The sequence below is a fragment of the Micromonospora sp. NPDC049679 genome, from assembly GCF_040659735.1.
Taxonomy (GTDB): Bacteria; Actinomycetota; Actinomycetes; order Mycobacteriales; family Micromonosporaceae; genus Micromonospora_I.
In genome coordinates this window covers 57,672-143,568 of sequence record NZ_JBFANZ010000011.1, presented here as the reverse complement: position 1 = coordinate 143,568, position 85,897 = coordinate 57,672, and the positions used below count along the sequence as shown (strand labels likewise).

Annotated in this window: 84 protein-coding genes, 1 pseudogene and 1 riboswitch (1 of these 86 running past the window's edge); of the genes and pseudogenes, 38 read left to right on the top strand and 47 right to left on the bottom strand. The window is 70.5% G+C overall.

The window, feature by feature from the left end; all coding sequences use genetic code 11:
- Positions 1–74: 74 nt before the first annotated feature.
- Positions 75–236: a hypothetical protein gene (locus AB0J06_RS10240; protein WP_357426782.1), complete on the bottom strand. Its 162-nt coding sequence runs from the start codon at positions 234–236 to the stop codon at positions 75–77.
- Between the two features lie 70 nt (positions 237–306).
- Here AB0J06_RS10240 and AB0J06_RS10235 point away from each other — a divergent pair, with 70 nt between their 5' ends.
- The 16 genes from AB0J06_RS10235 to AB0J06_RS10160 all read left to right on the top strand — a co-directional run bounded on the left by AB0J06_RS10235 (position 307) and on the right by AB0J06_RS10160 (position 20,586).
- Positions 307–1,086 carry a TerC family protein gene (locus tag AB0J06_RS10235; protein WP_357426780.1) on the top strand — a complete coding sequence of 260 codons (780 nt, stop codon included), beginning with the start codon at positions 307–309 and terminating at the stop codon, positions 1,084–1,086.
- A 175-nt stretch (positions 1,087–1,261) separates the two neighbouring features.
- The gene (locus tag AB0J06_RS10230) at positions 1,262–1,999 is read left to right on the top strand and encodes a GntR family transcriptional regulator (protein WP_357426778.1); all 738 of its coding nucleotides are present in this window, start codon (positions 1,262–1,264) and stop codon (positions 1,997–1,999) included.
- 146 nt (positions 2,000–2,145) lie between these two features.
- Complete coding sequence (locus AB0J06_RS10225; protein ID WP_357426776.1) at positions 2,146–3,543, top strand: extracellular solute-binding protein; 1,398 nt, start codon at positions 2,146–2,148, stop codon at positions 3,541–3,543.
- On the top strand, positions 3,518–4,462 hold the full coding sequence (locus AB0J06_RS10220; RefSeq protein WP_357426774.1) for a sugar ABC transporter permease: 945 nt from the start codon (positions 3,518–3,520) through the stop codon (positions 4,460–4,462). The genes AB0J06_RS10225 and AB0J06_RS10220 overlap by 26 nt, the downstream gene beginning before the upstream one ends.
- Positions 4,459–5,313, top strand: a complete 855-nt coding sequence (locus tag AB0J06_RS10215; RefSeq protein ID WP_357426772.1) for a carbohydrate ABC transporter permease — start codon at positions 4,459–4,461, stop codon at positions 5,311–5,313. Before AB0J06_RS10220 ends, AB0J06_RS10215 begins: the two co-directional genes overlap by 4 nt.
- On the top strand, positions 5,313–6,473 hold the full coding sequence (locus AB0J06_RS10210; protein WP_357426770.1) for an ABC transporter ATP-binding protein: 1,161 nt from the start codon (positions 5,313–5,315) through the stop codon (positions 6,471–6,473). The genes AB0J06_RS10215 and AB0J06_RS10210 overlap by 1 nt, the downstream gene beginning before the upstream one ends.
- Positions 6,474–6,476: 3 nt before the next feature.
- On the top strand, positions 6,477–7,724 hold the full coding sequence (locus tag AB0J06_RS10205) for a CehA/McbA family metallohydrolase (protein WP_357426768.1): 1,248 nt from the start codon (positions 6,477–6,479) through the stop codon (positions 7,722–7,724).
- Positions 7,715–8,626 carry a sugar phosphate isomerase/epimerase gene (locus tag AB0J06_RS10200; protein WP_357426765.1) on the top strand — a complete coding sequence of 304 codons (912 nt, stop codon included), beginning with the start codon at positions 7,715–7,717 and terminating at the stop codon, positions 8,624–8,626. Before AB0J06_RS10205 ends, AB0J06_RS10200 begins: the two co-directional genes overlap by 10 nt.
- The gene (locus tag AB0J06_RS10195; protein WP_357426763.1) at positions 8,623–9,768 is read left to right on the top strand and encodes a Gfo/Idh/MocA family oxidoreductase; all 1,146 of its coding nucleotides are present in this window, start codon (positions 8,623–8,625) and stop codon (positions 9,766–9,768) included. Before AB0J06_RS10200 ends, AB0J06_RS10195 begins: the two co-directional genes overlap by 4 nt.
- Positions 9,768–12,548: a glycoside hydrolase family 38 C-terminal domain-containing protein gene (locus tag AB0J06_RS10190; protein WP_357426792.1), complete on the top strand. Its 2,781-nt coding sequence runs from the start codon at positions 9,768–9,770 to the stop codon at positions 12,546–12,548. Before AB0J06_RS10195 ends, AB0J06_RS10190 begins: the two co-directional genes overlap by 1 nt.
- A gap of 180 nt (positions 12,549–12,728) precedes the next feature.
- Positions 12,729–14,333: a PucR family transcriptional regulator ligand-binding domain-containing protein gene (locus tag AB0J06_RS10185; protein WP_357426761.1), complete on the top strand. Its 1,605-nt coding sequence runs from the start codon at positions 12,729–12,731 to the stop codon at positions 14,331–14,333.
- Between the two features lie 239 nt (positions 14,334–14,572).
- Complete coding sequence (locus AB0J06_RS10180) at positions 14,573–16,132, top strand: NCS1 family nucleobase:cation symporter-1 (RefSeq protein WP_357426759.1); 1,560 nt, start codon at positions 14,573–14,575, stop codon at positions 16,130–16,132.
- The gene (locus AB0J06_RS10175; RefSeq protein ID WP_357426757.1) at positions 16,129–16,971 is read left to right on the top strand and encodes a nitrilase-related carbon-nitrogen hydrolase; all 843 of its coding nucleotides are present in this window, start codon (positions 16,129–16,131) and stop codon (positions 16,969–16,971) included. Before AB0J06_RS10180 ends, AB0J06_RS10175 begins: the two co-directional genes overlap by 4 nt.
- Positions 16,968–18,371, top strand: a complete 1,404-nt coding sequence (hydA, locus tag AB0J06_RS10170; RefSeq protein WP_357426755.1) for a dihydropyrimidinase — start codon at positions 16,968–16,970, stop codon at positions 18,369–18,371. Before AB0J06_RS10175 ends, hydA begins: the two co-directional genes overlap by 4 nt.
- A 12-nt stretch (positions 18,372–18,383) precedes the next feature.
- A complete protein-coding gene (locus tag AB0J06_RS10165) occupies positions 18,384–19,376 on the top strand; it encodes a TIGR03842 family LLM class F420-dependent oxidoreductase (RefSeq protein WP_357426753.1) in 993 nt (330 codons plus the stop codon).
- 124 nt (positions 19,377–19,500) lie between these two features.
- Entirely contained in the window at positions 19,501–20,586 is a 1,086-nt protein-coding gene (locus tag AB0J06_RS10160) for a winged helix DNA-binding domain-containing protein (protein ID WP_357426790.1), read from the top strand.
- A gap of 80 nt (positions 20,587–20,666) precedes the next feature.
- Here the strand turns inward: AB0J06_RS10160 and AB0J06_RS10155 are convergent, their stop codons facing one another.
- Positions 20,667–20,903: a hypothetical protein gene (locus tag AB0J06_RS10155; RefSeq protein ID WP_357426751.1), complete on the bottom strand. Its 237-nt coding sequence runs from the start codon at positions 20,901–20,903 to the stop codon at positions 20,667–20,669.
- Positions 20,904–21,028: 125 nt separating this feature from the next.
- Positions 21,029–21,718, bottom strand: coding sequence for a S8 family serine peptidase (locus tag AB0J06_RS10150; RefSeq protein ID WP_357426749.1), 690 nt, complete (start codon positions 21,716–21,718; stop codon positions 21,029–21,031).
- A 181-nt stretch (positions 21,719–21,899) separates the two neighbouring features.
- Here AB0J06_RS10150 and AB0J06_RS10145 point away from each other — a divergent pair, with 181 nt between their 5' ends.
- On the top strand, positions 21,900–23,615 hold the full coding sequence (locus AB0J06_RS10145; protein WP_357426747.1) for an amidohydrolase: 1,716 nt from the start codon (positions 21,900–21,902) through the stop codon (positions 23,613–23,615).
- A 452-nt stretch (positions 23,616–24,067) separates the two neighbouring features.
- Here AB0J06_RS10145 and AB0J06_RS10140 read toward each other — a convergent pair.
- Positions 24,068–24,724, bottom strand: a pseudogene (locus AB0J06_RS10140) (hypothetical protein); the annotation flags it as partial.
- A 208-nt stretch (positions 24,725–24,932) separates the two neighbouring features.
- Between AB0J06_RS10140 and AB0J06_RS10135 the strand changes: the two are divergent.
- The 6 genes from AB0J06_RS10135 to AB0J06_RS10110 all read left to right on the top strand — a co-directional run bounded on the left by AB0J06_RS10135 (position 24,933) and on the right by AB0J06_RS10110 (position 31,832).
- Positions 24,933–25,337: an SRPBCC family protein gene (locus tag AB0J06_RS10135; RefSeq protein ID WP_357426745.1), complete on the top strand. Its 405-nt coding sequence runs from the start codon at positions 24,933–24,935 to the stop codon at positions 25,335–25,337.
- A 280-nt stretch (positions 25,338–25,617) separates the two neighbouring features.
- Positions 25,618–25,760: riboswitch (cyclic di-AMP (ydaO/yuaA leader) on the top strand.
- A 498-nt stretch (positions 25,761–26,258) separates the two neighbouring features.
- Positions 26,259–27,005: a C39 family peptidase gene (locus tag AB0J06_RS10130; protein ID WP_357426743.1), complete on the top strand. Its 747-nt coding sequence runs from the start codon at positions 26,259–26,261 to the stop codon at positions 27,003–27,005.
- Positions 27,006–27,310: 305 nt separating this feature from the next.
- Positions 27,311–27,859 carry a hypothetical protein gene (locus tag AB0J06_RS10125; protein ID WP_357426741.1) on the top strand — a complete coding sequence of 183 codons (549 nt, stop codon included), beginning with the start codon at positions 27,311–27,313 and terminating at the stop codon, positions 27,857–27,859.
- A gap of 12 nt (positions 27,860–27,871) precedes the next feature.
- Positions 27,872–28,456 carry a TetR-like C-terminal domain-containing protein gene (locus tag AB0J06_RS10120; RefSeq protein WP_357426739.1) on the top strand — a complete coding sequence of 195 codons (585 nt, stop codon included), beginning with the start codon at positions 27,872–27,874 and terminating at the stop codon, positions 28,454–28,456.
- Positions 28,457–29,192: 736 nt separating this feature from the next.
- Positions 29,193–29,702 (top strand): hypothetical protein, encoded by a 510-nt coding sequence (locus tag AB0J06_RS10115; RefSeq protein ID WP_357426738.1) that lies wholly within the window; start codon positions 29,193–29,195, stop codon positions 29,700–29,702.
- A gap of 3 nt (positions 29,703–29,705) precedes the next feature.
- On the top strand, positions 29,706–31,832 hold the full coding sequence (locus AB0J06_RS10110; RefSeq protein WP_357426736.1) for a bifunctional polysaccharide deacetylase/glycosyltransferase family 2 protein: 2,127 nt from the start codon (positions 29,706–29,708) through the stop codon (positions 31,830–31,832).
- Between the two features lie 54 nt (positions 31,833–31,886).
- Here AB0J06_RS10110 and AB0J06_RS10105 read toward each other — a convergent pair whose 3' ends face one another.
- Positions 31,887–32,381, bottom strand: a complete 495-nt coding sequence (locus AB0J06_RS10105; protein ID WP_357426734.1) for a hypothetical protein — start codon at positions 32,379–32,381, stop codon at positions 31,887–31,889.
- A 257-nt stretch (positions 32,382–32,638) separates the two neighbouring features.
- Positions 32,639–33,250 (bottom strand): RNA polymerase sigma factor, encoded by a 612-nt coding sequence (locus tag AB0J06_RS10100; protein ID WP_357426732.1) that lies wholly within the window; start codon positions 33,248–33,250, stop codon positions 32,639–32,641.
- A gap of 425 nt (positions 33,251–33,675) precedes the next feature.
- Between AB0J06_RS10100 and AB0J06_RS10095 the strand changes: the two genes are divergently transcribed.
- Together AB0J06_RS10095 and AB0J06_RS10090 are read left to right on the top strand one after the other, a co-directional pair.
- Positions 33,676–34,050, top strand: a complete 375-nt coding sequence (locus AB0J06_RS10095; RefSeq protein ID WP_357426730.1) for a hypothetical protein — start codon at positions 33,676–33,678, stop codon at positions 34,048–34,050.
- A gap of 557 nt (positions 34,051–34,607) precedes the next feature.
- Complete coding sequence (locus AB0J06_RS10090) at positions 34,608–36,083, top strand: S8 family serine peptidase (RefSeq protein ID WP_357426728.1); 1,476 nt, start codon at positions 34,608–34,610, stop codon at positions 36,081–36,083.
- Positions 36,084–36,182: 99 nt separating this feature from the next.
- On the opposite strand, the gene AB0J06_RS10085 is transcribed toward AB0J06_RS10090, so the two are convergent.
- The 4 genes from AB0J06_RS10085 to AB0J06_RS10070 all read right to left on the bottom strand — a co-directional run bounded on the left by AB0J06_RS10085 (position 36,183) and on the right by AB0J06_RS10070 (position 41,152).
- Complete coding sequence (locus AB0J06_RS10085) at positions 36,183–37,688, bottom strand: protein kinase (RefSeq protein WP_357426726.1); 1,506 nt, start codon at positions 37,686–37,688, stop codon at positions 36,183–36,185.
- Positions 37,689–38,370: 682 nt separating this feature from the next.
- Complete coding sequence (locus AB0J06_RS10080) at positions 38,371–38,940, bottom strand: hypothetical protein (protein ID WP_357426724.1); 570 nt, start codon at positions 38,938–38,940, stop codon at positions 38,371–38,373.
- Between the two features lie 96 nt (positions 38,941–39,036).
- Positions 39,037–40,650, bottom strand: a complete 1,614-nt coding sequence (locus AB0J06_RS10075) for a methyl-accepting chemotaxis protein (RefSeq protein WP_357426722.1) — start codon at positions 40,648–40,650, stop codon at positions 39,037–39,039.
- Positions 40,651–40,870: 220 nt separating this feature from the next.
- On the bottom strand, positions 40,871–41,152 hold the full coding sequence (locus AB0J06_RS10070; RefSeq protein ID WP_357426794.1) for a hypothetical protein: 282 nt from the start codon (positions 41,150–41,152) through the stop codon (positions 40,871–40,873).
- Between AB0J06_RS10070 and AB0J06_RS10065 the strand changes: the two genes are divergently transcribed.
- Positions 41,037–41,900 carry a M15 family metallopeptidase gene (locus tag AB0J06_RS10065; RefSeq protein WP_357426788.1) on the top strand — a complete coding sequence of 288 codons (864 nt, stop codon included), beginning with the start codon at positions 41,037–41,039 and terminating at the stop codon, positions 41,898–41,900. The two genes, AB0J06_RS10070 and AB0J06_RS10065, sit on opposite strands and share 116 nt — an antisense overlap.
- Positions 41,901–42,062: 162 nt before the next feature.
- Here AB0J06_RS10065 and AB0J06_RS10060 read toward each other — a convergent pair whose 3' ends face one another.
- The 4 genes from AB0J06_RS10060 to AB0J06_RS10045 all read right to left on the bottom strand — a co-directional run bounded on the left by AB0J06_RS10060 (position 42,063) and on the right by AB0J06_RS10045 (position 44,307).
- Entirely contained in the window at positions 42,063–42,524 is a 462-nt protein-coding gene (locus AB0J06_RS10060; RefSeq protein ID WP_357426720.1) for a DUF3618 domain-containing protein, read from the bottom strand.
- Positions 42,521–42,955, bottom strand: coding sequence for a phage holin family protein (locus AB0J06_RS10055; RefSeq protein WP_357426718.1), 435 nt, complete (start codon positions 42,953–42,955; stop codon positions 42,521–42,523). The genes AB0J06_RS10060 and AB0J06_RS10055 overlap by 4 nt, the downstream gene beginning before the upstream one ends.
- 177 nt (positions 42,956–43,132) lie before the next feature.
- Positions 43,133–43,411, bottom strand: coding sequence for a hypothetical protein (locus AB0J06_RS10050; protein ID WP_357426716.1), 279 nt, complete (start codon positions 43,409–43,411; stop codon positions 43,133–43,135).
- Between the two features lie 431 nt (positions 43,412–43,842).
- Positions 43,843–44,307, bottom strand: a complete 465-nt coding sequence (locus AB0J06_RS10045) for a hypothetical protein (protein ID WP_357426714.1) — start codon at positions 44,305–44,307, stop codon at positions 43,843–43,845.
- A gap of 140 nt (positions 44,308–44,447) precedes the next feature.
- Between AB0J06_RS10045 and AB0J06_RS10040 the strand changes: the two genes are divergently transcribed.
- Complete coding sequence (locus tag AB0J06_RS10040) at positions 44,448–44,582, top strand: hypothetical protein (protein ID WP_357426712.1); 135 nt, start codon at positions 44,448–44,450, stop codon at positions 44,580–44,582.
- Between the two features lie 90 nt (positions 44,583–44,672).
- Here the strand turns inward: AB0J06_RS10040 and AB0J06_RS10035 are convergent, their stop codons facing one another.
- From AB0J06_RS10035 to AB0J06_RS10015, 5 genes are read right to left on the bottom strand one after another with little or no spacing between them, the layout of a single operon-like run.
- Positions 44,673–45,467: an amino acid ABC transporter ATP-binding protein gene (locus AB0J06_RS10035; protein WP_357426710.1), complete on the bottom strand. Its 795-nt coding sequence runs from the start codon at positions 45,465–45,467 to the stop codon at positions 44,673–44,675.
- Positions 45,464–46,420 carry an amino acid ABC transporter permease gene (locus AB0J06_RS10030; protein ID WP_357426708.1) on the bottom strand — a complete coding sequence of 319 codons (957 nt, stop codon included), beginning with the start codon at positions 46,418–46,420 and terminating at the stop codon, positions 45,464–45,466. The genes AB0J06_RS10035 and AB0J06_RS10030 overlap by 4 nt, the downstream gene beginning before the upstream one ends.
- A 5-nt stretch (positions 46,421–46,425) precedes the next feature.
- A complete protein-coding gene (locus tag AB0J06_RS10025; RefSeq protein ID WP_357426706.1) occupies positions 46,426–47,346 on the bottom strand; it encodes an ABC transporter substrate-binding protein in 921 nt (306 codons plus the stop codon).
- Between the two features lie 32 nt (positions 47,347–47,378).
- Positions 47,379–48,197 carry a nitrilase-related carbon-nitrogen hydrolase gene (locus AB0J06_RS10020; protein ID WP_357426704.1) on the bottom strand — a complete coding sequence of 273 codons (819 nt, stop codon included), beginning with the start codon at positions 48,195–48,197 and terminating at the stop codon, positions 47,379–47,381.
- Positions 48,198–49,187, bottom strand: a complete 990-nt coding sequence (locus tag AB0J06_RS10015; protein ID WP_357426702.1) for a hypothetical protein — start codon at positions 49,185–49,187, stop codon at positions 48,198–48,200.
- An 88-nt stretch (positions 49,188–49,275) separates the two neighbouring features.
- Between AB0J06_RS10015 and AB0J06_RS10010 the strand changes: the two genes are divergently transcribed.
- The gene (locus AB0J06_RS10010) at positions 49,276–50,667 is read left to right on the top strand and encodes a PLP-dependent aminotransferase family protein (protein ID WP_357426700.1); all 1,392 of its coding nucleotides are present in this window, start codon (positions 49,276–49,278) and stop codon (positions 50,665–50,667) included.
- Between the two features lie 213 nt (positions 50,668–50,880).
- Here AB0J06_RS10010 and AB0J06_RS10005 read toward each other — a convergent pair whose 3' ends face one another.
- From AB0J06_RS10005 to AB0J06_RS09975, 7 genes are all read right to left on the bottom strand, one after another.
- Positions 50,881–51,444, bottom strand: coding sequence for a gluconokinase (locus AB0J06_RS10005; protein WP_357426698.1), 564 nt, complete (start codon positions 51,442–51,444; stop codon positions 50,881–50,883).
- The gene (gene manD / locus AB0J06_RS10000; protein ID WP_357426696.1) at positions 51,434–52,663 is read right to left on the bottom strand and encodes a D-mannonate dehydratase ManD; all 1,230 of its coding nucleotides are present in this window, start codon (positions 52,661–52,663) and stop codon (positions 51,434–51,436) included. The genes AB0J06_RS10005 and manD overlap by 11 nt, the downstream gene beginning before the upstream one ends.
- Positions 52,664–52,697: 34 nt before the next feature.
- Positions 52,698–53,651: a sugar kinase gene (locus AB0J06_RS09995; RefSeq protein ID WP_357426694.1), complete on the bottom strand. Its 954-nt coding sequence runs from the start codon at positions 53,649–53,651 to the stop codon at positions 52,698–52,700.
- Positions 53,652–53,671: 20 nt separating this feature from the next.
- Entirely contained in the window at positions 53,672–54,820 is a 1,149-nt protein-coding gene (gene dgoD, locus AB0J06_RS09990; RefSeq protein ID WP_357426692.1) for a galactonate dehydratase, read from the bottom strand.
- Positions 54,821–54,827: 7 nt separating this feature from the next.
- A complete protein-coding gene (locus tag AB0J06_RS09985; protein ID WP_357426690.1) occupies positions 54,828–55,643 on the bottom strand; it encodes a carbohydrate ABC transporter permease in 816 nt (271 codons plus the stop codon).
- Positions 55,640–56,584 (bottom strand): sugar ABC transporter permease, encoded by a 945-nt coding sequence (locus AB0J06_RS09980; protein ID WP_357426688.1) that lies wholly within the window; start codon positions 56,582–56,584, stop codon positions 55,640–55,642. The genes AB0J06_RS09985 and AB0J06_RS09980 overlap by 4 nt, the downstream gene beginning before the upstream one ends.
- A gap of 75 nt (positions 56,585–56,659) precedes the next feature.
- Positions 56,660–57,949 (bottom strand): sugar ABC transporter substrate-binding protein, encoded by a 1,290-nt coding sequence (locus tag AB0J06_RS09975; protein ID WP_357426685.1) that lies wholly within the window; start codon positions 57,947–57,949, stop codon positions 56,660–56,662.
- Between the two features lie 137 nt (positions 57,950–58,086).
- Between AB0J06_RS09975 and AB0J06_RS09970 the strand changes: the two genes are divergently transcribed.
- Positions 58,087–58,839: an FCD domain-containing protein gene (locus tag AB0J06_RS09970; protein ID WP_357426683.1), complete on the top strand. Its 753-nt coding sequence runs from the start codon at positions 58,087–58,089 to the stop codon at positions 58,837–58,839.
- Positions 58,840–58,964: 125 nt separating this feature from the next.
- Here the strand turns inward: AB0J06_RS09970 and AB0J06_RS09965 are convergent, their stop codons facing one another.
- A complete protein-coding gene (locus AB0J06_RS09965; protein WP_357426681.1) occupies positions 58,965–59,558 on the bottom strand; it encodes a bifunctional 4-hydroxy-2-oxoglutarate aldolase/2-dehydro-3-deoxy-phosphogluconate aldolase in 594 nt (197 codons plus the stop codon).
- 291 nt (positions 59,559–59,849) lie between these two features.
- Between AB0J06_RS09965 and AB0J06_RS09960 the strand changes: the two genes are divergently transcribed.
- Both AB0J06_RS09960 and AB0J06_RS09955 read left to right on the top strand, forming a co-directional pair.
- Positions 59,850–60,128 (top strand): ArsR family transcriptional regulator, encoded by a 279-nt coding sequence (locus AB0J06_RS09960; RefSeq protein ID WP_357426679.1) that lies wholly within the window; start codon positions 59,850–59,852, stop codon positions 60,126–60,128.
- A gap of 288 nt (positions 60,129–60,416) precedes the next feature.
- Positions 60,417–61,229, top strand: coding sequence for an alpha/beta hydrolase (locus AB0J06_RS09955; RefSeq protein ID WP_357426677.1), 813 nt, complete (start codon positions 60,417–60,419; stop codon positions 61,227–61,229).
- A gap of 60 nt (positions 61,230–61,289) precedes the next feature.
- On the opposite strand, the gene AB0J06_RS09950 is transcribed toward AB0J06_RS09955, so the two are convergent.
- The 16 genes from AB0J06_RS09950 to AB0J06_RS09875 form a co-directional block, all read right to left on the bottom strand.
- Positions 61,290–61,862, bottom strand: a complete 573-nt coding sequence (locus tag AB0J06_RS09950) for a TetR/AcrR family transcriptional regulator (protein WP_357426675.1) — start codon at positions 61,860–61,862, stop codon at positions 61,290–61,292.
- A gap of 121 nt (positions 61,863–61,983) precedes the next feature.
- On the bottom strand, positions 61,984–62,811 hold the full coding sequence (locus tag AB0J06_RS09945; RefSeq protein ID WP_357426673.1) for a hypothetical protein: 828 nt from the start codon (positions 62,809–62,811) through the stop codon (positions 61,984–61,986).
- A gap of 50 nt (positions 62,812–62,861) precedes the next feature.
- On the bottom strand, positions 62,862–64,109 hold the full coding sequence (locus AB0J06_RS09940) for a cytochrome P450 (protein ID WP_357426671.1): 1,248 nt from the start codon (positions 64,107–64,109) through the stop codon (positions 62,862–62,864).
- A complete protein-coding gene (locus AB0J06_RS09935) occupies positions 64,106–64,423 on the bottom strand; it encodes a nuclear transport factor 2 family protein (protein ID WP_357426669.1) in 318 nt (105 codons plus the stop codon). Before AB0J06_RS09935 ends, AB0J06_RS09940 begins: the two co-directional genes overlap by 4 nt.
- A 10-nt stretch (positions 64,424–64,433) precedes the next feature.
- Entirely contained in the window at positions 64,434–65,519 is a 1,086-nt protein-coding gene (locus AB0J06_RS09930) for a ketoacyl-ACP synthase III family protein (RefSeq protein ID WP_357426667.1), read from the bottom strand.
- Positions 65,520–65,521: 2 nt separating this feature from the next.
- The gene (locus tag AB0J06_RS09925; RefSeq protein WP_357426665.1) at positions 65,522–68,206 is read right to left on the bottom strand and encodes a PEP/pyruvate-binding domain-containing protein; all 2,685 of its coding nucleotides are present in this window, start codon (positions 68,204–68,206) and stop codon (positions 65,522–65,524) included.
- Positions 68,207–68,209: 3 nt separating this feature from the next.
- A complete protein-coding gene (locus AB0J06_RS09920; RefSeq protein ID WP_357426663.1) occupies positions 68,210–68,851 on the bottom strand; it encodes an isoprenylcysteine carboxylmethyltransferase family protein in 642 nt (213 codons plus the stop codon).
- Positions 68,848–69,732: an AfsA-related hotdog domain-containing protein gene (locus AB0J06_RS09915; protein ID WP_357426661.1), complete on the bottom strand. Its 885-nt coding sequence runs from the start codon at positions 69,730–69,732 to the stop codon at positions 68,848–68,850. The genes AB0J06_RS09920 and AB0J06_RS09915 overlap by 4 nt, the downstream gene beginning before the upstream one ends.
- A 56-nt stretch (positions 69,733–69,788) precedes the next feature.
- Entirely contained in the window at positions 69,789–70,403 is a 615-nt protein-coding gene (locus AB0J06_RS09910; RefSeq protein WP_357426659.1) for a nitroreductase family protein, read from the bottom strand.
- A 253-nt stretch (positions 70,404–70,656) separates the two neighbouring features.
- Positions 70,657–71,349 (bottom strand): dihydrofolate reductase family protein, encoded by a 693-nt coding sequence (locus AB0J06_RS09905; RefSeq protein ID WP_357426657.1) that lies wholly within the window; start codon positions 71,347–71,349, stop codon positions 70,657–70,659.
- Entirely contained in the window at positions 71,342–71,998 is a 657-nt protein-coding gene (ribA, locus tag AB0J06_RS09900; protein WP_357426655.1) for a GTP cyclohydrolase II, read from the bottom strand. Before ribA ends, AB0J06_RS09905 begins: the two co-directional genes overlap by 8 nt.
- 101 nt (positions 71,999–72,099) lie before the next feature.
- Positions 72,100–73,071: a lysylphosphatidylglycerol synthase transmembrane domain-containing protein gene (locus tag AB0J06_RS09895; RefSeq protein WP_357426653.1), complete on the bottom strand. Its 972-nt coding sequence runs from the start codon at positions 73,069–73,071 to the stop codon at positions 72,100–72,102.
- A gap of 58 nt (positions 73,072–73,129) precedes the next feature.
- The gene (locus tag AB0J06_RS09890) at positions 73,130–73,954 is read right to left on the bottom strand and encodes a class I SAM-dependent methyltransferase (protein ID WP_357426651.1); all 825 of its coding nucleotides are present in this window, start codon (positions 73,952–73,954) and stop codon (positions 73,130–73,132) included.
- Positions 73,951–74,988, bottom strand: coding sequence for a glycosyltransferase family 4 protein (locus AB0J06_RS09885; RefSeq protein WP_357426649.1), 1,038 nt, complete (start codon positions 74,986–74,988; stop codon positions 73,951–73,953). The genes AB0J06_RS09890 and AB0J06_RS09885 overlap by 4 nt, the downstream gene beginning before the upstream one ends.
- Positions 74,985–75,383: a 6-carboxytetrahydropterin synthase gene (locus tag AB0J06_RS09880; RefSeq protein ID WP_357426647.1), complete on the bottom strand. Its 399-nt coding sequence runs from the start codon at positions 75,381–75,383 to the stop codon at positions 74,985–74,987. Before AB0J06_RS09880 ends, AB0J06_RS09885 begins: the two co-directional genes overlap by 4 nt.
- A 3-nt stretch (positions 75,384–75,386) precedes the next feature.
- Positions 75,387–76,367, bottom strand: a complete 981-nt coding sequence (locus AB0J06_RS09875) for a zinc-binding alcohol dehydrogenase (RefSeq protein WP_357426645.1) — start codon at positions 76,365–76,367, stop codon at positions 75,387–75,389.
- Between the two features lie 94 nt (positions 76,368–76,461).
- Between AB0J06_RS09875 and AB0J06_RS09870 the strand changes: the two genes are divergently transcribed.
- The 3 genes from AB0J06_RS09870 to AB0J06_RS09860 are packed head-to-tail and all read left to right on the top strand — an operon-like array spanning position 76,462 to position 79,786.
- Complete coding sequence (locus tag AB0J06_RS09870; protein WP_357426643.1) at positions 76,462–77,256, top strand: CDP-alcohol phosphatidyltransferase family protein; 795 nt, start codon at positions 76,462–76,464, stop codon at positions 77,254–77,256.
- Positions 77,257–77,314: 58 nt separating this feature from the next.
- The gene (locus AB0J06_RS09865; protein ID WP_357426641.1) at positions 77,315–77,983 is read left to right on the top strand and encodes an HAD-IA family hydrolase; all 669 of its coding nucleotides are present in this window, start codon (positions 77,315–77,317) and stop codon (positions 77,981–77,983) included.
- A 33-nt stretch (positions 77,984–78,016) separates the two neighbouring features.
- Entirely contained in the window at positions 78,017–79,786 is a 1,770-nt protein-coding gene (locus AB0J06_RS09860) for a sulfatase (protein ID WP_357426639.1), read from the top strand.
- Positions 79,787–79,877: 91 nt separating this feature from the next.
- Here AB0J06_RS09860 and AB0J06_RS09855 read toward each other — a convergent pair whose 3' ends face one another.
- On the bottom strand, positions 79,878–80,204 hold the full coding sequence (locus tag AB0J06_RS09855) for a DUF4326 domain-containing protein (protein ID WP_357426638.1): 327 nt from the start codon (positions 80,202–80,204) through the stop codon (positions 79,878–79,880).
- A gap of 230 nt (positions 80,205–80,434) precedes the next feature.
- Here AB0J06_RS09855 and smpB point away from each other — a divergent pair, with 230 nt between their 5' ends.
- The gene (gene smpB / locus AB0J06_RS09850; RefSeq protein WP_357426786.1) at positions 80,435–80,950 is read left to right on the top strand and encodes an SsrA-binding protein SmpB; all 516 of its coding nucleotides are present in this window, start codon (positions 80,435–80,437) and stop codon (positions 80,948–80,950) included.
- Between the two features lie 73 nt (positions 80,951–81,023).
- On the opposite strand, the gene AB0J06_RS09845 is transcribed toward smpB, so the two are convergent.
- A complete protein-coding gene (locus tag AB0J06_RS09845; protein ID WP_357426636.1) occupies positions 81,024–81,269 on the bottom strand; it encodes a hypothetical protein in 246 nt (81 codons plus the stop codon).
- Positions 81,270–81,320: 51 nt separating this feature from the next.
- Positions 81,321–82,235 (bottom strand): class A beta-lactamase, encoded by a 915-nt coding sequence (gene bla, locus AB0J06_RS09840; RefSeq protein ID WP_357426634.1) that lies wholly within the window; start codon positions 82,233–82,235, stop codon positions 81,321–81,323.
- Positions 82,236–82,380: 145 nt separating this feature from the next.
- Here bla and AB0J06_RS09835 point away from each other — a divergent pair, with 145 nt between their 5' ends.
- From AB0J06_RS09835 to AB0J06_RS09825, 3 genes are all read left to right on the top strand, one after another.
- Positions 82,381–83,268: a LysR family transcriptional regulator gene (locus AB0J06_RS09835; RefSeq protein ID WP_357426632.1), complete on the top strand. Its 888-nt coding sequence runs from the start codon at positions 82,381–82,383 to the stop codon at positions 83,266–83,268.
- Positions 83,265–84,173, top strand: coding sequence for a serine hydrolase (locus AB0J06_RS09830; RefSeq protein WP_357426630.1), 909 nt, complete (start codon positions 83,265–83,267; stop codon positions 84,171–84,173). The genes AB0J06_RS09835 and AB0J06_RS09830 overlap by 4 nt, the downstream gene beginning before the upstream one ends.
- Before the next feature lie 219 nt (positions 84,174–84,392).
- A complete protein-coding gene (locus tag AB0J06_RS09825; protein WP_357426628.1) occupies positions 84,393–85,724 on the top strand; it encodes an SGNH/GDSL hydrolase family protein in 1,332 nt (443 codons plus the stop codon).
- 154 nt (positions 85,725–85,878) lie between these two features.
- On the opposite strand, the gene AB0J06_RS09820 is transcribed toward AB0J06_RS09825, so the two are convergent.
- Positions 85,879–85,897: the 3' end of a class III extradiol dioxygenase subunit beta gene (locus AB0J06_RS09820; RefSeq protein WP_357426626.1), read on the bottom strand. It continues 839 nt past the right edge of the window; the window shows 19 of its 858 coding nt (coding positions 840–858); its start codon lies beyond the right edge, outside the window — the gene reads right to left on this strand; its stop codon occupies positions 85,879–85,881.

Below are 85,897 nucleotides of genomic sequence, written 5' to 3'. Positions count from 1 at the left end.
CTCGGTCACCATGGTCACGGTTGATTAGTCGTTCCGGTCCCGGCCAGGGTTCCGGCCTTTCGGCAGAAATAACCTCAGCTGGCGAGCGCGTTGCCCGGCTGCTCGGCCGCCGTCGACGAGCCTGCCCGCGGCCCGGCCGCGCAGCGCATCGTGCTCGGCACCCGTCTCGGCCTGGTCGAGGCCGCGACCGCGAACGCGCCGACCACCGGCCGGCAGATCGAGGCTCGCCGACTCACACCTTTCGTACAGGCAAGATCGTTAAGTTGGAGCAGCGCGTCGCGACCACGACCAGAAGGAGTGCGTGCCATGGAGTGGCTAACCAGCCCGGAGCTTTACGTGGCCTTTGCCACGCTACTCCTGCTGGAGATCGTGCTGGGCATCGACAACGTCGTGTTCATCTCGATCCTCGCCGGCAAGCTTCCACCGGAGCAGCAGAAGCGGGCACGCACGCTCGGCCTGACGCTGGCTCTGGTGACCCGTCTGATCCTGCTCGCGTCGCTGTCCTGGGTGATCGGGCTGACCGCACCACTCTTCACCGTCTTCGGCATGGAAATCTCCGGGCGGGACCTGATCCTGGTGCTGGGCGGGCTGTTCCTGCTTGGCAAGGCGACGTACGAAATTCATGAGAACCTCGAGGGCTCCGATCACGGCACGCAGCGCGCGACGGCCTCCTTCGCGTCCGTCATCGCGCAGATCCTCCTGCTCGACGTGGTGTTCTCGCTGGACTCCGTGATCACCGCGGTGGGTATGGTCGACCAGTTGGGCATCATGGTCGCCGCGGTCGTTGTCGCCATGATCATCATGCTGGTCTCCGCCGGCACCATCAGCCGGTTCGTCAGCGAACACCCCACCGTGAAGATGCTGGCCCTGTCGTTCCTGCTGCTGATCGGCGGCAGCCTCATCGCCGAAGGACTCGACCAGCACGTGCCCAAGGGATACGTGTACGGGCCGATCGCCTTCTCGATCTTCGTGGAGTTCCTCAACCTCCGGGTGCGCTCGCGCCGCGACCGTGGCGCGAAGCCGGTGCACCTGCACCCGACGTACGTCAAGGAACCCGATCCCACACCGGCGGAGACCTCCCGCTGACCTGCGCCGCCGGTCCACCCTGGCACGTCAGGGTGGACCGGCGCGCGCCCGGCTGTCGGAAGCGATGTCATCGGGTTGTCGTGACATCCACCCTCCTGCTCGCACCAACCGCGTGGGTACAGTGACGCCAACGTCGCGCGCCGCCGGCCCCACCGGCCCGCTCCGAGGAGGACCTGTGACCGGCCCCGAGATCGCGGTCGACCGCAGCAGCCCCGTCCCGCTCTACTTCCAGGTCGCGGAGCAGTTCGCCGCCGCCATCCAGCGCGGCGACCTGGCGCCGGGCGACCGGCTGGACAGTGAGCTTCAGCTGGCCGACCGGCTCGGGCTCTCCCGGCCCACCGTGCGGCAGGCGATCCAGCATCTCGTCGACAAAGGACTGATCGTGCGCCGGCGCGGGGTCGGCACCGAGGTCGTCCGGAGCACGATCCGCCGGTCCGTCGAGCTGACCAGCCTCTACGACGACCTCCTGCGGGCCGGCCAGCAACCGACCACGTCGGTGCTCGAGCTGGCGACCGTGCCGTGCCCGCCCGAGGTGGCGAGCGCGCTCGGCGTGCCGGCCGGCGCCGAGACGCAGCACGTGCGGCGGCTGCGGTTCGCCGCCGGGGAGCCGTTGGCCGTGATGGAAAACTGGCTGCCCGCCGAGCTCGTCACGGTGACGATGGAGGCCCTGCAGGCCAAGGGGCTCTACGCGATCCTGCGCGCCGCGCGGATCAACATCCGCGGCGCGCACCAACGCATCGGCGCGCGGGCGGCGACCACGGTGGAGGGGCAGATGCTCGGCGAACGGCGCGGGGCGCCGCTGCTCACGATGAGCCGCACCGCGTACGACGACCGCGACCGCTGCGTGGAGCACGGCGCGCACATCTACCGGGCGTCGCGCTACGCGCTCGACGTGACCGTCGCCGAGCGCTGACGTCATCGGTTCGTCTTCAATCCACTGACACCTATTTACGTCGTCAGGCTGTCATGACATTGTGCTAGCACCGCCGGTCCGGCCCTGCGGCCGGTGGGCAACACGCGAGTCTCTTCGAAGTTCCTCCTTCCGAAGGGAAGCAGCCCATGACAGCCATGCCGAGGCACGCCGGGGGCGTGTTGGCCGCGCTCACCGCGCTGGTGCTCGTCGCGACCGGATGCGGCGATTCGTCGGAGCCCGCCGGTAAGGACGCCAAGAACATCACGCTCACCATCGCCGCCAACGCCATCGTCGGTGGCAAGAACGCCGCGAGCGCCGAGTGGATCCAGAACTGGGTGATCCCCCGGTTCGTCGCGGCGCAAAAGGCCAAGGGCGTCACCGCGAACGTGTCGTTCGTGCCCAGCGGTGTCGACGACGAGCAGTTCAAGACGAAGCTGGCTCTCGACCTGAGGTCGAAGGGGGGCGCCGACGTCGTGGCGATCGACGGCATCTGGGTCGGCGAGTTCGTCCAGGCCGGCTATCTCAAGCCGCTGTCGGCGGTCGCCGGCGCGCAGGCCGACGCGTGGGACGGCTGGTCGCAGATCCCCGAGGCCGTGCAGGGCCTGGGCACGTTCGAGGGCAAGCGGTACGGCATACCGATCGGCACCGACGGGCGCGTCCTCTACTTCAACAAGAAGCTCTTCGCCCGCGCCGGCCTGCCCAGCGACTGGCAGCCCAGGAGCTGGCAGGACATCCTCGACGCCGGAGCCAAACTGAAGGCGCTGCCCGGCGTCACCCCGATCCAGATCAACGCAGGCACGGCGATGGGTGAGGCGACCACCATGCAGGGCGCGCTGCCGCTGCTCGTCGGCGCCGGCGGCGAGATCTACGCCGATGGCAAGTGGGCCGGCGCGAGCCCGCCGGTCAAGGACATGCTCGACTTCTACGCGAAGGTCTACGGCGGCGGCCTCGGCGACCCGAAACTGCAGCAGGAGGCGAAGGGGCGCGACAAGTCGTTCCAGGAGTTCGCCGCCGGCAAGATCGGCGTCCTCGGCGAGGGCGACTACTTCTGGCGTGCTGTCGTCCACCCCAGGGACGGCATCGCGAAGATGGCCGACCGGGACCAGGCGGTCGGTTACGCGCTGATCCCGGCCAGGCAGCCGGGTGGCGGAATCCGCGGCCAGGACTTCGTCAGCATGTCGGGTGGCAGCGTCCGGGTGCTCAACCCCAACTCCACGTACCCGTCGCAGGCGTTCGAACTGCTCGCGTTCATGCACTCGGCCGACGCGGTCAAGGCCGAACTCGGCGGCACCCCGCGGATCACGGCCCGGACCGACGTCAACGAGGAGGTCCTCGCCAGCGACCCGATGCTGAGCTTCGTGGCGGAAAAGGTCCTCCCGCTCACCGCGTACCGACCGGCGGTCGCGGTCTACCCGCAGGTGTCGGTCGCGCTGCAGGAGGCGACCGCCGCCGCGGCGTCGGGCAAGAGACCGGACGAGGCGGCGGTGGCATACCAGAAGAAGGTCGAAGGGCTCGTCGGTGGTCCAGGTAACGTCTCGTCCTGACGGGGCGGCCGAGGGGGCGCGCCCACCGGGGGCGCCGCCGGCCACCGACGCGGCGGGGTTGGGGCGGGCCCGGGCGACCGGCTTTCTCGTGCCGAGCATGGTCCTCGTCGCCCTCTTCCTCGTGGTGCCGGCGGCCTGGACCATCTACCTGGGCATCACCAACTACCGACTCACCGGCTTGGCCGCGGCCAACCCGCAGATCGTCGGTCTCGACAACTACACCGCGGCCCTGGGCGACGAGCGGTTCCGCGCCTCGCTGATGCTGACCCTGCAGTTCGTCCTCGGCTCGGCGGTCATCGGCCAGGCCGGCCTCGGCTTCGCCATCGCCTTCGCGCTACGCGAGCGACGGGGGCCGGTACGTCGCGCCGTCGAGACATTCGTCCTGCTGGCGTGGATCCTGCCCAGCTCGGTCGTCGCCTTCCTCTGGATCGCGCTGCTCGACCGCGACGCCGGCACCCTCAACGCGCTGCTCGGGATACCCGGCACGGCCTGGCTGCTCGACTACCCGATGCTCTCGATCATCCTCTTCAACACCTGGCGCGGCACCGCATTCTCGATGATGCTCTACGGGGCCGCGCTGGAGAACGTGCCACCGTCGCATCTGGAGACCGCCCGGCTGGCGGGCGCGTCCACCTGGCAACAGCTGCGCGACGTGGTGTTCCCGCGCATCCGCGGCCACGTGCTGACCAACCTGTTGCTCATCAGCCTGTGGACCTTCAACGACTTCACGCCGTTCCTGATCACCGCCGGCGGCCCGGAGCAGCGGTCGGAGATCCTGCCCGTCTACGTCTACAAGCTGGCACTCTCCGGTGGTGAACTCGGCTTCGGCGCGGCGATCTCGCTCGTCATGTTGCTGATCAACCTGGTCATCGCGCTGGTCTACCTGCGCACGTTGGGCCGGCGGAAGGAGCGGGTGTGAGCACGGCAGCGACGCCGGGCGCGGCGTCCCGCACGGTACGCCGGGCTCTCGCCCGGGTCGGGCGCTACACCTTCGTCTCCGTCGTGCTCGGCTTCTTCGCGCTGCCGCTGCTGTGGCTGGCCAGCGCGCCGTTCGACAGCACACCGACGATCACCACGTCGCTGCCGCAGTTCACCCTCGACAACTTCCGGGCCCTGCTCGACAACCCGTACGCGTTGTCCTCGCTGCTCAACTCGGTCTACCTGGCGGGCGGCACGGCGATCCTGGTGGTGACGTTCGCGGCGCTGGCGGCGTACGCGCTGAGCCGGGTGCGCGTGCCCGGCCGCGACGCCCTGCTCTACGGGCTGCTGCTGCTGTCGTCGATCGTGACCGGCACGGCGACCATGGTGCCGCTCTTCGAGCTCGCCTTCCGGCTCAACCTCATCGACTCGCGGCTCGGCGTGATCCTGATCCTCACCGGTGGCCTGCTGCCGGCGGCGATCTTCATCCTCAAGGACTTCATGGACTCGACCCCGACGTCGTACGAGGAATCCGCCCGGGTCTTCGGCGCGACCCCGCTGCAGATCATGCGGCACATCGTCGTGCCGGTCGTGCGACCGGGCCTCGCCACGGTCGCGGTCTGGGCGGTGGCCAACGTGTGGGGCAACTTCCTCGTGCCCTTCCTGCTGTTGCGTGGTCCGGACAAGGCGCCCGCGGCCGTGATCATGTACACCCTCTACACCGAGGGCGGCCAGGCCAATCTCGCCCTGCTCTCGACGTTCTCGCTGCTCTATTCGTTGCCGGTCGTGCTCATGTTCGTCTTCGTCAGCAGCCGGTACGGCTTCCGCTTCCACGGAGGGATCAAACGCTGATGTCCGCGATCACGATGCGCGAACTGACGAAGGTCTATCCCGGCGGGGTACGTGCCCTGGACTCCCTCGACCTCGAGATCGCCGACGGCGAGTTCTTCGCCCTGCTCGGCCCGTCCGGCTGCGGCAAGACCACCCTGCTGCGCACCATCGCCGGGCTGGAGATCGCCTCCGGCGGCGCGGTGCGGATCGGTGACCGCGACGTGACCAACCTGCCGCCGGGCCAGCGGGACGTGGCGATGGTCTTCCAGGACTACGCCCTGTTTCCGCACATGACCGTGCAGGAGAACATCGCCTATCCCCTGCGGATCAAGAAATTGAGCCGGACGGTCCGGCAGGGCAAGGCCGCGCAGACAGCGGCCGCGCTGGGGCTGAGTGAGTTGCTGGGGCGCCGACCGGCCCAGTTGTCCGGCGGCCAGCAGCAGCGGGTCGCGCTGGCCCGGGCGATGGCCTGTCACCCGCAGGTCTTCCTCCTCGACGAACCGTTGTCCAACCTCGACGCGCGGCTGCGGCTGGAGGCCCGGACGTTCCTCAAGCGGCTGCAACGCGAGCTGGGGGTCACCACCGTCTTCGTCACCCACGATCAGGCCGAGGCGCTCGCGCTCGCCGACCGGATGGCCGTGATGGAGGGCGGGCGGATCCGGCAGGTCGGTACGCCGACGGAGGTGTTCCGCCAGCCGGCCAACACGTTCGTCGCCGGCTTCATCGGCTCGACCCCGATGAACCTCGTCGAGGCGCGCGTGCACGACGGCGAGGTGGCCGTGGCGGGTGCGCGGCTGCCGCTGCCCGACGAGGCGCGCGGCCACGTGCCGGACGGGGTGGCGGTCGTCTACGGGGTGCGCCCCGAGTATCTCGACTACTCGGCGGAGCCCGTGCCGCACGCGTTGACCGGCCAGGTCGTCGTGGTCGAGAACCTGGGCAGCTTCTCGCTCGTCTCACTGGACATCGACGCCGGCTCCGAGGGCAACGCGGCCCCCGGCGCGGACGTCGGGGAGGGTGCCGGCGGAGGGCGGGCGAGCCTGCAGGTGGTGGTGCCGGAAGGGCGGGAACCGGCGCCCGGCGACACCGGGTGGGTGGTGCCGCGGCCGGGCCGTTCGTTGCTCTACCGCGACGGAGAGCTGGTGACCGCGTCGGTGGCGCAGCCCGTCACCACCGGGAGGTGACTCATGGTCGTGCACCGGGGCAGGTGGACGCTGGAGGACCGGGCCCGGCACGTCGTGCAAGCCCTCCCGGTGACCGTGGCCGCCGGGACGGCCGCGCTGACCGTCGAGCTGGAGTATCCACGGGAGGCCGGCGTCCTGGACCTCGGCTGCGCCGGACCGGCCGGCTTCCGCGGGTGGTCGGGGGGCGCGCGGCACCACTACACCGTCACCGCCGACTGGGCCACCCCGGGCTACCTCCCGGGTGAACTGGAGCCGGGCGAGTGGCAGGTGCTCCTCGGACTGCACCGCATCCCGCCGGACGGGCTCGACTTCGCGGTGACGGCCACGACCCGCACCGACCTCCCACCGCGTCCGCCGCCGGTGGCGTCACCGCCCCGCCCGGACCGGCCGCCGCGGCGTGCCGTGCCCGACGTCGACGGGCTGCGGTGGCTCGCCGGCGACCTGCACGCGCACACCGTGCACAGCGACGGCGTGAGCACGGTGCCCGAACTCGCCGCGCTCGCCGCGGCCCGCGGGCTCGACTTCCTCGCGGTCACCGACCACAACACGGTCAGCCACCACCCGGAGCTGCCGGCGACCTCCGCGGCGTACGGGATCGCGCTCCTGCCGGGGCAGGAGGTGACCACCGACCGGGGGCACGCCAACGTGATCGGCCCGGTCGGCTGGGTCGACTTCCGGCGACCACCCGACGAATGGCTGGCCACCGCGGACCGGGACGGCGGTCTGATGTCGATCAACCACCCGCTCGCCGCGGACTGCGCGTGGCGTCAGCCGCTGGGAACCCGTACCCGGTTGGTGGAGGTGTGGCACTCCGGATGGTGGGACCGGACCTGGGGGGCACCGCTGGCCTGGACGCGGGCGTGGCGCCCCGATGTGGTCGCGGTGGGCGGCAGCGACTTCCACCGCCCCGGCGACGACGCCCTGCCCGGCGCGCCGACGACGTGGGTGCTGACCGACGGCGACTGGTCGCGGGACGGTCGGTCGCGCGCGGAGCACGCCGGCGACGCCCCGGGCTCGGCCGTGCTGGACGGGCTGCGCGCCGGGCGTACCGCGGTCTCGGCCGGACCGGACGCTCCCCTGCTGCTGCGGCTGGGTGACGAATTGCTCGCTCTCGACGCCGACGGCGCGCTGCTCGGCTATCCCGACGGCACGCACCGGGTGGTCCGCGGCGACCGTTGCCGACTGCCGGCCGGCGATGGCCTGCACGTCCTGGAGTCGCACCGGATGGAGGTGATCGCGCTATGCGGCTGACCGAGCGCACCCGGGTGGCCGGCGCGCCGGTCAACTTCGGCATCTACCAGCCGACCGCCGCGCTCATCGGCCCGGCCGAACTGCTCGCGGCGCTGGCCGACGCGGGCTACGCGGGCGTCGACTCGGGGCCGATCGGCTTCCTCGGCACCGGATCGCGGCTGACGCGGCGGCTGCGCGAGACCGGGATCGGGCTCGCCGGCGGGTGGATCGACCTGCGCTTCGCCGATCCGGACGGGTTCGTCGCCGACCTGGCGCAGCTCGACGCGGCGCTCGACGTCTTCGCCGCGGCGCCGGTCGACGATCCGCGGTTCCCGCCGCGCCCGACCCTGGCCTGCCCGGGCAACCCGGCCCGGGCCGCCCGGCCCGGTACACCGGTCGATCCGGCGCTGGCGCTGCCCGCGGGGGCCTGGCCGGGCTTCGCGGCCCGGGTGCAGCAGGCCGCCGACCGGTGCCGGGCGCGTGGCCTGGAGCCGGTGTTCCACTACCACCTCGGCACGGACGTGGAGACGGCGGACGAGACGGACCGGCTGCTCGAACTCACCGACGTCGCGGTGTGCCTGGACACCGGGCACCTGTTGCTGGCCGGCGGCCACCCGGTCGCGGCGGTGCACCGATGGGGCGCGCGGATCCGGCAGGTGCACCTGAAGGACGCGGACCTGGCCGTGCACGCCCGGGTCCGGGCGGCCGGTGGCGACCTGTCCGACGTGGTCGTCGCTGGCGGCTTCTGCCCGCTGGGCACGGGTGACCTCGACCTTGCCGGGGTGCTCGCCGGCCTCGACGAGATCGGCTACACCGGCTGGCTCGTGATCGAGCAGGACGCGCCCGCGCGCGGGCAGGATCTCGACCGGATCCTCGCCGACCAGCGCGCCAACCGGCGACGGCTGGACGAGCTGATCCGATGACGGCGCACGGTGAGCGGATCAGAATCGCGGTGGCCGGCCTCGGCGTGATCGCCCGTACGGTGCATCTGCCGCTGCTGCAGCGGCGCGCGGACCTCTTCGACCTGGTGGCGCTCTGCGACCTCTCCCCCTCGCGGGTCGCCGAACTCGGCGCGCGGTACGGCGTCGAGCCGACCCAGCGGCACACCGACGCCGCCACGATGCTCGCCCGCGGCGGGTTCGACGCGGTGCTGCTGTCGACCTCCGGCCCGCACGGCGAGCTCGCCGCCCTGGCGCTCACCGCGGGCGTACCGGTGCTGTGCGAGAAACCGCTGGCCTACACGCGTGCCGAAGCGGCGCGGCTCACCGAGTTGACCGCCGGGTCGCCGCGGTTGATGGTCGGCTACATGAAGCAGTACGATCCGGCCGTCGCCGAGGCGGGACGACTGCTGGACGAGATCGGCGGAGCGGCCCAGGTCCACGCGGTCGAGGTGACGGTCCTGCACGCCGGGGGTGCCACGCAGTTGGCGTTCGCGAATCTGCCCCCCGATCCGCGCGACGTGCCGCCGGAGTGGGCGACGCGGCTGCGGGCGGCCGAGGACCGACTGCTGGACGCGGCGGTGGGCGACGACGCCGTGGCGCGCACCCTCTACCGCATCATGGTCAACAGCGTCTGCCACGACCTGTCCCTGCTACGGCTGTTCACCGGCGCGCCGGCGACGGTGGACCACGTCGCCACCTGGCCCGCCGCAGCGGACGCCCGGGTCGAGCCCTCCGTCGAGCTCAGCGGGCGGTTGCCCGGCGGCGCCCGCTACGGCGTCCGGTGGTTCAACCTGCCCGACTATCCCGCCTACCGTGAGACGGTGACGCTGCACCACGCCCGCGGCTCCCTTGAGCTGGTGTTCCCCTCGCCCTATCTGCTCAACGCGCCGACCACGCTGACCGCGGTCGACGGGCACGGCGGCGGCGAGCGGCGGAGCGCGTTCCGGTCGGTGGCGGAGGCGTTCGAGCGGCAACTGCTCGCCTTCCACGCGATGGTCACCGCGGGGACGCCGCCGCTGAGCGGTATCGCGGAAGGCCTCGCGGACGTGGTCACGAGCCAACAGGTGGTACGCCGGTTCGGGGAGCTGACCGGAACGGCGATCGGCGGAGAGGCGGCGTGCTGATGGACACCGAGATCATCGTGGTACCGCACACGCACTGGGACCGGGAGTGGTACGAGCCGTTCCAGCGGTTCCGGCTGCGGCTGGTGGCGCTCCTCGACGAGGTGTTCGAGCGGATGGAGGACGATCCGCGCCAGCGCTTCACCCTCGACGGGCAACTCGCCGCGGTGGAGGACTATCTGGAGGTCCGCCCGGAGCGGCGGGAGCAGATCGCCGCGCTGGTGCGCGCCGGGCGTCTCGCCGTGGGCCCGTGGCAGATCCTGCTCGACGAGTTTCTCTGCTCGGGGGAGAACATCGTCCGCAATCTTGAGCGGGGCCTCGCCGGCAGCACGGCGCTCGGCGGCGCGATGCCGGTCGGCTACCTGCCCGACATGTTCGGTCACGTCGCGCAGATGCCGCAGATCCTGGCCGGTGCGGGGCTGGCGCACGCCTGCGTGTGGCGCGGCGTACCCGATCGGATCCGCTACCACGCGTTCGCCTGGGAGGCCCCGGACGGCACGGCGATCCGCACCGAATACCTGCCCGGCGGGTACGGCAACGCGGCCGGCCTGATGGACGACGCGGCGCTCGTCACCCGGCGCGCGACCGACCTGGTCGCGCGGTTGCGCGCCTGGCGGCCGGATCTCCCGCAGGACCCGATGCTCGCCATGTACGGGGCGGATCACGCCGCACCCGCCCCGGACGCGCCCGACCTTCTCGCCGCCGCGGGCGCCGCCGGCGTCCAGTTACGACTCGGCACGCTGTCCGAGTACTTCGTCACCCAGCCGGCCACCGTGGAGGGGCTGCCGGCCGTGCGCGGGGAACTGCGCTCGCACGCGCGGGCCAACATCCTGCCCGGCGTGATCTCCGTACGCGGCCATCTGAAGCAGGCGATGGGCCGCGCGGAGCGCCGGGTCGAGCGGTACGCCGAACCCCTCGCCGCGCTGTGGCATGACCCGTCCGTGCAGCGTTTTCTCGACATGGCATGGACCCGCCTGATCGACGCCAGCTGCCACGACTCGGTGACCGGGTGCGGCTGCGACGAGACGGCCCAGCATGTGGCCGCGCGCCTCGCCGAGGCCGACGAGCTCGGGCGGGCGGTCTGCGACCTGGTCGGCGCGCGGCTGGCGGCGACGGTGCCCCGCGATGGTTACCTGGTGTTCAACCCCACGCCCGCGCCCCGGACGGCCCTGGTGCGGCTCGACGTTGAACTGCCGCCCGGCGCCGTGGCCGTGGGGCTGACGGATTCCGCCGGCCGGACCACCATGGCGCAGCTGCTCGACCGGGCGCCGACGCTGCTCGCCGACGATCTGGTGCCGGCGGTCGAGCTGCCGGCCGTCCTCGGCCGCGTGCACGGCCGGGAGCTCTACGGGCAGGAGATCACCGCCTGGTCGGTGTCGGCCGCGGACGCCACGCTCACCTTCGGGGTGGCCCGGCACGGCGACCCCGCCTTCGACCTGGAGGACGTGCGGATCGCGCTCGCCGACGCCGCGGGCACGGATCCGTGGCGGGTGCGCATCGGGGCCGCCCCGCGCGTGACCGTCGCCGCCCTCGTCGACGTACCCGCGCTCGGCCACGCCGGCGTGCGACCTGTGCCGCTGCCGTCACCGGACCAGGTGACGCCCGACCACCCCGACGGCTCCGGAGCCGCGGCACGCGCCACCGACGGCCGGACGCTCGACAACGGCCTGCTGCGGGTGGAGGTCGCGGAAGACGGCACGCTGCGACTGTCCACCCCCGACGGTCTGACGGCCACCGGCGTGGGTCGCCTCGTCGACGGGGGCGACGTGGGCGACAGCTACAACTACGCCCCGCCCGCCGCCGACGGGCTCATCGACAGGCCGCACGCGGTGCGTACCGTCGTCGTGCACGACGGGCCCGTGGTCGCCGTCCTCCAGGTGGTCCGGGACTACCGGTGGCCGGCGGCGGCCGACATCGACGCCGGCTCCCGCTCGGTCACGACCGAGGCCGTCACCGTCGCCACGCGGGTCGAGCTGCGGGCCGGAGAACGCTTCGCCCGCCTCCGGATCGAGTTCGACAACCGGTGCGACGACCATCGGCTGCGCCTGCACCTGCCGCTGCCGTGCCCGGCCCGGTCCTCCTACGCGGAGGGGCAGTTCGCGGTCGTCGAGCGCGGCCTGACCGCAGAGGGAGGCGGCGGGGAGACGCCACTGCCGACGTTTCCCGCGTCGGGGTTCGTGGCGGCGGGCGACCGGGACGGGTCGCTCGCGGTGCTGCTGACCCAGCCGACCGAGTACGAGCTGGTCGACGAGGGACGGGAGTTGGCCGTCACGCTGCTGCGGTCGATCGGGATGCTGTCCCGCAACCGGCACGCCCTGCGCGACGAGCCCGCCGGCCCCCAACTGCCGACGCCGCGGGCGCAGTGTCGCGGTGACCGCAGCGTCGACCTCGCCGTGCTGCCGTTCCGGGGCGCGTGGCACGCGGCCGGGGTGATCGAGGCGACCGAGGCGTACCGGCACGAGCTGCTCGGCTTCCCCGGCACGGCCGATGCCTCCGCGGCGCTGCCGCCGCCGGTGACGGGGCTGACGGTCGACGGACGCGGCGTCATTCTGACCAGCCTGCGCGACCGTGGCGGGCGGGCGGAGCTGCGGGTGGTGGCGGAAACTCCGGCCGCGACCGCGGCCGTGATCCGCGCCGGTCGGGGCATACGGGAAGCGTGGCGGGCGGACCTGCTCGGCCGACCCGGCGACCGGCTGACGGTCGACGACGACGGGGCGGTCCGCCTACCGCTGCGCGCCTGGGAGATCGCCACCGTCCAGCTCGACATGGCCGAGCCCGCCTGACGCAAGCTCAGCGCGGGGCCACGGGCCGGTCGTGGTCGCAACGGCGCGGCGCGGCTGGTGGGCGAGGGGTTACCGGCGCCTGAGCCGGGCGTCGCGGGCGGTGTTTGGCCGCGACGGGCGACCTGTACCGGGCGTCACCGATGGCATTACGTTGTTTGCAACCGTCGCAGGGGAGGCGCGATGTACCCCACGGTCGCGGAAGCCGTAGCGCTGCCGGTGATGCGGCGCGGCAGACCACGCGTCGTCGCCGGATCGGCCGGCATGCACGGCCCGGTCCGCTGGGTCCATGTGGCGGAGGTCGCCGACATCGCCCACCTGCTGCGCGGCGGCGAGCTCGTGCTGACCACCGGCATCGCGCTGCCGGACGAGGAAACGGCGCTCACGACGTACGTGGACGACCTGGCCGCGGTCGGCGCGGCGGGACTGGTGGTCGAGCTGGTGCGGCGCTGGAGCGACCACGTGCCGGACGCGCTCGTGGCGGCCGCGGAGCGACACCGGCTGCCACTGATCACGCTGGGCCGGGAGACGCGGTTCGTGTCGGTCACGGAGGCGGTCGTGGCGTTGATCGTCGACGCGCAGCTCGCCGAGTTGCGGGCGGCCGAGCAGGTGCACGAGACCTTCACCGCACTCACCGTGGCCGGGGCGGGGCCGGCCGAGGTGCTGCGCGAGGTGGCCAGGATATCCGGGCTACCGGTCGTCCTGGAGACGCTGGGGCAGGACGTGCTCGCGTACGACGCGGCCGGGCAGGATCCGATCGAGTTGCTGACCGACTGGGGCCAGCGATCCCGGTCCGTGGCGGTCTCCGAACGGACCGCCTACGACGAGGAATCGGGCTGGCTGATCACCGCGGTCGGCGCGCAGGGCGCCGATTGGGGGCGGCTGGTCCTGCTCTCGCCCGGTCCTCCCCCGCACCGGCACGTGGTGGTCGCGGAGCGGGCGGCGTCTGCGCTGGCGGTGCACCGGCTGGTGGCGCGTGATCGGGATAGTCTGGAGCGGCAGACGCACCGCATGTTGCTCGCGCAGCTGCTCGGTCAGGCGTTGCCCCCTCCCGATCTGCCCGCGCGCGCGGCGGCGTTGGGCGTCGCGCTGGAGCGCCGGCAACTGATCGGGGTGGCGATCCGGCCGGGAAGCATGACCCCGCGTGCCCCGGCGCTGGCCACGCAGGAGGTGCTGCGGGATCTCGCGGAGGCCACCGCGTTGGCCGCGCGGCGGGTGACCGTGCCGGCGCTGGTGGGCGTGGTGGACGACACGAGCGTGCGCGCGTTGTTGTCGGTGCCGGCCCAGGCGGCGGTCGACGCGGTCGTGCGTCGGTTGGCCAGGGAGGTGCACCACTCCGCCGCCGGTCCGGTCGTGGTGGCGGTCGGCACGACGGTGTCACACGCGTCGGAGGTGCGGCGCAGTCTGGGCGAGGCCGCGCACGTGGCGGGCGCGGCTCTGCGTTCCCCCGGCACCCAGCTCTACCACCGCCTGGATGACGTGCGACTGCGCGGTCTGCTGCACCTGCTGCGCGAGGACGAGCGGGTACGGGCATTCGCGCACCGTGAGCTGGGACCGCTGCTGACGCGCGACGCCAGCCAGGGCAGCCGGCTCATGGAGCTGCTGCGCTGCTTCTGCGAGCAGGGCGGGAACAAGTCGGCGGCGGCCGCCGCGGCGCACCTGTCGCGCACGGCGTACTACCAGCAGCTGTCGCGGATCGCCCAGGTGCTCGGGGTGTCACTCGAGGACCCGGAGTCGGTCCTCTCGCTCTACGTCGCGCTCCTTGTGCGCGAACTCGACGAGGGCTGACGGCCGCCATCCGGCGATAGGGGCGCGAGTCCGTCCGCCCCCGTCATTGACAGGTCGGCTCGTCAATGCCGCGCACATAGTGCACGCCGGGCAGCTCAAGCGTGGGCACTTTGCCACTGCCGTCAGGACCCGGCGACACCCAGGATTCCGAGATGGACGTCCAGTCGAACCGCCCCCACCCGCAGCGCGCGAGCCGGTTGTTCGACCGCTATTGCGGCAGCGTGACAGGGATGTGACCGATGGCCGTTGAACCCCTGCCCCCCACCGAAGCCACCGCGGTCCCACCGGGCACGCAGATCACCCATCCGGATGGCCGGGTCGAACTACGCGACTTCTCCACGATCGCCGACAGCCCGTACTTCAACGACGAGCTCGCCCCCGTGCCGATCGAGAAGCGCACCTGGACCACGTACAACTTCGCGGCGCTGTGGATCGGCATGGCGCACAACATTCCCAGCTATCTCCTCGCCGCCGGGCTCATCCAGATCGGGATGAACTGGGTACAGGCGTTGCTCACGATCACACTGGGCAATCTGCTCGTCCTCGTCCCGATGTTGTTGAACAGCCACGCGGGCACGAAGTACGGCATCCCCTTCCCCGTCTTCGCCCGCGCGTTCTACGGAGTGCGCGGCGCCAACCTCGCGGCGCTGCTGCGCGCGTTCATCGCCTGCGGATGGTTCGGCATCCAGACCTGGATCGGCGGCGAGGCGATCTACGCCATCACCGGCAAGCTCCTGGGGTCCTGGTGGCTCACCGCGCCGACGGTCATGGACTACCCGTGGACGCTGTGGGCCTCGTTCTTCCTCTTCTGGGTGATCGAGATGGCGATCATCTGGCGCGGCATGGACACGCTGCGGCGGTTCGAGAACTGGGCGGCGCCGTTCGTCATCGTGGTCGCGGTGGCCCTGCTGATCTGGGTGATGGTGAACGCGGGTGGGCTCGGCCCGATCCTGTCGCAGCCGTCCAAGCTGGGCTGGGGGGTCGAGTTCTGGAAGGTGTTCGCGCCGTCGCTGATGGCGATGATCGCATTCTGGGCGACCCTCTCGCTGAACATGCCGGACTTCACCCGCTTCGGCGGCAGCCAGCGACAGCAGGCGTACGGCCAGGTCCTCGGCCTACCCACCACGATGTCCTTCTTCGCCGTCCTCTCCATCCTGATCACCTCCGGTACGGCCGTGATCTACGGCGAGGCGATCTGGGATCCCATCCAGCTGGCGGCCAAGTTCGACAACCCGGTCGTTGTCGCCCTCGGCCTCTTCACGGTCGTGGTGGCAACCCTGTCGGTGAACGTCGCGGCGAACACCGTCAGCCCGTCCTACGACTTCTCCAACGCGCTGCCCCGGCTGGTCAGCTTCCGCACCGGCGGCCTGATCACCGGTGTGCTCGGCATCCTCATCCAGCCGTGGCGACTGGTGCAGGACCCCGACATCTACATCTTCGTCTGGCTCGGGTTCTACGGCGGCCTGCTCGGCGCCGTCGCCGGCGTACTCATCGCGGGCTACTGGGTCCGCGACCGCACCAGCATCCAGTTGCCGGCCCTCTACCGCCCCGACGGCAGGTACTGGTCCTCCGGCGGCTGGAACTGGGCGGCCGTCATCGCCACCGTCGTCGGCGCGGTGCTCGCGGTCGGTGGCGGCTACTCCGCGCCGGGCAGGGGACCGTTCCCCTCCGACGGACTCATCCCGTTCCTCAAGCCGCTCTACGACTACAGCTGGGTGGCCGGTCTGGTCGGCGCGTTCCTCGTCTACCTGGCGCTGTCGCTACCGCGTACCGCCCGACCCGAGGGGGAGAACCGATGAGCACCATCATCCGAGCCGGCCTGGTGCAGCAGAAGTGGACCGGCGACAAGGATTCCATGATCGCCAACGCGGTCGAGGCCATCCGCGGCGCCGCGTCACAGGGAGCCCAGGTGGTGTGCCTGCAGGAGTTGTTCTACGGCCCGTACTTCTGCCAGGTGCAGGACGCGGACTACTACTCGTACACGGAAGGGATTCCGGACGGACCGACGACGGCGCTGATGCGCGAGGTCGCCGAGCAGCACGGCGTGGTCCTGATCGTGCCGATGTACGAGCAGGAGCAACCGGGCGTCTACTTCAACACCGCCGCGGTCATCGACGCCGACGGCAGCTACCTCGGCAAGTACCGCAAGAACCACATCCCGCAGGTGAAGGGGTTCTGGGAGAAGTTCTACTTCAAGCCGGGAAACCTCGGCTACCCGGTCTTCGACACCGCGGTCGGCCGCATCGGCGTCTACATCTGCTACGAGCGGCACTTCCCGGAGGGCTGGCGCGAACTCGGGCTGGCCGGGGCAGGGATCGTGTTCAACCCGTCCGCCACGAGCCGCAGCCTGTCGCATTACCTGTGGCGCCTGGAGCAGCCGGCCGCCGCGGTCGCCAACGAGTACTACGTCGGCGCGATCAACCGGGTCGGCGTGGAACCGTTGGGCGAGAACGACTTCTACGGCCAGTCCTACTTCGTCGACCCGCGCGGGCAGTTGGTCGGCGATGCGGCGTCGGACACCGAGGAGGAGGTCGTCGTCCGCGATCTCGACATGGACGCGCTGGCCGAGGTCCGCAACCTGTGGGCGTTCTACCGCGACCGTCGGCCGGACACCTACGGATCGCTGGTGCAGCCGTGAGCATCGTCATCCGCAACGGAACGGTCGTCAACGCCACCGGGGCGTACCCGGCGGACGTGCTGGTCGAGGGCGAGCGGATCGCCGCGCTCGCCGCACCCGACTCGGGCCTGGCCCAGCAGTGGGTATCGGGCGCGGAGCGCGTGATCGACGCCGCCGGGAAGTACGTGGTGCCGGGTGGCATCGACGGCCACACCCACATGGAGATGCCGTTCGGCGGCACCTTCTCCGCGGACACGTTCTCCACCGGAACGATCGCGGCGGCCTGGGGCGGCACCACCACGATCATCGACTTCGCCGTGCAGGCCAAGGAAAACTCGCTGCTGTCGGCCCTGGACACGTGGCACAGCAAGGCGGACGGCAACTGCGCGATCGACTACGGGTTCCACATGATCGTGTCGGACGTCAACGACACGTCGCTCAAGGAGATGGAGTCCTGCATCGACGCGGGCGTCAACACGTTCAAGATGTTCATGGCGTACCCGGGGGTCTTCTACGCGACCGACGGGGAGATCCTGCGGGCGATGCAGAAGGCGCGGGAGACCGGATCGATGATCATGATGCACGCCGAGAACGGCATCGCCATCGACCAACTCGTCGCGCAGGCGCTCGCCGCCGAGCGCACCGACCCGGTGCAGCACGGGCTCACCAGGCCACCCGAGTTGGAGGGTGAGGCGACCTCGCGGGCGATCACCCTGGCCAAGGTCACCGGCGCGCCGCTCTACATCGTGCACCTCTCCGCCGCGCACGCGCTGGACGCGGTGACGCGGGCCCGGGACACCGGGCAGAACGTGTTCGCCGAGACCTGCCCGCAATACCTCTTCCTGTCGTTGGAGGATCTGGCGAAGCCCGACTTCGAGGGCGCGAAGTACGTCGCCTCTCCCCCGTTGCGGCCCCGGGAGCACCAGGCGGAGCTGTGGCGGGGCCTGCGCACCAACGACCTGTCGCTGGTCTCGACCGACCACTGCCCGTTCTGCTTCAAGGACCAGAAGGAGCTCGGCCGGGGGGACTTCTCGAAGATCCCGAACGGGATGCCGGGCGTGGAGCACCGGATGGACCTGCTGTACCAGGGCGTGGTGCGGGGCGAGATCACCCTCTCGCGCTGGGTCGAGATCAGCTCCACCACGCCCGCGAGGATGTTCGGCCTCTATCCCCGCAAGGGCGTGATCGCTCCCGGCGCGGACGCCGACATCACGGTGTACGACCCGACCGCGCGGCAGACCATCTCGGCCAGCAGCCACCACATGAACGTGGACTATTCCGCGTACGAGGGGATGGAGTTGACCGGCACGGTGGCCACCGTGCTGTCCCGCGGTCGGATCGTGGTCGACGACAACGCCTTCCACGGCGCGGCCGGGCACGGCAGATTCCTGAAACGCGACCTCAGTCAATACCTGGTCTGACAAGGAGGAGCCGTGGACTTCGGTGTCGTACTGCAGACCGACCCGCCCGCCCGTGACGTCGTCGCCGGCCTCACCGCGGCCGAGGAGAGCGGGTTCCGCTACGGATGGACGTTCGACTCCTGTGTGCTGTGGCAGGAGCCGTTCGTCATCTACTCGCAGGTCCTCGCCGCGACCAGGGACCTGATCGTCGGGCCGATGGTGACCAACCCGAGCACCCGCGACTGGTCGGTCACCGCGTCGCTCTTCGCCACCCTCAACGACATGTTCGGCAACCGCACGGTCTGCGGGATCGGCCGCGGCGACTCCGCCCGCCGCGTCATCGGCCAGCCACCGGCGAGCCTGACGACGCTGAAGAAGGCCATGCGCGTGATCAAGGAACTGGCCGAGGGCCACGAGGTCGAGCACCACGGCACGCCGGTGCGCATCCCGTGGGTACGCGACGGCAAGCTGGAGATCTGGATGGCCGCGTACGGGCCGAAGGCGCTGCGGCTCGTCGGCGAGCAGGCCGACGGGTTCATTCTGCAGACCGCCGACCCGGACATCGCGCGCTGGACGATCGGCTCCGTCCGCGACGCGGCCACCTCGGCGGGACGTGATCCGGACTCGATCACCATGTGCGTGGCGGCCCCCGCCTACGTGGGCGCCGACCTCGCACACCAACGCGATCAACTTCGCTGGTTCGGCGGCATGGTCGGCAACCACGTGGCGGATCTGGTCGCCCGTTACGGCGACTCCGGGGTTGTGCCGAAGGCGCTGACCGACTACATCAAGGGCCGGGAGGGCTACGACTACGCGCACCACGGTCGCGCCGGCAACCCGTCCACCGACTTCGTGCCGGACGAGATCGTCGACCGGTTCTGCCTGCTCGGATCCGAGTCGGCGCACCTGGACCGGCTGCAGGAGCTCACCGAGATCGGGGTGACGAACTTCGCGCTCTACCTCATGCACGACGACAAGAAGAAGACCCTGGCCGCGTACGGCGACGCGGTGATTCCGCGCGTGTAGCCCGCCGACCGCCGTCGCGGCGCGCTGAACCGCCCACGGGCACCCGCCGCAGGTACGGTGGCGTGTGCACTCACGAGGGGAACCGGCCGTGGAGCTGACCGCGGCCGACGCGCTGGCGCTGCGGATGACGAGCCTGCTGCTCCGGCCCGGGCACGGTGGAGCGGAGCACCCGACCGACGTGGCGGGGGTCGTGGAGTGGTTCGGCGCCATGCAGGCGCAGGACCTGGCCAGCGCGATGTGGTCGCTCGGCGCTCGCCTCCCCGGCTTCACGGCGGTGGACGTGCACGCCGCGCTGGAGCGCCGCGAGGCCCTACGGACCTGGCCGATGCGCGGCACGGTGCACCTCGTCCCGCCGCGTGACGCGTACTGGATGCTCGAGGTCATGGGTGCCCGCGCCCTGGTCGGGGTCGAGAAACGGCGGACGTCGCTGGGCCTGACCGAGCAGGTCGCGCGTCGCGCCGTCGACGTGCTCGCCGCCGCGCTCGCGGGAGGTGGACGTCTCACCCGGGCGCAGTGCCTCGCGGAGCTGACCGTCGCCGGCATCGACTGCACCGGGCAACGCGGCTACCACCTGCTCTGGTACGCCAGCCAGCTCGGCGTCATCTGCATCGCCCCGCACGTCGACAACGAACAGACCTTCGTCCTGCTCGACGAGTGGGCGCCCGACCCGCGCCGGCCGGAGCGCGACGAGGCGCTCGCGGCGATCGCCGTGCGCTACTTCCGTAGCCACGGCCCCACCACCCGGCAGGACTTCGCCGGCTGGACGGGGCTCACCGCCGCGGACGCCAAGCGGGGCATCGCCGGCGCCGGCGACGACCTCACCCTGGTGAGGGTCGAGGGGAGCGAGATGCTCCTCGCTTCGGCGCTGCTCGACGCCGACCGCGCCGGGCCGCCCGCCGATGGCCCCGAGGAGCTGCGCGCCCTGCCCGGGTTCGACGAGTATCTGCTCGGGTTCAAGGACCGGTCGCTCATGCTCGACGCGGAACACAAGCAGGCGATCATCCCGGGCGGCAACGGGGTGTTCCAATCGACCATCGTGCGCGGCGGCCGGGTGATCGGGACGTGGAAGCGGTCAACGGGCCGAGCGCAGGTCACGGTCGACGTCCGGCCGCTGGTCCCCGTCGGCGACCCGGACCGGGCGCAGATCGAGGACGCGCTCCAGCCGTACGGACGCTTCATCGGGCAGCCCGTCCGGGTCCGGTGGCCCTGACACTCCACCACGCACCTCGGCAGGAGCCGACGGGGCGGGCCGAGGGCGCGGGCGGACAGCCCGGGCCGACCCGGAACGGATCAGCCGCTGCGGCGGGTGCCGTACTGGCGGGGACTCTGGACCGAACCCCGACCACCGATGCGCTGGCCCTGTCCATGGGGCTGAGGCTGCGAGCTGCCCTTGCCCTTCGCGCGTCGGGCCGCCCGGTTCTCGTAGACGGCGGGCTCGTCGGTCTCCGACCCGGCCCCGGACTCCGTCTCGGCGGGTGTGCCGGCGTCGTCAGCGGTGTTGTCCTGAGCGGGCCTCGGCTCCGGCATGTGCATCTCCCTGCATTGTTCGGGTGCCGTGCGGCGATCGCCTGCGCGGCGGACGCTGACCGGTCGATGCCGGCGTCGGCGCACTGACGGTATCGCAAGGCCAGGTCCGGCGGACGGATGACCCGTCAGGCGTGGCGCGCCCGACGGGCCAGCTCGCCGGGGCGGGTCTGGCCGCGCGGCGCGGCGACCGCGGCCTGCGCGTCCACGAGGCCCCATCCGTACACGGGCGTGTAGACCCGCGCGCGAGGCCGAGCGGCGTCCGGGCCGTGGACGTCAGCACGGAACATCGCCCCCGGCTCCCAGGCCGGCGTGGCGCAGAGCGGAGCGGCCTCGTTCCCGGCAGCGGCGATCACCGCCACGCCCTTCGAGCTCGCGTGCGCGATCGCCTGGGTGACATCGGCGACGAGCCCGGTGAGCGTCAACGCCTGCGCACCGGGGAGCGCGCCGAGGCTGAGGTTGACGACCTTGGCGCCCTGGTCGGCGAAGTACCGGATACCCGAGGCGATGTCGGCGAAGCTGCCGCTCCCCTTCTCCAACACCTTGATCGGCATGATCTTCGCGTCGGGGGCCACTCCGGCGATGCCGACACCGTTGCCGGTGGCGGCGGCCGCGATGCCCGCGACGTGGGTGCCGTGCACATCCTCGGGGTCGCCGGTGCCGTCCGGGCCGACGACGGGACGACCAGCCCCTTTCGCGTTAACTTCATTGAAAACATTGACACAACATTGGCGCTCGTGATGGATTCTCCATAGCCGTTCATGGATTGCGGGATAGCGCCCCAACCCCGGGGGCCGCGCCGCGGATAGAACGTCCACGGAATGGCCAGACGCGCCCTGACCTGCAGGTTCTCGGCATCCCGGCCGAATGCTGGCCAGGTCCCTCCACGCTCACTTCCTCTTCGTGACACCCCGGTCGTCCGCCGTTTTCCGCCGGCCGATCACCCCTAGTCGAGGAGAGTCGCCCGTGTGTGAAACCGACCATCTCCAACCTTCAGGCGTGAGCCGCCGCGACATGCTGGGACTTCTCGGCGCCGCCGGCGCCGCGATGGCCGTCGCCCCGATCCTGACGGCGGATCCGGCCATGGCTGCCGCGTCCGATCTCGCGCTCGACCCCAGGACACAACCGGCCGATCCCATCAACTACGAGCCGCCAGCGAAACTCGCCGTCGACTCACAGGCCAAGGACGCCGCCGTCGCGTGGATCGACCGGCACTCGGAGAGCATCGTCGGGTTGAACGACCGGATCTGGGAGTTCGCGGAGCCTTCGCTCGCGGAGTGGAACTCGTCATGGGCCGAAGCGCAGTACCTGCAGGCCAACGGCTTCACGATCGAGTGGGGGGCGGGCGGCATGCCGACCGCCTTCGTCGCCACGTTCAGCAACGGCACCGGGAAACCGGTGATCGGCTTCAGCGGAGAGTACGACGCGCTGCCGGGGCTGTCGCAGGAAAAAGGGAACGCCCAGCACTCCCCCCTGGTCTACAACCATGATCCGTACGCCCCCAGCTACGGGTTCGGCCACGGCTGTGGACACAACGCCCTCGGCGCCGCCGCGGCCGGCGCGGCGGCCGCCACGGCCGCGGCCATGAAGGCCCGCAACCTCGACGGCACCATCAAGTTCTTCGGCTCCACGGCCGAGGAGCAACTGGTGGGTAAGTCGGTGGCCGTCAAGGCCGGCGTCTACAAGGGCCTCGACGCCTTCGTCGACTGGCACCCGGCCAGCGGTAACAGCACCAGCTGGGGTTCGAGCAACGCCATGTACAGCCTCGCCTTCCACTTCCTCGGCACGGATGGTCACGGTGGCTCACCGCTGGCGACCCGGCCAACGCAGGACGCGGTGTCGGCCATGTCCATGCTGACGGAATACCTGCGGGAGAGCGACCAGGCGCCTACGGCCCGGGTCCACTACGCGCTGCGACAGACCGGTCAGGCGCCGAACGTCTTTCCCACGCTCTCGAGCATCTGGTACTTCGCCCGCGAAGGCAGCCCGACCCGGGCCAAGATCCTGATGGACAAGATCATCAAATGCGCCGAGGCGGCCGCCATGGCCACGGGCACCCGCATGGAAAACCGGATGATGGCCGGCGTGTGGAACATGCTCGGCAACAAGCGCGGCGCGGAGCTGATGCACGCCAACATGACGCAGGTGGGGGCCCCGAAGTTCTCGGCGGGTGACCAGGCGTTCGGCAGGGCGCTGCAGCGGTCCAACGGGACGAAGGAGACCGGGTTCGCCGACACGATCAGCGAGTTGCGGCCACCGGCGGCGGTGTTCATGGGCGGGGGCTCCACCGACGTCGCCGACATCAGCTGGCAGGTGCCGACGATCTCCATGGGCACCGCGCACCAGCCCGGCGGCACCAAGAACCACTCGTGGCACCACACGGCCACGGCTGCGGCCAACGCCGGTCACGTGGCCATGGTGATGGCCGCGAAGTACCTCGCCGCCACCACCGTCGACCTGCTGACCCAGCCGAAGATGGTCGCGGAGATGAACGAGGAGTTCGACCGCCGCACCGCGAAAATCAGGTGGAAGAGCATGCTCCCCGACAACTACCAACTGCCGCTGTACGAGCCACCGAGGTGGTTCCTGGAGCGGACGCGGCAAACCTGGCCGCCGCGGGGTGTCAAGTGGCCACCACGGCGGATCGTGTCGACCGAGACCGCCCCCGATCTCGGGCCGGAGCTGCCGCCAGAGAACCTGCCCCCGCTGGAATAGCCGCCACCACCAGCACGGTTTCGTCCCGCACCCTGATGGACGGGGTGCGGGACGAATGACGGGGTCGCCGGTCAGGGCTGGTCGCCCACGCGCGGAGTCTGCGGAGTGTTCGACGGACGCAGGACCTGGGTGGCTTCCGGATCCGCCGTGTCGGGCTCGGTCGGCGGCTGTCCCGGCGCGTCCGCCGGCGATTGCGGATCCGCGTACGCCTGCTGGGCGGGCTGGTCGCCCACCTGCCGCGACTGCGCGACGGTCGAGGGACGCAGCACCTGGGTGGCTTCCGGGTCGGCCACGTCGGGCTGGGCCGAGGGTTGCCCCTGCGGGTACGCCGACGACTGCGGCTCCGTCGGCACGTGCTGACTCGGCACCCACGTCTGCTGGTTGGCCCGCTGCTCGTCGGCGTACGCCTTGGCGTGCTCGGCGACCCGCGACGACTCCGCCGCCGCCCGCTCCAGCCACACCTCCCAGCGGGCCTGCATCGGCCGCACCAGCCCGCCGCCGACCCCCACGATCAGGATGCCACCCACGGTGGCCAGCACGGCGATCAACACCGGAGTGGTCACCGTCGTGGCGATACCGACCTGGTTGAGCGCGGCGATCACGCCGAGACCGAGGATGAACACCGAGGCGACGTTCGCCAGCAGCCGCCCGTAGGACAGACCGCCGAGGGCGGTGGCGATGATGTCCTTGACGGCCCTGGCGATCGCCGAGGCCACCACGACGATCAGGATCGCGACGAACGCTCGTGGTAGCCAGGCCACCACGGCTTCGATCAGGTCGCTGACCGGGTTGGGTCCCCAGATGCCGAACGCCAGTTGCAGAGCGAAGAGCAGGATCGCGTAGTACACGAGCTTCGCGACGATGTCCGAGGCGTCGTACTTGCTCCGGGCGAGCACGGCCTTGATGCCGCCACGCTCCACCGCCCGATCGAAGCCGACGCGCTCCAGCAGCTTGTCCACGACCGCGTACAGGGCTCGGGCAAGAAGCCAGCCGACCAGCAGGATCGCGAGGAACGCGATCGCTTTCGGGAGAAAGAGCAGAACGCTGCGCCACATGTCGGTGACAGCTCCACCGATGTCTACTGTGGGCGACGCGAGAACCTCGACCATCGCTGAACCTCCTGGGGCGCACGGTGAACGTGGCATGGCACGCCACCAGTACCCACATCGACGATGACGGACACCTCTGTGGATCCTCAGCGCTCCCGCCGGCATGCGCGGGACTTCAGACCCGTCGTCAATTTGCGGCCGCGTCCCGCTCCGGGCGACCGTTACGGCCTGCGATACTGCGTCCGTGTCCGTCATGCCATCGCGCACAGTGACCGTCTCGATCGCTCGCGCTCCGCAGAGCACCTACGAGTTCATCCGTGAACCGCGCAATCTGCCCCAGTGGGCGCCGGGGTTCGCGCGGGCGGTGCGGCCGTCAGATGGAAAGTGGGTTGTCGAGACGGTCGATGATCCGGTGGAGATCGACTTCGTGGCGCCGAACCCCTTCGGGGTCGCTGATCATCGAGTCACCGCCGCGCCGGGAATCACGGTCGTCAACGCCGTGCGCGTCGTCCCCAACGGCAGCGGCTCCGAGGTCATCTTCACGTTCTTCCAGACGCCGGATATGGCGGATCACGAGTTCGAAGCGGCCGCAGCACTTGTCGAAAACGATCTGCAAACGCTCAAACGTGTGCTCGAAGCGATAGAGCGCGGCAGCCGGTCGCCGACCCCGTAACAGGACCCACCGCTATTGACGGCTGAAATACGGGTAGCAATCGTCTACGCGAAATCAGCCGGCCGCAGCAATGCGCGATCACCGCAATGCCCACTCCGGTTTCGCACCCACCGTCCGTCACGATCGGGCGCCGGTGTGCGGTTCCGGACGCCCCGGGCGGCCCTGCGTCGAACGCGAGTGTGGTACATCGCAGCAGGTCGGGAAGGGCTGGGCAGCCGAGGAGCGGGACCAGTAGTGTCGGCTCGTCCGACCCGGTCGTTGCTCATCACAAGATGACCCCGGATCGGACCCGCTTAGTCGTGCTTGCACGAGCCGGGGACCCATCGCAACTCTGGGGTGAATCCGCGGGCCTTGGCCTGTGGTAGGGCGTTCTTTCCCGCCCGAATCCGTCAGCTAACCCGGTAGGCGGTATCGGAAGGAGACACATAGAAGTGCAGCGCCGAATGTGCCGTGGCACATCCCCCCAATCCCCCCGCCGCAGCGCGCTTTCCCCCGCGGAACGCCTCGTACGCAGCGGGCTCGTGACGCTCGATCACTAGCCACGCCGACGCCCTGACGCGGGTTCACGAAGCCGGACCTTGTTTCCGGCGCCACTGTTCACGACATGCCGCCGCCGCTTGCGGCGACGCATGAGCGCGTCCTTTTCAGCGCGCACCACAGCAGCAGACGCTGTCGCAGTGGAGTAGCCATTTCGTCGCTCGGGTCACGAACGAGACCACGACGCTCATCCGTAACGCTCCGCACGTCTGGCCCGATGGGGATCCGACGACGGGAGCCTGCGGGTTCGTCCAGCGCGCGCACGCGCACCGCGCCGTGGCTCTTTCCCGCTCGACGTCATCGCGTCAACCGTCGGCCTGGCTGACCGTTCACCGTTATTGATTGGGACGCCGACCACGAGTCGGTACAGCAATGGAGCCTTCAGTGGAAATCCGACGTATCCGCACGCTGTTCCGCCACGCCGCACCCCGCCGCGTTCACCCGGCCGCCATGGTTTCCGCCGCCGTTCTCGCGGTAGCCGCGACCAGCGGCAGCCTGCTGACCCTCACCACGGCACCGTCCACGGCGCACACCGCCGCCAACCCCGCCGTCGTGGACATGGCGTTCACCACCGGTAACCACCGGGGGGACGCCGAGAAGAAGGCGGCCGCGCCGAAGCCGCCGTCGGAGAAGATCGGCAAGTACGACTTCGAGTACCAGCCCAACTTCTACTACTGCGGCCCTGCCGCGACCCGCATCGCCCTGACCTCCAACGGCGTCACGCTGAGCCAGGATGAGCTGGCTCAGCAGCTGGGCACCACGGTCAACGGCACCAACTCCGCCGAGGACATCACCCGGGTGATGAACAAGGTGATCGGCAAGGACGCCTACCGGACGCAGTCGATCCCGGGCCCGGGCGCGACCCCGGCCGAGATGGACCGGCTGCAGGCTGACGTCGTCAACGCGCTCAGCGACGGTCGCGCGGTCGTCGCCAACATCGCCGGCGGCGCGACGGACAACGCCGGATTCTGGCGCAGCTTCCCGGGTGGCCACTACGTCACCATCGTCGGCTACAGCGATGAGGGACGGCAGGTGCAGGTCGCCGATCCGTCCGGCGTCGGTCCGGCCACCTACTGGATGAGCACGATCGACATGGCCAGCTGGATGGCCTCGCGCGGCTACTCCGCTTAAGCCCCGAACCGGTGCCAGCCATGGCACCCGGCACCGGCGGTAATACTCGTCAGATCGACGAAGGGCCAGCTCATCGAGCTGGCCCTTCGTGGTCTCCCCGGCACGTCTTGACCAATCTGGTTACGTAGCCTAGCCTTCTAGTTAATGTCATTAACTAGAAGATGTCGGGGGAAGCCATGACCACACACGCCGGATACGGTCCGTCGGCCGGCTATCGGAGCGCGACCGGGGTGGTCGCCACGGCGGCAGCCGGTTACAGCGTGGCCTGGACAGCCGGTCTGGCGGTGTGGTCATCCGATGTGGGCGTGACGGCTTCCGCCGCCGACGTGACCGCCGCGTACGCGGGGCATCGAGGCATGGCGATGACCCAGTCACTGCTGGTGCACGGCGTGGCCGCACTCGCCCTGGCAGTGGTCGCGCTGGCCCTGGCCGACGTCGCTGCCCGCAATCGCGCCCAACGGTGGGGTCGAGTGGCCGCCGCCGGAGGCCTCGGCGCGGCGGCGCTGTCGCTGGCGCAGTTCGCGCTCGGGCAGGCGCTCGCCGCGTGGGCGGTTCCCACCGGCCGCACCGGAGCGGCCGGCCTGCTGTTCGACCTGGTCAACCGGATCGACGGCGTAAAGATGTTCGCGCTCGCGGTGATGGCGGCCGCCGGTGTCGCCGTGGCCCGTCGCACCCGGGTCCTGCCCGGCTGGCTAGGCTACGTCGGCGCGGTGCTCGCGGTGGCGCTGACCGGCGCCGGCGTCGGCTACCTCCTGGTCAGCACGGCGCTGACGCCCGTGGCGTACGTCGCGCTCCCGCTGCTGCTCGTGTGGGTGACCGGGACAGGACTCTCCCTGGCCCGCGCCCGCCGCTGAAGGAGTCCCCCGATGCCCCGTGCCGGTCTGACTCCCCAACGCGTCGTTGCCGAAGCCGCCGCTGTCGCGGACGAGGTCGGGCTCGACCGGTTGACGCTCGCCGCCGTCGCACAAAGGCTCGGCGTGTCGTTGCCCGGGCTGTACAAGCACGTGCGCGGGCTCGACGGGCTGCAGCGCGACCTGGCGCTGCTGGGAGTGCGGGAACTGGCGGCGGCGATGTCGGCGGCGGGGGTGGGACGCGCCGGCCGCGATGCACTCCATGCCATCGCAGCCGCCTACCGCAGCTACGCCAAACGCTGCCCCGGCCGCTACGCCGCGAGCGTGCGGGCTCCCTCAGCGGACGACGGCGAGCACATCGCCGCCAGTGAGGCCGTTGTCGGCGTCGCCGCGGCAGTTCTCCGCGCGTACGGGATCGCCGGTGCTGATGCCGTCGACGCGATCCGGTCGCTGCGGGCCGCCCTGCACGGCTTCGTCACCCTGGAAACCGCTGGCGGGTTCGGCCTGCCGCAGTCCGTCGACGCCACGTTCACCCGCCTCGTCGACGCCCTCGACACCGCCTTCACGTCATGGGCCACCGCGTCGCCGCGCCTGCGCTAGTGTCGTGCGCCAGAAATTCGCCGTAGATATCGGGCGAGGGATTCGAGGATCTCTTCGGCCGTCTTGGTCCATAGGAACGGGCGCGGGTGTTCGTTCCAGTCGGCGATCCAGGCGCGGATGTCGGCTTCGAGGGCTTGGACGGACTTGTGGGCGCCGCGTCGGGATGTTCGCGCGCTCGTTCTGATCGAAGTTGAAGAAGTCGACGTGGAAGTCGCAGGTCACGTGCGGCTCGTTGTCGATACCGTCGTCGAAGGCGGCTCCATCGATCTTGACTGTGCCGTTCGCTCCCACGGGATCACCGCCCGGCGCGGCGGGTCTGCGCATTGTGGACCTCACGCCAGGCGCCTCGCATGGTCAGCGCGTCCCGGTAACGGATATTGACGGCATCGGAACAGAAGCGTCACGTCCGGGCTGCACATCGACAGCGGCCGTCCTAGAATGCTCGAATCGCCTCGGTGTAGCCGATCCGGCGATTTCGCCCGCACCCAGCGCCACCGCCGCGCATTCCGTTACATCAACCCGCCGCCATAACGGGCTGAGATAAGTCCCATTTTCTGCCGGCCCCGTTGCCTTGAGCGCACCACCACCATCTCCTAGCCTGGTGCAGCGCTCGCGCAGACGGGGCACCTGTCGCCCATTTGCCGGGTCCCCCGTGAGATTTCGCCAGAGTCTGATGCCGACGCCGCGGGACGAATGGACCAGCGGGATCGATAACCGCACGGAGAGAAAAGGCAAGATGGTGCAGACGCGGGATGAAGCGCAGGAGACGGTGACATCGGCGGCGGGCAGGACGACCCCGATCCTCGTCGACCGCACCGGCCGCCGTCGTGGCCTCGGACCGACGGGACGGACGAATCCTGTCTTCGTCGACAAGACCGGCCGCCGCCGTCGTCTCGCCGTGCTCGCCGGCACGGGCATGGCCGCAAGCCTGATGGCATGGCTCGGCCTCCTTCTGGCCGGGCTCGTCACCGACGCGCCGCTACCGATCCCCGGGTGGCCGGAGGCGGGTAACCGCCCCCAACAGGGTCAGGTCGCGGAGCGACGCGTGCCCTCCCCCACCCCGCTCCGCGACCCGGCCACGGTCCGAACGGCCGGGCCCGCCGCCAGGACGGCGCCGACGGTCACCAGGCCTCCGACCGTGCCGGCCAACCGGCCGCCGCGCGCCACTGACAGACCCGGCCTCGGCGACGAGCACCGCAGCACTCCGCGCGCCAAACCCAGCAAATCAACAGGAAAGCGGAGCTAGGCGTTGGGACTTCACGTCGCACGCCGGGATCCCCGGGCCCACTGGCTGCTCCTCCTTCTCGGCCTCGTGGTGTTGTTGGCGGCGCTGTCCTTCAACGGCTACGCCTCCGGCGTGACCGGGGGCTCCGGTCGTTCGGCAACAGACCTTCCGCCGGCGTCGGCGGATGTGACCACGGGCGGGTCAGTACTCCGCTTCGACGGCGCGTCACGGGTCAGCAGGTCGATGCCGGCCGGCGCGATCGCGCTGACGTTCGACGACGGCCCTGACCCGCGATGGACGCCCCGGGTCCTCGACGTGCTGCGTCGGCACGGCGCGCACGCCACCTTCTTCGTCGTGGGGTCGCGCGTGAACGAGCATCCGGAGCTTGTTCGGCGGATGCTCGCCGAGGGCCACGAGATCGGCTCCCACACGTTCACCCACGCAGATGTCGCCGTACTGCCGGGCTGGGCGCGCGACGTGGAACTCGCGTTGACCCGCAACGCGATCGTGGGGGCGACCGGCCGGCAGGAGAGGTTGTTCCGGCCACCGTTCTCGTCCACCCCGGGGGCGCTCACCGCCGCCGACCTGACGGCGCTGCACGACGCGGCCGGCACCGGGCACATCGCCGTGCTCACCGACCTCGACACGGTGGACTGGCGTCGCCCCGGGGTGGAGGCCATCGTGTCCGCCGCCAGCCCGCCGCGCCGGGGCGACGGAGCAACCGTGCTGATGCACGACGGCGGGGGCGATCGATCGCAGACGGTCGCGGCCCTCGACCAACTGCTGCCCGTACTCATGAAGCAGGGCTACCGGTTCACGACGGTGTCGGAGGGGTTGGGCGCGGCGCGCTCAGACATACCGGCGAGCGGGGCGGCGGAGTTGCGCGGCGCCGGACTGCGGTACGCCCAGATCGGTGCCGGCTGGCTGGCCGACGCAATGGCCGCGCTGCTCGCCGTGGCTCTCGTCCTGGGTCTCATCCGTCTCGCCGTGCAACTGGTCTGCGCCCGGATCCATCTGCGGGAGGTCCGCCGCCGGCGGCGACGGCAGCCCGAGATCCTCGAACCGGTCTCGGTGATCGTGCCCGCGTACAACGAGGCCGCGAACATCGCGGCGACCGTGCGCTCGCTGATCACCAGCGACTACCCGCGGCTGGAAGTCATCGTTGTCGACGACGGCTCCGACGACGGCACGGCCGAGATCGTGGAGGGACTGGGCCTACCGGGGGTGCGCGTCATCCGGCAGGCCAACGCGGGGAAACCGGCCGCACTCAACACCGGCATCCGGTACGCCCGCGCGGGCCTGCTCGTTCTGGTCGACGGGGACACGGTCTTCCAGCCGGACACGGTCTACCGCCTGGTCCAGGGGTTCGCCGACCCGGCGGTCGGCGCGATCTCCGGCAACACGAAGGTGGCGAACCGGCAGCGGCTCCTCGGCCGGTGGCAGCACCTCGAGTACGTCATCGGCTTCAACCTCGACCGCCGCATGTACGACGTGCTGGGTTGCATGCCCACGATCCCTGGAGCGATCGGAGCGTTCCGCCGCGAGGTGCTCGTCGACGTCGCCGGGGTTCCGACGGACACCCTCGCCGAGGACACCGATCTGACCATGGCCGTGCTGCGGGCCGGTTGGCAGGTGGTCTACGAGGAGCGGGCCATCGCGTGGACCGAAGCGCCGTCGTCGCTGCGGCAACTGTGGCGTCAGCGCTACCGCTGGTGCTACGGGACGATGCAGGCGATGTGGAAGCACCGGCGTGCGCTCGCCGAGAGCGGGTCGGCCGGAAAGCTGGGCCGGCGCGGTCTGCCGTACCTCGCGGTGTTTCAGGTAGCGCTGCCGCTCACCGCGCCGGCCGTCGATGTCTTCGCGCTCTACGGCCTGTTCTTCCTACCCTGGTCGCAGCTGGCGCTGGCCTGGCTCGGCCTGCTCATGCTCCAGGCACTGACGGCCGCGTACGCTCTTCATCTCGACCGCGAACGGATGGGTCCGCTGTGGAGCCTGCCGTTCCAGCAGGTCCTCTACCGCCAGGTCATGTACCTGGTCGTCGTGCAGTCGGTGGTCACCGCGCTCGTCGGCAACAGACTGCGCTGGCACCGGATGGTGCGTACCGGTGAAGCCGCCGTACCCGTCGATACGCGGATCAGGTCGTCGCGTTGATACGGCCGCCGGCCGTCCTCCCGACGGACCGGGCGCGAATTCCTCGTACCGTCGCTATTTCTTCGGGCCGCCGCCCGGCGTCTTCGACGGGTCGCGACCCGGCGGGGCGGTGTTGGCGTGCTCCGGCCTGTGCCGCTCCTTGCCAGGTTCGGGCTTCGCAGCGACCGCCTGCTCGCAGTAGGCCGTGACGCGGTCGCGCCCACCGGCCGCCTCGATCAGGCCGCGGAAGGCGGGGGTGTCCAGCGACTTCCCGCGTTCGACGCCCTTCTTCGCGAGGTAGGCGCGACAGAGGCCGGTCTGCGCCGGCTCGGGGGTCCGGCGATCCGGAAGCTGCGCGCCGGAAGCGGATGCGGAGGGTACGGCGGGCGCCGGTGACGGCGTCGCGGACGGCTGGGTCGGCGTGGCGGTGGAGGGTTGCGGACGGGGCTGTTCGTCCCGGAGTTGCGTGCCGGCCGCCACCGCCACGCCGGCGGTGGCCGTGGCGGCGATGGCCGCGGCCCAGACGCCCGCGCCGACGGTGAGCCGCCGCCTGCGGCGCTCCCTCGTCACGGACGGCGGTGGCACAACGTCGCGGGCAGCGCGGAAGGCCGCGAGAGCCGCCTCCTCGCCAGCGAGCTCGCCAGGGCGTGATGGCGCGGCCGCGGCCGAGAGCAGCGTCGCCAGCGCGTCATCGCCGCCCGCGACCCTCCCGGTTGTGGGATGAAGCAGGCGTTCGGCTGTGCCACGGTCTGGTCGACCGCGTCGCCTGATTCTCATCCCCATGCCCCTCAGCGTCCTGTCCAACATGCCTCGAACTCCTCCGCTGGTCACCCCTTCGACCGCCGGTCGGTGAGTGGTGGTGGTGCGAGGACGTCCTGTTCACTCCCCGGCGTCAGAGACGGCTCGCGCTGCTCCAACATCCGGGCCAGGCGCCGGAGTCCCCGGTGCGCGGCGGTCCGGACCGCGCCGGGGCGTTTGCCCAGGACCCGCCCGGCGCTCTCCGCGTCGAGGCCGACCACCGCGCGCAACAGCACTGCCTCGGCCTCGGTCCGGGGAAGCGCGGCGATCAGCGCGATCGCGCTGTCGGTGCCGATCCCCTCGTCCGCACGCCCGGCGGTGTCCTCATCACCGGCGAGGTGGGCCAACTCGTCGACAGGCACGGAAAGACTCGGACGACGGCGCCGGTAGCGAAGATGGTCGAGCGCGCGGTTGCGGGCGATCGCCGCCGCCCACGCCCGGAACCCCGTACCGCCGTTGAACGAGGGCAGGTCGCGCGCGATCTGCAGCCACGTCTCCGACGCGACGTCCTCGGCGTCCGCGTCGACCAGTGCGGTGAGGTATCGCAACAACCCCGGTTGCACGGTGCGGTAGAGCAGGCGGAACGCCTCCTCGTCGCCGGCCTGCGCCGCGCGCACGGTTTCGGACAGCTCAGCGCTCATGATCAGCGCCACCCGCCACTCGGGTTGCCTGCTCTCCACGGCAAGGCGGGACCAGGTCGACGGTCGCGGCGACGGTCGTGTACGCGAGGGCTGCTGGAGGAGAGATCTCCAGCTTCACCGCCGTGCGCCGTCGCCCGTTCACCGAGCAGGCGGAACGCCCCTGCTGCCACGTCATCGTCCTCCCGGACCGCCGGATCCACGCGGCGAGGCAATCCCGCCCGCGCTCAGCGAGCCTCCGACCACCAATCCGACAGGTCGGGAACGCGCCGCTGCGCTGCGCAATGCTAGCGACAGCCCGGCCGGCCGTCGGATCACCTCCGCCATGACGGCCGCTACGTGCCTGAACTGCGCGGCGACCGCACCGAGCGCCCCGGCAACCACTTCCGCGTACGGGTGGTCACAGGATGTAGTGCTCGAGTTTTCGGGTGTCCCCCGTCAACCCCGCCCGCGCCATGACCCGGCTACCCGTACCGCAGAAGAGCAGCAATCTGACCCGCCGCCGTCTCGAACCTGAATTCCGTCTCCGCCCGACCACCATCGTTCCCCTCGCGACTGCCCTGACTACCCGCCCCACCCTGAACGGGCATTGCGTGTTCATTGTCGATCGAACGCCGGCTCGGCATATCCGTGGCCAGACCGTTCCGGCGAATCTCGCGCCGGATGCCGACGGCTTCACGTGGGTGCATCTTCACGTGACGGCAGTGCGCCCTCACGAATGGGGATCAGCCCCGCCTCCGACCCGCATCACGCTAAGCGGTGGGCACGACGAGATCAACACAAGCGCCACGTCAGAACAGTGACATATATCGGCACCCCGTCGGCGCGCGTCGGTGTAACGAAAGCGGACGCGCTGACGCCGAAGAGAGACAAGACTCAGGGTGAACAGCCGCACGTGGAAAGACCCATATTCGGGGATCTCATCCTACTCCTCGACCAAGCCCGGTACTTTCGATGATCCCGCGCCCGTGCCGGCCCGCGTCACGCTGCCTGTCGAGAACCGACACCGGCCATCCTTTCCTTTTCGGCCTCGAAACACCACAGATCCAGGGCGCGGCACGATGTATGTCGAGGCCGTTCACCAATGGGTGGACAGGCGACGTGGATCCGCCTGGTGATGAGGGAAAGTCGCGACTATGGCGGCGCCTGTTACGGCGACTCCGACTTCGTCACCCTCGACGGCAACCGCCGGCCGTCGTTCGCGTTCATCGGGCTCACCCGTACGTGACGGCAACGTAACGCCATCGCACCAGGTGGCGCTCTCGGTGTGGGGCCTGTTCCTGTGCGATCCCCGCCAGGGGTGACAGGGGACAGCCTCCCGCCCCGGGCAGAACAGCCCGCCATCCGATGGGAGTTATTCGTGAGATTCAGTCGTCGCAAGACGCTGGCGGCGGCGTCCGCCGTGGCGCTCGCCGCCGGGATCGTGGTGACCGTCGCAGGAAACCCTGCGGCAATGGCCACCGGTTCCGAGACAACGTTCCTCGTTCTCGCGCCGCAGGGAGGCTCCACCGCCAAGGCCGCGACCCGGGTCGCCGCGGCCAATGGGAGGGTTGTCGCGGACTACCCGCAGATCGGTGTCCTCGTGGCGCGTTCGGCCAACCCCGATTTCGCGGCCGCCGCCGCGGGCGCCGGCGTGGAGGCCGTGGCTTCGACCGCGGGCCTCGGCACCGCTGTTGAAACGAGCGACAGCCTGGAGGTGACGTCCGCTACAGGCCAGGCGTCCGGCGACCCGACCGGGGAGCCGCTCTGGAGCCGGCAGTGGGACATGCCGCAGATCGACCTGCCCGAGGCGCACGCCGTGACGGTCGGAAACCCCAAGGTTGTCGTGGGCGTGCTCGACAGCGGAATCTCCAGCACCCATCCCGACCTGGCGACGCAGATCGCGAAGGACAAGAGCGCGTCATGCATCGGCGGCGTGAGCGACACGGCGGAGGCCGCCTGGAACCCGACGACCTCCGACCACGGCACGCACGTCGCGGGCACGATCGCCGCCGCGATCAACGGTGTCGGCGTCGCCGGTGTGGCACCCGGCGTGAAGGTCGCGTCCGTGAAGGTCGTCAACGACGACGGGTTCATCTACCCGGAGGCCGCGGTGTGTGGCTTCCTCTGGGCCGCCGAGCACGGCATGCAGATCACCAACAACAGCTACTTCATCGACCCGTGGGAGTTCAACTGCCGCAACGACGCCCGCCAGCGCCCCGTGTGGCAGGCCGTCCAACGGGCGATCCGGTACTCGCAGAACAAGGGCGTCCTGAACGTCGCGTCCGCCGGTAACTCCAACGTCGATCTGCAGCACAAGTTCGTGGACAGCGAGAGCCCGAACGACGGCAGCTACCCGGTCGAGGACCGCACCATCACCGGGGCGTGCGTCGATCTGCCGGCGGAAGCGCCCGGTGTGGTGACTGTGTCCGCCGTCGGTCCGACGCGGCTGAAGAGCTACTACTCCTCGTACGGGCAGGGCGTCGTGGACGTCGCCGCACCGGGCGGGGACACGCGCTTCCGTACCGGGGGCGCGACGTCGACGCTGTCGGACGGCATCCTGTCGACCACCTTCAACACGGCGACGCGGACCAACAGCTGGGGCTACAAGCAGGGCACCTCGATGGCCGGCCCGCACGCGGCCGGTGTCGCGGCGCTCGCCCTCTCCGCTCACCCGAACCTGCAGCCGGCCGCGCTCGCCTCATATCTGGAGCGCACCGCCGAGGAGCTGCCGTGCCCGTCCGGCGTCTACAACCCGGTGCCGGCGCTCGAGGGTTACGAGGCCACGTGCACCGGTGGAAACCGCAACGGCTTCTACGGTGCTGGCGAGATCAACGCCTACAACGTCGTGAAGTAGGCGTCACCCGCTCCTGACCAACACAGGGTCGCCCGGCGGCACCACCGTCGGGCGACCCTGCCTTTGTCGGCGCCGCACCCGACCCACGCTGAGGAAGCGTCAGCCGGCGTTGTCGACCCGCGCTCCGGACAGCGATCGGAGCAGGGTGGTCAGGCGGTTCGCGGTCTCGTCGTCAACGTCCCCGTCGGCGTGCAGCTCATCCACCTTGTTCTGCAGGTCGGCGATCCTCTTGTCCAGCTCCTCGACCTGCTTGCGCTGCTTGCCCTTGCCCCTGCCCCGATCGCCGGGGTCGCGCAGTGCGTCGATCTTGTCGCCAAGCTCCGACGCCGCGTCGTCGGTCATGTCACCGGACCCGGCGACGCCGGCGATGACGCGTTTCAACTCGGCGAGGATCGCGTCGGGCGACGTCGGGGTGGTCGAAGACGGGACGTTCGTCGGGACAGGTGGCGCGGACGTCGTGGTGGACGGAGCGGCGGACGGAGGCGCGGCTTGAGGTGCACCGGCCGGTTTGTCGGCGGGGAGCGCCGCCGCAACGATGGCCAGGATCAGCCCGGCCGCGGCCACCGCGCCGACCAGTGCCACCACCAGCCGCCGGCGTGGGCGCGCTCCTGCTGGGGCCTCCCGGCCGTCGATCGACGTCGCCCCGCGCGGTTGGATCATGGTGGGCGGAAACGGTGGTCGCGCCGGACCGAGCCCGGCAGTATGGTCGCGACCGGGCGCGGGTGCCAGCATCGGCAACGCGGCGGTGCGATCGTGCAGCGCGGCGGTCGGATCGGGTAAACCGGCCGCGGCCGCGAGGCCGATCGCCATCTCTTCGGCACTCGGTCGGTCACCCGGATCGGCAGCAAGAGCCGCCATCACGAGTCGCGTGACCGCTGGCGGCAGGCCGAGCACCTGCGGGGCTGGCACCGCATGGCCGCCGCGGTGGGCCCGGGCGGCGTCGGCCCAGCTGTTCACGGGGATCGGCCGGCGCGCCGTCAGGGCCTCATACAGCAGCACACCGAGGCCATACACGTCGCTGGCCGGCTGCGGCAGGGCCGAACGCAGCTGTTCAGGGGCCGCGTAGGCCGGCGTACCGACCAGCAACCCGCCATCGTCGGACCGGCTGCCCACCAGAGCGGCGATGCCGAAGTCCAGCACCTTCGCGCCCGCCGGCGTCAGCATCACGTTCCCCGGCTTGACGTCACGGTGCACCACGCCCAGCCGGTGCGCCGCGGCGAGCGCCGCCGCCACCTGCGCACCGAGCCGCACCGCCTCCGCCCACGGCAGTGGCCCCGACCGGAGCCGAGCCGCCAGGCTCTCCCCCTCGACCAATTCCATCACCAGGTACGGCACCGACGCCCCGCCGGGCAGCGCGGCCTCACCGTAGTCGTACACCTGGATGACATGCGGATGGGCCAGCCGTGCCGCGGCCCGGGCCTCCCGCCACGTGGCCTGTTTCAGCGCCGGGTCGTCAGCCAGCGCCGAGTCCAGCACCTTGACCGCGACCGGGCGGCCGAGCACTTCGTCCATGGCTCGCCACACCTGCGACATGCCGCCGACGCCCACGCGTTCCACGAGGGTGAATCGGTTGTGCAGGCGAAGACCCGGACTGAGCTGTGGCATCCGCCCAGTGTGCCGACTTTTCGTACCAGCAGGCCACCGGGGGTTTCGGCGTCGGATCACAGCGCAGCGGCAGCAGAGAGGGCGACGCGCATGACGGACCGTGTCATCGTGCCTGTCTCATGCCCCGGTTCGCCCGTCGACTGCGTCATCGGTGCGATCTGCACAGTTGCAGTGACCCTGGTGCGCTGACTCCCGCTCGGCCAGCGACCACAGCGCGTCGAGCGTCTCCTGAACGTCAAGGCGAGCCCAACGGGCCGAGTGAATACGGTCGATGCGGTTCATAACCGGGCATAACCCGTTCGAGGCGTTGCGATCCACGCCGGTGCGGAACCTCCGCCACATCGGTCCGTTCGGGCGACCAGTCTGGCCCACGCTGCTCCTCTCGACGATCGGGAGCTGCCCCGATGGCATCAGACGGACGCATACGCGCACCGCCCGGTCACGCACCGCTGGCGACTCACCGGCGGACGTGACGCGGCCCCTAACTGATAAAGCGCCGGAAAAGGCGGAAGTGTTACATCACCGCGGGACAGCGGACGTGCACCCGCTACCAGAGCCAGAACTGCCGCCGGAGATCAGCGCGGCACAGGGTTCCGTTTCCTGCCGCGGGGACAGCAAGCCGATGGCACGACAATATCGTGATTGAAGGCCGCTATTCGGACACACCGGGCGTTATGATCTCTCACCCCTGTTCCGGTCCATCACCGCGCGAGTCGCCAGGTCGGTGCGACGAGCCGCCGAACAGATCCCCTTGCCCGTCGGGGCTGACATCGACGACCGTGTGCATCGGGGCCGGCCGGTCGTTCGCCGGCAGCAGCGAATGGAGCCGCCCCCCGCCAAGACCCCGGCGCGAGGTGACCCTGCAGGTCACCATCCTGACCGGCAACGGCGGAGGTTCGAACCTGCCGCTCCCCCAGCGCACCCAGATCGCGATCCGGCCCGCCTCGGCCTCCGCCACCAGCTTGTCGACGGACCGCCGACGATCAGCATGGTCAACCTCGATCACGATCGGCGCTCCCGCCGGCCGCGCACATGCCACGTCCACACACGAACGGCGATGCTCGTACGGTGGCGGCAGCGCCATCACACTGGGCGCCCTGCGGTACACCCGCCAGCCCTGGCCCGTCCCCCACGCCACCGCCGCCTCCACGAGCAGCGCCGTGACCTCATCCGCATCCTGATCGACAAAGGTCAACTCGCCGATCCAGCCAGCGAGCGACGCGACCACCTGCTCGCCGTCAGCAACGTCCACGGGCACACGCTAGCGCCCGGCCTGTTCTCCCGCCGCACCCGGCGCATGCCGCGGTGACCAACACCCGTACGTCATCCGACCGGCATGCCCGGTTGGTCAGATGCGGAATCTCGAGACCAGCCCGCGGAGCGCCACGCTCATGTCGGCGAGTTCGCCGGCGGCCTTCCTGGCCCGGGCCACGCCGGAGGTGGTGACCTCGGCGGCGGTCGCCACCCGGGCGATGTTGTGGGCGATCTCGCCACTGCCACCGGCAGCGGCGTGGACGTTGCGGTTCATCTCGTTCGTCGTGGCCGTCTGTTCCTCGACGGCCGTCGCGATCGTGGTCTGGTAGTCGCGAATGCGACCCATGGTCTGGCCGATCTCCGTGATGGTCGTGGCGGCGTCGGCGGTCTGGGACTGGATCGCCTCGACGCGCCGCACGATGTCATCGGTGGCGCGCGCCGTCTCTTGCGCCAGTTCCTTGACCTCGCCGGCCACCACGGCGAACCCCTTGCCCGCCGCCCCCGCGCGGGCCGACTCGATGGTGGCGTTGAGCGCCAGGAGGTTGGTCTGCTGCGCGATCGCGGTGATCAGCTTTACCACGTCACCGATCTCCGCCGAGGACTGCCGCAGTCCGGTGATCACCTGGGTGGCAGCCTCAACCCGCGATACGGCGTTCTCCACGACCGAGGCCGCCTGGCTGGCGCTGCTGGAGATTTCCCGGATGGACGCGCCCATCTCCTCGCTGCCGGCGGCCGCGGTCGAAACGTTGGACGACACGTCGCGTGCGGCCGCGGTCATGGCGACCGCTTCCGCGCCGGTCTCCTCGGCCGACGCCGCGATCTGCTGCGACACGGTCGCCAACTCCTCCGAAGAGTCGTTCAGCGCCGCCGCGTGCTCGGCGATGGTGGCCAGGGTGGCCTGCAACGACTCGATGCTCTCGTCCACCGCCCGGCCGAGCCGGCCCAACTCGTCCTGGGTGCGGAGGTTCGTGCGCACCGTCATGTCGCCCCCGACCATGCGTGCCAACACATCGACGGCGATCGCCAGCGGGCGGACCACCGACCGGGTGACCCATGTGCCGAGCACCAGCGCGAGCACCAGCGCCGCTGCCAGCGCCCCGAGCAGTACCTGGCGACTCATCGTCACCGCCTGCGCCGCCTCGCTGCGCAACCCGGCATTGCGCGCGTCGATCGACGCCTCCAGTTCGCCGACGATCTCCGTCGCCTGCGTGTACGCGTCGGCGGCCGGACCGCCGTTGATGTTGGTCATCGCTTCGGCACGGGCCTGCTGGGTGTCTTGGCGCAGCAACGCCATGATCTTGTCGTCCCAGGTGAAGAAGGCATCCCAGGCCGGGCGCAACTGATCGAACTTGGCTCGCTCCGCCGGCGTCATGTCCGCCACGTGCGTACGGTCGAGCGCGTCGTAGAGCTTCTGCTTGCTCGCCAGTTCGCCCTTGCGGTTGTACGAGTCGGCTTCGGTGGCCTTCACCCCGCCGAAAGCGCCCGCGTCGGCGACGACCAGCCCCTGCCAGCCCGTGACGTCGGCCACCCCATAGTTCACGGCCTGGATGTCGTCCTTGAGCTGGGTCAGCCGAGCCAGCCGCTCGTCGGCGTCGCGCTGTCCCGCCTGACCCCACAGGCCGGCGCCGGCCGCGGCCACGATCAGCAGTCCCACGATCAGGAAAGACGCCGCCAATCGGCGCCCGACGCTCAGATTCCGAAGGCTCATCACCAGTTGGCTCCGTCCCGTCCACGGTCATGCCGACGCTTCCGCCCGACATCGGTACACCATCGGCCAGCGGAACGAACACGTGAGAACTATGGGTTTCGTCGCTCAGCGGAAATGAGCGCTATCGCCGAGGTTGGCAATTCGGTCGGGCTGAATCGGGGCACGTCAGGTAATGCATTGCGCCGACCTTCAACCCGTCGGACGGTAGACGAGATAGCGCTCACGTGTCGTTCCGGCGCAGGCCGTGATAGACACGCTGCATGTCGGTCTTTCCCGCGGCCTGGAATCGTGCCCGGCGGCACATGCGTCGCGCTGCCGGCGACAGGACGCACGGCCGCTCCGTCCGGACATCCGCAGCGCGCGTCTTCGTCACCGCGTGCGCCGTCCTGACCTGCGCGTCGGTAACTGCCTGCGCCGCACCGACCACGACCTGGTCCGCGCCGGCCGCAAGCCCGGGCGCCACCTCGGCCGCACCGACCACGACCCCGACCGGCGCGGCCACGACGCCGGCCGGTTCAGGGGCCGGGACCGAGGCGGACGGACAAGCGCCGCCGGGGTTCGTCGCGCTGTCCGATATAGACCCCACCATCGTGCACGACATCCGTTACCAAACCGGCCACAATTTCGTCGGTCGGCCAATCGCCGGCTACCGCGAACCGCTGTGCATTCTCACCCGCCAGGCCGCCGAGCGTCTGCACCTGGTGCAGACCGCCGCGCGTGCCCGCGGCTACAGCCTCAAGGTCTACGACTGCTACCGCCCACAGCGCGCGGCCGACGACTTCGTGCAATGGGGACGACATTTCGACGACCAGCGGATGAAGGCGGAGTTCTACCCGAACCTCGACAAGTCCGTACTTTTCACGCAGGGGTACATCGCCCCCGGACCGACCGCGCACAGCCGGGGCAGCACTGTCGACCTCACGCTCATCGCGACGCCGGCGCGCGCGCAACGGCCGTACGTGGCGGGGGAAGAACTGGTGTCCTGCGCGGCACCGGTGGGGCGACGCTTCCCCGACAACACCGTCGACATGGGCACCGGTTTTGACTGCTTCGACTCGCTGGCCCACACCGTCAGCCCCCGGATCACCGGCCAGCCCATGAAGAACCGGCTGCTTCTCAAGCGCCTGATGGCGGACGCCCGCTTCACCAACTACGCGGACGAGTGGTGGCACTACACGCTCGCGGACGAGCCGTACGCGAACACGTACTTCGACTTCGTGGTGGCGCGCGGCGCCCTCGCGCGCCGCTGAACCGCCGGCGATCCAGCCACCGCGGTTCCCGGAACCGTCACCCAACGTCCCGGTCGGGCTGAAACAGGACGACGGCGACCACACCGACGCTCAACACACCCAACCGCGGGGGCGCGCGCTGGTCCCAGCGCCAGACCTTCAGGCCGGTGGCGTGGCTGCTCGTCAGCCGCGGGGGACGCCCCACTGTCGCGCCTCGGCTCCCCATTTGGCCAGCGACGAGCGCAACTGCCGCCCCCCGGCCCCCCGCATCGACCAGCCGGTAGAGAGAGCTGCTGCTGCTCGGCGCCGCCGGAAGAGCACCGCAGCGGCAATCGCAGCAGCCGCGACGGCGACGATCGGCGCGGGTTTGCGGCGGATCTTCGTCACGGCCCGCGATGCCGACGCGCGCACCGTCTTGGCGCCGCGCGCGCCCATCCGCCCCGCAGTCCTGGTGCGCTGGGCGGTCTTCTCGCCAACCTGCGCCGCCCGCTCACGTACGCGGTTCTTCGCCTGCGCGGCTGTCTCCTGCCCGCGGGCCTTCATGTCAGCCTTGGCTGCCAGCGCGTCGACCGTCTCGCCGAGTTCGCCCCGGGTCTTCTGAATGTCCGCACGCCTCTTGTCAGTTTCTCCACCGCCTGTTGTCATGCCCGTCCCCGATTCTTGGCCGCGCCCCGCACCGTCTCGGCGTCCGCGCGCAGGCTGTCCGCAGTCGCCTTCGGAACCGGAGGCATCGCCTGGCTCACCTGCTTCTTCCCGGAGAGGGCGAGCAGCCCGGCGACCGCGATCAACACGATCCCGACGACGAGCGCCGCCACCCACGCCGGCATGAACTCAGCGAGGACCAGCACGACCGCGGTGATGAGGGCGCCGCCGCCGTAGAACGCCAGCGCGCCCCCACCGCCGAAGAGCCCGGCCCCGACACCGACCTTCTTGCCCTTCTCGGTCAGTTCCGCCCGGGCCAGACTCAGCTCTTCGCGTACCAGTCGGGAGATCTGATCGGTTGCACGCTGCACCAACTCGGCGGCGGACACGTCGGCACCGTGTCTGGGTTGGCTGCCGTTCGGAACATCCCCCATGATTCTTTCCTTCCGTGCCGCGCACGCCTTCCATCCGCACGGCCCGCGTCGGCCCGATCGGACGAAGCGACCCGGCCACGAGCGGTACACGCGGCTCGTGCACGAGCGGGACGCACCAACGACGCCAAGCGGCGCCGCGAGCCGCAGTGGCGACGGCCCGCTGCAGGAGTCCCGTCGCTAGACGCCGGTGGACGACGGCATCGCCGCGCTGCCCTCGTCAGCCGCGCGCACCGACACCGCCAGGTCCGGCATCCTCGTAGCCGCGTCGTTCCGCTCCGCGGCACCGTGGGTCGGGTCCCACGGGAACTCGTCATCGCGGTAGTCGCGGTCACCGGTGTCTGCCGGGTCGTCACCTTCCAACTGCGTCCACCGCACCACCGCTGTGGCACCTGCCGCCCCTACGGCGGCGCCGACCGCGAAGACTCCGGCCATCATCGGCCAACGCTTACGCGACATGCGCGATCGCCTCCTCATCATCCGTTCGCCACGATCGACCAGCCACCCGACGGCGGCTGCCGCAGCGGGGCGATGCGACGGGAATGCGGTCGACGTGAGCTCGGCGGCGTGAAGTCATCGCCCCGCGACCAACCGCACCTCGTCATCGCGCGTGACGCCCCGTTTCCTTGTTCCATTCTCCGCCGTGCGCGGCCCGCAGGGGCATGAAATGGGGCATCCGCGCCGGCTGTGCGGGAAGCGCGACCATGTTCGTCGGGTTCGCGGAGCGGGAAACCGATCAATGTCGCTGGACGTTCTGCGTGGCCGCACGTGCCTGTCGCTGCACATCCTGGGCCGCGGAGCGGCTCTCGGAGAGAGGGAACAACGCGCGCCGCAACTGGAATGGACGCAGACCGCCGTCACAGGCTCCCATTGACGAACGGGACCTGTGCTCAGCGGCGCCGGCCGAGCGTGCAGGCCGCGGCGGCCAGGCCGACCGTCAGCACGTCTTCCGCCACCGCACCGGCCATCCCCCAGCCGCGCCGCTGAGCGTACGTTCGCCAGCGCACGCCCGCGAGGCTGGCACCGACGACGGCAGCCACGGCGAACACGACAGGCAACGCCGGCCGCACACCGTCGCGGCGGGCCAGCGCAGCAGCTGACACCACACCCATGATGATGCGCTCGGCCAGCACCGGAGGAGCCAACCGACTCGGCACCCGCGGCGTCTTGTCCGCCAACATCTCCCCGGCGGCGGCCATCGCCGTCACGCGACGTCCCCATGGGCCGCCCAGACGCGCGACCCAGGTCGGACGCGTACCGGGCGGCGTTGTCAGGGCGACGGCCGACAGCCCCGTCATGCTGCGCCCGCCAGTCGCTGCCCCCAGCACGGCGGCCCGAAGCGCGGTAGAGCTCATACCTTCTCCCCTCTGGTGCATCGACGATGGCGGTCGCGAAGGCACGTATGCCAGGTCTGGAACGCTCGACCAGCCCCTGCGCGGGCCAGCTCGGCCAACTACCCGGTACCCGACGCGGGAAACTGCGACATCATCGTCGGATGGATGTTCAGCTGCTGGTCGTGCGTGACTGCCCGCACGAAGTTCCCGCCGTCGCCGTGCTGCGTGACGCGCTCGACGAGGTCGGACTCCTCCAACTGCCGACTGACTACGCCGAGCTTGCCGCGCCCCGATAGCGGTGGCAGCACACGGCGTCGCCCTCTCCCCGGAGTCGCCGCGAGGCCCTCACCTCCGTCGCGGCGGTGAGGACCTCGACCGGCTACCTGTCAGGCGGCCGGCTCTCCGGTCGGGAGGAACCGCGAGAGGAAGGCCCGGGTACGCGGGTTGGCCGGCCGGTCGAGCACCTCGGCGGGTGTTCCGCTTTCGACGACCGTGCCGGCGTCCATGAAGATGACCCGGTCGGCGACCTCGCGGGCGAACGAGATCTCGTGGGTCACCACGATCATCGTCAGCCCGTCCGCGGCGAGGTCCCGCATGGTGGCGAGCACCTCACCGACGAGTTCCGGGTCCAGCGCGCTGGTCGGCTCGTCGAAGAGCATCAGCTTGGGGCGCATGGCCAGCGCCCGGGCGATCGCCACGCGCTGCTGCTGTCCGCCGGAGAGTTGCCGGGGGAACGCGTCCGCCTTGTCCGCGAGGCCGACCTTGTCGAGCAGGGCGCGTGCCCGCTTGACCACCTCTGCCTTGGGCTCGCGCAGCACCCCGGCGGGTGCCTCGACGATGTTGCCCAGCACGGTCAGGTGCGGGAAGAGGTTGAAATGCTGGAACACCATGCCGATCTGGCGTCGGGTGCGGGCGATGCGACGTTCCGACAGGCGGTGAATCCGGCCGCCGCGCCGCTCGTACCCGACAAGCTCGCCATCCACGGTTACGGAGCCGCCGTCAATGCGTTCGAGGTGGTTGACGCAGCGCAGGAAGGTGGATTTGCCGGAGCCGGACGGGCCCAGGATCACCACAACCTCCCCGGGGTGCACGTCGAGGTCCACCCCCTTGAGCACCTCCAGCGGCCCGAAGTGCTTACGCACTCCGCGAGCGGACATCAACGGCTGGTCGGCGGCGGTCATGACGGCACCTCCACGGTCGGCAGAACCGGCTTGCGACGGATCTTGAGGACGTCACGGAACCGCGTCGGAGTGTTGCGGTTGCTCCCCCGGGCGTAGTGCCGCTCGATGAACGACTGCCCGACGTACAGGATCGACGTGATCACCAGGTACCAGATGCAGGCCACGAGCAGCAGCGGGATCGTCTGGAAGGTGCGGTTGTAGATCGCCTGCACGGTGTAGAGCAGGTCGCTCAGCGCGATCACGCTCACCAGGGACGTCGCCTTGAGCATGTTGATCACCTGGCTGCCGGTGGGCGGCACGATGAACCGCATCGCCTGCGGCAGCACCACCCGGAAGAGGGTCCGCGTCCGGCTCATGCCCAGCGCCTGCGCCGCCTCGGTCTGTCCCTGGTCGACCGACATCAGGCCACCCCGGACAATCTCGGCCATGTAAGCGCCCTCGTTCAGGCCGAGGCCGAGGATCGCGGCGAGCAGCGGTGTGATGAGCGCGTTGGTCTCCCACTGCATGAACTCCGGGCCGAACGGGATGCCGATCGACACCCGCGGCATCAGCGCCGACAGGTTGAACCAGAAGATGAGCTGGACCAGCGCCGGCACGCCGCGGAAGAACCAGATGTAGACGGCTGCGAGCAAGCGCACCAGCCAGTTGCTGGACAGCCGGCAGACCGCCAGCAGCACACCGAGCACGATGCCGACGGCCATCGCGATGACGGTGAGCTTCAGCGTGGTCAGCAGGCCCCGGCCGACGGACTCCGTGTTGAAGTACTGGAAGACCACGTCCCATTCGAAGTTGGGGTTGGTCACCAGCATGTGGATCAGCTGCGCGGCGAGGACGGCGACCACGACGGTCGCCACCCACCGCAGCGGGTGCCGCTCGGGCACCGCGTGTGCGACGTCGACCGGCTCGACGGGACGGGCCACGCGGTCATCGACGGCCGGAGCGTTCGGGGCCACGGTGCTCACCCCTTGCCACCGGCAACGTTCACGCCCGGCTTGTCGAGCTTGTTGTCGTCCAGCCCCCACTTCGCCATGATCTTCGCGTAGGTGCCGTTGTCGAAGAGCTCCTGCATCCCCGCGAGCAGCACGTCGCGCAGCGCCGAGTCCTTCGGCACGACCGCGCCCTGGTAGAGGTCGTCGAAGCCGTTCTTCTGTCCGGTCGCGGCCAGCTCCAGCTCACCGTTCGACTGCTTCGCGAAGTAGGTCAGCGGCGCCTGCGAGGAGAAGAAGGCGTCCGCACGACCAGACTTGACCGACAGGATCGACGAGGGCTGGTCCTTGTACGACTGCACCTCGAGCGCCGGCTTGCCCTCGGCGGCGCACTTCTGCGCCTGGGTCTTGATCACCTTTTCCGCCGAGCCGGCGGCCTGCACGGCGATGCGGAGCCCGCAGGTGCTGTCGAGGTCCTTGATCTGCTTGGGGTTGCCCTTCGGCACCGCGAAGACCACGAACTCCTGCACCCAGTCGACGAAGTCGTTGTCGGCCTCACGCTCCGGGAAGTCGCCGATCGGACCGAGGGCGAAGTCGTACCGCCCGGCCTTGATGCCGGTCAGCACGCCGGAGAGACCCTCGACGGTCACGTGCTCGACCTTGACGCCGAGCACCTGGCCGAGCGCCTCGGAGAGGTCGGCGGCGGCCCCGGTGAGATCGCGGTTGCTGCCGACGATCTCGTAGGGCGGGAACGATCCGCTGTTGACCGAGACCAGCTTGCCGGCCTGCTTGATCTTGTCGGGCAGCTTGTCGTGCAGCGCGGCGTTCCGCTGCTGTGTGGCGACGTCGCCCCCGGCACCCTGCGGGGCCTCGGACGGGTCTTTGGCGCACCCGACGAGCGACAGCGACAGCAGCGCGGACGCGGCAGTCACCGCGATGATGGTACGGCGCATGGCAATTCCTTTTGATTCAGGCTTGGTGGTGGTCAGGCGGTCGTGGTGGCGAGGGGTCCGGTCGGGGTGGGATCTACGGCGAAGCGCCGGTTGGCGAGCACGGGGAGCCGCTGACGGGCCTGGGCCAGCCGGTCGGGCGACACCTCGGCCCACAGCAGGTCGGGGTCCTCGGCAAGGCGCCCGATCACGACGCCGAGCGGGTCGACCACCATCGAGTTGCCGATGTTGCGGGGACCGCATTCGCCGCAGGCCGCGACGTAGACGGTGTTCTCCAGCGCCCGCGCCGACACCATCAGCTCCCAGTGCCGCTCCTTGAGCGGCCCGCGCACCCACGCCGCCGGCAGGACGAGAACGTCGGCCCCGCCCTCGGTCACGAGCAGCCGCGCCATCTCGGGAAAGCGCACGTCGTAGCAGGTCATCAGGCCGACGGTGTGCCCGGCGCAGGGGAAGGACACCAGCGGACCGTCGGCCGGGATGACGTTGTCGGACTCCCTGGAGCCGAAGGCGTCATACAGATGCAGCTTGCGGTAGCTGGTGACGATCCGGCCGTCCCGCAGTACGACCAGGGTGTTGTACGCCCTGCCGTCCGGCCCCGGCTCGTGCACCCCGGCCACGACGGTCACCGCGGTACCGGCGGTCGCCTCGGCGAGACCGGTCACGAACGGCCCGTCCAGCGGCTGCGCCGCGCTGCGCAACCGGGTGAAGTCGTCGGTGAACCGCGCCAGCACGCCCTCGGGCAGCACGAGGAGGTCGGCCCCGCCGGCGGCGGCCCGCTCCACCAGGGCCTCGCACTGCTTCAGATTGACCTGCCAGTCCTCGCTCGCGGCGAGCTGACCCAACGCGAGGCGCATCTACTCCACTCCCATCTCAGCGGCGATCTTGGCGTACTCCGGGAACAGCGACTCCGGGTCCACCGGCGACTCGGCGATCCCCTGGGCGTGCAGTTCCGTGCAGAAGGCGGCCGTCATCGAGCGGTTGGCCGACAGCCCGTACGGCATCCAGTCCGCGCCGTACCGCCGCTCGGTGTCGTCGATCTCGGCCAGCGCCCACGGCGTCGTGTCGGCATGCTTGCGGTAGCTCGCCCACCACGCCCGCTGCGATGCGCGCAGCGCCGTCATCAGGTCGGCGAGGACCTCCGGACGCGCCTCGACGCGCTCGCGCTTGACGGCGATGAGGTGGATGCCGGGGATGAACCCCAGCTCCGCGCCGTACCGGGCCTCGGCGTCGCGGTAGTCGCGGTAGAGCGGCCGCAGCGGCGTGTCGTCACGGTGGAATCCGGGCGGCATGAACGGCGTCATGATCGCGTCGAGCGCACCGTCGAGCAGCCCGCCGACGAGCGACTTGCCCGGCTCGGCGAGCCGTACCCACGGCGGCGGCGTGATCCCGCCCATGCGGTCGCCGCCGGCCGCGTCCGAGGTGAGCGGCCCGACCATCCACCGCACGCCGGTGAGGTCCACGCCGGCCCGGCGCAGCACGGCGCGGGTCCAGGTGTTACCGGAGTCCGGCCAGCCGGTCAGTCCGATCCGGGCGCCGGCCAGGTCGGCGGCGTCGACGGCGGCACTGTCCTTGCGGACCAGGATGCAGCGGTGCCGGAAGCCGCGCATGACGAAGGCGGGGATGCCGACGAGCCGGTCATCGCCGGCCGCGCGGGCGAGGGTGTACCGGCTGAACGAGGTCTCGCCGGCATCGAGATCGCTCTCGTCGAGCAACTGCGGGGTCACGGCGAGGCGCGTGACGCGCAGGGCGAGCGGGGGCGCCCCGACCTCGCCCAGGGCGAGCGGCACGAGGTGTGACCAGGGCCGGACGCCGAGGCGGAGCGGGGTGGTGGGTGAGGTAGCCATCGCCGGCAACAATAAAGTTCAGACGTAGGCTAGACAATAGAAGTTTTGTTACTGTTCATTCTTCTCAGTATGTGGTGAACTACGGGGCGTGGACCTCACGCATTCGGACTCCCCCACCACCCACCTCGACCCACAGTGGCTGGCGGCCCAGATCGAGGAACCCAGCGCCCGCGGCATCACAGCTACCGTGGCGGCCCTGATCCGGGCCGGCGCGATCGCGCCGGGCACCCGACTGCCCACCGTGCGCGCGCTGGCGCTCCGGCTGGGCGTCAGCCCCGCCACCGTGTCCGAAGCCTGGTCCCTGCTGCGCCGGCGCCGCTCGATCGCCGGACGCGGCCGCGCCGGCACCGTCGTCATCGGCCCACCCGACGTGCCGCACCCGCGTCGCTTCGAGGAGGTCGGCCGGCACGGCGATCGGCTCGTGCACGACCTCCGCCTTGCCGTACCGGACACTGCGCTGCTACCGCCGCTGGACGCCGGACTCTCGGCCGCGCTGGGCGCCGGGGATCTGCACGAATACACCCGGGTGCCGATCACCGAGCGGCTCGCCGACGCGGTCCGACCGACATGGCCGTTTCCGCCGGCGGATCTGCTGGCCGTCAACGGCGGCTTCGACGGCCTGATGCTGCTCTGCCAGACCCTGATCGCCACCGGCGACAAGGTCGCGGTCGAGGACCCCACCGCGCCACGACTGCTCGACATCCTCGACGCGGTCGGCGCCGAGGTGATCCCCGTCCGCTGCGACGAGCGCGGCCCACGGCCGGACGCCCTGGCCGCCGCGATACGCCGCAAGCCGGTGCTCTTCATCTACCAGCCGCACGCCCACTCCCCCGCCGGCTACAGCGTCGACTCCGCGCGTAGCGCCGAGCTCGCCACCGAGCTACGCGGTTCGGATACCGTGGTGATCGAGGACGACGGTTCCGCCGCCCTCGCCCCCGGGCCGGTGCAGACCCTCGGCGCGGTCTTTCCCGACCGGGTCGTGTTCGTCCGCTCATACTCGAAGTCACACGGCCCCGACCTGCGCCTCGCCGTCCTCGGCGGCGCGGCGGCGTTGATCGAACGCGCCCGCGTCTATCGGACGTTCGGCAGCGGCTGGACCAGCCGGATCCTGCAGAACTGCCTCGCCCATCTGCTCACCGACCCGCACACCCGCGCGCTCGTCGCCGAAGCCGGCGAGACCTACCGGACCAGACGGCGGACGCTCGCCGAGGCGCTGGCGGCCCGCGGCGTACGCACCGGCGGGACCGAAGGGTTGAGCCTGTGGATGCCCGTCGAGGACGAACGGTCCGCCCTCGTCACGCTCGCCGCGCACGGCGTCGCCGTCGTCCCGGGAGGACGGTGTTTCTCCGGCCCACACGAGCCTTTCGTACGGGTCGCGACGGGTCGACTCACCGAGCAGGTCGACGAGGTAGCCGACCTGCTCGCCTTCGCCGCGTTCGAGGAGCACGACCCCGGCCACCCGGCGCCCATCCGGCGCTGACCGGGATCATCCATCCCCGACAGTCATGCTTTTCGTACTATGTGCACGCTACAGTCGCCGCACGGGCTTCGCGACGCCCCGATGGCCCGTCAGTGGCCGCCTGGCCCGCGCCGACGATCGCCTGGCGGCCGACCTGCCGCCTGCTCAACCGTCCCGGCCGAACGCCGTCCGTCCGATATGGATGCGCGGGCCGGAGCGCGTGTTCGATCGGCCCTAGGGTGCGCCGGCCGGGCACAGACCGAGTCCGCGGACGGCCGCTGATACGAGCTCGTCCGGCGACATGGCGACATCGAGCAACAGGCCGATCTCGTCCGGCTGCAGCGGCTCAAGCGTCGCGATCTGCGAGTCCAGGAGACTGGCGGGCATGTAGTGCCCGGCCCGCCGCGACACCCGCTCCCGGATCACCTCGGCCGGCCCGTCGAGGTGCACGAACTCCATGCCCGGTGGCCCCTGCCGCAGCACGTCGCGGTAGGACCGCTTCAGCGCGGAGCAGGCCAGCACCGTGGACACCCCCTCAGCCGAGCGGGTGGCCATCCACGCGGCCAGCGCGAGCAGCCAGGGCCAGCGGTCGGCGTCATCGAGCGGCACGCCGGCCCGCATCATGGCGACGTTGAACTCGGAGTGGAACTCGTCCGCCTCAGCGAACCTCAGGCCCGTGGCGTTGCTGATTCCCTGCGCCACGGTGGTCTTCCCCGACCCGGACACACCCATCACCACAACATGTCGCGGCGCGCCCGGATCCCCCGGTGTCGCGGCGGCGCGGTCGTCACCAGTCATGGACGGTTCCGTCCTTCAGCCGGTTGAACGGGAGGTAGGCCGGCACGTAGGGGAACTCGGCGGCGGCCGTCTCGTCGAGGTCGACGCCGATTCCCGGCTGGTCGCCGGGGTGCAGGTAGCCGTCGGTGAACGTGAACGACTGCCGGAAGACCTCGTTTGTCAGGGGGCCGTGCGGCATGTACTCCTGGATGCCGAAATTGTGGATCGCCAGGTCCAGGTGGAGCGCGGCGGCCATGCCGACCGGCGAGATGTCGGTCGGCCCGTGGATGCCGGACTTGATCTGATACTGCGCGGCGAAGTCGAGGAGCTTGCGCATGGCGGTGATCCCGCCGGTGTGTGTGACGGCGGAACGCACGTAGTCGATCAGCTGCTCGCGAATGAGCGTCTGGTAGTCCCACACGGTGTTGAAGACTTCGCCGATGGCCAGGGGTGTGGTGGTGTGCTGGCGCACCAGTCGCAGCGCCTCCTGGTTCTCCGCCGGAGTGCAGTCCTCAAGCCAGAACAGGTCGTACGGTTCGAGGTCCTTACCGAGCCGGGCCGCCTGGATGGGGGTCATCCGGTGGTGGCCGTCGTGGAGCAGCGGGAACTCAGGACCGAACTCGGCGCGAACCGCCTCGAACACGGCGGGGAGATGGCGCAGGTACGCGCGGGTGTCCCAGTCCTCCTCCGCCGGCAGCGGGATGCGCTGCGCCGGCTCGTAGTCATACCGCTTCCCGTCCACGCTGGGCTGCGCCGCGACCCCGTAGACCGCGTTGATGCCGGGAACAGAGGTCTGCACCCGGATCGACTGGTAGCCGAGCTCGAGGTGTCTGCGGATCGAGTCGAACAGCTCCTGGGTGTCCCGCCCCGAGGCGTGGCCGTACGCCATGATGCCGGTGCGCGACGCGCCGCCGAGGAGTTGGTAGAGGGGCATTCCCGCGGCCTTGGCCTTGATGTCCCACAGGGCCACGTCGACGGCGGCGATCGCGGCCATGGTGACCGGCCCGCGACGCCAGTAGGCCGAGCGGTACAGGAACTGCCAGGTGTCCTCGATGCGGTGCGGGTCGCGGCCGATCAACAGCGGGACGACATGGTCGCGTAGGTATGAAGCGACGGCCAACTCGCGGCCGTTGAGGGTGCCATCGCCCAGGCCGGTGATGCCCTCGTCCGTGGTGATCTTCAAGGTGACGAAGTTGCGATCAGGGCTGGAGACGATGACGTCCGCGGCGACGATCTTCACGGCGTGCCTTTCTGCGGTGCTGGCGTGGGCGGTCTTAGCGGATGGTGCTTCCCGTCTCGTGGCGATCGAGAAGGGACAGTTCTTCGCGCCGCGGCAGTCCTTCCCAATCACCGCGACCGGCGACGGCGAACGCCCCGAGCGTGACCCCGCGGCGCAGGCAGTCGGGCACGTCGAGCCCGTCGAGATGACCGGACAGGTAGCCGGCCGTGAACGCGTCACCCGCGCCGACCGTATCGACAGCGGTCACCGCCAGGGCGTCGGCGTGATGGACGCCGTCCGCGGTGTGGGCTCGGGCACCGGCGGACCCGAGTTTGACCAGGACCTGTCCTGCGCCTCGGTCGAGCAGGCTTGCGACGATCGCGGACTCGTCCGCTCCCCCGTCGCCGACGAGGTCGAGCTCGTCCGCGGAGGCAACGACGATCGAGGCGTGCGACGCCAACGGGTACAAAACCGATCGGGCCTCGTCGCGTGACCAGAGACGGGCCCGGTAGTTGACGTCGAGGCACACGAGGATCCCTGTGGCGGAAGCCGATTCCACCGCCCCCAGCACCGCCGCCCGGGCACTGTCGGACAGGGCCGGCGTGATCCCCGTGAGGTGCAGGATGCGGGCGCCCGCGGCCAACGGGCCCCGGAGGTCGTCGACGCACAGGGCCGAGCCGGCCGAGCCGGCGCGGTGGTAATGGACGCGGGTCAGATCCGCGGTCCGCTGCTCCAGGAACATGAGCCCGGTCGGTCGCTCGGCGTCCCTGGTCACATCGTCGACGCGCACGCCCTCGGCGCGCAGTTGCCGCAGCACATACTCGCCCAGCTCGTCGGCCCCCACCCGGCCGACCCACGCGGACCGGTGACCGAGGCGGGCCAGACCGATGGCGACGTTCGACTCCGCGCCGGCCAGGTGCATCCGCAGGGCTCCCCCGGCCGCCAGCGGGGCGGCCGACCGCAGGGACACCATGGACTCGCCGAACGTGAGGACGTCGGCGGCGCTCATGACGCTGGACGCTTCATGGGTCACCACTCCGCGAACGAGCCGTCGGGGTGCCGCCACACGGGCCCGCGCCAGGCATGGCCGCGCTTGTCCGCCATCCGCACCGCGTGCTCGTCGATCTCGACGCCGAGCCCCGGACCCGTGAGCCGCTCGATGTGCCCGTCCACGAACCGGAACGGCGTCTTGTCCAGGACGTAGTCGAGCACCTCGGCCCCCTGGTTGTAATGGATGCCGATGCTCTGCTCTTGAATCAGATAGTTGGGCGTCGCGAAACCGACCTGCAGGCAGGCGGCGAGGGCGAGCGGCCCGAGCGGGCAGTGGGGGGCGAGCTGCACGTCGTAGACCTCCGCCAGGGCAGCGATCTTGCGCACCTCCGTGATGCCCCCGGCATGCGAGAGATCCGGCTGGGCAACCGCGATGCCGGCCTGGAGGACGGGGAGAAACTCCTGCCGGCTGTACAGCCGCTCGCCGGTCGAGACCGGCGTGGTCGTGGAACGCACGAACTCGCCGATGAGGTGCGAGTTCTCCGGGACCACCGGCTCCTCCAGGAAGAAGGGGCGGTAGGGCTCCAGCAGCGGTGCGACGCGGCGCGCGTTGGCAAGGGTGAACCGGCCGTGGAAGTCGACCGCGACGTCGCGGTCGTCACCGAGGACCTCGCGGGCCGCGGCCACCCGGCGCACGACCCCGTCGAGTTCGGCGACCGACGCGATCGCGCTCATCCGCCCGGAGGCGTTCATCTTGACCGCGGTCAGACCCGCCTCCAGCTGCGCGCTGATGTGGTCCTGCACCTCGTTCGGCTCGTCGCCGCCGACCCAGCCGTAGACCCGGATCCGGTCCCGGACAGGGCCACCGAGCAACTGATGCACCGGGGCGCCGAAGTGCTTGCCCGCGATGTCCCAGAGCGCCTGGTCGAGCCCCGACACGGCGCTCGCCAGGATCGGCCCGCCCCGGTAGAACGATCCCTTCGTCATGACCTGCCAGTGGTCCTCGATGCGCAGCGCGTCCTTGCCGATCAACAGCTCGCTGAGCTGCTCCACGGCGGTGCGGACGGTCTCGGACCGGCCCTCGCACGTCGCCTCGCCCCACCCGACGGTGCCGCACTCCGTCTCGACGCGCACGAAGAGCCACCGGGGTGGGACGAGAAAGGTCTCCACCCTCGCGATCTTTGTCATCGTGACCTCAGCCCTTCGTGGCTCCGGCGGTGAGGCCGGAGACGACGTACTTCTGCACGAACAGGGCGATCAGCATGATCGGGAGCGTGACCACGGTCGCGGCGGCCATGAGACCACCCCAGTCGATGCTCGCGTAGCCGACGAAGTCGAAGATCGCGACGGGCAGGGTCTTGGTCTCCGCCCCGGAGAGCACGAGGGCGAACATGAAGTTGTTCCAGGAAAAGATGAACGACAGGATGCCGGCGGTCGCCATTCCCGGCACCGACAGCGGCAGCGTGATCCGGCGGAACGCGCCGATGTGGGTCAGTCCGTCGACGAGCGCCGCCTCCTCCAACTCGACGGGGAGGCTGTCGAAGTAGCTCATCATGATGTAGACCACCAGCGGCAGCGCCACGAACATATGGCTGAGGATGAGCACGCCGAACCCGCCGACCATCTGCAGGTTGGAGAAGACGTAGTACCAGGGCACCAGCAGGGAGACACCCGGGATCACCCGCGCCATGAGCACCACGAGCGCCGACTTCTTCATGTTGAAACGGCTCATGGAGTAGGCCGCGGGTACGCCCAGGATGAGCGAGAGCACGGTCGACGCGAAGGCCACCCAGAGGCTGTTGCCGATGAACTGGACGTAGTTGGCCTGCTTGAGGACGTTGGCGTAGTTGTCCGCGGTGGGCGAGAACACGAGCGCCTTGTCGGCGTCGTAGATGTCCACGTTGGTCTTGAACGACGCGGCGATCATCCAGAGCAGCGGTGCGAGCAGCGCGATCACCACGACGGCGAGCGCCACGACGCGGAAGATCCGATAGGCGGGGCTGGCCTTCATCGCTGTGCCCCCTTCCTACCGGAGGTAAGGGCCCACATCGAACCGATGATGATCAGGAAGAAGATGATCAGAACGGTCGATGAGATGCCGTACTCGTTGTAGTCGAAGCTCAGGCCGTAGGCGTACACGTTGAGGGTTTCGACTTCGTGGAATGAGCCGCCGCCGCGGCCCTTGGTGGCGTAGAGGATGTCGAACGTCTTCAGTCCGTCGATGCCGCGCAGCAGGATCGCCACGATCACGGTGGGCATCAACAGCGGCAGGGTGACGTGCCGGAACCGCTGCCAGGTGCTCGCGCCGTCGATGCGCGCCGCCTCCTGGGGCTCGTCCGAGAGCGAGGTCAGGCCGGCGAGCAGGATCAGCACCACCATCGGGGTCCACTGCCAGATGTCGATGAAGATCGTCGTGGGCAGCGCCGAGTGCTGGCCGGCGAGCCATGGCTGGGGTCCGATGCCGACCCAGCCGAGGACCTGGTTCGCCAGGCCGATGTTGGGGTCGAAGATGAGGCGCCACATCATGCCGACCGCGACCGGGGTGGCGACCAGTGGCATGAGAATCGCGACCCGGACCCACTTCTGGCCCCGGAACGGCCGCCACAGCAACAGCGCGACGGCCATGCCGAGGACGACCTCGAAGAGCAGCGCCACGACGGTGAACGCCGCGGTGCGCCCGACGGCGGGCCAGAACCGGTCGGTGTCCGAGAGCACCTCGACGTAGTTCTGGAAGCCCACGAACTCCGACTCGGCCCGCACCGACCCCTCGGCGTCGGTCAGGCTGAGATAGCCGGTCCATACCAGCGGGAAAATGATCAGTCCGGCGACGAAGACCATGGCGGGCGCCGCGAAGAGCCACTTGCGATGGTCGTTGGCCCAGCGGGCCCAGCCGGGGGTGTCCGGCGTGGCCGAGGTGCCACGGGGTCTGGTGGGGGTGGTCACTGCTGCCATGAGATCTCCGGGTGGGCTGGCCGGGCGTGGGGCCGGGGTGGCGGAGCGAAACGGCCCCGCCACCCCGCGCTCGGCTTACTTGGCCTCGTCGTCCAGGAACTTCTGGAACGCGGCGTTGGCGGTGTCGGCCGCTGCCGCCGCGTCCTTGCCGGCGATGGCGTCGACGATCGGCTGGCCGACGATCTCCCGCGCCTGGGCAACCTTGTTGACCAGCGGGCGGTCGTGACCGACCCCGCCCTTGGTGCTCGCCGCGATGGCCTCGACGAGGTCCTTCGGGTAGGTCGCGGTCGCCTCCGGGTTGGCCCAGACCGAGGTACGGGCGCTCGGCACGCCGGACTTCTGCTGCGCGAGCGTCTGCTCCTTGCCGGTCGCCCACTCGACGAACTTCCAGGCGTTGCTCTGGTTCTTGGAGCTGTCGTTGATGCCCAGCGCCCACGAGGGGATGTTGTACGGCTTCGAACCGGCGGGGCCGGCCGGGAAGGGCGCGAAGCCGACCTTGTCGGAGACCTTCGACTTGGCCGGGTCGGTGGCGTTCTTGTAGAGCGAGTTGGCCTCGGTGTAGAAGGCGGCCTTGCCCTGGGTGAAGATCGCCATCGCCTCGGGCCAGCTCATGTCGGTGCTGACGTTCGCCGGGCCCTGGTCCTTGATGAGCCCGCCGTAGTAGGCGTAGGCCTGCTTGGCCGCCTCGCTGTTGACCGTGGCCTTGCCACTGCCGTCGACGAAGTCGCCGCCGAAGCTGTAGAGGAAGCTGGAGAACTGGGTGACCGCCGGCGACTTGCCGGTACGGGCGACGAAGCCCGCGACGCCCGGCTCTGCGGCCTTGACCTTGGCAGCCGCCGCCTTGAGCTCGTCGAGCGTCTTCGGCGGGGCGCTCAGGCCGGCCTTGCCCAGCAGGTCCTTGCGGTAGTACAGGACCTCCTGCTCGGTGATGATCGGGACACCGACCGCCTTGCCCTCGTACGAGGTGGCCTCGACCGGACCGGCCTGGAAGTCGCTGAAGTCCCAGGCGTTGTTGGACTTGACCTCGTCGGACAGGTCGGCGAGGTACTTGTTCTTCGCGAACAGCCTCCCCTCCTGCAGGGGGCGGTACATCATCACGTCGAGGTCGCTGGAGCCCGCGTTCAGCTTGACGTTGTACTGGTCGGAGAGCTGGTCCTCGCCGAGCTGGGTGATCTCGACCTTCAGGCCGGACTGCTTCTCGAACTCCGGCAGCGCCTTCTTGATGTTCTCGGTCCACACGTGGTTCGCGAGGGTCACGCGGACGGTCTTGGAAGCGCTGCTGTCGTCACCACCGCCGCCGCACGCGGACAGGCCCATTCCGGCAACCACGGCCAGAGAAGTGGCGATTATCGATGCACGCCGCACGTTCATCTCCTTCTGTCGTGGCCGCCTGTCCTGCGGAAAGAGCGCCACATCGTCGTAACGTCTGCTTAACGACCGGATGTTAGGCCCAAAAAGCCGATTTATTCAAGGGGTGATCTTCAACTGATATGATCCAACGCGTGGCACAGTCCTCCTCAGGCGTCGCACGCGCCCAGCCGGCCCCTGCCGAGGCCGGGCTGCACGGACGCGTGCTCGACCGCCTCGGCACGGCCATCTGTGCCGGCGAGCTGGCGCCGGGGTCCGTCCTCTACATCGACGACCTCGTCGAGCAGCACGGCGTGTCGCGTTCGGTCGTCCGCGAGGTCCTGCGGGTGCTGGCCTCCATGGGATTCGTCGAGGCGCGTCGTCGGGTCGGCATCCTGATCCGCCCCACGACCGACTGGAACGTCTTCGACCCCCAGGTGATCCGCTGGCGGCTCGCCTCCGCCGGCCGCATCACCCAACTCCGCTCGATCACCGAACTGCGCACCGCCGTCGAGCCGCAGGCGGCCTCGCTGGCCGCCGCGCGGGCCACGCCCGACGAGGCGAGCGACCTGGTTGGGCTCGCCGCGAAGATGTGGGCGGCCGGCAAGGCGGGCGACGAGCCGGAGTTCCTCCGACTCGACATCGAGTTTCACCGGCGGGTGCTAGTCAGCTCCGGCAACGAGATGTTCGTGAAGCTGCAGGAGATCGTGGCCGAGGTCCTCACCGGCCGCCACCACTACGACCTGATGCCGCACTACCCCGACGAGCAGGCGCTCCAACTCCATGCCGATGTGGCGCAGGCGATCCAGCGGCACGACGGCGACCGCGCCAAGCACGCGATGGTGCAGATCATGGAGCAGGCCATCGACGAGATGAAGTCCATGTGGGAGCAGACCGGCACGCCCTGATCGGGCCTGCACACGCGTCGCCGGAGCAGCGGGATTCCCTTGTGGTCACACATGCCATCGGGTGACTGACGGAAGGGAACCCGCCGTGCCGTGGGGACGGATCACGCCCCGCTCGTGATCAACCGTCAACGCTGGTTTTCCACGAGGTCGTGAAGCTCCGCCACGAAGGCGGCAGGGTCGTCGAATGACAGCAGCGTTTCGATGCTGCCCCCCAGACCGACACCGGTCGCGCCCGACTTGATGAAGTGAGCGGCATTGGTGAGATCGACGCCGCCGACAGCGATGAAGTTCATGGCCGGAAACGGCCCGTGCAGAGCTCGCAGCCACCCTGGCCCGACGACGGAGGCCGGGAACAGCTTGCAGGTGTTCACTCCGAGCCGGGCGGCCTCCCCGACATCGGTCGGCGTCATCACACCAGGCAGGGGAAGGGCGCTCACGTGCTGCGCCGCCTCGACGACCTCCGCCTTGACGTCCGGGCTGATGATCACCGAAGCGCCCAGCTCAGCGGCGCGACGGGCGTCGTCCGCGCAGAGCACCGTGCCGGCCCCGAACGCGCGCCCCCGTGCGCGCGCCGAAACCGCCTCCAGGGCTGCCCACCCGAGGCTTCCCTGAACCGGAACCTCGACCAGGTCCATGCCGATCGCCCAGCACTGCTCGGCCAGATCGCCGGCCTGCTGTGGCTCGTACGCACGGAGGATGGCGATTGTTCGTAGCTTCATGGAGCTCTCCAGCCCAACTGTTCAGAGGTTTCTTGTGTAGCGGCCGGGAGGGCCGGACGAATCCGATGCGCATCGCGGTGAATCCGGCTCCGGGGTGCCGTCACGCTGATCGGACCGACGACGTCCCCGGCGCGGGCGAATGATCTGCCAGGAGGCTAGCCCTTGCCGTTTCACGTAGTCAAAGCGCGTCCGCGGTGCCGGTCAGCGGCGCCGCGAGCGCGCTCCGCCAACGCTGACGCGGGGCTACGGTGGACCGGTCGCGTCGAGGCCGGACAGGATTGCTGTCACGCGTTGCCCGCGTGCCGGAGATGGGTCAGGGCGAGTTGGCTGCTGCTGATCCTCGGTCGCCAGTCGGCCACCATCAGCCAGCTCGCCGCCATGCTCGACAGCGGCAAGGGCACCGTCGCCTATCACCTGCGGGTGCTACGCGACGCCGGCCCGGTCCGCGTCGCCGAACTGAGACAGGTGCGCGGCGGCACGGAGGTGCACTGCCGCGGCACCGCGGACACAGGCCAACCCCCCCGGTTAGCCGAACGTCGGTCACCGACGGACCGGCACCAGGCCCGATGACTGGTGGTTTCGCCGATTCGCGCGACCCTTGGCAGGCCTCATCCTTGCCGTTACCAACTGTGTGGAGTCGCAGTGGCAGCTCCGCCGAATCCCTCCCCTCGTCGCCGATGAAGGCGGCCGCACCGGGCGGTGGGAGCGGCCGCGACGGCCGAGCGGTGACGGCGCCACGGCGGCTCCCTCGAACCGCAGGGAGTGCAGAAAGTGGAGTATCGCGAAGACACCCTCCAGGTACCCTGCCGACCTTCTCCACGCAGGCCACAGCGCTTTCGTCGATTCTGGACCGCCGCCGTGGCCGGCATCGCGCTGGCGATGGCCAGTCTCGGTGTGGTCACGCCGGACGCGTGGGCGACCGAGCGGGGCCTCGCCCCGACCGCCTCGAACATCACCGGTAACGGCAGCTACAGCGTCACCTCGGCCAGCATCACGGGCGCCAGCGGATTCGGCGGCGGGGTCGTCTACTACCCGACCGCCATCGAGAGGTTCCCGGTAGTCGCGATCTCGCCCGGCTACACCGAACGCTGGGCGCCGTTCGCCTGGATCGGCCAGCGACTGGCCTCGTGGGGCTTCGTGGTCGTCGGCATCGAGACGAACTCCACCCTGGACCAGCCGGACAGCCGCGGCACCCAAATGCTCCGGGCACTCGACTGGGCGAGCAACTCCGCCCCGGCCGCCGTCCGGGACCGGGTCGACGCGACGCGGCAGGGCGTCGCCGGGCACTCGATGGGCGGCGGCGGCACCATCTCGGCGATGAATCAACGTCCGTCGGTCCGGGCCGGCGTCCCGCTGGCCCCGTGGCACACCACCAAATCCTGGCCCGGCGTCAGGAACCCGGTGATGATCCTGGGTGGCCAGAACGACGGCATCGCGCCGGTCTCGTCGCACGCGATCCCGCTCTACAACGGCGTCGCTTCCGGCGAGAAGGCGTACGTCGAGCTGGCCGGGGCAGGGCACAACTTCGCGAACAGTTCGAACGCCATCGTCTCCAAGGCGCTGGTGTCGTGGTTCAAGCGTTTCCTGGATGACGACACCCGGTTCAGCCCGTTCGCCTGCGGCTTCAGCGGCAGCTCCATTTCGCAGTTCCGCAACACGTGTCCGGTCTGAGATAACGACAGGACCAGTGCAGGTCGGGGTTGGCGGGCACCAACCCCGACCTGCCGTGCATCAGCTCGGCATCTGGTCGAGTACGAACGGGAGGACCCGCTCCAGTGGTCCCGTCGACTGGTACGCCCGGCACAGCACCACAGCGCCCTCCAGGCTGGCCAGCATCAGGCTGGCCAGGCTCTCCGCCCGCTTCACGGGTGTACCGTACGCAATCAGCCCTTCCGCCAGAGCAGCCAACCACGCGTCGTACGCACTGCGGCACGCGACGGTGAGCGCCGGCGACACGGGTACGGAATCCAGCGTGATCGTGGTGATGGGCAGGCCTTCGGTGTAGTCGGAGGCGCGCAACTCGCTCGCGAAGTGGGCTGCCATCGCCTCCGCCCACGCACGGGCGGTACCGCGGCCGGCTCGGAGGTCGCGGATGAGTCGGTCGAACTCCGCGGTCCACTCGTTGATCGCCGCTACCGCCATCTCCTCCTTCCCACCGGGAAAGACGAAGTAGACCGATCCGCGCGGCGCGCCGCTGTGCTCGATGATCTGAGCCAGTCCGGTGGCGTGGTAGCCGTGCCTCCGGAGCAGCGTGCGCGCGCTCGCGATGATTCGCGCCCGGGTGTCGGACTTCGGCTTCGCCATGGCATCTCGCTTTTGATCCGGGGTCTCCGAGAGAGAGAAACTATGTCAGCCGGTCGACCTACACAACAGAACCCCGTCCGGCCCGCGACGGCTCTGTCTACGGGTTTCCCGGCTCGACGCGCTACCGCCGCAGACCGAGCGCGCAATAGCCGACGAACGTCAGGAGCAGGTACAGCGCGGGTGCCAGCGCCGACCATCGGCGAGCCTCCGTTCTCCGGAAGCGCCATGCGGCGAGGGCCGGCAGCGCAAGGGGCACGACGGCGAGTGGCACCCATGCCCAACCCGACCGCACCACGCTGACGAGCAGGAGTCCGGTCGAGAGCGCCGGAGCGACAACGGCGATGGCCGTCGTGCCGGCAAGCCCGAAGACGTCGACGTAGGTGCGTTCGCCGGGCCGTGGCGTTCGAGTGATCTTCTTGGCCAGCTCCAGGTGGACCGAGGCGAGCACCACGATGACGATCGCGAGCACGCCGTTGCGGTCCGGACCGAGCGTGGTGGTGTCGAGGTAGCCGGCGTAGAGGTACGCGTGCAGCAGCAACTGCGCCGGGAAACTCACCAGCAGGCTGAGGATGAGATTGTCGCCGGATGGCCAGTGCAGCCAACGGTGGACGCCGAGGACCAGCACGGCGTACCCGAGTTGGGCGGCGAGGATCGCCGGGGCCGTCGGGGTGCGAGCGTTGAGGATCAGTAGCCCGGCCGAACCGGCCGTGTACAGCGTGACCAGGTCGCCGGTCCGCACGGCTCCGCTCGCCAGCGGGCGATCCGGGTAGAGCCGCCGGTCGTAGTCGAGGTCCCGGACGTCGTCGATGGCGCGCATCAACAGCAGGTTGACCGTGAGAGTCAGCGCCGCGACGGCGGTGCCGGCGTCGGGCCGCCAGTGTGCGGCGCGCGGATCGACGGCGGCGAAGAGTCCGGTCACGCCGTAGGCCCAGGCAATCGCGAAGAGCACCGAAGGAAGCGGAGGATAGCTGCCGGCGACGAACCGGCCCCACCGCGCGATCATGCGCCAGCTTCGTCCCGGCGCCACCGCACCGGCAACGTCCACACCCCGCGGATGAACATCTGACTGCGCCAGTCGAGCTGGGCCTCGGGCACGGCGAGTTCCAGGCGGTCGATGCGCCGCAGGATCGCTGCCAGGCCCTCCTGGAGCTCGACCCGGGCATGGGCCGCGCCGAGGCACATGTGCCGGCCGTGCCCGAATCCCAGATGCGGATTGGGCGTGCGATCGGGCCGGAAACCGTCGGGGTCGGCGAAGGCCGCGGGGTCCCGGTTGGCCGCGTCGGTGAGTGGGATGACGACCTGGTCCTTGCCGATGGTCGTGCCGGCCAGCTCGACCTCCGCGACGGTGACGTGCGGCTGGCCGCCGGTGCCGGCAAACCAGACCCAGCGCAGCAGTTCCTCGACGGCCGCAGGAATCCGCGCCGGGTCCCGGCGGAGCGACTCGGCCAGTCGGGGCCGGCGCAGCACCTGCAGCACGGCCATTGCCAGGTGCGACGCGGTCGTCTCGCCACCCGCCATCATCAGACCGAACCCGAAGACCGCCATCTCCTCCACACTGAGACGGGTCTGCTCGGGTGCGGTCAGCAGCGCGGTGAGCAGATCGTCGCCGCCCGCTCCCCCGTCCACCGCCCGTCTTCTCGCCGCCAACTGATCGAAGAAGTAGTCGTACATGGCCTGATGGGCGGCGGCGACGTCGTCCGCGGGGAACCGGCCGGCCGACATCATGACCGTCACCCGGGGCAACAGCCGATCGAGGTCGGCGACGGGGACGCCGAGCAGCTCGCAGATCACCCGGTACGGGAGCGGTGTGGTGAAGTCGGCGATGAGATCGACCGGCGACCCGGCGGCTTCGACGCCGTCCAACAACCGTTCGGCGATGGCGGCGATGCGGGGCCGGGCCTGTTCGGCACGACGGTGGGTGAACCAGGCCTGGACCGCGCGGCGCCGTCGGGTGTGGGTGGGCGCATCGCTGGTGGCCAGGGCCAGCGCGCTGGACTCCCGGGCGAAGAGGGTGCCGCTGCGCCACGCCTCCCGGCTGAATCGTGGATCGCTCAGCACCGTGGTGACGTCGGCGTACCGCGTGACCAGCAACGCCTGCTGACCGTTGGCCAGTTGCACGGGGACGAGCGGCTCGTCGCGGAACAGACCGAGGTACTCCTGGTCCATCGAGATGCCCGGACGGTCGGCGAACGGAAAGTGCGGGCATGCGCTGGGCGAGGGTGCCTGCCCTTCGTGTTCCACCGTCACGTCAACCACTCCGCCGACGGCTCGACCGCGGTGTCCTGCGCGCCGTGCCAGTACTCGTGGAACTGCGTGCAGCGGCCGTCCTCGGCCAGCCGCAGTACGAGGCAGCCCGCGGCGGTCCGGGGGACGCCGGTCGCGGGGTCGTGCAGGATGCACCACCATTCGACGGCAGCGCGGTCGACGGAGACGATCGGCACGCCAAACCAGACGACGGGGTCCTTCTGACGGGACAGGGTCGCCGTCCAGTGCGCGGCGATCGCGTCCCGGCCGACGTGCGCGGACCCGAACGGGCCCTGGTGGTAGGCGGCTCGATCCATCGTTGGACGTTCATGCCGTCTCCTTGAAGGATTCGGGGTGTCCGGTGGCCCAGGTGGGCAGCGAGGTGATCTCGACGACGGCGGCGGCGACGGAAACCCCCACCCCGTTGCCGATCATGAGTACGTGGTCGCCCCGGACGAGTTGACGCGTCTCCACCAGGTGGGTGAGGGCGGCGAGGTGGTCGCTGACCGACAGATGGCCCAGGCCGCGCCCGAACTCGAGCATGCCGCGCGCCGGATCGATGCCGAGCGGCCGCAGGACGGCTCGGATGTACCCTTCGCCCCCGGAGTGCACATGGGTGGCCCGGGTGATGTCGGCGGGGGTGAGACCGGCCTCAGCGATCGTGCGCAGGCCGAGTTCGGTGCGGGCGTTGTTCAGGGACGTCCTGGCCGCGGCCGCCGCGGCCGGGAACCGCCGGGTGAAACCCGCCAACCGGCCGGCCACGTCCACCGGACGGTCGAAGGTGATCGCCGGCGGGAACAGCGGACCCTCCGGGCGGTTCATCTCCTCCAACTCCGGCAGGGACGCCGAGTTCATCGCCGTGATTCGGGCGAAGCCACCCCGCGTGGACAGTACGACCGCGGTCGCCGCGTCACCGATGATCGAGCCGCGGTCGGTGTTCGCCCCGGACGCGTAACGCCACCGGTCGAACCGCGGGATGCCGAAGTTGTCCGCGCCGGTGACAAGGGCGGCGACCCGGCCGGGGCCGGCGCTCAGGTAGCCGTGCGCGAGTTCGATGCCGGCCAGGACCCCGTTGCAGCCCTGCCGGACCTCCATCGCCGGGATGGCACCGCCGACGGTGTGCCGGAGCACGTAGTGGTGCGGCGACCAGCCGTCCGGACCCTGGTCACCGACCGAGGCGTGCAGCAGCAGGGAGATGTCGTCACTGGCGTGGCCCGAGCGGGCCAGAGCCTGGTGGGCCGCGACGACCGCCATCTCCGGCGCGGAGATGTTCCCCGCCACCGCCGCGCCGGTCCAGCCGCTGTTCCGCCACTCGGTTTCGTCGTACCGGCCGGCCGCGACCGCCTTCTCCGCGGGAAACGGTTCGGGTAGGTAGCAGCCCAACCCGGCGATGTGCAGGTTTTCCGTGCGCACGGCTACTCCGCAACTGCGTCGAATTCGGCTTCGGAAAGCAGACGGACCGTCCCGGTCCCGCCGTCGATCTCCACCGGCGCGCCGTCGGGAATGGCGGTGCTGGCCCCCACGACCGCGACCACGGTCGGGATGCCCAGCAACCGGCCGGTGATCGCGGTATGCGACACGAGGCTGCCGCGTTCGACCACCATCCCCTTGGCGACCATCATCAGCGGCAGCCACCCGGGGTCGGTCTCCCTGGCGACCAGGATCCGGTCCGCACAGGATTGCGGGGATGTCGCGGCGTCGAGCACGACCCGGGCGCGGCCGCGTACCCGGCCACTGCTCGAGGCCAGCCCGCGCAGGACGCCGTCGGTCACGCTCGCGCCCGTGCCGGCGTCGCGGCGGGCGGCCAACCCGATGGTGACCGGAACCGCGGCCGGCGTGGTGAAGTACGCGGGCAACGCGGCCCGGTTCGCCGACGCGGCCAGTCCGGCCTTGCGGCGCAGCGCCAGGCCGCGCAGGTCGGCGTCGCAGAGCGTCCCGTCGAACGCGCCGAGCACCTCCTCCACCCGCAGGTGCGCCACATCGCCGGCCTCGTCCAGCATTCCGGCGTCGACCAGCCGGTCGGCCAGACGCCAGAGGACGTCCCGGGAGATGCCGTACAACTGACTGCGGCAGAACCGGGTGTCCTCGCGCGCCTTGACGAAGAACCGCAGCGACGCGATGAGGGTGCCGAGGACGGCCCGTCGCAGCGGGTTCGGGCAGCCCTCGCGCAACGTGCTCCGCGCCTCGGTGCTGGCCCGCCGTTCGTCGGCCGCAGCGCCGGCGACGGTCATCCGCTGCGTGACGAACGGTCGCAGCGTGGACAGGATCATCCACGGCTGCTGCCGCGGTGTGAGGACCTCCAGCTTCAGGTCGTGTAGCGCGCGGTCGCCGAAGGCCGCCAGGTGTCGGGCGAAGGCGTCGGCGACCTCGGCGCCGTGCCGACCGGCGGTGATGTCGTCCCAGACCTCGCGTTCGGATCGCTGCAACGCCGCATCGCGCAGTGACGGGCGCTCGTTGACGAGTTCCGCGAGCGCGATCGCCGAGCGGACCGACGCGAGCGTGCGGTTGGGTCTTCCCCCGGCCACGAGCCGTGGCAGCAGCGCCTCACCGTCGCGCACCCAGCGCTTCAGCAACACGGTGGTCAACGCCAGGCTGGCCAGCCCGAAGTAGCTGTTCACCATCGTGATGCCCCACCGCCGTTCGGCTTCGGCCCACATGTGCCGGTACCGCGCGATCAGCTCGTCCGCCGAGCTGCCGTCGAGCGAGGCGGAGTCCGCCACGAGGGCATCCCACCAACGGAGGAACGAGCGGGTTTCGTGCGGCTGCCGGACCAACAGCGACGCGAGCCGCGGCGCTGCCCGCAGCACCCGCAGCCACGGCCTCCCGGCCAGCTCGCGGGGTACGCCGGTGCGCTCGGTCAGCCCGAGCGAGCGTTCCCACAGCGGGCGCATCAGGTCGAACCCGGGGATCTGACCGTGCAGCGCGAACCACGCGTCCAGCCGGTAGTACACCTGGCCGTCCAGATAGCCGATCATCCGGCTCAGGTGGTGCCGGTTGCGCCGCAGCGACCGGTCGTCCACCCCCATCCGGCGGTAGAAGTCGGTGAACCCCGCCTGGTAGAAGACCCGCGCCTGGGAGTAGGTCAGCGTGCTGGTCAGCCCCGGGAAGCTCTCGGTGAGGTTGTGGTTGGTCCAGGGCACCTCGGCACCGGTCGGCCGGTGAGCCACGACCGCGGGCCTGGCCTGCAGCAGGTGGATCGTTCCATCGTCGGTGATGGCGCCCTCGACGTCCTGCGGCCCGCCGAAGAGCTCCTCCGCAGTGGCGGCCAGCGCACAGATGTGGTGCACCTCCGCGGCGGTGAGCACCGGCGCCTGCGCACACTCGGCGGGCACGGGGAGGATGACCGGTCCATCGCCGGGTCGGTCCGGCGCCGGACCGACCATCGTGGCCTTGCACACCGCCTCGATCTCGATGGCGCCCGTCGCGCCGTCCACGAAAAAGTGGTCGATGTCGGCCTTCTCCTGCACGATTCCTTCGCCGATACCGTGCGCGGCGGCGATCACCCTCCGGTCTGCCCCGCTGCGCGGGTCGCGGGTGAACGCGACGAACGACCGTATCCCCGACACCATGCGCTGCACGCCGACCGCGACCCGGACCGTGGTCGGATCCACGCCGCGGCGCACCCGGTAGATGACCGCTTCCGGGTTGTACGCGGAAGCCCAGCAGTCCACGACGCGGGCCAGCACGGCGTCCCGGCGCACGTACAGGTAGCTGTCGGACAGTCCGGCGAACGGGTCGGCGACACCGTCCTCACCGGTTCCGTCCGCGGCCGCCACCGCACACGCCCGGACGGCGACCAGGCCGCCGGGACCGGCCAACGCGTCGAACGCGGCCAGCACCGGCTCTGCCAGATGGGTGGGTACCGCGCCGCGACGCACGCGATCGCGGTTGGAGTTGGCCCAGGTGACGAGCTCTGTGGCGCGCGCATGCGGGCCGGGAAACGGCGTGGCGGGCGGCGTCGAAGCGGCGAACGCGTCACCGGTCAGGCAGCAGAACTCGGGTACGGGCAGGCCGGCGCGGCGCATCACGTCCTGCCGGGCGAACTTGTGCCCCACGCGTGTCGCATCGGCCAGCCCGGGCCCGTCCCAGATGAGCTGCATGACCTACCACAGCCCCGGAACGAGTCGTGCACGTCCGCTGGCATACGCCGGGTAGCCGGGGACGGTCAACAGCACCCGTTCCTCGACGCTGATCCGCCAGACCACCACCGCGCACAACACCACGAGCAGCAGCACGCTCAGCGGGTTGGGAAAGAAGGCCACGAATCCCGCGTTGGCCAGCAGCATCCCGCTGTACGCGGGGTGTCGCACCATCGCGTACGGGCCGGTGGTCACGATCAAATGGTCTGAGTAGCGAACAACGTGGTGGGAGTAGAACCGGCCCAATGTCCGGATGGCCACCAGCCGTAGCGCGACGGCGCCGGCGAACAGCACCACCGGCACGGCCATCCATGCCGACAACCGGTCCCATCGCAGCGGCCACAGCACGGCAGAGACACCGACGCCGGCCCGGCTCAGCGCGTACGGCAGCAGTGTGTTGTTTTCGGCGGCCGCCTGGGACGGGTTGCTTACCGTGATCCGCGCCTCGAGCAGCATCCACAGCAGATACAGGGCGGCGAGTACGGCCGCGACCACGTGTGGCGGCCGGCTGGCCCGCGACAGGTGGATGCCGATCGCGACCAGGAACGCGGCCACGGTAGTCGGCAGCAGGGCGCGCAGGCATGCGACGACGGCGCGCTGGTTCATGCGGCGCTCCCCCCGTTGCCACGGAACCGCGCATATTCGGCCGGCCCGAGCACCTTGCTCGCGTAGCAGAGGGAACCGAGAACGGGGCCTCGACCGTCCGCGGGAACCAGGTCGAGGTGGAGCTTGGCCTTGTTCCCGGCGATCGGCGCCACCCGCCACCGCAGCGCCACCGGACGTGACCGAGGCAGACCGCTGGGCAGCTCGACGGTCACGCCGATCCACAGCATGTGGGCATCCAACGGCCACCTGCCGAAGCGGTGCGGCAGCCAGGTGGCGAACTGCCGACCGGCTTCGACCAGTCCCTCCACCGGGTGGGTCTCCGGGCGGCGACCGTCAAGGGCGTGCCCTGCCGGCGGCTGCAACACCGCGGCGGTGACGTGGCCGTCGGCCTGCCACGGATCACCGATCATGATGTTCTCGCCGCGGGCCCGGTGCACCAGTGACGCCGGGGCCTTCGTCCACCGGCTCGCGTCGACCCGACATTCACGCTCAGGCAGGTCGTCGGCGGCGGTGAACTCGAACCAGCCGTCGGCGACGACGGTGGCGTCCTGGTATCCCCGTACCTTCCGTCGTCGGGTGTCGCGGGCGTCCAGCGACAGCACCGGAGCGGGATCGAGCTCACACATGCTCCGGAAGGTCATCGCAGCCTCGACCCGGCCCTCGGGCGCCGTGTCGACGCACGCGCGCGCCAACTCCACCATGCCGCAGACCATCAGCATGCCGGGGACGTGGTCGAGCGGGTGGTCGAAGAAGAACGGGTCGCGCTGGTCGACGCGCAGTTCAGCCACGGCGCCGTCCTGATCGGACAGCCGGTGGATGGAGCCGAGTAGAGCGGGCGCTTCCGTGTCCAGCAACGCGGTGGTGGAGCTGTGGTCATTCATTCCGGGACACCTCACGAATGTGGTCGACAACTCGGAACCCGCCCACTGCCGATGCGTTACGACCAACGGTCGACGTACAGGACTTCTTCGACGGGCCGGCGGCGGGCGGGCCGGAACTCGGTCCCGAGCACATGGGCGGTGGGAATCAGGGCGCCCTGGCGTACGTTGTCCGGCAGCCCCAGCACCTCGGCCACCTGCCGCTCATAGGCCAGATGCACCGTCGTCCACGCGGTGCCGAGGCCGCGGGAGCGGGCAGCGAGCATGTAGCTCCACACGGCGGGCAGTAGCGAGCCCCACAGGCTGGCCTGGTTTCCTTCGGGCAGCACGCCGGACTCCAGTTGCAGGCAGGGAACCACCAGCACGGGAACGTCGGCGATGCGCTGGGCGAGATGGCGGGCGCTGCGCACCATCGGCACGGAACAGCCCTGCTGGCGATCGAAGCGCTCCTGCCAGGCGCGCGTGTGCCACCGGCCGACCGCCACCCGCTGGGCCGGGTCGGTGACAACGATCCAACGCCACGGCTGGGCGTTGGCCCGGGAGGGCGCCTGGAGCGCGATGCGCAGGCACTCCTTGACGGTGTCAAGTCCGACCGGCCGCGTGAGGTCCAACCGGCGGCGCACGGCGCGCGTCGTGGTCAGCAGCTGATCCGGGGTCATCGACAGGGCGTCCACGGAGTGTCTCCTCTGGAAGCGTCGGCTCTTACCGGCTGAATGCTAAGTGGACCGACCGTCATAGCGAATAGACTATGATGACTCTTACAGAGCGTTGTATCCATCGCGTGAAATCTATAAACCAGGCCCGAGAACGCCACGCCCCCGCGTCGTCCGCCGTGACGGGACGCAGAAGCGGGCGGGCCGTGGAAACACGGCAGGCGGGTCGCCACACCCAGGTGACGTCATCCGCGGCGGCAGAGCGGGCGGTCGGTCACGCGGCACCGAACCGGTCCGAGAGCGCGTACCGCGTCAGCACCACGTCGTCGATCTGGCGCACCTCCGCCACGCTCGCCCGGTGACCGGGACGCCAGGGGAACTCACCGTCGGTGACGAAGCGGGGCGCGCGGCAGTCGCCGACGAAGAACGGAGCGACCACCAGGTGCAGCTCGTCGGCCAGCCCGGCGGTGAGGAACTGCGAGTGCATGGTTCCGCCACCTTCCACCATCAGCCGGCGTACGCCACGGGCGGCGAGGTCGGCCAGGGCCCACTCGACGTTGACCGACTCTCCCCCGTCCACGATGGTGGCCACGCTGCCGAGGCGCTCCCGGGTCTTGTCCACGGCATCCGTCGCGCAGTACACGATCTTGTCCGTGTCGCCGGTCGCGAAGAACCGGGCGGTCGGATCAAGATCACCGCGAGCCGTCACCGTGACCTTCGTCGGCGACGCGGGCAGGCCATGCGCGACCCGCAGATCTCGGCGCTGCTGCGAACGCACCATCAGCCGTGGGTTGTCCAGCCGGACGGTGCTCGCGCCGACCAGGATCGCGTCGCATTCGGCACGTACCGCATCGATGCGATCCAGGTCTTCCATGTTCGACAGCAGCAGCCGCTGACCGGTCGCGTCGTCGATGTAACCGTCGATCGACATGGCGCAGCTGAGCAGTACGTACGGGCGCTCACTCACGGACGAACGGGAGTTCGAGAGTGTGGGCGCCGCGGCTGACCTTCGCCGCCAGGTAGCCCGCGTTGGCCGGGGACAGGTACACACCGGTCGGGACACGTTCGTTCACCGTCACCCCGAGCCGGCCCAACTGTTCCGCCTTGTCCGGGTTGTTGCTCAGGAGAGTGATGCGCTCCACGCCCAAGGCGCCCAGCATCTGCGCCGCCGCGGTGTAGTCACGCTCGTCCTCACGGTGACCCAGCGCGACGTTCGCCTCGTACGTGTCCAGGCCGGCGTCCTGCAGCGCATAGGCGTCGAGCTTGGTGTAGAGGCCGACGCCGCGCCCTTCCTGCCGGAGGTAGAGCAGGAAGCCACCCGCACCCGCGATGCGTTCGACCGCCTCGCGCAGTTGCGGGCCGCAGTCACACCGCTGGCTGCCGAACACGTCTCCGGTCAGGCACTCGCTGTGCGGGCGCACCAGCGGCGCTGGTCCGCCGGCGGCGTGTCGGTCACCCGATCCCGCCCAATCGCCCAGGCCGAACGCGAGATGCTCCCGGTCGTCCACCAGCCCGTTGAACGAAAATACGCGCGCGGTCGTGGCGTATCCGTCGGGGAATCGGAGCGGCACCGTGACCTGCGTCCGGACCGTTGCGACCCGCAGTGCTTCGTACATTGGTCTCCTCCATCAGATGCTGCCGGACACGCCGACAGCGCATCCCGCCTCAGAACCACGTCGCCGGCCCGGGTCCACCTCTGCCGGCGTCGCCCGGACGGTCAACCAGCCACCGCGCCTTCCCGCGGGACGGCGGCGGGCACGCGGACCCGCCGGAGCACCAGCACGGCGGCGCCGGGCAGACTCGAGACGAGCACCAGGGCCCCGTACACCATCGCGGTGGCGACCCCCTGGGCGGCGGTGAGGCCGGCAGCGGCGAACGCCCACGCCGCCACGCCCTCGCGCGGCCCGAAGCCGCCGACATTCGCCGGCAACCCCATGGCCAGCAGAGCCAGCAACGTCAGCGGCAGCAGCCGGGACAGCGACGCCGTGGAGCCCGCCGTACGCGCCGCGACCAGGAAGGTCGCCAGGTGGCCCGCCACGACCACGGCGGATGCCAGTACCACGCCCAGCCAGGTGCGGCGCGCGAGCAGTCCGTCGCGGACGTCGGCCACCGCGGCGCGGAGCCCCCGCGCCCACCGCGACGTGCCGGATCGCGGCAGAGCCCGGGCCAGCAGTACGGCAGCGAGCCCGCCCACCACCATCAGCGCGGTCGCGGCCGGCAGGAATGGTCGTATCGGCGACGGCAGCGCGAACAGGATGACGATCGCCATGGCCACCTGGACGATCTGGCCGGCGGTCCGTTCCCACACCACCGCGCGGATGCCGCGCCCGACATCGCCGACGTCCCGCCCGTGGCGCACCGCGCGGTGCACGTCACCGAGCACCCCGCCCGGAAGCGTCGCGTTCAGGAACACCGCGCGGTAGCAATGGGCCACCGCGGTGCGCAGCGGCAAGCGGACACCGAGGCCACCCGCAACCAGGCTCCATCGCCACGCGCAGCAGACCGTGGTCAACGCGCCGATACCGAGCGCCGCCCCGAGTGCCCAGCCGTCTATCGAGCGCAGCCCGTCGAGGAACGGACCGGTGCCCAGCCGCCACAGCAGGAAGGCGAGAAGCCCTACCCCGCTGAGCGTCCGCACCCACGCCCACAACAACCGTGACGTGGGCGTGGCGCGGCTACCCTGTCGCAAACGCGGCCTCCCCCGGAAGAACGTCTTCTTGCCTCTACGCAGCGCAGAGCTTGACGGTTCATTCACAGCCGGCGAGGAGGTCGCTGTGCTGGACCACGGCCCCGAGCCGACCCGCGGCGGCGTCTGCCAGCCGACGACGCGCGTACGCCGCCGCCGGCCCGGCCAACTCCGGCCGCTGCTCGCACGCCGCGCCCAGCCAGCCCTTGAACCACTCGGACGTCAGATCGGCCTGGTCCGCGCCGAGCCGCCAGGGACTGGACCGGACCTCGACGGCGACTCCGCGCCGGCCGAACGCGTCGACGCACGCCTCGACGGCGTCCGGCCCGAGCAGGGTCCGGCCGCCGACCGTCCGACGCTGATGGGCGTTGAACGCCTCAGCGATCTCCACGTCCAGCGGGTCAGCCGGGGTGAGCTCCACCCGACCGACCACCGAGATCATCAGCAACGTCGCACAACCAGCGCCCGCGCAGGCCGCCACGACCCGCTCGACCTCGTCGGCGGTCAGCATGTCGAGCAGTGCGGAGGCGGTGACCAGGGAGGCGCCATCGAGATCGGCGGCGGTCAGCCGGGTGATGTCGCGCCGTCGGGTCTCGACGGTGACGGGCGCGCCGTCGGCGGCCGTGTCGACCATCTGGGCCTTGGCGCGTTCCAGCAGGTCGGCGTCCTGGTCGTACATGATCCAATGCTGCGGCCCGGGCAACTGCGGAGCCAGCCAACGACCCATCGATCCCGTGCCGGTGCCGAGATCATGGATCACCGTACGGGGGCTGCCGGCCAGATGACGGCGGACCCGTTCGACGAGCTCCGGCGCACGGGCCGCCGCGTCGGCGGCCTCCCGCAGCCGGAGCCATGCCGCGAAGTCGAGCGAGATGTCCACACTCATGCCGCCACTGCCCCCTTCAGGACTTCTGCCATCGATGCCGCGGTGACCGTCCAGTCCCTGAGCGTGGTCCGGCGTCCGTGGGCGGACCGCCGCAACTGCTGCCGCAGGTCGGTGTCGCTGAGCCAGCGACGCAGCGCGCCGGCCAGGGCCGGCGGGTCGTCGGGCTCCACCAGGATGCCCGGCCGGCTACCGTCCGGCGCGTGGCCCAGCGCCTCCGGCAGCCCGTTCGCCGCCGTCGCCAGCACCGGGATCCCACGGGCCAGCGCCTCGGTGACCACCATGCCGTACGTCTCGCCGCGCGACGCCAGCACCAGCAGGTCGGCGGCGGCGTACGCGGCGGCGAGTTCATCGCCGGTACGCGGGCCGACCAGCCGCACCCGGTCGGCGAGACCGTACCCGTGCGTCTGCCGACGGAGCAGGTCGACGAAGCCCGGATCCCGGGTCAACGCCCCGACGCAGACGCAGGTCCAGGGCATGTCCCCGACCGCCGCCAGCGCCTCGGTCAACACGTCATGTCCCTTGTGCGGTGTGACGGCAGCGACGCAGAGCAGTTCCGAGCCGGTGTCCGACCCGGGCGCCAGGGGTGCGCGATCCACCCCGGGCGTGGCGACGTGGACCCGGTCGGCGGGCAACCCGTACAGGTCGAGCAGGCGTCGCCGGGTCCACTCGCTGGTCGTGACCACCGCGACCGCGGCCGCCAGGGCCGCCCCCTCAGCGTCGTCGCCCAGCGGCATGTGCACCAGGACAACCAGGCGCAGCCGTCGGGCCTGCGGTGCCAGCACGTCCGGTACGGCCGAGGCGATCAGGCCGTCGAGCAGGACGACCGCGTTGTCGGGTATCGCCGAGAGCACGCGGGTGAGGTCGGCCCGCTCCGTCGCGTCCGGCGCGGGCCAGGCGCCGCGCACGGCATGCTCGCGTACCGACCATCCCGCGGCGGCGAGGCCCTGACAGATCCGGCGGTCGTAGGTGTTGCCGCCGCTCGGCGTGGCCGGATCATCGATGTCGTTGGGCAGGACGACGTGCACCACCGTCATAGTGGCCGCTCGTAGCTGGCCCACGCGATGTGCGACTCGTGGAGCGTGACCATGATCCCGGCGAGCCCGCGCGCGCCTTCGCCGAGGTCGCCGGCGTGCACCCGCTCGGCGATGCGGTCCGCGATCGTGCGGGCGAGCATCTCGGTCGACGTGTTGATCCCGGTGAACGCGGCCTCGTCGTCGAGGTTGCGGTAGTTGAGCTGGGCGAGAACCGCGTTCAACTGCTGGGCGGCCCGTCCGATGTCGACGACGATGTTGTCGGCGTCGAGCTCGGCCCGGCGGAACGTCGCGTCAACGACGAACGTCGCCCCGTGCAGTCGCTGGGCCGGTCCGAAGACCTCGCCACGGAAGCTATGCGCGATCATGATGTGATCACGGACGGTCACGCTGAACAAGGATCACTCTCCGTCGTAGGTGATGAGATGACACAGGGCGGGAAGGGTGCCGTCGGCCAGTCGGCCGAGCACGTCGGGTAGCTCCTCAAAGCGGGACGCGCCGGTGATCAGCGCGTCGAACGCGGGATCGCGGAGCAGTTCCAGGGCGAGCGTCAGGCGATCCGCGAACGTCCGGCTCCCCCGTCGCGCCGGCGAGACCGTGCCCACCTGGCTGCTGCGGATGTTGAGGCGACCGGAGTGGAACGAACCGCCCAGCGAGAGTTCGACCGCACGATCCCCGTACCAGCTCAGCTCGACGACCGTGCCTTCCGGCGCGAGCAGGTCCAGCGACCGCTGGAGCCCGGCGGATGTCGCGCTGGCGTGTACCACCAGGTCACGGCCGTCGGCGGCCTGCGCCGGCAGCGCGAACTCGACGCCCAGCGCCGCGGCGACAGCGGCCCGGCCGGGATCGGCGTCGACCAACTGGACCCGCACGCCGGGAAACCGGGCGAGCAGGGCGGCGACGGAGCAACCGACCATACCGGCGCCCACCACCGTGATCCGGTCGCCGACGAGGGGCGCGGCGTCCCACAGGGCGTTCACCGCGGTCTCGACGGTCCCGGCGAGCACCGCGCGCGCAGGCGGAACACCGTCGGGCACGGCGATCACGGCGCTGGCCGGGACGACGTACGCGGTCTGGTGCGGGTAGAGGCAGAAGACGCTACGCCCGAGCAGGCTCGACGGACCCTCCTCGACGACGCCCACGTTGAGGTAGCCGTACTTCACCGGTCCGGGGAAGTCGCCCTCCTGGAACGGCGCGCGCATCGCGGCGTACTGGCTCGCGGGCACGCCGCCCTGGTAGACCAAGGTCTCGGTCCCCCGGCTGATGCCGGAACGGAGGGTGCGGACGAGGACCTCGTCGGGGCCGGGGGCGGGCAGCGTCGCCGACCGGATCTCGCCCTTCCCGGGCGAGCGTAACCAGAAGGCGTGGGCCTCGCGCGTCACCGAATTCTCCTCATCTGGATCCCGAACCGAACCGAACGGCCGCATTTTCCGTGTTCCCTGTCAGCGGGTCGTCGATCTTAGTCACGGAGGCACGGTGCCCAGGGTTCAAACCGGTCCGGTGATCGGGCTGATCGTCCAGTTTGTCCTGCTGGCGGGCCTCGCCGGAACAGTCGGTCTCAGCAGCGCGGGGTGGCTGACGGGGATCGCGTACGGTGCTGTCACGTGCATCGCCCTCACCCGGGGGCTGCGCCGGGCGGGTACGGGCGACCTCGGCCCGGCCGACCGGGTGACGTTGAGCCGGGGGATCCTCGTCGGCGCCGTCGCAGCGCTGACGGTCGACTCGTTCGGCCGGCAGGCGCCGGTCGAGGTGATGGTCATCTTCACCGCCGTGGCGCTGGTGCTCGACGGGGTCGACGGATACGTGGCCCGACGCACCGGCACCGCGAGCGCACTCGGCGCGCGCTTCGACATGGAGGTCGACGCGTTCCTCCTGCTGGTGCTCAGCGTCTACCTCATGCCGTTGACGGGTGGTTGGGTACTCACGATCGGAGCGATGCGGTACGCCTTCGTCGTCGCGATCTGGGTGCTGCCCTGGATGCGCGGGACGTTGCCGCCGCGCTACTGGCGGAAGGTCGTGGCGGCGGTGCAGGGCGTCGTCCTGGTGTTCGCGATGGCGGACGTGTCACCCCGGCCGCTGATGGCCGTCGTGGTGGCGGCGTCGCTGGCCCTGCTCGTCGAGTCGTTCGGCCGCGACGTCGTGTGGCTGTGGCGGGAGCGTCCCGTCCGGACCGGCCATCCCCGGGTGACCGGCCACCTACCACCTCGCCCGCCAAGCGCTCCCCCGGTCGCGTCGCGGCAGGCGCGGTGGGCGGCGCACCTTCCGATCTGAGGCACCCCTGCCCGCAGATTGCTCATGCAGTCCGGGGCCGTAGCAAGGAGACACGCACGTGAGTCAGTTCGAGGCTGTCCTGTTCGACGCGGGCGACACGCTGATCCGGCTTTCCGGCAACGGCGAGACGTTGCTGCACCGAGCGGCAGCCGTCCTCGGCGTCGACCCGCTCGACCCGCAGGAGGTCGCGCTCGTGTGGCGGCGGGTGCTCGAACGCAGCAGCACCGCTGAGGAGCTGGCGAAAGGCCGTGACCTGTCGAACGCGCGGCACCGCGAGGTCTGGACCGCGCTGTACGACACGGCCGGGTGTGAGCGGCTGGCTCCGGGGCTGAGCGAGGAGTTGTACGGGCTCACCGTCAGCGCCGAGTCCTGGGAAGCGTTCCCGGACACGGTTCCCACCTTGAAGGCCCTGCGTGAGCGGGGTCTGCGGATCGGAATCGTCAGCGACACCGGCTTCGACCTGCGCCCGGCGATGGACCTGCTGGGGATGTCGCCTTTCCTGGACACCGTCGTGATGTCCTTCGAACGCGGTGTCTGCAAGCCCGCTGTCGCGCCGTTCCTCACCGCATGCGAGCAGCTGAACGTCAGCCCGGAACGGACCCTCATGGTCGGTGACAACCCGCTCACCGACTCCGGCGCGGTGGCGGCCGGAATGTACGTGTTCCTGCTGCCGCCGCCCGCGAAGAGCGGCGCGCGGGGACTCGGGCACATCTTGTCGCTGGTCTGACCCGCACCAGGCTTCGCTACGAAGGGCGATCCGTTGTTCTTGTTCACGCGCTTCCGCCGGCCACCGACGCAGGGGCGATCCGGTGCGGAGGAGAGCCTGACGACGGACCGCCCGCCCGAGCGTACGGCGCGCGACGACCTGCCGGGTGACACCGGGGGCAGCGACCGTCTCGGAACGCACTCCGTGCTGGCGTGGGTCACCAGCGCCCTGGCCGGCCTGCTCGTGCTGTTCGCCCTCGTCGCCCCGAACCAGCTCAATCGCCTCACGCCCGGGGCGTTCGTGCGGATACCGCTCGAGGGGCTCGTCGCCGTCACCCTTCTTCTCGTCCTGCCGGGCAGGGCCAGGCGGGTCGGTGCGCCGCTCCTCGGCTCCGCCCTCGGCCTGCTGACCATCCTCAAGATCATCGACATGGGGTTCTTCACGGCGTTCGACCGGCCGTTCCACCTGGGGGTCGACTGGGTCCTCTTCGATGACGGCGTGGGGTTTCTCGCCGACTCGTTCGGGCGGTTCGCGGCGACCGGCGCCGTCGTCGCGGCGGTGCTTCTCGTCACCGTCCTGCTCATCCTCATGACGCTGTCGGTCCTGCGCCTGGCCCGCCTCGTGGCCCGGCACGACACCCGCGCGCGGCGGACCGTCGCGGTGCTGGCGGTCGTCTGGTTGGCCTGCGCCGCGCTCGGCGTGCGGATCGTGCCGGGCGTACCGGTCGCCGACAGCAGCGCGACGGCCCTGGTCTACGACCACGCCCAGCAGGTGGGAGCGGGCCTGCGGGATCGGAAGACCTTCGCTGCGGAGATCGCCGACGACGCGTTCCGGGACGTCCCGGGTGAGCAACTGCTGACCGCCTTGCGCGGCAAGCACGTCGTCATCGCCTTCATCGAGAGCTACGGGCGTGACGCGGTCGAGGATCCGGAGTTCGCGACCCAGGTCGGTGCGGTGCTGGACGCCGGGGACAGCCGGCTGCGCGCCGCCGGGTTCACCTCCCGGAGCGGCTTCCTGACCTCACCCGCGATGGGCGGCGGAAGCTGGCTCGCCCACGACACGCTGCTCTCCGGACTGTGGATCGACAACGAGCAGCGGCACCGCGGCCTGCTGGCGAGCGACCGGCTGACCCTGGGGGCCGCTTTCCGGCGCGCGAACTGGCAGACCGTCGGCGTCATGCCCGCCGTCAGTCAGGACTGGCCGGAGGGGGCGGTCTTCGGCCACGAACGGTTCTACGACGTCCGCGACCTCGGATACGAAGGCCCGACCTTCGCCTACGCTCCCATCCCCGACCAGTACACCCTGTCGGCCTACCACCGTCTCGCGCAGGCGACGCCCGACCGCGCTCCGGTGATGGCGGAGATCGCCCTCGTCTCGAGCCACTCGCCCTGGACGACCATTCCCCGGCTCCTCGACTGGAAGGAGATCGGTGACGGGTCCGTCTTCCACAACGCCGCGGCCGCAACCGAACGCCCCCAGGCCGGGGCGAAGGGCGACCCGGTCACCCGGGCGCGGACCGGGTACCGGCGTGCCATCGAGTACTCGCTGAACAGCGTCATCTCCTACGTCGAGACGTACGGCGACGACGACCTTGTGCTCGTCGTCCTCGGCGACCACCAGCCCACCCCGCTCATCACCGGTGAGGGCGCCACCCGGGACGTACCCATCTCGATCGTCGCCCGTGACCGCGCCGTCCTGGAGCGGATCTCCGGGTGGCGCTGGCAGGACGGCCTGAAGCCCGGCCCGCAGGCCCCGGTCTGGCGGATGGATGCCTTCCGCGACCGCTTCCTGACCGCCTTCGGACCGGGGCGAGCGGCAGGTTGAGGCAACCTTCCGAATCCTCCCGGTCGTCGGCACCGGCCCGGGCCCAACCCGTCATTTCGCCGCGTGACGGCGGGAGACGATTGAGGAAGAGCTACGGGACGACGCCCTCGGGCGCGGCGTCGGCGAGTTCGGCGAGGATCTGGGCGTGGCAGGGCTCGGGTACGCACCAGCAGCCCAGTCGTCGCCCACGCAGGTCGGGTATCCGGGCCAGCAGGTCGGGTCGGTCGAGCAGCCAGCTACGGTACGCCTCGAGCACCTGCTCCCGGCTACCGTCCCGACCGGGGCGGAACGGGCTGGCCAGTGGCGAGCCGTCCAGGTCCCAGCCGCCACGACGCATGGTTCGCCCCACGTAGACCACGTCGGCGTAGTCGGGATCGCCGAGGTGACCTTTCAGGTTCACGACGCTCGTCCGGTCCATGACGCCATCCCTTCCTCACTGGTCGGCTCGCCCAGCAGCCACGTGTCCGAATACCGACGCGGCTCAGGGGCGACCACTGCGCACGCTCACCGTACGCAGCGCGTCGTAGCTGTCGGGCATGTCGCGCTCCTCGGGTGAACTCCCGCCGGAACGCGTCGTGGATCAGCTTGAGAGCGGCACCGCTGCTGGCCCGCGTGATCGTTGTATCTTCGACATCGTCACCAGCCAGGGTGAGTGTCACCGACCGGGAGGTAGTCGCGTCCAGGGAAGTCGGTCGCAAGCTCATCGCTTCGAACAAGAAGGCGCGGCACGATTACGCGATCCTCAAGACGTTCGAGGCCGGGATTGTGCTGGTTGGCACCGAGGTCAAGTCGCTGCGGGCCGGCCGGGTATCGCTGGTGGACGCGTTCGCCCATGAGCACGATGGCGAGATCCTGATGTACGGGCTACACATCGCGGAATACGGGTACGGCACCTGGACGAACCATCAGCCTCGCCGTACCCGGAAACTGCTGCTGCGGCGCGTGGAGATCGACAGGATCCTCGAGAAGGTACGGGAAGGCGGCCTCACGCTCGTGCCGTTGTCGATGTATTTCGAGAACGGCTGGGCGAAGGTCGAGCTCGGCCTCGCTCGCGGCAAGAGGTCCTACGACAAGCGGCAGTCCCTGGCTGAACGGGACGCGAACCGCGAGATCGCCCGGGAGATGAGCCGCCACCTCAAGGGCATGCCCGGGCAGCGGAAGTAGCCCGCCCGTACCGGCCGGGCGTGGACCCGGCACCCTGCGCCACCGCGCGGCTCGGGTGCCGGGCCTCGCCGCCTCAACCGTTGGCCGTACCGGCCCGCGCCTCGGGGTCGTTGTGCCGGAGGTGGTGCACGATGTCCGCCTCGACGCCGCGGATGTGGCTCACCGCCTCGGCCTTGGCGTCGCGTACCCGGCGTCCGATGACGGCGTCCACGATCCGGCAACGCCCGTCGTGTGCGGCCGCCCGCCGCCCAGGCAGAGCGATGACCCGGTGCGGGTACGTGGTGAAGAGCGGCTGAAGGCTCTCCGCGAGCCGGAGCAAGGTCGTGTGCGCGAAACCTGCGCCGGGTGCGGCCGCGCCCCGCTCCTGGGGTCAGGAGCGGAACTGTTCGATGACGAGCTCCGCGGCCTGGGCGATGAGTGCGTCGTCGTAGGTGGCGTCCTTGTCGTCGCGGGTGGAGAGGATGGCGACCACGATGGGTGCGCGGCCGGGGGGCCAGATCAGCGCGATGTCGTTGCGTGTGCCGTAACCAGCGGCGCCGGTCTTGTCACCGACGACCCAACCGCTTGGCACTCCGGCGCGGATGAGCTGGGCGCCGGTGGTGTTGCCTTGCAGCCACCGGTGGAGGATGTCGCGGTCCTCGGGGTCGAGAGCGCCGCCGACGGCGTACGTCTGCAGGTCCGCGGCGAGGGCGCGGGGCGTGCTCGTGTCCCGCTTGTCACCGGGCGTGGCCTCGTTGAGCTCGGTTTCGTAGCGGTCGGCCTCGGTCGTCTTGTCACCGATGCCGCGGAGCGCCTTCTCGAAGCGGTGCGGGCCGCCGAGGTGACGCAGCAGCAGGTTGCCGGCGGTGTTGTCGCTGTACCGGACCGCGGCGTCGGCCAGATCGCGCAGCGTCATCCCCTCCCCCACGTGTTTCTCGGTGATCGGCGAGTAGGTGACGAGATCGGCCTGCGTGTAGCGGACGATCCGGTCGAGTTCCGCGGTCGACGTTCCGTCGAGCACGGCAGCTGCGGCCAACGCCTTGTACGTCGACGCGTACGCGAACCGCTCGTCGGCCCGGTACTGGAGGGTGCGACCGGATCCGGTGTCGATCGCGTAGACGCCCAGCCGCGCGTCGAACGCGGTCTCCAGCTGTCCCAATTGCCGCTCCACGGGCGCCGCGGTGGTGGCGGCCGCGCTCGACGCGGGCATGACGGCGGCATCAGCGGTGGCACAGGCGGCAACGGGAACGACCGCGATCGCTGCGGTTACCGCTGCGACGGCGCGTCGTGTCCGAGAGATCAACATGATTCCCCTTGTGATCGTTCGACGATTCGGGGCCGCTCCGGCTGGCCGGTCGGCCTCCCTCCCGCGAACCGTCGCACCCGTCGCACGATGCTGTCCAAGACCGCAGTGGTGTTATTGATGCCGATCCGGCATAGGCTGTCTCGTCGTGGATCTCGTCGCCGCATGTCGGGCCTTCGTCTCCGTGAGCGGATACGGCAGCTTCACCGCAGGAGCGGCGGCCGCCCGCATTCCGCAGTCCGTGGCCAGCCGCCGCATCGCCGCGCTGGAGGAGCGATTCGGCTCCCGACTCTTCGACCGGTCGTCACGGACGGTTACACTGACGCCGTTCGGTCGGGACATGCTGCCGTCGGCCCGGCGGCTCGTCGAGCTCGCCGACGCGATGGAGCACGACGCTGAAAGGGCCAAGCTGCGCCCCTTCCGGCTGGCCGTACCCGCGATCTGCGCCCCTCGCCCGCTCGCGCGCCTGGTTGCCGAGGGTCGCCAGCACGACCTGCATCTCGACCTGCACATGGCCGAACCGGGCGAGCGCGCCGAGCTGTGTCGCACGCTCCGCATCCGCGCCGCCGTCGTCGCGGTGCCCTCGGCCGAGGCCACCTGGCAGGTGCCGCTGGGCCTCGCCGGTCAGGCCGACACCCAGACACCGACGCTGTTCCTGGAAACCCTCCGCCCCGGCCGGTCCCGTAGCGCGGCGCGCCGGTCCCGCGTCTGGATCCAACCGGAGGACGACGTGCCCCACATCCGCGACCCGCTGACCCGCCTGGCCCAGGCCGTCGGACTGCAACCCGCCCAGTTGACGGTGGCGACGTCGCTCGTCGACGCCGCCGCCGCCACGCTCAACTCTGCCGATCACCTGCTCTGCTCGCGGGACCAGGCCGACGAACTGGGCCTGCACTGGCGGCCCATCGGCGAGCTGCGGCTGACGCGAGGCTATGACGTCACCGCCGGCGTCCGCGACGACGCCCACCGACTGCGCACCCTGCTGCACGCGCGGATAGGACGCTGCGTGGGGGCACCGGCGGGGCAGCAGGCGTGAACCCCGCCCAGATGATCCGCACCGCTCGGGCGACTCTCGACGATGCCGGCCTACGCGGGTCGTTCCTCGTACGCGACCTCGACTCCTGCGAGGAGATCGGCACCGACACGGATGTGGTCTACCCCATCGCGTCGCTGGTGAAGGTGCCGTTGGCGATCGCCACGCTCGAGCGGATCGCCCGCGGCGAACTCGATCCGGCGACACCGGTCCACGTGACACCCGGCCGGATCACCACCCCGGGACCGACCGGTATCAGCAGATTCCGCCACCCGACCACCGTCGCCCTAGAGGATCTGCTCTACCTCAGCACATCAGTCAGCGACGGCGTCGCCGCCGACGCCCTCTTCGCACTCACGCCCCCCACCCAGGTCACCGCCGAACTGCGCCGGCTGGGCTTCGACGGCATCGCGGTACGCCACCTCATGGGTGACCTCACCGACACGCCGGCCGAACGCCTGGGGCCAGTGGACAGTCATCTCGCACATTCCCTCGCCATCGGCGCGGCGACCCCCGGACACGGGAATCTGGTGCCCCAACTCGATGTCGCCCGCGCCAACGCGGGATCCGCGCGGAGCTTCGTCAATCTGCTGCAGGGTATCTGGAGGCCTTCGTCGGTCCACCCGGCGAGCGCGGCGCGCGTACGGGAACTGATGGGCGACAACATTCTGCGCCACCGCCTCGCACCCGACTTCACCTCGGACGCGTCCCGGTGGTCGTCGAAGACCGGCACACTCCTCAACCTCCGCCACGAGGTCGGCGTCGTCGAACACGCCGACGGGCAGACGTTCGCCGTCGCCGCCCTCACCGAATCGCACGTACCGGCCGTTCATCAGCCCGGCACCGAGGCGGTGATGGCGCACGTCGCCCGCACTCTGCGCGACCACCTGAGGGGAATCCGCTGCTGAGATGGCTCAGGCCGGCGCGAGCTGCTGTCACGGCAGGGGCGCCGCGCCGAACGTCGGCCGTCCGTTGCAGCACCGTGTGCGAGCTGCTACGCGACGACCTGACGAGAATCTTTACGCGCCTGCCCGGGGTCAGTAACGTCTCATCGAAGGTTACCGATGACTGACGGGACGCGGCGTCCGTCGCCGATCGCGGTGGACAGCCCTACGGGAGGTACGCGCATGAGCAGGAGAAGCCCGCTGCTGGGCCTGATCACAGTGGGGGCGCTCACGGCCTCTGTCATCGCCGGCTCGTCCGCGGTCGCGCGCCTGGCGCACGGCCCCACCGGCCACGCGGATGCCGAGGCGGTCGCGGGCGCAACCGGAGGGCGGTGGGTGGCGAGTTGGACCTCGATGCCGCAGTTGACCGAGCCGCACAACCTGCCCCCGGCGCCGTTCACCCAGGAGAACCTCGTCCTGCGCGACAGCACGCTGCGGCAGACGATCCGGGTTTCGGTGGGTGGGCAGCGGATGCGGATACGGCTCTCCAACGCGTTCGGCGGGGCACCGCTGCCGATCACCGCGGCCTCGGTGGCGCTGCCGGCCGGGGGGCAGGCCGGGGCCAGCGCGATCGAGCCCGGCACCGGCAGGCGGGTGGCGTTCAGCGGCCGCTCCTCCGTGGTGATCCCGGGCGGCGCGCAGATGGTCTCCGATCCGATTGATCTCCCCCTCGCGGCACGGTCCAACCTCGCCGTCACGCTCTACCTGGCCGAGGGTCAGCGCTCCAACAACATCACCTCCCACCCCGGCTCCCGGACCACCTCTCACCTGGTGGCCGGCAACCACATCGAGGACACCGCCCTGTCGGGCGCGACGCCGACCGACCACTGGTACTTCCTCAGCGGCGTGGAGGTGGCCGCGCCGCCCGCCACCGCGACCGCGACCGCGGTGATGCTCGGTGATTCGCTGACGGACGGACGTGGCTCGACCACGAACGGGAACAACCGCTGGCCCGATCAACTCCTGGACCGGCTGCACACGTACCGCCCCACGGCGAATGTCGCGCTGGTCAACCAGGCCGCGGGTGGCAACCGGGTGCTCAATGACGGGCTCGGCCCCAATGCCCTGGCGCGGCTCGACCGGGACGTGCTGGCGCAGAGCGGGGTGAGGTGGCTGGTCGTGTTCGAAGGGGTCAACGACATCGGTACCGCCGAAGCGACCGAGGCCGCGCAGAAGGCGGTCGCGGATGACCTGCTCACGGCGTACGACCAGATCGTGACGCGGGCGCACGCACAGGGCATCAGGGTGTACGGCGCGACGCTGACCCCGTTCGGCGGGAACTCCGGCTACGACGACGCGGCCGGCACCCGGGAGGTTGCCCGCCAGACGGTCAACCACTGGATCCGGACCAGCGGGCGGTTCGACGCCGTCATCGACTTCGACCGGGCCGCCCGGGACCCGGCGAATCCCCGCCAACTGCTGTCCACCGTGGACACCGGTGACCACCTGCACCTCAACGCCGCCGGCTACAAACTGCTGGCCGACACCGTCCCCGCCGGGCTGTTCCACCACTGACGTACCACCCGGCGGCGCCACTCCGGCTTCGAGCGGCGTGGTCAGATCCGGTCGTTCAGCGTGGCGCGCCCGCGGCGGACCGCCGTGATCGCGCTTCGGGCCCGGACCATCGTCGCCGGGGCGACGGTCCGGGCCCCTGGCACAGCTCGCCGCGTCAGGCCGGCTCCGCCACC

What these genes read in the sequence shown, in the direction of transcription:
- AB0J06_RS10100 (WP_357426732.1), bottom strand. Translation starts at nt 33,250, where the DNA reads ATGAGCGCTGAGCTGTCCGAAACCGTGCGCGCGGCGCAGGCCGGCGAC.
- AB0J06_RS10055 (WP_357426718.1), bottom strand. Translation starts at nt 42,955, where the DNA reads ATGGGGGATGTTCCGAACGGCAGCCAACCCAGACACGGTGCCGACGTG.
- AB0J06_RS09965 (WP_357426681.1), bottom strand. Translation starts at nt 59,558, where the DNA reads ATGAAGCTACGAACAATCGCCATCCTCCGTGCGTACGAGCCACAGCAG.
- AB0J06_RS10210 (WP_357426770.1), top strand. Translation starts at nt 5,313, where the DNA reads ATGTCCGCGATCACGATGCGCGAACTGACGAAGGTCTATCCCGGCGGG.
- AB0J06_RS10045 (WP_357426714.1), bottom strand. Translation starts at nt 44,307, where the DNA reads ATGAGCTCTACCGCGCTTCGGGCCGCCGTGCTGGGGGCAGCGACTGGC.
- bla (WP_357426634.1), bottom strand. Translation starts at nt 82,235, where the DNA reads ATGTTGATCTCTCGGACACGACGCGCCGTCGCAGCGGTAACCGCAGCG.
- AB0J06_RS10155 (WP_357426751.1), bottom strand. Translation starts at nt 20,903, where the DNA reads ATGCCGGAGCCGAGGCCCGCTCAGGACAACACCGCTGACGACGCCGGC.
- AB0J06_RS10180 (WP_357426759.1), top strand. Translation starts at nt 14,573, where the DNA reads ATGGCCGTTGAACCCCTGCCCCCCACCGAAGCCACCGCGGTCCCACCG.
- AB0J06_RS10060 (WP_357426720.1), bottom strand. Translation starts at nt 42,524, where the DNA reads ATGACAACAGGCGGTGGAGAAACTGACAAGAGGCGTGCGGACATTCAG.
- AB0J06_RS09890 (WP_357426651.1), bottom strand. Translation starts at nt 73,954, where the DNA reads ATGAGTGTGGACATCTCGCTCGACTTCGCGGCATGGCTCCGGCTGCGG.
- AB0J06_RS10225 (WP_357426776.1), top strand. Translation starts at nt 2,146, where the DNA reads ATGACAGCCATGCCGAGGCACGCCGGGGGCGTGTTGGCCGCGCTCACC.
- AB0J06_RS10120 (WP_357426739.1), top strand. Translation starts at nt 27,872, where the DNA reads ATGCCCCGTGCCGGTCTGACTCCCCAACGCGTCGTTGCCGAAGCCGCC.
- AB0J06_RS10085 (WP_357426726.1), bottom strand. Translation starts at nt 37,688, where the DNA reads ATGCCACAGCTCAGTCCGGGTCTTCGCCTGCACAACCGATTCACCCTC.
- AB0J06_RS10050 (WP_357426716.1), bottom strand. Translation starts at nt 43,411, where the DNA reads ATGTCGCGTAAGCGTTGGCCGATGATGGCCGGAGTCTTCGCGGTCGGC.
- AB0J06_RS10035 (WP_357426710.1), bottom strand. Translation starts at nt 45,467, where the DNA reads ATGACCGCCGCCGACCAGCCGTTGATGTCCGCTCGCGGAGTGCGTAAG.
- AB0J06_RS09980 (WP_357426688.1), bottom strand. Translation starts at nt 56,584, where the DNA reads ATGGCAGCAGTGACCACCCCCACCAGACCCCGTGGCACCTCGGCCACG.
- AB0J06_RS10040 (WP_357426712.1), top strand. Translation starts at nt 44,448, where the DNA reads ATGGATGTTCAGCTGCTGGTCGTGCGTGACTGCCCGCACGAAGTTCCC.
- AB0J06_RS09935 (WP_357426669.1), bottom strand. Translation starts at nt 64,423, where the DNA reads ATGGATCGAGCCGCCTACCACCAGGGCCCGTTCGGGTCCGCGCACGTC.
- AB0J06_RS10025 (WP_357426706.1), bottom strand. Translation starts at nt 47,346, where the DNA reads ATGCGCCGTACCATCATCGCGGTGACTGCCGCGTCCGCGCTGCTGTCG.
- AB0J06_RS09925 (WP_357426665.1), bottom strand. Translation starts at nt 68,206, where the DNA reads ATGCAGCTCATCTGGGACGGGCCCGGGCTGGCCGATGCGACACGCGTG.
- AB0J06_RS10185 (WP_357426761.1), top strand. Translation starts at nt 12,729, where the DNA reads ATGTACCCCACGGTCGCGGAAGCCGTAGCGCTGCCGGTGATGCGGCGC.
- AB0J06_RS10195 (WP_357426763.1), top strand. Translation starts at nt 8,623, where the DNA reads ATGACGGCGCACGGTGAGCGGATCAGAATCGCGGTGGCCGGCCTCGGC.
- AB0J06_RS09985 (WP_357426690.1), bottom strand. Translation starts at nt 55,643, where the DNA reads ATGAAGGCCAGCCCCGCCTATCGGATCTTCCGCGTCGTGGCGCTCGCC.
- AB0J06_RS10205 (WP_357426768.1), top strand. Translation starts at nt 6,477, where the DNA reads ATGGTCGTGCACCGGGGCAGGTGGACGCTGGAGGACCGGGCCCGGCAC.
- AB0J06_RS10005 (WP_357426698.1), bottom strand. Translation starts at nt 51,444, where the DNA reads ATGACTGGTGACGACCGCGCCGCCGCGACACCGGGGGATCCGGGCGCG.
- dgoD (WP_357426692.1), bottom strand. Translation starts at nt 54,820, where the DNA reads ATGACAAAGATCGCGAGGGTGGAGACCTTTCTCGTCCCACCCCGGTGG.
- AB0J06_RS10015 (WP_357426702.1), bottom strand. Translation starts at nt 49,187, where the DNA reads ATGGCTACCTCACCCACCACCCCGCTCCGCCTCGGCGTCCGGCCCTGG.
- AB0J06_RS09915 (WP_357426661.1), bottom strand. Translation starts at nt 69,732, where the DNA reads ATGAATGACCACAGCTCCACCACCGCGTTGCTGGACACGGAAGCGCCC.
- AB0J06_RS09855 (WP_357426638.1), bottom strand. Translation starts at nt 80,204, where the DNA reads ATGGACCGGACGAGCGTCGTGAACCTGAAAGGTCACCTCGGCGATCCC.
- AB0J06_RS10160 (WP_357426790.1), top strand. Translation starts at nt 19,501, where the DNA reads ATGACGAGCCTGCTGCTCCGGCCCGGGCACGGTGGAGCGGAGCACCCG.
- ribA (WP_357426655.1), bottom strand. Translation starts at nt 71,998, where the DNA reads ATGTACGAAGCACTGCGGGTCGCAACGGTCCGGACGCAGGTCACGGTG.
- AB0J06_RS09995 (WP_357426694.1), bottom strand. Translation starts at nt 53,651, where the DNA reads ATGAGCGCCGCCGACGTCCTCACGTTCGGCGAGTCCATGGTGTCCCTG.
- AB0J06_RS10020 (WP_357426704.1), bottom strand. Translation starts at nt 48,197, where the DNA reads ATGCGCCTCGCGTTGGGTCAGCTCGCCGCGAGCGAGGACTGGCAGGTC.
- AB0J06_RS10115 (WP_357426738.1), top strand. Translation starts at nt 29,193, where the DNA reads ATGGTGCAGACGCGGGATGAAGCGCAGGAGACGGTGACATCGGCGGCG.
- AB0J06_RS10075 (WP_357426722.1), bottom strand. Translation starts at nt 40,650, where the DNA reads ATGAGCCTTCGGAATCTGAGCGTCGGGCGCCGATTGGCGGCGTCTTTC.
- AB0J06_RS10175 (WP_357426757.1), top strand. Translation starts at nt 16,129, where the DNA reads ATGAGCACCATCATCCGAGCCGGCCTGGTGCAGCAGAAGTGGACCGGC.
- AB0J06_RS10235 (WP_357426780.1), top strand. Translation starts at nt 307, where the DNA reads ATGGAGTGGCTAACCAGCCCGGAGCTTTACGTGGCCTTTGCCACGCTA.
- AB0J06_RS09950 (WP_357426675.1), bottom strand. Translation starts at nt 61,862, where the DNA reads ATGGCGAAGCCGAAGTCCGACACCCGGGCGCGAATCATCGCGAGCGCG.
- AB0J06_RS10190 (WP_357426792.1), top strand. Translation starts at nt 9,768, where the DNA reads ATGGACACCGAGATCATCGTGGTACCGCACACGCACTGGGACCGGGAG.
- AB0J06_RS10200 (WP_357426765.1), top strand. Translation starts at nt 7,715, where the DNA reads ATGCGGCTGACCGAGCGCACCCGGGTGGCCGGCGCGCCGGTCAACTTC.
- AB0J06_RS09825 (WP_357426628.1), top strand. Translation starts at nt 84,393, where the DNA reads ATGAGCAGGAGAAGCCCGCTGCTGGGCCTGATCACAGTGGGGGCGCTC.
- AB0J06_RS09920 (WP_357426663.1), bottom strand. Translation starts at nt 68,851, where the DNA reads ATGAACCAGCGCGCCGTCGTCGCATGCCTGCGCGCCCTGCTGCCGACT.
- AB0J06_RS09885 (WP_357426649.1), bottom strand. Translation starts at nt 74,988, where the DNA reads ATGACGGTGGTGCACGTCGTCCTGCCCAACGACATCGATGATCCGGCC.